A 113,302-nucleotide genomic window follows, 5' to 3' on the forward strand; every position below is an offset into this window, starting at 1 on the left:
GCGCCGCCGGGAACGCATGCTCGGGCGCGAGCCGGTAGCCGACCGACACCACGCGGAGCCCGGTCGCGGTGGCGAGGTGACGCGCGATGTGGTCGTGCGTGTCCAGGCTGCCGAGGAAGAACGCCCCGCCGTGGAAGTAAACGACCACGCCGCCCGGCTCCGCAGAGTCGGCGTAGACCCGAACCGGGACACCGCCGACCGTGCGGTCTGCGACGTGTGCGACCGGGTGCCGCTCGTCGAGCGGCGGAACGTGCGACGCCTCGTCCGCGCGCATGGCGGCGGGGTCCAGCGGACCGGGCTCACCCTGCGGCAGGGAGGCGAGGCGGTCCGCGATCGTCGGATGCAGTGGCATCGTCAGGCCTCGACCTTCGCGACGGGAATCGGATACGACGGCATGCTCAGGCCTCGACCTTCGCGGAGTCACCATGCTGCCCGGGGAAGCCGTCCTCGAGGTTGTCGCCGTCCCAGCCGCCGCGGGAGATGCGCTGGTACTCGTCGGTGATCGGCTTGCGCGCGGCCTGGAAGGCCGCGAGCCCGGCGGCGACGGAGTCCGCGTCGCGCAGCGCCTCGGCGAGGCCCTTCGCGTCCAGCACGGCCGAGTTCGCACCCTGCCCCTGGTGATGCAGCATCGCGTGGGCGGCGTCACCGATGAGGACGACGGAGTCGGTGTGCCACCGATCCACGGAGTCGATGTCGTGCGCGGAACGGCAGTTGATCGCGTCCAGCGCGATCGTCCGGGTGACCTCCTGGAAACGCTCGTCGAAGCCGTCCATCGACGCGACGAGCTGCTCTCGGGTGACCTCCGGCGACCACGTGGCGTCGTCGGACGGGACCGTGATGTCGAAGGAGACCTGGCCGCGGTGCTTCAGCGGCAGCAGGTACAGGTGGCGGTTCGTGGGGGCGTCGAAGTAGATGTGGAAGTCGTTGTCATCCTCGAAGACGCCCGGCACGAGATCGATGTCGAACACGGCACGATAGGCGTGCTCGCCGGCGAACACCGGCGCCTTGTCGCTGAAGAACGCCCGACGCACGCGCGAGCTGATCCCGTCCGCGCCGATCACGAGGTCCGCCTCGACGCTCGTCCCGTTCTCGAACGTCACGGTCGCGGTCGTGCCGTGATCGACGATGTCGACCAGGCGGTGCCCGAAGCGCACCATGCCCTCGGGCAGCACACCGAGCAGCGCGTCGATGAAGTCGCGGCGGTGGATGAAGTGCGTCGTCGTGCCGAAGACGTCCTTCTCCGGCCACTCCTCCGCGTGGATGAGCTGACCCTGCGGCGTGATGATCCGCAGGCCGTGACTGGCCGAGCTGACCGCCTCGATCGCGCCGTCGATCCCCCACTCGCGGAACGCTGCCATGGACGAGGGACGGAGGCCGATGCCGGCACCGACCTCACCGGCCTGCGTGGCCTGCTCGTAGACGGTGACGTCGGCGCCCAGCAGGCTCAGCGCCTTCGCGGTGGACGCCCCGGCGTATCCGGCGCCGATGATCGCGACGCGCAGTCCGTTCAGTTCCATGATCTGTCTCAGCTTTCGGGGGTGAAGAAGTCGGCGACGTTGTCGACGAAGAGGCGGGTGATGGTGGCGTCGTCGACGCCGTCCGAGCGGAGGTCCGGGATCAGCTGCTCGAACAGGTAGTTGATCGTGTGGCCCTTCACGCCGGGCCAGCCGAGCGGCGAGCAGTTGGCGTCCGCGGCGACGAGGACCCGGTCCACCTGCCCGGCGCGGAGGAACCGCATCAGGTGCTGGAAGCGCTCGTCGCGGTGACGGCCCCAGAACGGCGGGTCCGGCAACTCCAGGTCGTAGCCGAACGTGTCGAAGCCGATGCGCCCACCGGCGGCGAGGATGCCCTCCTCGTCGACCTTGCCCTGGCTGACGCCGTCATCCGCGTGGCCGAACAGCACACGGTTCGCCGACAGCCCCTCCTCGGCGAAGATGTCGAGCGCGGGCTGCGAGTCGACGGCGAGGTGGGTGAGGATCGGCACGCCGGTGGCGAGCGACGCGCGCGCGGCGGCGCGGTAGATCTTGAGGTCCAGGGGCAGCATCTTGAAGCCGCGGCTGACGCCGACCTTGATGATGCCGGCCTTGCCACCGGTGGTGCCGATGCCGACCGTCAGCTCGTGGACGAACTGATCGACCAAGTACTCGACGCTCGCGTCCGCGAAGTGCTTCAGCGCGGTGTCGCCGCCGACGAAGCCGGTGGCCGCGACGATGTGCACGCCGGTCTTCTCGGACAGCGACTGGTAGTAGTTGATGTCGCGCCCGTTGCAGATGCCGGTGGCGTCCACGAACGTGCTGCCGCCGTACTCGCGGAACGCACGCAGCTTCGGCACGGTCTCGGCGTAGCGCTCCTCCGGGCTCTTCCACCACTTCGTGTCGAGCTCGCTTCCGGGCATGCCGTAGCCGACGTGCTCGTGGATCGAGGTGAAGCCCAGCTCCGCGGTGGAGATCGGACCGAGGACGGTGTTCACGTGTGCCATGTCAGGCCTCCACTCGGGCGAGGAGATCGCGCGGGTTATCGGTGAGAATTCGGGTGATGTCGTCGTCGGACACCCCGGAGTCCCGCAGCGCGGGGACGAAAGTCGTGAGGACCGCGGCGTAGTCGGCAGCGGGGGCGTCGAAGCCCTTCGCGACACCGACCGACCCGGACGACAGCACGATGCGGTCGACACGTCCGGCGGTGATGAGGCGCCGCACCAGGCCGACGCGCTCGGCGTCCGTCAGGTACGCATCATCGACGGACCCGACGTGATCGATCGCGACGAACGCACCGGCTGCGACGAACGCAGCGGCCTGCTCCGCGCGGTCGCGGCGGTCGGCACTCGCGATGACCACACGCGGCGAGCCCTCCTCCGCGCTGATTGCGGGGGTCCACCGCCGCCACCCCGCCCGTCTCCTATACACAGTCGCGGCGGTCGGCACTCGCGATGACCACACGCGGCGAGCCCTCCTCCCCGCTGATCGCCGGGGCGGCGGCGGGGTCCGCGGCGGAGAAGGACAGGGCGACACCGGTCGCGGCGGCGGCACGCGCGGCACCGCGCAGCAGGCTGAGGTCGGTGGCGGTCGGCTCCGGCTCGGTGAGCGCGGTGACGACGAGTCCGGCACCGCCGCGACGCTCGACACGCGGCACGACCATGCCCTCGGTGATCTCGGCCGAGAAGAGCTCGGCGAAGCGCTCGGCCGGCCAGGGCGTCGGCGGGTTCGTCTGCGGCGTCAGGAAGTAGCCGCCGAGGTTCTCCTCCGGACCCATGCCCGTCGAGGCGACGATGTGCACGCCCGTGGCCCGGGACAGCGCCTCGTACAGCTTCACGTCCCGCCCGTGGAACATGCCGGGGCGGTCGACGATCGTGCCGCCGCCGGCCGTCCGGAACGCGACGAGAGCGGCTTCGAGCCGGTCGAAGATCTCGGCGCGATCCATCGTGATGTCGTACGCGTACTGGGCGCCGGGGACGACCGACAGCAGGGACTCGTGGACGGCGATCACGCCGAGGTCGTCGACCCCGACGGGGCCGAGGACGGTGGTCACGAAGGCTTCGTTGCTCACGCTGCTCCTCATTGAGTGGATGGGGACGGCCGGTCCGGCAATCCGTTCCGTCACTTTACATGACGTAAACCGAGTCTGCTAGAGGTTTGCGAGAATTTTCTTTACATCATGTAAACCCATACGCTTTACTATGCGTAAAGCGTAGTGCGTTGCCGCACCGCATCCATCGAGACTCAAGGACGAGACATGACGAACACGCCTCCCGCTGCGAACATCGACGACACCCACACCCAGTCCACGCCGGCCTCAGACATCGACGGCACCACGACCGAGGGCGCCACCACTCCGCCCACCTCGGACATCGACCTGTTCGCCGACGACATCCTCGTCGACCCCTACGAGACGTTCACGGCGCTGCGGGAGCTCGGGGCCGTCGTCCACCTCCCCCGCAACGACGTCTACGCGCTGACGCGATACGACGCGATCCGTGACGCCCTCGGCGACTGGGAGTCGTTCTCGTCGACGTCCATCGGCTTCAACCCGATGGTCAACGAGGCCCTCACCGGAACGTCCCTCCGCTCGGACCCGCCGGAGCACACGACGCTGCGCGCCACCCTGTCCGCCAACCTGACTCCCCGCTCGCTCCGCGGCCTCGGCACGCAGATCGAGGAGAAGGCCAACGCCCTGATCGCAGACCTCGCCGCCCGCGGTGGGTTCGACGCGATCGCGGACCTCGGCCGCGCCTTCCCGCTGGAGATCGTCGCCGACCTGATCGGCTTCACCGGCGACGCGAAGGACAACATGCTGCGCTGGGGTCAGGCCGCGATGGAGGTCATCGGCCCGATGAACCGGCGCACGCAGGAGCACTTCCCGATCGCGGGCGAGCTGTACGCGTGGTGCAGCACGGTGACGGCCGACGACCTCGCCGAGGGTTCCATCGGGCGCGGCATCTTCGAGGCCGAGCTCGCCGGAGACATCCCGGAGGGCAGCGCGGGCCACATCATCCACCAGTACCTCGGCGCCGGCGTCGACACCACGGTCGCCTCGATCGGCAACATCGTGGCGCTGTTCGGCCGCTACCCGGAGCAGTTCGACCTCGTCCGCCAGGACCCGACGCTCGTACCGTCGGCCTTCGCCGAGGTGCTGCGGTACTGGTCCCCGGTGCACGCCTGGGGCCGCCGCGCCACCCGCGACGTCGTGGTCGACGGCGTGACGATTCCGGAAGGCGCGCAGGTCGCGATCCTCTTCGCGTCCGGCAACCGCGACGAGCGGCACTTCCCGGACGCGGACGTGTTCGACGTGACGCGGAACGCCGTCGACCACCTCGCGTTCGGCTACGGACCGCACGGCTGCGCCGGTCAGGGCCTGGCGAAGCTCGAGGCGCACGCCATCATCCGCGCGCTCGCCACCCACGTCGAGTCCTTCGGCGTCGGCGACGAGGTGCGCGAGCCCGCCAACATCACGCGCAGCATCTCGGCATTGCCGGTGCACGACGTCGTCCCGGCTTGAGGAGGAATTGCGATGAACACGGAGCGAGTGGAGATCATGGACATCGAACTGGATCGACCGCGCTGCGAGGGCCACGGCCTGTGCGAAGAGGCGGCCCCCGAGCTCATGCACCTGGACGATGACGGCGAGCTGGTGCTCGACGTCGTCACGGTCAGCGGCGACGCCGTCGCCCGCGCGCAGGCCGCGGTGCGGGTCTGCCCGGTCGCCGCGCTGCGCCTCTCCGACGCGTCATGACCGCCACGATGGAGCGGATCGTCGTCGTCGGCAACGGCATCGCCGGGCTGACCGCGTGCGACACCCTCCGCGACCGCGGCTTCACCGGCGACCTCGTCGTCGTCGGCTCCGAGGAGTGCGCGGCGTACAGCCGTCCGGCCCTGTCGAAGGCCCTGCTGAAGCCGGACGCCGACCTCACCGCGCACGAGCTGCCCGCCTCCGGCCACGGCGCCCGGGAGCTGCTCGGGCGATCCGCGACCGGGCTCGACGCCGACCGCCGCGTCGTGGTCCTGGACGACGGTGAGGAGCTGTCCTACGACGGACTCGTCATCGCGTCCGGCTCCCGCGCGCGACGCCTGAGCGAGCACCCGCGCGAGCTGACGCTGCGCGATCTCGCCGACGCGCACGCGGTCCGGGACGCCCTCGCCGGTGCGCCGGACGTGGTGGTGCTCGGCGGCGGTGTGCTCGGCATGGAGGTCGCCTCCGGGGCCGTCGCCGCGGGCTGCCGCACCACGCTCGTCGCGACGTCCGAGCCGATGTCGCGTCAGCTCGGCGCGCACGTGTCCGGGTTGCTGACCGCGTCCGCCCGAGTGCAGGGGCTGGAGATCGTCGTGGTCGACGGTGCGGTGGTGGAGGAGCGCGACGGATGCCCCGTCGTCGTCAGCGACACCGGCAGGGTGTTCGCGGCCGACGTGCTGATCAGCGCGGTCGGCGATCAGCCGAACATCGAGTGGCTGGCCGAGTCCGGCCTGCTCACCGACGGCGTCCTGTCCGTCGACGCGCACGGCCGCGTCCGGGACGACATCGTCGCCGCCGGTGACGTCGCGCACTGGGGCGGGCTGCCGCGCCTGGCCCTGTGGACCAACGCGATCGAGCAGGCGAAGGTCGCCGCGTCCGCCCTCCTGGATCCGGACGCTCCCGAACTCGCGTTCCAGCACTACTTCTGGACCGAGCAGTTCGGCCACTCCGTGAAGGCCGTCGGCGATCTTCCCGTGTACGGCGCCCCCGAGGTGATCTCTGGCGAGGCCGGTGGCACCCCGGCGGTGCTGCGGTGGACGCACCCGGACGGATCACGCACGGCCATCGCGATCGACCAGCGCATCCCGATTCCGAAGCTGCGTCGCCTCACCGCGCCCGGTGCTGACGGAAACGGGTGACGGGCGTCACACGCCGAGAAGGTCCCGCAATGCGGCGGCCTTGCGCTTCACGGCCGCGGACGGCGACGACGCCGCGAGGTCGGCGAGACCGGGCCACGCCGCGTGCTCGGCGGGAAGCAGGCCGCGGGCGGCCGCCTCGCGCAGCGGGAGGGCGAACTCCGTGGCCACGTCGATGATGCGCACGAGCCACCGGGGTGGAGTGCCGGACAGTGTGCTCGCGTAGCGGATCGCGCCGGTGAGCACGGGGTACAGGCCCGGCAGCGTCTCCGGGTAGCGCGGTAGTAGCCGCACGATGCGGTGCGGGTCGAACCCGTCGACCGGGAGCAGGTCGGTCAGCGCCGAGCCGATCGCCGTCGCACCGACCTGGCCGCGCGAGATCGCGCCGGCGAACGTGTAGAAATGGTACGCGTCCGGCGTCTGGAGCATGGTGACGAGGACCCGCACGAGGGACTCCGACAGCGGGGTCGCGGGGCCATCGTGACCCTCGGATGCGATGAGGCGATCGCCGTCGAAGCGCAGGTATGTGTTCGGTCCGACCATCGCCACGCCCTCATGCGGCAGCCCCCAGACCCAGCGGCCTTCGTAGGTGTGCCGGGAGCCGTCAGACAGGGTGATCCGCGCCTGGAACGACTTCGCCGCACGGTCGATCTCGACGGCGACGGTCGCCCCGTCGGCGGCGGCGACCGGATCCGCGATCGTCGGCCACGCCGCGGCGAACTCCTCCTCGCTCAGGGCGGCACGAGGCGCGGGTTCCGGGACCACCACCTCGGGCAGCTGCGCGACCAGGCTCTTCGCCGCGACGACGGCGTTCGACGACCCGCGACGCGCGGCGAGCAGCCGGACGCCCGGAAGCGCGAGCGCATCCTCCGATGCCAGACCGGCGTCGATCGCCGCGCGCACCTCGGGGAGCATGCGTTCCAGCAGCTCCACCGCCTCGGCGGTCCCCGGCGCCACGCGCGTTCCCGCCCCGGTGATCGCGATGACGTCCGCGACCAGCGGCCAGACCGCCGAGAGCAGCCCCGCGTTCGCCAGCTCCTCCCACGCCACCACGCGTGCCGCGATGTTCGGGATCGTCCCGGCCCGCTGCAGGCGATCGGCCGAGGCGACCCCGGGCAGGAGCACACCGGCTTCCCACGCGGCGATCGGCGTCTCCAGATCGACCCTGCCCTCACCGACGCCGGAGAGCAGCTGGGACGACGGCGCGACACCGTTGGGACGCGAGCGCACCGCCGCGGTCTCCGGCGCGTTCCACCCGGGTGTCGCTTCCGGCCACGTCGGCCACTCCGCGATCTCGTTACGCCGTGCCGTCGGACGATCCGGCAGGTCCCGGAACGCCGGATGCGCGGGCAGAGGCAGGGGTGTGTTCTCGCGATCGACGCCAGGATGCTCCGGCACCGCGGCGAGCCAGTCGGCGAGCAGCTCCCCCGTCGTGCGCGGGACCACCGAGCCGTCCTGCAGCGCGATCGGAACCTCGGTCGCCTCCAGCTCCGCGCCCAGCGCATCGGTCAGATCCGAGACGTCGAGCCGCGACAGCGCCAGACGCAGGTCGGCCTCCAGCGCCGGTGCATCCGCCGCGCGGTACGCCGACAGCCGCGACGCGAGATCGGCGGGATCGACGCGGAAGTCGTCCCAGCTCGGCGTCGACAGGAGCACCGGCACGTCACCGAGGCGGAGGAACAGGGCAGCTTCGCGTGCTTGCAGCGGGGTGGCGGACTGGTAGCCGCTGCGATCAGCGCCGTTCACGTCGGTGCCGTCGCGCCACCCGGCGACGCCCCGCAGGCCCGCGAACCAGGTGGAACGGACGCCTCGCAGCGCGGCTCGGGCGGCCTCCGGATCGCGGAACGCCACAGCCGCGACGATCGACAGGAAGCGCTCCACGTCCAGCGTCACCGGCTCCGGACGACGCGCGAGCAGCGTGGAGGTCAGCGCAGTGAGATTCTCGGCGTCGGCCGGTCCGGCGTCGAAACGGGGCACGTCCGCAAGCGGTGGGGTCGGGCGCCAGAGTCCCCGCACCGGTGCGGGCCCCTCGTCGGGGTCGGGCTCGGCCTCAAGCTGCCACTCGTCCAGGAGTCGCCGCGCGAGCGTCGCCACCTTCTTGTCCTTGTGGCCGACCAGCGGGGCGACCGACTCGCCGATCATCGCCGCGAAGTCCGGGCCGGGCTGCGGTTCGGCGAGAGCGGCCGCGAGCACGGTGGCCTTGGCCTTCGCACTCTTCGCGCCCAGCCCGATCAGCAGCACCTGCAGGGTCAGGTCGTCGTCGCGCGCCGCCAGCAGAGTAGGGGCGAAGCGGGTGATCACCGTGTCGTCGGCGACCGACATCACGGACACGACGGTGCCGGCGTGCTCGCGGACGAACGCGTCCGGCGTCTGCAGGTCGTCCATCAGCACCGCCGCCCAAATCTTGCGGTCGCCGGGCCGGGTGGCCGACTCCATCGCCTGCAGGACGAGGTCGCGTGCCTCGTCCCGGGAGATCAACTCGTCGCGCACGCCGTACGCGACGATGCGCTCCCATCGTCCGGACGGTTGCACGCCCGTCGCGAGGACGAGCCGCAGGTGCTCGGCGAATCTCGCGCGCATGACCTCGACCGGGAGGACAAACTCCGGACTCCGCTCCGTCGTGCCGCTGATCGCGGACTCCGCCAGGTGCGCCCAGCGCCGCAGGTACTCCTCCGCGGTCGGGATGTCGATGCCCAGCGCGTTCACCGCGATCACGATCGGTGGTGACGACAGACGGAGCGCTCGGCGCTGCTTCGCGAATGCCGCCACCGTGGCCGGGCCGCAGGCGGTGAGCACCTCCCCCTGCCGCGTCCACGGAAACGTCACCGGGAAGACATCGACGGCTCGCCGAGCGGGCACTCCCAGTCGCAGCGCGAACGCCCCGAGCATCGCGGCGTCCACCGGAATCAGGCTCTCGCGGGAGGTGGAGTTTCCGCGGCGTACCCATTCCGACCACTCGCCTTTCGCCAGTCCGGCCTTCGCGATGCGCTGCTGTGCGGGCGATCCGAGCGGCAGGGTCGCAGCGAGGGCGCGGTCCGCGCCGTCCCACCCGAGATCGCGGAAGACCTCGATCGCAGCCAGAAGCCTCGGGTCGAGATCGGTCATGACGCGCCCTTCGTGAGCATGACGGCGAGGATGTGCGCACACGGGCCCCGACCGCTGCCGTGACGCATCGCCCAGACACAGGTGCAGGAGTGTCCGTCCGCCGTTTCGCGAACGGTGTGCGTACTGGTTCCGGCATCGACGATCCACGCGTCGCCGTCGCGCCGCACGCCACCCGGGGTCTGGACAAGACGCTGGGCGCGCGCGAGACGCGGGTTGTCGCGGTCCACGCGGTCCGGATCGTCCGGGAGCTCGCGATGGAAGTGCGCCTGCTCGCGCGGATCCCAGCCGACGCGGCCGGATGCGGCGAGCACCGCGAGCGCGTCCCGCACGTCCGTGGTGGCCAGGTCGGCGTCCCGAGCGAGACGGTCGACGTCGATGACGGGATCGAAGGACAGCAGCGCGGACAGGGTCTCGGCGTTCTCCAGCGCGTCGGGCGCGGCGAGGGAGACCAGCAGCGACCCCTCGCCGGAGTATCCGCGCGAGGCGTTGTCGGTGAGGGCGACGAGCAACCGGGCACCGGCGACCTCGAGCTCCACGGCGGCGGGTCCGGCGCCGTCCGGCGGGCCGTAGACGGTGAGCGAGCGGACCACGGTCACCAGGCGTTTGAGTCCCCCGAGCCGATGCAGCCCGCTGACGAAGACCGCCCCCGGGGTCGCACGCGGCGCGACGCGCATGCCGGTCGGGACGGCGGTGAGCCAGCCGTCCTTGCCGGCACCGACCGGCAGGCTCGCCAGAAAGGTTCGCGCCTGTGCGGCGGAGATCGTGAACGCGGGGGTCAGCGTGGCGTGCAGCTCGGACGCGTTGCCGAACGCGCGCACCCAGCGGTCCGGCATCTGCACCGGATGCTCCGTGGCGTCCCGCTCCGGGGTCGCGGCGGTGAGGCCGTGGGCCCCGATCTCCAGGTGCAGGAGGTCGTTCGTCGTGATCGCCGACAGCGCCTGACGCATCGTCGGCCCGATGTCGACGTTCGTGGTGCCGAAGCCGATGTCGCCGCCGTCCACCCCGTCCGCGAGCAGATCGAGCCGCGCGTACACGCTGTTGTCCGCCGAGAACACCTCCGCCCGCAGCCGGTCACCGTGGGCGGTGAGAACCGGGTCGCGTGCAGTCGTCGGCCGCGGCATGAAGTAGCGGGTCGCGGTGATGTCGGCGAGGGTCACGAGTCCGAGCGCGAGCGAGCGCGGCTCCGTCGCGAAGCCCCGGAAGAACATCGGCGCAGGATCGACCCCCGCGGGCGTCAGCGCGGGCGCGAGCGCGAGCAGAAGTCCGTCCGTCCCCGCCATCGATTCGGCGACATATCCCCGTGTCGTCACGAGCCTGAGCCTAGGACACGGAGGCGCGCTCCTGGGACGGCAGGAAGAGGGTGAGCGCAGCCGAGGCGACGGCGGCCACCGCCGCGACGAGGTAGACCACGCCGAACCCGCCGCCGAGGGACGATCCGGCGGTGCCCATGATGTCGCCCTGGGCCGCCGTGATCGCCTGAACCGCACCGTCCACCGTCGCCTGCGGTGCACCGGACGCCGCGAGCTCGCCGGCGAACTGGCCGACGACGCCGTCCCAGCCGGACAGCCACGCCAGCGGGGGCACGTGCGACAGACCCTGCACGGCCTCGGCGGGGAGGCCTGCTCCAGTGAGCACACCCACGATGGGCCCGGAGAACGCGGCGGCACCGATGCCGAACGCGATCACCGAACCGATCACCGGACCGAGGGTGAAGCCCAGATCGCGCATGAGGCTGGTGGTGGCGGACGCCATGCCGATCTGCGATTCCTCGACCGTGTTGATCGAGACCGCGGTGATCGAGCCGATCGTCAGTGCGAAGCCGACGCCCAGCAGCAGGAGCGGGACGATGAAGGCGGTCCACGACGTCCCGCCGAAGCGCTCCGGCACTCCGAGCGTGAAGGTGGACAGCCAGAACCCGCTGACCGCGATCAGGAGGAAGCCGGTGGTCAGCAGCCAGCGCGGCGCGACCGTGTGGATGAGGCGGCCGACCACCGGGGCGAGCAGGAACGCCGGCCCCTGGATCAGGACGAACAGCACACCGATGACCCACACCGGCGACTGCGCGACCGCGCCCATCGAGATCGACGTCGCGAAGCACGTCGCGAGGAACGCGAACATGCCGACCACCGCGACGATCGACACGATCGAGAAGCTGCGGTTGCGGAAGAGCTCCAGGTGCAGCAGCGGCGCCGGGGAGCGCAGCTCGATGATCACGAAGGCGACCAGCAGCACGACTCCGATGATGTACGCCACGATCACCGGCGCGTAGGTGAAGCCGTGGTCCACCGCGGTGACGGTCGCGTAGAGCACTGCGATCAGTCCGACGGCGAACGTGAACTGACCGGGCAGATCCAGACGGCGGCCGGCCGGGGCGGAGGAGTCACGGGCGGCCAGCGACACGACGACGAGAGCGACGGCGGCCACGGCGATGAGCCAGTAGGACACCCGCCAGCCGCTGAATACGTTGGGCTCACCCGCGCCGCCCGGGACCGTGAGGAACTGGGCCGTGAGACCCGCCATCACCGGCGAGATGACCGCCCCGAGGGACAGGAATCCGGCCCACGTCGCGATGACCCGGGACCGCTTCGCCTTGTCCGGCGTCAGCGCGGACACCATCGCGAGGCCGATCGGGAACAGGAGGCCGGCCCCGATACCGATCACCGCCTGCGCGAAGATCATGAAGCCGATCGTCGTGGCGAGGGCGGACAGTGCGGCACCGGCGATCACCAGCACGCCGCCGGCGACGAGGAGCTTCTTGCGACCGAACTTGTCACCGAGCAGACCGAACGTGAGCTCGAACGCGACGATGCCGATCTCGAAGATCGCCGTGATCCAGGTCAGCCCCGCGCCGGTGGCGTGGAACTCGGCGGCGAAGGCACCGTTGAGAGCTCCCGGAACCGCATAGGCCGTCTGGGCGAGACAGACGGAGAGGAAGGCCGCGATGAACGTGGCTCTGACCGATCCGCGGGACGCGATGATCGTGCTGGTGGGCGCTGTCATGGGGGAACTCCTTCGTTCCGATGCCGTGGGGGGCGTTCTGTCTCGTGGTGCACTCAGAATGCCCTTCACTTTACGTCATGTCAAGTGATTTTTCGGAGCGTAACGGGACTACGCTGTCCGCATGGCGAACCTGCGCGAGAAGCAGAAGGCCCACACCCGGAAACAGTTGCTCGAGGAATCCCTACGACTGTTCACGGACAAGGGCTACAGCGCGACGACGGTCGATGACATCGCGACGGCGGTCGGCACCACGCGAGTGACCTTCTACGCTCACTTCGCGAATAAGGTCGATGTGGTCCGCGCCCTGTTCGACGAGCTGAACGAGGTCCTCGAACGCGGCCCGTCCGAGGAGCGCCACTCCACCGCGCGGTCGCTCGTCGAGGCGGTCCGGGTCGGGACCTTCGACTCGTTGCGCGACTGGCTCCTGGTGCAGGCGCAGCGCTGGCCGCGCATCCGCGACCACATCACGATCGTCATCGAGGCGTCCGCCGTCGATCCCGACATCCGGGCGTTGAAGGACGAGTGGTACGGCGAGGTCTCCGGGGACCTCGTCGAGGGCATGACCCTCGCGTCACGGCACGACCCGGCGACGCACCGCTTCCGCGCTTACCTGGCGCACGAGGCGCTCACCAGCGCCCACCTGAAGTGGAACCGCGAACCCTGGGACCTCGCCGGCGCCCCCCAGTTCGACGTCCTCGCCGCGGCCTGGGTGAGCCTCCTCGGCGACTCGGCCTAGTTCCGGATCCCCGGCACGCCCAGACTCCCCACCCGGTGACGGCGACGGACGACCGGCAGAGCCGTCGGGCGGCTATCGTGACGGGATGAGTCAGCGACGACCGGGGGCACGCGCGATCTGGCGATGGATCGGACTCGCGGCGGTCTTCGTACTGCTGTTCGGCACGTTCGTCGTGCTGTGCGCGATCGGCGTCATCACCATCACGCTGACGGACGGCACCGAACTCGCGTGCCCGCCCGCGATCGGCGTCGCGCTCGTTGTCGGGTGGGTCCTGCTCACCGTGGGGTTCCTTCGCCTCAGCTGGCCGCGGAGCGGCATCGACGTCGAAGACGGCGCGGCCACCCGCGGCACCTGGATGATGTTCGCGATGATCACCGGTGTCATCATCGGCGCGATCGCCGGACTCCTGTGGCTCGTTCCGCCGATGCTCACCGAGCGCCTGGGCGCCGGCGCGTTGCTCGGCACCGGCGCACGGGCGATACCCGCGATCATCATGGTGGTCCTGCTCGTGATCACGGTGGTCGCCATCATCTGTGGCCTGGTGCGGATCCTGCTCGCGGCGAAGCGGGATCGACCCTGATTGTCAGCGGCCCGTGAAGGTCGGGCGCTCCTTCGCCTGGAACGCGCGGAAGCCCTCACGGTAGTCGGCGGTGTCACGCAGCTGAGCCTGCGCGCGCGCCTCCTCGTCGAGCCACCGCCGCCACTCCCACGCCTGGTCCCGTGCCTTCGCGAGCATGCGCTTGCTGCGGACGAACGCGGCCGTGGGTCCGGTCGACACCCCGGCGGCGATATCGCGCGTGGTCGGCAGCAGCTCGTCGTCCGGCAGCACCCGCGAGAACAGGCCCGCGGACACCGCCTCGGCGCCCGACAGCATCCGACCGGTGTAGATCAGATCGAGCGTGAGATGGCTGCCGAGGCGATCCCGGAACAGGTCGTGGCCACCGGAATCCAGGATCGCGCCGAGCGCCCCGAACGGCGAACCGATCTTCGCCGACTCACCGAGGTAGACCACATCGGTCGCGATCAGCAGCCCGAGGCCGACGCCGAGCGCGGCGCCCTGCGCGGCCGCGAAGGTCGGAGCCGGGAACGCCGCCATCCGCTCCAGCAACGGCGTGAGCAGTCCGGACAGGTAGCCGTCCACGTCGTCGGTCGCCGGATCCACGCCGGCGATGTCCCGCCCCGCGCAGAACGCCCGTCCCTCGCCACGCAGCACGAGCGCCCGCACGCCGGCGGCCTCGGCCTCGCCGTACGCCGTCGCGAGATCGCGCAACGCCTGCTCATTGAGCGTGTTCAGCCGCTCCGGACGGTTCAGCACGATCTCGGCGACGCCGCCGTCGATGCTCAGGTCGATCACGAAGACACTCCCTTCACGCGGTCGCGGACGATCTCAGCCGCGTACCCGTCGATGATCATTGGATCCCTATACGTCGTAGTCCACGGCCACACGGTCGCTGGTGGGGTGCGACTGGCAGGTCAGCACGTACCCGCGCTCGAGCTCGTCCGGCTCCAGGGCGTAGTTCTCCGTCATCCGGACGGACCCGCTCAGCACCCGCGCCCGGCAGGTCCCGCACACGCCGCCGGAGCAGGCGTACGGCACATCCGCGCGCACCCGCAGCGCGGCGGTGAGGATGGACTCGTTCGCGCTGACCGGGCTCTGCACCGTCGTGGACTGCCCGTCCAGCGTCACGTCGATCGCAACGGTGGGTTCGCCCTCACGCACCTCGACCGGACGCGGCGTCGTCGGCCCCCCGCTGTTCTCCCCCGCCGAGAACAGCTCGTACCGGACGTGCCCGGAATCCACGCCCAGATCCGCGAGAGTGTCCCGGCACAGTTGCACGAGCTCCAGCGGTCCGCAGAGGAACCACTCGTCCACGGTCGCCGGCAGCACGAGCCGGTCGAAGATCGTCCTGAGGCGCTCCTCGTCGATCCGACCGGACAGCACCGGTGCCGCGCGCTGCTCCCGCGAGAGCACGTGGTGCAGCACGAACCGGGTCGGGTAGCGGTCCTTCAGGTCGGCCAGCTCCTCCACGAACATCACATTCGTCGAGGACCGGTTCGTGTACAGCAGCGTGAACCGGCTGGTCTCCGACCGCGCCAGCACGGCCGTGGCGAGAGCCATCAGCGGGGTGATCCCGGATCCGGCCGCGACGCCCACGACGTGCGCGTCGTCGAGGTCGGCGAGCGTGGAGGTGAACGCGCCCTGCGGACTCATCACGTCGATGCGGTCGCCGACGGCGAGGTCCGTCTGCGCCCACGTCGAGAACAGCCCGCCGTGGTCACGTTTGATGCCGATGCTCAGGCGTCCGGGCTCAGGTGGACGGCACAGCGAGTACGACCGCCGCAGCTCATGTCCCTCCAGCGTGGTTCGCAGTGCGACGTACTGGCCGGGCAGGTAGTCGTACTCCCCAGCGAGCTCGTCCGGCACCGCGAACGTCACCTCCACCGCGTCCTCGGTGAGCGGACGAACCGTGGACACCGCGAGTTCGTGGAACCGCGCGCGCCGCCGCGGGCTCCCGCTGCCACCCACGGCGGTGTTCAGCAGGGCGTCGGCGATGCGCTCGGTGTCGTTGAAAGTGGTGTCCGGCATCAGTGCACACCCCCTTCCGCACGGTGAGCGGCCGAAACGACGAAGCGCTCAGGGACGTTCATCAGTGCACCTTGAAGTGGTCGAAGGGTTCGAGGCAATCTCGGCACTCGAACAAGGACTTGCAGGACGTGGACCCGAACCGCGACACCTCGCGGGTGTTGAGCGACCCGCACCGCGGACACCGCACCGCGAGCGCGAGCGGAATCGGACCACGCACCCGTGCCCGCCCGGTCGGCGGGGCGATGCCGTACTCCTCGAGCTTGCGCTTGCCGTCCTCGCTCATCCAGTCGGTGGTCCACGCCGGCGACAGCACCAGGTCGACTCGCACGTGCGCGAAGCCGGCGGCCGCGAGCGCGAGTTCCACGTCGTCGCGGATCGTGTCCATCGCCGGGCACCCGGAGTACGTCGGCGTGATCGTCGCCACGAGGGTCTCCCCTTCGGCGCGCACGGAGCGCAGCACGCCGAGGTCCGCGATCGTCAGGACCGGGACCTCCGGGTCCACGACCGCCGCGGCCACCTCCCACGCGCGGGACTCCACCGAGCTGAGCATCACCACGTCGCCCCCGGATGAGCTCGAGCGAGCACCTGCAGCTCCGCGAGCGCGAAGCCCAGCGCGGGATGATGCACGCCGCGCCGGCCGCCGGCGCTGGAGGGCGGAACCTCCGGCATCGCGAGGTCCGCTTCACCGAGGACCGCGGCGAGCACACCGTCCACCGGCGCGCGCAGCTCCGAGGGTCGCACCGCCGCACCCTCGAGGCGCGCGATCAGTTCATCGTCGCGGAACAGCTCGTCCAGGAACGGCCACACGTCCGTCAGCGCCTGCGTCATCCGCTCCCGCGAGTAGTCGGTGCCGTCGGCCAGGCGCAGCGTCCACTGCACGGCGTGATCGCGGTGGTACTCCACCTCGCGGACCGCCTTCGCGGCGATCGCGGCGATCGTCCCATCCGTCGAGGACATCAGCGCGCCGTACAGCGCGAACAGGTACGACGAGGCCAGCAGCTGCCGCGCGATGGTGTCGGCGAAGTCGCCCCGGGGCAGTTCGAACAACCACGCGCTGCGGAAGTCCGGCTCGTCGCGGAAGTACGCCAGCTCGTCCTCGGTCCGGCCGTCGAACGTCCCGGCGTACCGCAGCAGCGAGCGCGCGTGACCGAGGAGGTCGAGCGCGATGTTCGCGAGGGCCACGTCCTCCTCCAGCTCCGGAGCCTTCGCCACCCAACCGGACAGCTGCTGCGACAGGATCAGGGCGTCATCACCGAGCCGCAGCGCGTACTCCGCGATGTCGGCGCTGGTCGCGCGCCCTTCAGCTCCGACGTACTCGGCATCGAGCTCGATGTCCTCGACGGTGACGTGGATGGTTTCGTCACTCACAGGTGCGGCGCGTCCACCCACACCGACATCGACGCCCGCATTGGAATCAGTCACAGGTGGGGCACCCCCTCGGCGGCGGTGTAGTACTTCGCGTGCCGGTAGTTCTTGCCGGCCGGGCTCTCGAAGAACGCACCCTTCGCGTCCGGATCGCTCGTCGTGATCGCGTCGGAAGGCACGACCCAGATGCTCGTGCCCTCGTTGCGGCGCGTGTAGAGGTCGCGGGCGTTGCGCAGCGCGAGCTCCGCGTCCGGCGCATGCAGGGATCCGGCGTGGACGTGACTGAGGCCACGATTCGCGCGAACGAACACCTCCCACAGTGGCCAGGTCTCTTGCGGCGATGCTCCCGGAGTCGTCATCTCACGGCCCCTTTCGCCGACACGCGAGCTCCCTGCGGAGTCATCACGCCACCTCCCGCTGATCCATGCGCTTCGCGGCATACGCCGCCGCGGCCTCGCGGACCCAGGCGCCCTCCTCATGCGCGACCCGACGGTTGCGCACCCGCTCGGTGTTCATCGGTCCACGGCCGGCGAGCACCTCGTGGAACTCGGTCCAGTCGATCTCGGACGTGTGCCACTGCTGCGCGTCCTCATCCCACCGCAGTTCCGGATCCGGCAACGTCACACCGAGGATCTCCGCCTGCGGCACCAGCATGCCGATGAAGCGCTGGCGCAGCTCATCGTTGGAGAACCGCTTGATCTTCCACGCCATGGACTGCGCGGAGTTCGGCGACGAGTCATCGGGGGGTCCGAACATCATCAGGCTCGGCCAGTACCAGCGGTTCACCGCGTCCTGCGCCATCTGCCGCTGCGCGTCGGTGCCGCGCATGAGCGACAGCAGGATCTCGAACCCCTGCCGCTGGTGGAACGACTCCTCCTTGCAGATCCGCACCATCGCCCGCCCGTACGGACCGTACGACGCCCGGCACAGCGGCACCTGGTTGCAGATCGCGGCGCCGTCCACGAGCCAGCCGATCGCGCCCATATCCGCCCACGTCGGCGTCGGGTAGTTGAAGATCGAGGAGTACCGCGCGCGTCCCTCGATCAGCTGGGTCGTCATCTCGTCCCGGGTGATGCCGAGCGTCTGGGCGGCGGAATAGAGGTACAGCCCGTGGCCGACCTCGTCCTGCACCTTCGCCAGCAGGATCGCTTTGCGTTTCAGCGACGGCGCGCGGCTGATCCAGTTGCCCTCCGGCTGCATGCCGATGATCTCGGAGTGGGCGTGCTGGGAGATCTGCCGGATCAGCGTCTTGCGGTACGCCGCCGGCATCCAGTCGCGCGGCTCGATGCGCTGCTCGGCGGCGATCAGCGCGTCGAAGACGGCCTGCTCGTCGGCGTCCGTCAGGGGTTGGAGCTGATTCACATCAGAGGTCGTGGCCGACTCCCCGTTGTTCTTCGCAACGCTGCGTCCGGCGTTCTCATCAGAGGTCATCATCGACACCTCGTTTCCACGATCGTCCTTCGTCATCAGGGTACGTCCGTCCCGACGGGTCGGTCGCGGAGATCGCGCAACCGCTGCAACTTGCCCTCACTGCGCGGCAGCTCGCCGGGTTCGGCGATCACGACGGCGACGGACGCGCCGATGTGCGCCTTGATCCGCTGCCGCAGCACCTCGGCGGCGGCCTCGCACGTGGCGCGGTCGAGGTCCGGATGCCGCTCGACGCGAGCGGTCAGAGCGTCCAGGTGCCCCTCCCGCGTCAGTTCCAGCACGAAGTGCGGCGTCAGCTGCTCGATGCCGAGCACCAGCTCCTCGATCTGGGTCGGGAACAGGTTCACGCCGCGCAGGATGATCATGTCGTCATCGCGCCCGGTGATCTTCTCGATGCGCCGGAACGCCGGGAACGCCGTTCCCGGCAGCAGCCGCGTGAGGTCCCGCGTGCGGTAGCGGATGATCGGGAACGCCTCCTTGGTCAGCGACGTGAACACGAGCTCACCGATCTCGCCCGGAGCCGTGGGCTCGCCGGTCTCCGGGTCGATGGTCTCGGCCAGGAAGTGGTCCTCCCACACGTGCGGGCCGTCCTTCGTCGTGACGGACTCGTTCGCGACACCCGGACCCATCACCTCACTGAGGCCATAGATGTCCACGGCGTCCAGGTCGAGCTTCCGCTCGATCTCCAGGCGCAGTTCGTTCGTCCACGGCTCCGCGCCGAGCACGGCGATCCGCAGCGACGAGGACCGCGGATCCATCCCGGCGGCCACCATCCCGTCCGCGATCGTGAGCAGGTAGCTCGGCGTGCACATGATGACCTCGGGCTCGAAGTCACGGATCAGTTGCACCTGTCGGGCGGTCTGACCGCCGGACATCGGAATCACCGTCGCGCCCAGGCGCTCAACGCCCGCGTGCGCACCGAGACCGCCGGTGAACAGGCCATAGCCGTACGCATTGTGGACCTTCATCCCGGGTTGCACACCGGAGGCCCGCAGGGATCGGGCGACGAGGTCGGCCCAGCGGTCCAGATCCCCCGCCGTGTACCCGACGACGGTGGCGCGACCGGTCGTCCCACTGGAGGCGTGGATGCGCCGGACATCCGCCATGGGCACCGCGAACATGCCGAACGGGTACGTCTCGCGCAGGTCCGCTTTCGTCGTGAACGGCAGGCGCGCGACGTCGGCGAGGGTCCGGACGTCCTCCGGCGCGACGCCGGCGGCGTCGAACTTCTCGCGGTACCGCGGAACGTTGCGGTAGGCGTGCTCCACGCTCCAGCGCAACCGCTCGAGCTGGACGGCCTCCAGCTCATCACGGTCGATCGTGTCGATGTCAACAGGCTCGAACTCCATCACTCCTCCGTCGGATAGGTGCGGTTCGTGGTCACCGAGCGGCCGCGGAACTCCGCGACCACCTCGTCCGACGCGTCCGAGACGGTGACGTCGTAGAGCCCGGTGCGCTTCGAGCGCGAGCGCCGGTTGGCCCGGGCGGTGAGCACGTCCCCGGCGCCGGTGGACCGCAGGAACGTGATGTCGGCCCCGGCCGCGACGGTGATCCGTTCGTCCTCATTGCAGGCGATCGCGAACGCGGTGTCGGCGAGCGCGAACACCAGGCCGCCGTGGGTGATGCCGAAGCCATTGAGCATGTCGTCGCGGACCGTCATCCGCACGACGGCTTCCCCCGGTGCGTAGCTGACCACGCTGATGCCGAGCGACTCCGACGCGGCGTCGTTCGCCAGCATTCGGGCGATCGGGTCTGCGGTCTCCGGAACACTCATCTCAGGATCACTCATCGGTCCTCCTTCGACACCAGCGTGAGCACGTCGTATGTCGCCACGATCTCGCCGTTCTGGTTGTGGATCACCGCGTCCCATCGGACCTCGCCGTACTCGTCGGTCTCCCGCGGCGTGATCTGCTTCGCGGTGAGCGTGACGCGGATGGCATCACCCGGCGAGACGGGCGTGATGAAGCGCAGGTTCTCCAGGCCGTAGTTGGCCAGCACGGGTCCCGGATCGGGGTCCACGAACAGTCCCGCCGCCCACGACACCAGCAGATAGCCGTGCGCGACCCGACCCGGGAAGAACGGGTTCGCGGCAGCGGCCTCCTCGTCGGTGTGGGCGTAGAACGTGTCGCCGGTGAACTCGGCGAAGTGGGCGATGTCATCGAGCGTGACGGGACGAAGCGCGGACGCGAACTGGTCACCGATCCGCAGCGTCTGCAGCGACCGGCGGAACGGATGACCCTCCTGCCGGACCTCCGCGCCGGGGTGCCAGACGCCGGTCAGCGCGGTGAGCACCCGCGGTGAGCCCTGGATCGCGGTGCGCTGCATGTAGTGCAGCACCGCCCGGATCCCACCCAGCTCCTCGCCGCCACCCGCGCGTCCCGGTCCGCCGTGCACGAGGTGCGGCACCGGAGAGCCGTGGCCGGTGGAGGTCCGCGCGTCGTCGCGGTCAAGGACGAGCACGCGGCCGTTGTACGCGGCGACGCCGGACACGAGCGCGGTGACGACGTCCGTGTCGGCACTGGCGACCGAGGTCACCAGTGACCCGCCACCGCGCTGCACGAGCGCGACGGCGTCCTCGACGGCCCGATACGGCAGCACTGAGGTGACCGGGCCGAACGCCTCGATCTCGTGCGCCGCGTCCGGGGTCTCGGCGCCGAAGCCGATCACCATCGGAGCGAGGAAGGCGCCGTCATCGGCGGGCCCGACCGTCCCGTCGGCGCGGGTGACGTCGGGCACCGTGACATCGCCGATCAGGGCGGTGCCGCCGGCGGCGAGCAGGCGGTCCACTGCGGAGACGACCTCGGCCCGCTGCGCGAGCGAGACGAGGGGACCCATCGTCACGGATTCGTCGTGCGGGTCACCGACGACCACGCGCTGAGCGATCCGATCGCGCAGCGCGGCCACGACCTCCTCGACCCGGTCAGCGGGAACGATGGCGCGACGGATCGCCGTGCATTTCTGTCCGGCCTTGGTGGTCAGCTCGACGAACAGCTGCTTGACGTACGCCTCGAACTCCGGAGTGTCCGGGGTCGCGTCCGGGCCGAGCACGGAGGCGTTGATCGAGTCGGTCTCGCTGGTGAACCGCACGCCGCCCGTCTGCACGGCGGCGTGGTCCCGCAGTTTCGCGGCCGTCGTCGCGGAACCGGTGAACGCGACCGTGTCCCCCAGACGGAGGTGCTCGAACAGATCCGGCACCGAACCGGACACCAGTTGCAGCGTCCCGGCGGGAAGGAGTCCGGACTCCACCAGGATCCGCACCCATGCTTCGGCCACGTACGCGGTCGGCGTCGCGGGCTTCACGACCGTGGGGACACCGGCCAGGAACGCCGGTGCGAATTTCTCCAGCGCACCCCACACCGGAAAGTTGAACGCATTGATCTGCACGGCCACGCCGGGCAACGAGGTGTAGATATGCCGACCGAGGAATGAGCCGTCCTTCGACAGCGGCTCGACCGGTCCGTCCAGGTGGACGCGGCCGTTCTCGAGCTCACGACGCCCCTTGGACGAGTACGTGAACAGCACACCGATCCCGCCGTCCACGTCCACGAGCGAATCGCGCAGCGTCGCACCGGCGCTCTTGCTCAGTTCGTACAGCTCACTCTTGCGCTCGGTGAGGGCGGCACCGAACTGCTTGAGCAGCACGGCCCGCTGGTGGAACGTCAGCGCGGCCAGCGATTCCGTGCCCACGGTGCGCGCGTGCTCGAGGACGGCGGCCAGGTCCAGACCGGCGGTGCTGACGTGCGTGACCGGCTCGCCGGTGGACGAGTCCCGCACCACGACGGCTTCGGCCCCGGCGTCGGGGGTCCACCAGCCGTCGCGAACGTAGCTCGGCAGCACAGCGGGGCTCATGACTCACTCCCGTCGGAGAACCCGTGACGATCCCGACACAGCACCGCAGCGCTCATGACTCACTCCAGTCGTAGAACCCGTGCCCGGACTTGCGTCCGGTCTTTCCCTCATCCACCATCCGGCGCAGGATCTCGGGCGGCTCGAACCGATTGCCGAGCCGGCGCTGCAACTCCTCCGCGATCCCGAGCCGGACATCCAGCCCCACGATGTCCGTCGTCCGCAGCGGACCGGTCGGGTGACGATAGCCGAGCTCCATCGCGGCGTCGATGTCGGCGGGCGACGCGACCCCCTCCTCGACCATGCGCATGGCTTCGAGTCCGAGCGCGACACCCAACCGGCTGGACGCGAAACCGGGTGCGTCCGCGACGATCACCGCACGTTTTCCGAGCGCGGCGACCCAGCCCGCAGCGCGATCGACCACCTCCGGCGCGGTCTCAGCTCCGTGCACGATCTCGACCAGGGCGGACGCCGGCACCGGGTTGAAGAAGTGCAGCCCGAGGAAGCGCTCCGGTCGCTTGACGGCCTCCGCCAGCGCTCCGATCGGCACCGATGACGTGTTCGTACCGATCACCGCATCCGGCCGAACCGTCGCGGAGACCCGACGCAGGGTGTCCTGCTTCAGCTCGACGTCCTCGGGCACCGCCTCGATGACGAGATCCGCATCCCGCAGCAGGCCGAGGTCGGTGCCGACGGACAGCTGCCCGCCGAGCTCACGCTCGTTCACGGTCGGATCCTTGCCCGCGGAGCGGGCCAGGGAGCCGAGCACGTTCGATCGGGCCCCGTCCGCGGACTCGTCGTCGCGCTCGACGAGGACGACCCTCGCACCGGCGAGGAGGAACGCGTGCGCGATCCCGGACCCCATCCGCCCGCCACCGACGACGCCCACCGTGCGGGGAACTGCTGTCGCCTCACTCATGGTGCTCCGCCCCTCCGCCGACGGCGCCCCCGATCCGGGCACCGCTGCCTCCTCCGTCATGACTTCCTCTTCTCCAGGAACGCGGTCATCCGGCGATGCTTCTCCGGACTCTCGAACAGTTCCGCCTGCAGCTCCAGCTCGATGTCGGGATGCGCGTCCGGGGCGGCCGCGAGCGCGGTCTTCGTGTGCCGCAGCGCGAGCGCGTCGTTCGCGCCGATGCGGTCCGCGAGCGCGTGCGCCGCGTCCAGCAGTTCGGCGGCGGGATGGATCGCGGACAGCAGTCCCCAGGCGAGTGCCTCGTCCGCACGCAGCACGCGGCCGGTCAGCAGCAGCTCAGCCGCACGAGCCTGGCCGACCAGTCGCGGCAGGCGGTAGGTCCCGCCGGCGGCGGCGATGATGCCGAGGCCGACCTCGGGGTTTCCGATCCGCGTGTCCGGCGTCCCGATCCGCAGGTCCGCGGCGTACGCGAGCTCGGCGCCCCCGCCGAGCGCGTAGCCGTCGACGGCGGCGATGACCGGCATCGGCAGGCGCGCGATGCGGTCGAACGCGCGGGTGTTGATCCCCATTCGCGCATCGGCCGCGGTCCGTTCCCGCAGCTGCGCGATGTCCGCGCCGGATGCGAAGACGCCATCGGCACCGGTGAGGATCAGCAGTCGCGGGTGCGCCTCCAGGTCGGCGCAGAGCTCGTGCAGCGCGTCGATGAGCGCCTGGTCGATCGCGTTACGGGTCTCGGGGCGGTTCAGCGTGGCGACCACCCGGCCGGCGGTCTCGGTGATCTCCAGGGCGCTCATCACAGGCCCCGGAACAGGCCGAGCGGGTGCTCGATCGAGCCCACGATGTGGCGGAGGAACCCGGCCGCGTAGCCGCCGTCGCACACCCGGTGGTCGAACACGAGCGAGAGCTGGCCGATGCGACGCGGGACGATCTGGCCGTCCACCACCCAGGGCCGCGGAATGATCCGACCGACGCCGAGGATGGCCACCTCGGGGTGGTTGATGATCGCCGCCGAGCCGTCGACGCCGAACGAGCCGTAGTTGTTCAGCGTGAAGGTCGACCCGGCGAGATCGGCCGGTGCCAGGTGCCCGGTGCTCGCCACCGCGGCGATCTCGCTGAGCCGCCGATCCAGCTCGCTCAGCGTCAGCGCGCCGGCTCGGGAGATGCGCGGCACGACGAGACCGCGCGGCGTGTCCGTGGCGATGCCGAGGTTCACCTCGTCGAACGTGATCAGCTCATCGCCGGACGGTCCGACCCGGCTCGCCAGCAACGGGTACTCCCGCAGCGCGAGCAGCACGAACTTCGCCAGCAGTGCGGTCAGGGACGGTGCGGCGTCCGCACCTGTGCGCAGCTCGGCGCGCAGGTCCCACAGCCGCGTCGCGTCCACATCCACCCAGACGGTCGCCTCGGGGATCTCGCGGCGACTGGTCGTGAGCTTGTCGGAAACCGCGCGGCGGAGCATGGAGAACGGTTCGCGGGTGGCGACGGCGAGGTCAGCGGGGAGGTCGGGTGCGGGCGCCGGGGAATCGGTGGCGGCGGCGAGAACATCCGCGCGGGTGATGACCCCGCCCGTTCCGGTACCGGTGATCGCGTGCAGGTCCAACCCGAGATCGCGCGCGAGACGACGGATCAGCGGCGAGCGGACGGCGATCGCGTGGCCCGGATCGACGGGCTCGGGCACCGGAATCGGACCGGTGTCGGCCCTGGGTGCGCGGTGCCGTCGCGCGGGGCCGTCGTGTCCGGAGGTGCCGTAGCCGATCAGCACGTTGCCGGACCCGGCCCGCTCCTCAGCACGGTGCGCGTCCAGCTCAAGACGATCGGGTTCCGGCGCGGGGTCGCCTGTTCCGCTGTCGACTTCCAGCACCGGGGCCCCGACGCGGATGACGTCTCCCGGCTCGCCGTGCAGCGCCACGACGCGTCCGGCGAACGGCGAGGGCAGCTCGACGACCGACTTCGCCGTCTCCACCTCGGCGACGGCCTGGTCCACGGCGATCTCGTCACCGGTGTGCACGAGCCAGGTCACGAGGGCGGCCTCGGTCAGCCCCTCCCCGAGGTCCGGAAGGCGGAACAGCGATGTCGCGGCCACGCTCATTCGTCACCCCAGTTCAGACTGTCGATCGCGTCCAGCACCCGGACAACCACACCAGGCGCGATCATTCGTCACCCCAGTTCAGACTGTCGATCGCGTCGAGGACCCGATCGACGTCGGGCAGCGTGAACCGCTCGAGCTTCGGCGGCGCGTAGGGGATGTCGAAGCCGGTGACCCGGCGCACGGGAGCTGCGAGGAACTCGAAGCAGTACTCCCCGATGCGCGCCGCGAGCTCGCTGGCGACCGAGGCGAAACCGGCCGCCTCCGCGATCACCACCGCGCGTCCGGTCCCGCGGACGGCGGCGAAGATCGTCTCGTCGTCGCACGGTGTGAGGGTCCGGACGTCCAGCACCTGCACGCTGCGCCCCTCGGAGGCGGCGACCTCCGCGGCGTCCAGCGCGATACCGACGGAGGTGCCGTAGGTGACCAGCGTGACGTCGGTCCCGCTCCGCGCGATCGCCGCCTCCCCGATGCGCGCGACGTGCGTGGTGTCCACCTCACCCGCGCTCCAGTACAGCTTCTTCGGCTCCAGGAAGACGACCGGGTCCGGGTGCTCGATCGCGGCACGCAGCAGGCTGTACGCGTCCTGCGGGGTCGACGGGCACACCACGGTCAGGCCGGCGGTGTGCGCGTAGTACGCCTCGGACGAATCGCAGTGGTGCTCCACCCCACCGATGCCACCGCCGAACGGAATGCGGATCACCATCGGCACCCGGACGGCGCCGCGCGTGCGGTTGGCGAGCTTGGCGACGTGGCTGACGATCTGCTCGAACGCCGGGTACGCGAAGGCGTCGAACTGCATCTCCACGACCGGACGCAGGCCGCCCATCGTCATGCCCACCGCGGTGCCGATGATCCCCGACTCGGCCAGCGGGGTGTCGAAGCAGCGCTTCTCGCCGAACGTCGCGGCCAGGCCGTCGGTGACGCGGAACACACCACCGAGCGTGCCGACGTCCTCACCGAACACCAGCACGGACGGGTCGGCGAGCATCGCGTCCGACAGCGCCCGGTTCAGCGCGGCCGCCATGGTCAGAGTCTCGGTGGTTCCGGACGGCGCCTCGGCGTGCAGTTCTGCGATCGTCATCATTCGACTCCCTCGGTATCGCGGCGGATCTCGTCCTGCAGGCCCATCCACTGCCGTTGCAGGTGCTGCGGACGCTCGGCGTAGACGAAGCGGAACAGGTCCTCCGGGTCTGGCTCGACCTCGGCGTTCATGGCGTCCCGCAGGGCAGCGGCCACGCGCTCGGCGTCCGCGGTGAAGCGCTCCTCGGTCACGTCATCCAGCGCGCCGACCTCTCGCAGGTACGCCCGCGAGCGCAGCAGCGGGTCGCGCTCGACCCACGCCGCGACCTCGCTGCGCTCCCGGTACCGGGTGTCGTCGTCGGCGTTCGTGTGCGCGAGCATCCGGTAGGTGTGCGCCTCGACGAGCGTCGGTCCACCGCCGTCCCGGGCCCGAGACACCGCCGAGCGCAGCACTGCGAGCACCGCCGCGACGTCGTTTCCGTCCACGCGCTCACCGGGCATGCCGTAGCCGATCGCCTTATGCGCGAGGGACGGGGCCGCGGTCTGGCGGGACAGCGGAACCGAGATGGCGAACTCGTTGTTCTGCACGAAGAAGACCACGGGGAGGTGGAACACGGCGGCGAAGTTCAACGCCTCGTGGAAGTCGCCCTCGCTGGTGGCCCCGTCGCCGCACATCGCCAGCACGACCATGTCCTCGCCCTGCAGCGTCGCGGCGTGCGCGCGTCCGACCGCGTGCAGCAGCTGGGTCGCGAGCGGCGTCGCCTGCGGCGCAACCCGGTATTCGTGCGGGTCGTAGCCGCCGTGCCAGTCACCGCGCAGCAGCACGAGAGCCTCGGCCGGGCTGACTCCGCGGGTGATCACGGACACCGAATCGCGGTACGTCGGGAACATCCAGTCGCCGTCTGCGAGCGCCAGTGCGGCCGCCACCTGGCAGGCCTCCTGGCCGTGCGAGGACGGATATACCGCCAGCCGCCCCTGCCGGACGAGGGCGAAGCACTGCTCGTTGATGCGCCGTCCGGTCACCAGCGCGGCGTGCGCGGCGAGCAGGTCAGCGACATCCGGTGTCGGGTACTCGGCATCGTCGCGCAGTGTGCCGGACGGGTCGATGAGTCGGACCGGTTCGTCCCGGGGAAGCAGGGTCTCTGCTGGTGCCGTCACGGTGTCTCCTGTGATCATCACGTCGTCGAGATGGACAAGACACACCCAGCGTGGCTCACGGCGAGGCGATCGGATAGCCTGGGCGCCACACGCGAGACGTTCTGCGCGTTCCGGGCCCACGAATGACGCATTCGTCTCACCTTCTGTCGAGAGGATGACAACCGATGTCCCACGTCCTGGACGACGTCGATCGGGCGATCCTCGGCGCCCTGCGCCGGGATGCGCGCGCCTCCATCAACGTGATCGCGCAGCAGGCGGCGGTCTCCCGCGCCAACGCCTACGCGCGCATCAAGCGCCTCACCGATTCCGGCGTGATCACCGGGTACCGCGTGCAGACGGATCCGGTCAGCGAGGGCTTCCACGCCTCCGCCTACGTCGCACTGTGGGTCGACCAGACCAAGTGGCAGGAGCTGCGCTCCGGGCTGATCGCGATGCCGGCGATCGAGCACGTCGCGCTCGTCGGCGGCGAGTTCGACGTCCTGGTCCTGGTCCGCGCGCGCGACAACCGCGACCTCCGCCGCATCGTCCTGGAGCAGATCCAGGCGCTCGCCGGGGTCAAGACCACCCGCACCTTCCTCGTCTTCGAGGACTGGGACGCCCACCTCCCGGAGTCCTGAGCACCCGAAACACACGGACACCGATTCAACCCGGCGCCTCCGACGGGCGGTGCCCCGAGCGGTCGAAACACACAGGCACCGATTCAACCCGGCACCTCCGACCGGCGGCGCCCCGAGCGGTCGAAACACACTCGAAACAACCACGTCACGATGGGGAATCGTCGCCGTGGAATCTTGGCATCCGAGACGATCGGAGGGCCGTGATGGATGATTCGGGCCAGGTGAACACGCTGCTGCTGCTGGTGTCGGGAGCGCTCGTGCTGCTGATGACCCCGGGGGTGGCCTTCTTCTACGGCGGCCTCGTGCGGGCGAAGTCCGTGGTCAGCATGATGATGCTGAGCCTCGGCGCGATGGGCCTCGTCGGGGTGCTGTGGGTGCTGTTCGGGTACTCGATGGCGTTCGGCAAGCCGCTGATTCCGGGCTGGCTGGGAGACCCGTTCGCGGACTGGGGTCTGCAGTCCTTCCTCGGCATGGACGGTTCCGGGGCGCTGCACCCGGACGCGAACGGACTCGCGTTCGCCGCGTTCCAGGGCTCCTTCGCGATCCTGGCCATCGCGCTGATCTCGGGCGGTATCGCCGACCGCGCCCGCTTCGGCGGCTGGATGCTCTTCGTCGCGATCTTCGTCGTCGTGGTCTACTTCCCGGTCGCGTACTGGGTGTTCAACCTCAAGGACGGGTGGGGCCCGGCGCTCGGCGTCAACGACTTCGCCGGTGGGACCGCGATCCACATCAACGCGGGGGCCGCAGCCCTCGCTCTGGCGCTCGTCCTCGGCCGCCGCATCGGCTTCGCCAAGGGCGCGCACAAGCCGCACAGCGTTCCGCTCGTGCTCCTCGGGGCCGCCCTGCTGTGGTTCGGCTGGTTCGGCTTCAACGCCGGTTCCGCCGCCGCCGTCGACGGAACCGCCGTGCTCGCCTTCATCAACACCATCGCCGCCCCGGCGGCCGGCATCGTCGGCTGGCTCGTCGTGGAGAAGCTGAAGGACGGCAAGCCGACCTCGATCGGTGCCGCGTCCGGCGCGATCTCGGGGCTGGTGGCCGTCACGCCCGGATGCAACATCCTGACGCCCTGGTGGGCGCTCGTGCTCGGCCTCGTCGCCGGAGCCCTGTGCGCCTGGGCCGTGGAGCTGAAGTACCGCTGGGGCTTCGACGACTCTCTCGATGTCGTCGGCATCCACCTGATCGGCGGACTGTTCGGCACTCTCTACATCGGCATCTTCGGCCAGGGCATCGGTCTGCTGGACACCGGCAGCCTGCACCAGCTGGGGGTCCAGGCGCTCGCCTCCGTCGTCGTCCTCGTCTGCTCGTTCGTCGCCGCCTACGCCATCGGCTGGGTCGTCGAGAAGACCATCGGCTTCCGAGTCCGCAGCGAGGATGAGCTGGCCGGCGTCGACCTGGCCCTGCACGGCGAGTCCGGCTACGTGATGGCGGACGGGGGCGTCTCCGACGATCCCGTCACCGAGCCCGACTACGCCCTGACCCACTGACCCGGTCGGACGCCGCGAGCCCCCGCGCGGCGTCCGACCGTTCGAACGGAGAAGCGGATGCGCCCCCTGCTGGCCCTGCACGTGCGCGACGATCGCCCGCACGCACCCCACTACCAGGTGCTGCTCGACGACCTCAACGCGGGTTTCCGCGCCGGCGCCACGGCGGCGGGATGGAGTGTCGAGCTGGTCGCCACGGCCGACGCGGAGCACGACCAGATCCTCGATCGGGCTGCCGGCGCGGGCGCGGTGGTCGTGCTCGGTGGTGAGGACGTCACCCCGGCACTGTACGGCGGGCGCGCCGTCTATCCCGGTAGCGGACACCATGAGCCACGCGCCGACGCCATCGCCATCGCGGTGATCCAACAGGCGATCGCCACGGGCATCCCCCTGCTCGGGATCTGCCGGGGGCATCAGCTGCTGAACGTCGCCCTGGGCGGAACCCTCGTCGAGCACATGCACGGGCACCGAGCCCGCAGCGTCTCGCCGTACGTCCGCACCCGGGTGTCCCGCGCCGCGGTGGATGACCCCGATCTGCTGGACGGCGAGGACGCGCTGTGCACCCACCACCAGGCCGTACGCGATGTCGGCGAAGGCCTGCGCGTGATCGCTCGAGCCGCGGACGGCGTCATCGAGGCCCTGGCCCACGAGCGCGCCCCGGCGCTCGGTGTGCAGTGGCATCCGGAGCATCCGGACGTCTCCGGCACCCAGCTGGTCCGGCTGCTGGAGCTCATCGCGCCGGATGGCACCCTTCCGCCCGGCTAGCAACCCCGCACCGTGCGGACGGGCGTCTCATATGAGATTCCGCTCATGTTCGTTGACGCGGAACGAGGCTCATCCGATGATCGCGCGGACGCGAAAACGTGCGCGTACGAAAGACGAGGCATCCCCCACCACCACAGGGATCGCGGCGGCGCCCACCGACCGCGCAACGGAGCCCGCGAGGCCCGGATTTCCGGGGCGAACGCCCGTGATGTGCTTCATGCAGCGACTTGCCCCGCTCGCGAGGACCTGCCTACGTTGGAGTGTCAGGCACCACGCCTGAAAGACCAGTCCGCGGCCGCATCCTTCGTCGAATCGTGCTGAATCGTCGTGATGTGGGCGTACGGTCATGACCTTTGCCCGGAGCCGAATCCGGAGCCCGAGTCGCCAGCACGCACGTCGAGCGGCCACGTGGTCATCACCCGGGCGTAACCGAAGCGGCATCGCACCCGACACCGGCGGGCCGCAGGGGAAACGTGACCGAAATCGCTCTTGAGGCGCACCATCTGTACAAGGTCTTCGGACGAAATCCACGGCAGGCCGTGGAGCGACTGAAGGCCGGAGAATCGCGCGACGACGTCCGCGATTCCGGCACCGCCGCCGTCATCGATGCGAGCTTCTCCGTCAACCGCGGCGAGATCTTCGTGATCATGGGCCTGTCCGGTTCCGGGAAGTCCACGCTGATCCGCATGCTGAACGGCCTGCACGACACGACCGCCGGGACGATCACCATCGGTTCCGACGAGATCACCGCCGCGTCCCCCGCTCGGCTGAGGGAGATCCGTCGCGACCGCGTCTCGATGGTGTTCCAGCACTTCGCCCTCCTGCCGCACCGGACGGTCGCGGCAAATGTCGCCTACCCGTTGGAACTCAAGGGCGTCGGCAAGGACGAACGCCTGACCCGTGCCCAGGAGATCCTGTCGCTCGTGGGCCTGGACGGTTGGGGCGAGATGCTTCCGTCCGAACTCTCCGGCGGCATGCAGCAGCGCGTCGGCATCGCCCGTGCCCTCGCGGCCGACACCGACATCCTGTTGATGGACGAGGCGTTCAGCGCGCTGGATCCGCTGATCCGCCGCGAGATGCAGGAGCAGCTGATCGAGCTGCAGCAGAAGCTGCAGAAGACCATCGTCTTCATCACCCATGACCTCAACGAGGCCATGTTCCTCGGCGATCGCATCGCTGTCATGCGCGACGGCCGGATCGTCCAGATCGGCACGCCTGAGGACATCCTCACCGATCCGGCCAACGACTACGTCGAGCAGTTCGTGCAGGACGTGGACCGCGCCCGCGTCCTCACCGCCGCCAACGTCATGGAACGCCCGCGCCCCGTCGTGGCCGAATCCGCCGGCCCCCGCACCGCCCTTCGCGAGATGCGTGACAACTTCACCTCGGCGGTCTACGTCGTCGGCCGCGACCGCATCCTGCGCGGCATCGTCACCGACCGCGACGCCGTCAAGCTCATCCGCCGTGGCGTGAACTCGCTGTCTTCGATCCTGAAACCGGTCCCGCAGAGCGTGGACGAGTCGTCCGTGCTGATGGACCTGTTCGTCCCCGCGGTCGAATCGGTGCTGCCGCTCGCGGTCACCGACGCGAACGGGCGCCTGGTCGGCGTCATCCCGCGCATCACCCTGCTCGCCGCCCTCGGCCCCGGCCCGACGGCGACCGACGAGCTCACGCTGCCGCTGCAGCCGCTGGAGACGAGCGAGATCAACGCGATCCTCGACGAGACGGCGCCGCCGTCCGAAGCGGGTCGGACCGAGAGGGAGGTGCGCTGATGGACGGCTTCCGCATTCCGATCGGCGACTGGGTCGCCGACGCCGTCGACTGGGTTCAGGTGAACCTCGAGTGGTTGCTGGATTTCATCACGATGGTGATCAAGTTCCTCGTCAACGGCCTCTCTGACGTCCTCGTGGACACGCCCTGGTGGGCCGTCACGGTCGTCGCCGCCCTCCTCGGCTGGATGTTCCGCTCGTGGCAGCTGGGCGTCGGGACGCTGCTCTCGTTCACCCTGATGGCCGCGATGGGCGTGTTCACGGGAGCGATGCAGACGCTCGCGCTCGTCCTGGTCGCCGCCGTCGTCGCGGTCGTCATCTCGGTGCCGTTGGGCATCTGGTCCGCCCGCAGCGCCCGCGTGCGCGCCGTCGTGAAGCCGATCCTCGACCTCATGCAGACGATGCCCGGCATGGTCTACCTGGTTCCGGCCATCGTGTTCTTCAGCATCGGCGTGGTCCCGGGCCTCGTCGCCACCGTCATCTTCGCTCTGCCTCCGGGCGTGCGCCTGACCGAGCTCGGCATCCGCGGCGTGGACGGCGAGACCGTCGAGGCCGGTGAGGCGTTCGGTGCCACGCGCGGACAGATCCTCCGCGGCATCCAACTCCCGCTCGCTCTGCCGACGATCATGGCCGGCGTCAACCAGGTCATCATGCTGTCGCTGTCGATGGCCGTCATCGCCGGTATGGCCGGCGCCGACGGACTCGGCAAGTCCGTGGTCGAGGCCGTCTCGACCGTCAACACGGCCAAGGGTGTCGAGGCCGGACTCGGCGTCGTCATCATCGCCGTGTACCTGGACCGCCTGTCCGCCGCGCTCGGCAACCCGAGCGCCTATCGCTCGTCGCTGCTCGGCATCCTGTCCCGCCGTCGCAACGACCGCCGACGTGCAGCCGCCGCCACGGTGGCCGTCCCCGCTTGAACCCGAACCCATACAGCACCAGAGATCCGATACGAAAAGGACGTACACACATGAAGCTTCGTCACCTCACCGCTCTCGCGGCCCTCGGCACCGCCGCGGCCCTCGCCCTCGCCGGATGCGCCGGCGGCGGCGCCGGCAAGGATTCCGACGGCGGCAACGCCTCGGGCGACAAGGGCACCATCACGATCGGCTACATGCCGTCGTGGACGGACGGCCTGTCCATGGCCAACCTCCTGCAGAACCAGCTGGAGAAGATCGGCTACGACGTCAAGATGCAGACCCTCACCGATGCCGGTCCGCTGTACGCGGGTGTCGCGCAGGGCGACATCGACGTCTTCGCGTCCGCGTGGCCCGACCTGACCCAGGCGAAGTACATGGAGAAGTACGACGGCAAGATCGAGGACCTGGGTACGTACAACGACAACGCGCGCCTCACGATCGCGGTGCCGGAGTACACCGACATCGACTCGATCGACCAGCTCGCCGCCAACGCCGACAAGTTCGACGGCAAGATCATCGGCATCGAGCCGGGCGCGGGGCTGACCAACCAGACCGAGACCGTGATGATGCCGGCGTACGGCCTCGAGGGCAAGTTCGAGCTGGTCACCTCCTCCACCGCTGCGATGCTCACCGAGCTGAAGAAGGCGACGGAGAAGAAGGAGGACATCGTCGTCACGCTGTGGCGTCCGTTCTGGGCGAACCAGGCGTTCCCGATCAAGGACCTGAAGGACCCGAAGGGCGCCATGGGCAAGCCGGAGGGCATGCACTTCCTCGGCGCCAAGGGCTTCACCGAGAAGTTCCCCGAGGCGGCCGACCTGATCGCCGGCATCAAGCTGGACGATGACCAGTACGGCTCGCTGGAAGACCTCGTCGTCAACAAGTTCGGCGAGGGCAAGGAGCCCGAGGCCATCAAGCAGTGGCTGAAGGACAACCCCAAGGCCTTCGCCACGCAGGTCGACTGACCGACACGAAACGGACGGGCCGCACCTGACGAGGTGCGGCCCGTCCGTTTCGTCGATGGATTTGTCCCGGTTCCCGACACTGGACGGCGACGCGTCCGCCGGGCATGCTCGGAGGGAGGCCCCCGCCTCATCCACCGAAAGGACCGCCATGAGCGCCCCCATCGTCATCGGCATGCTGGACTCCGACGCGGGTCGCCGCGCCCTCGCCTGGGGTGCCGCTCGCGCCATCTCCCACAAGCACCCGCTGCACCTGCTGACGATCGTCGGCGGCGCCACCGGGGCGGTCGGCGAAGGACCGGTCATCGAGGCGCTGACTGAAGCCGCCGAGACGTACCTGGCGCGCGAGGCGGCCGACCTCACGGAGATCGGCCTGACCGTGACCACCGAGGTGCGCCGTGGCGACCCGGTCCGCGAGCTCACCGCCGCGTCGAAGAACGCGTCCGTGGTCGTCCTCGGCAGCGACTACCGTCCGGGCACCGGCCGCCACCGCGGCATGCACGGCGTCCGCGTCGCCGCCGGCAGCTCCTGCCCGGTCGTCGTGATCCCGGAGGCTCCGGAGGCGGAGCGCGCCGGCGTCATCGTCGGCGTCGACGGCTCGCCGACCTCGGAGGCCGCCGTCCGGTTCGCCGCCGAGGAGGCCGCGCGCCTGAATGAGAAGCTCATCGCGATCGGCGTCTGGACCCCGCTGGAGTTCACCACCAGCCCGGTGATCATCACCAGCGAGTACCTGGACAGCATGCAGGAGCTCACTCAGGAGTCGGTCTCGCTCGCCGTCGCCGGGCTCCGCCAGGACCACCCGGGCCTGGACGTGGAGATCCGCGTCGAGAGCGGCTACCCGTCCGAGGTCCTGCTCGAGGCCGGACGCGGCGCCACCCTCACCGTGGTCGGCACGCACGGCCGCGGCGCGATCGCCCGCTTCCTCCTCGGCTCGATCAGCCACGAGGTGCTGACCGGACTCACCTCCCCGACCGCAGTCGTCCGCTGACATGACGACGATGCGCAGCTCCGATGGAGGCGGCGCATCGCGCTTCTCCGTCGCCCAGTGCGGTGCCTGCGGGGTCGAGACGGACACCCCGTCCGGCGTCTGTCCGATCTGCGCCGACGAGCGGCAGTACGTGCCCGCCGACACCGGGCAGGTGTGGACCCGTGTGGCGGACGCCCGCGGGGGCGCGATCACGCTGCGCGAACGGGAACCGGGGATCTGGGGTCTGGTCCCGGCCGGCGTCACCGGGATCGCTCAGGAGGCCAAGCTCATCGTCACGCCCGGTGGCAACGTGCTCGTCGACGTCCCCGCCTTCATCGACGACGCGACCGTCGCGGCCATCCGGGACCTCGGCGGCATCGCCGCGATCGTCCCGACGCACCCGCACATGTTCGGCGTGCAGTCGCTGTATGCCGACGCGTTCGAGGCGACCGTCTGGGTCGCTGAGGTGGACGCCGGGTGGCTGCAGCGGCGTCCGGCGCGGTTGCAGCTGTGGACCGCGGACGTCGAGATCGTCCCCGGCGTGCGCGCGACCCAGACCGGCGGACACTTTCCCGGCAGCGCCGTCGTCCACACGATCGGTGCCGACGGCGCGGGGGTCCTGCTCGCCGGGGACACGATCTTCGCGACGCCGGACGGCGGCGTCACGTTCCTCCGGTCCTTCCCGAACCGGATCCCGCTGTCCGCCGCCGTCGTGCGGCGGGTGGCCGCGCACGTCACCGACCGGTTCGCGTTCGAGCGGCTGTACAGCAACTTCCAGCTCCGCGTTCCGGAGCATGCGGACGCCGTGGTGCTGCGCTCGGCGGACCGCTACGCCCGGTGGGTCTCCGGTGAGTACGACCACCTCACCTGATTCAGGGCCCGAGGATCACGAGCTCGCGGGTGGCGCGGGTCATCGCGACGTAGCGGTCCACGGCGCCGGTCACACCGGACCCGAACGTCGCCGGGTTCACGACGATCACCAGGTCGAACTCGAGACCCTTCGCCAGCATCGGGGTGAGCGTGCGGACGCGCGGCGAGGTCGTACGCGGCTTCGCGCCGATGACCGCGGCGACCCCCTCCGGGTTCTCGGCGAGCCACCGCTCGAGGATCTCGTCCAGGCGCTCCGGCGCGCCCTGGCGCACCGGGACCCCGCCGGACCGGATCGAGACCGGCACGTTCGCGTCCGGGAGCGCCGCCCGGATCACCGGTTCGGCGACCGCCATGATCTCGGCCGGCGTGCGGTAGTTCACCGTGAGCTCCCGCTCGGTCAGACGCGTGATACCCACGCGCGCCAACCGCTCCGCCCACGTCTCGCGGAACCCGCGTCGCGCCTGCGCGCGGTCGCCGACGATCGTGAAGCTCCGTGACGGGCACCGTCGGATCAGCATCTGCCACTGCGCATCGGTGAGCTCCTGCGCCTCGTCCACCACGATGTGCGTGAAGGTTCCCGCCCGCGCGTCCTCTGACAGCTGCGGAGTGGCGTCCTCGTCCACGAGAGCGCTGCGCAGGTCATCGCCGCGCAGCATCGAGAACACGCCCTCGCCGTCGTCCATCTCGTTGGACTCCTGCAGCGCCTCGACCACGCGATCCATCACGTCCCGGTCAGCCGCGAGCGCCTCCGCCCGTGCGCGGGCCACGTCGGACACCCGCGGATCGCCGAGCCGGAGACGGACGGCGTCGAGCAACGGCAGGTCGCTCGTCGTCCACGCCGCCGGGGCCGGCCGGCGCAGGAGCGCGATGTCCGCGGTGGAGAGCCACGGCCCCACCCGTTCGAGCAGCCCGGATTCCGCATACAGACGGGAGACGAGCTCTGCGGCCTCCACAACCGGCCAGGCATCGTCGAGCGCCGCCCGGAAGTCCGGACTCGCCGTGAGCTCACGGTGGACGAGGATCCCCGGCAGGTCCTCGTCGGCGTACCTCCGCACCAGCAGCGCCACCAGGGTGTCGCGCACCTGATCGCGCGCCTCGTTGTGCGTCGCACCGAGCTCGACCGCGTCGAACGCGGCCTCCCAATCCGCCGGACGGATCACGACGTCCAACCACTCCGTCTCGACGTGGACGTCATCATCCGGCGCGTTCTCCAGCGTCCGGACCAACGGTTCGACCAGGCGCTGGAAGTCCGCACCGTCCTTGAGCGCGGCGACGCCCGGATCCGTCTCCTCCCCCGCCTCAGCACCCTCGGTGACCAGGTCCCGCAGAGTCACGGTCAGCACACCGTCCTCCCCGAGGCCGGGCAGCACGTCGTCCACGTAGGCCATGTACGGCTGGTGGGGGCCGACGAACAGCACCCCGTTCGTACGATCGCGCACGCGGGTGTCCGCGTAGAGCAGGTACGCGGTGCGGTGCAGGGCCACGACGGTCTTGCCCGTTCCGGGGCCGCCGTCCACCACGAGCGCCCCGGACGAATCGGATCGGATGATGGCGTCCTGATCCGTCGCGATCGTGCCGAGGACGTCCCGCATCCTCGACCCGCGCGCGTCGGCCAGCGTGGCCAGGAACGCCGAGTCGTCATCGAGCGCCATCCCGCTGCGTTCGCCGGTGAACGTCTCGTCCCAGTAGTCCACGACCTTCCCCCGACCCCAGCGATAGCGCCGCCGCGAGCGCAGCCCCATCGGATGAGCGGACGTGGCGGCGAAGAACGGTTCGGCCGCGGGCGCACGCCAGTCCACGAGCAGGCGCTCGCCGCGTTCATCGACGAGCCCGAGACGGCCGATGTACAGCGACTCGCCGCCATCGGCGGGCTCGATGCGACCGAGGCACAGATCCAGCCCGAAGCGACGCAGCACGCGCGCTTCGGAGCTCAGTCGACGCACCGCCTGGTCCCGCTCCACCGCCTCCTGCCCGGCGCGGGTGGCGGTGGCCAGGGCCACGGCGAGGCGGTGCTCGAGATCGGCGAGGCGAGCGGCGAGGGCGACACCGACGGCGGCGAGGCGGCGCTCGTCCGCGGCGATGAGGGTGGGATCGTCCTTGGCGGACAGGTGGGCGGGCAGGGCGAAGACGGTGGTGGATGCGAGGGGCATGAGTCATCTCCTGGGGGTGTGACGACGGCGAAAGGGTCCCATTCTGCGCCCCTACGGGGGCCTTGCCGCAAGCCCCCACCCCCGCGATATCCTGGAAGTGTCAGGACGCGCACGAGCGATGACACGGACGCGTCAGCGCAGTCGGATCCCGACGTCCGCAGCCACAGCCTCGACATGCCGGACACGCGTCAGCGCAACCGGATTCCCACCTCCGCAGCGACCGCCTCGACCATCCGCGTGAGCCGAGCCGTCCGCTCGGGCATGCTGTGCCGGTAGCCCGCGAGCGTGGACAGCCCCGGTCCCCCGAACGCCCACGCGCGCGCCCGCGCCCACGTCGCCTCATCCGCCCCGGCCGCGGACCGGAACACCTCCCGTGCGGGGGCGTCGAACATGCTCCACGCGTACTGCAGGTCGACCGACGGGTCGCCCACACCCACACCGCCGAAGTCGATGACCCCGGACAGCGCGCCGTCCGCGTCGACGAGGAGGTTCTCCACGGACAGATCGGTGTGCACGCAGGACGGCCCCGCCGACGCCGGAGGAACGCACCGCAGTCGCCGCCACGCCTCATGCACGCGCGCCGGGTCGAACACGTCGGCGAGTTCCGCGGCCGCCTCCGCCACCCACCGGTCGCTCTCCTCGGTGACCGGCTCCCCGCAGCGATATCCCCACTCGTCGGGGCCGGACGGCACGCCCGTCGCGTCAATCGCGTGCAGGCTCCGCAGGAACGCGCCGAGGGTCTCCGCGAGCCGGACCTGTTGCGCGGCATCCAGCTCCAGCGGCAGGTCGCCCGACACCCACGACACGATGGTCCACGGCCGGGGGAACGCCTCCGTCGGGCGCCCCTCGACCACGACCTCCGGAATCGTGGTCGGGAGGTGCGGTGCCAGAACCGGCAGCCACCGCACCTCATTTCGCAGGTCGGGAACGTATCGGTCCGATCGCGGCAGACGGACGGCCAGGTCCTCGCCGAGACGGAACACGACGTTGCTGCTGCCGGATGCGGCGAGCCCGCGCACCGGACGATCGGCGAGGTCGGGAGCCTGCCCATGCAGCAGACTCACCACGGTGTCCACTGTCGGGGCGGGTGAGGTCACTGACCCACCGTGTCATCGGGCCGTCGGAGAGCGCAACCGGCCGGTATTACCCCCAGATGGCGGTGCCCTCCTGACACGGCCTGGGATTCAGTGTCAGAATCCATGGCACCGGTAACGAGGCCGGAGCGGTCATCCCGCGAGCGATGATGGAGTACCCGTGTTCGAGAGCCCCTTTGCCGATGTCGAGATTCCCGACGTCAGCCTGTACGACTACCTCTTCTCCGACCTCAACGACGAGGACGCACAGCGCATCGCGTTCATCGATCCCGCCTCCGGTGCCGAGACGACCTATGCGGCCCTGTCCGCCCAGATTCTGGCGTTCGCCGGCGCACTCGCCGCCCGGGGCGTCACGACGGACACCGTGGTCGGCCTGCTCAGCCCGAACGTGCCCGCCTTCGCCACCGTCTTCCACGGCGCGCTGCGCGCCGGCGCGACGGTGACGACGATCAACGCGCTCTACACGGCCGATGAGATCGCCAAGCAGCTCGCTGACGCGCACGCCGAGTGGCTGATCACCGTGTCCGCGCTGCTGCCGCAGGCGCAGGCGGCCGCGGAGAAGCAGGGCATCCCCGCCGACCACCTGATCGTCCTGGACGGCGCGGACGGGCACCCGAACCTGCGGGAGCTGCTGACCGAAGGCTCTCCCGCCCCCGACGTGTCCTTCGATCCGACGACGCACCTCGCGGTGCTGCCCTATTCGTCCGGCACGACGGGCCTGCCGAAGGGCGTGATGCTCACGCACCGCAACCTCGTCGCGAACGTGGCGCAGGCGCGAGACCTGAACGACCTGAACGCCGATGACCGGGTCCTCGCGGTCCTGCCGTTCTTCCACATCTACGGCATGACCGTGCTGCTGAACCTCGCACTGCAGCGTCGCGCGAGTCTGGTTCCGATGGCGCGGTTCGACCTCGTCCAGTTCCTGGAGAACATCCAGAACTACGGCTGCACCTACGTCTTCATCGCCCCGCCGATCGCCGTGGCCCTGGCCAAGCACCCGATCGTGGACCAGTACGACATCTCCAGCGTCCGCACGGTGTTCTCCGGCGCCGCGCCCCTGGACGGCGACACCGCGCGGCTGGCCGGCACCCGGATCCGTGCGTCCGTCCGGCAGGGCTACGGCATGAGCGAGATGAGCCCGGTGTCGCACATGATCCCCTCCTCGGACGAAGTCACCCCGGTGTCCTCGATCGGCATGATGATGCCGAACATGACCGCGAAGCTCATCGACCTGGACACCGGCGCGGAGATCACCGAGTTCGGCGACGACGGATACACCGCACCGGGCGAGCTGTGGCTGCGCGGCCCGAACGTGATGTCCGGCTACCTCGGCCGGCCGGACGCGACCGCCGAGGCGCTGGATGAGGACGGCTACCTCCACACCGGCGACGTCGCGACCGCTCATCGCGACGGCTACTTCACGATCGTCGATCGCGCAAAGGAGCTGATCAAGTACAAGGGGTACCAGATCGCTCCCGCGGAGCTGGAGGCCCTGCTGCTGCAGCACCCGAAGGTGATGGATGCGGCCGTGATCGGCGTGCTGGACGAGGGTGGCGAGGAGATCCCGAAGGCGTTCATCGTCGCCGCCCCGGACTCGGGTCTGGAGGCCGAAGAGGTGCAGTCCTTCGTCGCCGAACGCGTCGCGCCGTACAAGAAGATCCGCCGCGTGGCATTCATCGACGCGGTGCCGAAGTCCTCCGCCGGCAAGATCCTGCGCAAGGACCTCCGCGCCCTCGACGACGCCTGATCGGGCCGGGCGCCTCTCGGACGGGGATACGGTCGAAGGATGGCACCCGATTTCCCCGAACAGCTGCACCCCGACGCCCCCCACGAAGATCCCGCCGTCACGGCCGAGCTCTTCAAGGCCGCCTTCCGCGGTCACCCGGGTGGCGTGGCTGTCATCACCGCGGACGCGGGCGACGGACCGGTCGCGCTGACCGCGACCTCCGTCGCGTCCGTGAACGCCGATCCGCCGTTGCTGATGTTCTCCGTCACCACGATGTCCTCCGCGACGAAGGTGATCGTCCAGGCCGACACCGTGGTCGTCCACCTGCTCGACGTCCTCGACCTCGACCTGGCGCAGACTGGGGCGACCAAGGGAATCGACCGGTTCGCCGACACCTCGGCGTGGACGCGCCTTTCCACCGGCGAGACCGTGTTCCACAACGTGCGCGCTTGGTTGCGGTGCAGCATCATCGACACCATCGACGCGGACGGTTCCACCGTCATCGCCGCACGCGTGCTGCAGGCCGGCATGAACCGCGATGTGACCGCCGGTGACACCACGGAGGCGCTCGCGTACGTGAACCGACGCTGGCACCGCCTCGGTCCCGCCTCCGAGATCGACGCCCCCACCACGCGCCCGTCCTGACCCGAGACACCCAGGCACGTCCGAGAAACCCCGCACTGCGCGAGGTCTCGGACACGCTTGGGTGTTTCGCGGGCGAGAGTAGGCTCGATGGGTGCTGGGTGCGGAGGAGCTGACGACGGGTCTGCTCATCCTCATCCTCGCCGCGGCGTTCCTCGCCGGCTGGGTGGACGCCGTCGTCGGCGGCGGCGGGCTGCTGCAGCTCCCGGCCCTGATGCTCATCCCGGGACTCGCGCCCGCCCAGATCCTCGCGACCAACAAGCTCGCGTCGATCTTCGGCACGACCACCAGCAGCATCACGTACTTCCGCCGGGCCCGGCCGGACCTGCGCACGGCGCTGCCGATGGCGTTCGTGGCGCTGTGCGGCTCATTCGGCGGGGCGTTCGTCGCGACGATCCTGCCCGCGTCCGCGTTCAAGCCGATCGTGATCGTGGCCCTCGTCGTGGTCGCGGTGCTCACTGCGGCGCGGCCGAAGATGGGCCGCGAAGCGGCGCTGCGATTCACCGGCAAGCGCCACCTGGGTCTGGCGATGGTGGTGGGGCTGGTCATCGGCTTCTACGACGGGATGATCGGGCCCGGCACCGGCACATTCCTCGTCATCGCTCTGGTCGGACTCGTCGGCTACGACTTCCTGCAGGCCTCCGCGAAGGCGAAGATCGTGAATTGGGCGACGAACTTCGGCGCCCTGCTGCTGTTCATCCCGCACGGCGCCGTGATCTGGCCGCTCGGCCTGGTCCTCGGTGTCGCCAACGTCGCCGGGTCCTACCTCGGCTCCCGGATGGCGATCGCCCGGGGCACGGGCTTCATCCGCGCCGCGTTCCTGGTGATCGTGGCCGCGCTGATCGTGAAGCTCGGCGTGGACGTCTGGAACGAGAACCTGGCCCCCCTGTTCGCCGCCACCTGATCCCGAGACACCCAGGCACGTCCGAGAAACCCCGCATTGCGCGGTGTTTCGGACGTGCCTGGGTGTCTCGCGGGAGGGGATTACTTCTGCAGGGAGAAGCCGCCGGTCCAGCCGATCTTCTCGGACGCGGCCAGGGTCAGCTGCAGGAAGCCGATCGCCTCGAGCTCGTGGGCACGGGTGAGCGCGCCGGCGTCCATCGCCGCCAGGCCACCGGCCTGAACCGCGCACAGCAGCGTCTGCTTTGCACCTGCAACCAAAGCGCCGGGTCAGGACGGACGCGGCGGGAACGGCCACTCGTCCTGCGTGTACGGTGCCGCAATGACCTGCACGTCGTCCTCGTACACGATGCGCCCCGGCGAGGTCGTGCGCAGCTGCACCCAGGCGACGTCGTGGCGGTCCAGCAGGTCGAGGTAGCCGCGCGTGAACGTGAGCAGCTCGCTCGCCGAGGCGCGGAACCACGCCCGAGCGCCGGGATTGCGCGTTGCGTCGTAACACCCGGGCTGGACGACCTCCGGGTCCGGATAGGCCGCATCCGCCCAGTCATTGGACGAGCGCCACCAGGCATGATCGGCGCCGTCCAGTCGACCGCTCCGCGCCAGTGCGTTCGCCAGGCCGAACACCCCGGGGAATCCGCCACGCCGGTTCGGCACGGCGGACTGGAATCGCACGAACTCCGGACGCATGTCATTCACCTGCACCCCGCGAGTCTGGCACGGAGCACCGACGCCCCAATGCTTGCAGGTGCAACGAACGATAGACTGGGGACATGAGCGCCGATCTGACCCAGCCCGAGCGGGTGGCGATCGCGCGCCTGCAGGCGCTGCTGGAACTGCTGCCGGCGGCGCTGGACAAGGAACTGTCGCCCGCCGGCGTCACCGCCTTCGAGTTCAGCCTGCTGGACGCTCTCGCCGAGGCCCCGGACCAGCGTCTGCGCCTCAGCGCGCTGGCGGCGAAGACGAACGCGACACTCCCACGCCTGTCCCGCGTGATGAACTCCCTGGAACGGAAGGGGTTCGCCACCCGGATGCCGTGCGAGGCGGACGGACGCGCCACCAACGCCGTCCTCACGGCCGCCGGCGCCACCCTGCTCCAGCGCGCCCGGCCGTTGCACACGGCCGCGGTCCGCAACCTGGTGCTGGGACGCCTGGACGCCGACGGCGTGCAGGACCTGGCCGACCTCTCGCTGCGCATCCTCGCCGCCCTCGACCCGGACGCGCGCCTTGAAGTGACCTCCGACGGAATCGTCTGCGCGGCCGACCCGACCGACTGACCCGACGGCACGCGCACCGCGCGCGAAGTGCGATCATGGACGGATGAAGATCCTCTCGATCCAGTCCGCGGTCGCCTACGGTCATGTCGGGAACTCCGCCGCCGTCTTCCCGCTGCAGCGGATCGGCGTGGAGGTCCTCCCCGTCCCGACGGTGAACTTCTCCAACCACACCGGCTACGGCGCCTGGCGCGGACCGCTGCTGGACCCGGAGGACGTGCGCGCGATCATCACCGGCATCGAGGAGCGCGGGGTGCTCGGCGAGATCGACGCCGTGCTGAGCGGGTACCAGGGTGGCGAGGGCATCGGCGAGGTCATCCTCGACGCCGTCGCCCGCGTGAAGGCCGCGAACCCGAACGCCGTGTACGCCTGTGACCCGGTGATGGGCAACGCGAAATCCGGCTGCTTCGTGGCCCCGGCCATCCCGGTGCTGCTGCGCGAGAAGGTGGTGCCGCAGGCGGACATCATCACCCCGAACCAGTTCGAGCTCGGCTTCCTGACGGACACCGAACCCGACACCCTGGAATCCACCCTGGCGTCCGTGGACAAGGCCCGCGCGCTCGGTCCGCGCACGGTGCTGGTCACCAGCGTCGAGCGTCCGGACCGCCCGGAGGGCACGATCGAGATGCTCGCCGCCGACGACACCGGAGCGTGGCTGGTCCAGACCCCCCACCTGCCGATGAAGGCCAACGGCTCCGGCGATGTCACCGCCGCACTGTTCACCGCTCACTACGTCGAAACCGGATCCGCCGCGACCGCGCTCAGCCGGACGGTCTCCAGCGTCTTCGATCTGCTGCAGAACACCCTGGATTCCGGCGCGCGCGAGCTGCAGCTGGTCGAGTCGCAGGAAGCTTACGCGCACCCGCGCGAGCAGTTCACCGTCACCCGGGTGCGCTGAGCGCAGCGGCAGCGCGAAGCCGTCACCGAGTCGAGTCTCACGTCACCGGCTCGCCGAGCCGATGACGCACCGGTTCGCTACTTCGCCGGGACGGGGCAGGTCGCAGCGCCGGCCAGAATTGTCGCGTACTGCTCCGCGGTGAAGGGCAGGCCGAACTCCGGTGCGGTCTTACCGCTGGCGGCCGGTGCTTTGGACGCGAGCGCCGCGATCTCCCAGGAGAGGAACTGCGCGGTCGCACGCGAGGCGCCTCCGCCGTTCAGCACCACGGCGACGGTGAGACCCGTCTTCGGCTCCGAATACGCCGCTGTGACGTACCCGGGCATCTGGCCCATCTGCCCGATCAGACCACCGACGATGAAGGAGCCACCACCTGCGGCGTACCAGCTCGTGTTCGGGTTGATCGGTGGCGCGTCCGCGAACCGCGAGTCCTTGCCGCCGGTGAGGGTCTCCGCGGCCATCGCCCGGGTGTACTTTCCCAGGTCCTCGATCGTGGACGTGGCCCCGGCATTGGTGTACCCCATGGAAGCCGACAGCTCGGTGACGTTCGTGGGTTCGGCGCAGTTGACCGCCCCGTCTGCACCCTTCACCAGAATCTGACCGGTCAGCGCCGGAGCGGGTGTGGGCTTGGCCGGCGCCGCCTCGGGCAGCGCGGTGTTCGACAGCCCGAGCGGCTGGAACACGTACTCCGAGAGGTATTCCTGCGCCGACATGCCGGACGCCTGCTCGAGAGCGAGGCCCAGCAGAAGATAACCGGTGCCGGCGTCGGAGAACTTCTCTCCCGGGGCGTTGGTGACCCCCGAACCGAGGCCGAAGCTGGCGAGCTCGCGCGGGCGCCACTGCCGATCCGGGGTGCGGAGGAAGTCCGCCGTGATCGCGGCGGGAAGTGGGGCGATGCCGGACGTACCGTCGCAGAGCATCTTCAGCGTGATGTCCTTGTCGTTCGGAACCCCGATGACGTATTTGGTGATCGGGTCGGACAGCTTGACGATGTTCTTCTCCGCCATCGCGTAGAGCGCATCGCACGTCATCTGGCGGGTGACCTCACCGACGCGGAAGGACATGTCGGTGGTGACCTTCGTGTCCGAACCGGTCGCGACGGTGCCGAGTCCGGACACCCACTGACCGCTCCACGGCACCCAGACGCCGACGATCGCACCGCTGGCGCCGTACCCCGTCATCGTCGTGGTGACGGCGTCCTTGATGGCCAGCACCGTGGAGTCGTCCAATTTTCCGTCTGCCATCGCCGGAACGTCGACGGCCGCGTTGGATGCGGAGGTGCAACCGGACAGGAGCAGAGCCGCCGAAGCCACGGCCACGATGGTCGCGGACAGGCGGCGGCGACCGCGTCGAGGCGCGCGCGAAGGCAGGTTGTTCACGAGGCGAGTCTACGGGGGGTGCCGGAGCGGGGCCGAGCATCGCCTGTGAACGGGTCACTGCGGTCCGGCTCAGTTGCCGCGGACGGCGCCCTTCATGAATCGCTGCACATCCGGGTCCACGCGGATGTCGCTCGGGCGCAACGGACGGGTCAGGTACAGGCCCTCGAGCGCGGTGAGGCGACTCAGCGCGACGTAGGTCTGGCCGGGGGCGAACGCCCCGGAACCGAGATCGATGATCGCTCGCTCGTAGGTCTTGCCCTGGGATTTGTGGATCGTCACCGCCCAGGCCAGGCGCAGCGGGAACTGCGTGAACTCCGCGACGATGTCCCGCGACAGGCTCTTCGATCCCGGATCGTACGCGTAGCGATAGCGTTCCCAGACCGCCGGCTCCACCTCGAACTCCTCACCATCGACGTCCACCCGGACGGTGCCGCCGGAGATGCGCGTCACCGTCCCGATCGTGCCGTTGACGTAGCGCGGCGGTTCCCCGTAGGACTGCTGGTCGTTGCGCAGGAACATGACCTGGGCACCGACCTTCAGCTTCAGCTCGGCCTCCGCCGGGTAGTTCGCGTCGCCCCGGCCGAAGTCCCCGTTGATCTCGGCGACGGCCTTCTGCTCCTTGCCCTTCAGCGCGGCGAGGTGGCGGGCGTTGATGCGATTGACGATGTCGTTGCGGGTGGCCAGGGTGATGATCGGCTCGTCCGCGTCCTCCGGGGGCGTGCGCGCCCCGGCGCCGTTGAGCACCCCGGCGATCTCCGCCGTCACGCGCCCGTACCGCACCGCGTTCAGCATCGCCTTGAAGCCGTCGTCGGCCTGCCGGTGGATGTTCACGAGTTCCCGGATGTGCAGGTCCGCTCCGTGGCGGCCGAGGTCGAGCACGCCGTCCGAGCCGGGTGCGTCCCCGGCCCACACGTGCGCATCGAAGAACCAGAACGACCGGTAGTGGTCGTTCACGTACCTCATCTCATCGCCACGCGGCGGGACGGGGGCGAGCTGGTAGGGGTCACCGAACATCACGACCTGAACCCCGCCGAACGGTTCGCCACGGCGCCCGCGGGCCTGCCGGAGCGATCGGTCGATTCCGTCCATGAGATCGGCGTTCACCATCGAGATCTCGTCGATGACGAGGGTGTCGATCGCGTTGAGGATCTTGCGCGTGGCATCGGACTGATCGATCTGTCCGTCCGCGATCAGTCCGATCGGCAGGCGGAACAGCGAGTGAATGGTCTGACCCTCGACGTTCAGCGCCGCGACGCCCGTCGGTGCGCACACCGCGATCTGCTTGCTCGTGTGCCACGCCAGGTACTGCAGCAGCGTGGATTTGCCGGTACCGGCGCGTCCGGTGACGAAGACGTGCTCCCGGGTGTCCTCGATGAGCCGGAACAGGGCTTCCTGCTCCGCGGACAGCGGGGGCGTGTTCACCGGACTCCTTGCACGTGGACGAACTCCCATCGTAGACACGCCGAAGCGCTCACCGTGCGGGCGTCCCCGGGTTCCGAACGGTGACCGTCCGGCGAAGCGCCCGAAGGTCGCTTCAGATGACCCCGTTCGGTGCTCTCCCGGGCCGGGTTTCCTAGACTGTGGCACGTGGCGGAAACGGTGACGACGGACACGGGGACCTCCCGACGCCCGCTTGCCGTGCGCCTGGGAGTGCTGGCGCTGGCCGCCGTCCTGGTGGCCGCGATGTTCGCGGCCGGCTACTTCTTCGCCTATCGGTCGTTGTACAGCCCGTCCGCGTTCGTGACGAAGTACCTCAATCTCCTCGCCGCCGGCCACGCCACCGATGCGCTCGCCATGCCCGGTGTCGGCGTGGACGCCGCCGCGCTCGAGGGCGCCGGTATCGACGCCTACTCGTCGGAGGCCCTGCTGCGCTCCGCCGCGCTCAGCAGCCTCACCGACATCCACGTCGATTCCGAAGAGGCGCACGGTGAGGTCGTGGCCGTCACCGTGAGCTACCGCGCCGGCGGACACCCGAAGACCTCGACGTTCCAGGTCATCCGGAGCGGCTGGACCGGACTGGTACCCGGGTGGCGCTTCGAGCAGACGCCCTTGACGTCGATCGAGCTGACGGTGCTCGGGGCCACCGAGTTCACGGTGAACGGTTTCACTGTGGACAAGCGGCAGATCGCCGGGGCGAACGTCGATCCGGTCGCGCCGCTGTCGTTGCTGGTGTTCACTCCCGGCCTGTACTCGGTGTCCGTCGATACCAAGATCTCCGCGTCGGCGGGAACAGCGGTCCTCGCCGACGTTCCTCTGCACCCCGTGCCCGTCACCGTGCAGACTGAGCCCACCGCGGACTTCCTCGCGGTGGTCCAGGAGAAGGTCAACGGCTTCCTGTCGGAGTGCGCGAAGCAGGAGGTGCTGCAACCCACCGGCTGCCCGTTCGGGCTCGTGGTGCAGAACCTCATCGTCGATCCGCCGACGTGGTCGATCGCCGAGATGCCGAAGGTGACCATCGAGCCCAGTGGCGGCGACTGGATCCTGCCGCCCACGCAGGGCACCGCGCATGTGAAGGTCGAGGTGCGGTCCTACTTCGACGGATCGGTCCGGTCGCGGGATGAGGATGTGCCGTTCACGATCCGCGCGAGCATCTCCGTCCTCCCCGACGGCCGCGTCTCGATCGCCGTCGGCGGCATCGACACGCGCTGAGCGTCAGCCGCGGACGCGCTCGTCCCGCTCCGCCAGGGCGGCGAGCTTCGCGTTGTACTCGGCCAGCTCCGTGTCCCCGGTGCGATCGGCGTGCCGGTCGCGGCTGCGCTGTGCGCGCTCGTCACTGCGACTCCATTGGATCGCGAGCGTGATCGCCACGATGAGGTTCGGGATCTCCCCGATCGACCAGGCGATGCCTCCCCCGATGTACTGGTCCTCCATTGGGGTCGGACCCCACGGCCGGGCCATCGCCCCGAACCACTCCGGGAGCATGAGCCCGGTCTGCATCATCAGCGCGACGCCGAAGAACGCGTGGATCGCCGCCGCCGCGATGAGGGTGATCAGGCGGCCCGGATACGGCATGCGCTTGGGTACCGGATCGATGCCGACCAGCGACAGCATGAACAGGTAGCCGGTGATGAGGAAGTGGATGATCATCCACTCATGACCCAGGTGGTCGTACACGGACCAGCGGAACAGGTCCGTGAAGTAGAAGATCCACAGCGACGCGACGTACACCACGGCCGCCACGACCGGGTGGGTGACCACCCGCGAATACGGTGAGTGCACCGCCCACAGGATCCACTCGCGGCCGCCGCGGGTGCCGTCCGTGCGCTTGCGGATCGCCCGCAGCGCGAGGGTCACCGGCGCTCCCGAGACCAGACACAGCGGGACAGCCATCGTCAGCAGCATGTGACCGAGCATGTGGATGCTGAACAGATAGTCACCGTACGCGGCCATCGGCCCGCAGGTCACCCACAGCAGCAGAGCCAGACCGGCCAGCCAGAACACGGTGCGGTGCACCGGCCAGCGGTCGCCCCGAGCGCTCAGACGTCGCAGCCCGACGATGTAGAAGACCGCACCGAACCCGACCGCGACCAGCCACAGGAGGTCCGGGTTCCACTGCGTGAACCACCGATCCAGCGTGAGCTCGGGCGGCAGCGGAGAACCCGTGAGCCGCTGGGCGGGGGTGGTCGGGGCGACGGCGGTCAGCCCGGTCGGCGGCGCCGTGCGGGCCAACGCCGCCGCGACGCCGGATGCCGCCCCCATGAGGACCAGTTCCAGGGTGACGAGCCGCCAGAACGGCCGTCCGCGCTTCTCGTCAGCCACCCGTGCGATCAGGCGACGCCGGTAGAGCGCTCCGGCGATGCCCATCAGGACGAGCAGGACGGATTTGATCACCACGAGCACGCCGTACGGGGAAGCCAGGCCCGCCCACGTGCCGATCCCGATCACGGCGCGGGCGAGTCCGGACAGGGCGACGACGACGAAGGAGGCCAGCGCCAGCGTCGAGTAGCGAGTGAGGACGTCGACGATCCGCCCGCGGAGCACCGGACGGACGAGCACGACCAGCAGCAGTCCCCCCACCCACACCGAAGCGCCGAGGACGTGCAGGAAGAGCGCGGAGACGGCGATGTTGTGATTGGCGAGGTCACCGGCGTGACCCTGCGTCACCATCGGGACGATCGCCGCGATCGCGACGAGGGCGGTCAGGGCCGTGCCCAGCCAGCCACGCACCGCGAAGGCGAGCACCGTGATGACGGCACCGGCGATGGTCGTCACCAACCAGGCCTGCCCGAGTTCCCGTTCGACCAGGAAGGAGCCCAGCTGCGCGCCGAACCCGGCGTCGAGCCCGATCTGCGGGTCCGTCACCTGCACGAAGGTCAGGAAGCCCGTCGCACCGGCCGCGACGGTGAACACGGCCGCCGCTGCTGAGGCCAGGTCCAGGGCGATCTCGAACGCGCGCTGTCCGGGCTTCAGCGCGAACAGGGCGAGCACGAGCGACCCGATCATGCCGGCGGCAGCGAGGTTGACCAGCATCTTGACGACCGGAAGCCCCCAGCGCACGACGGGTCCGGCATCGAGAAGGATCTGCGGTGCCGCCCCGCCGCCGTACGCCAACCCGGCGAACACCGACGCGAGCGCGGCGAGCACGAGAAGCACGGGTCCGAAGACCCGCAGGGCACGGGGGTTCACCCCTCCAGCCTAGGCTCTCCGCGCGTCCTCGCCCCGGGCGGACGTTCAGGTGCGCACGGTCGGTCCGGTCGACCTCAGCGAACGGGCCAGTTCAGCCAGCGCGAGTCCCCAGGCCGGTTCGTCCCCATCGTGCGCCGGACGCCGGTCCGGATCGGGCATCGCCGCGAAGCCGGACTCGCGAACGCGGACGGTCACGGTGCCCGAGTCGATCGGTGCGAGTCCCACCTCGACCGTCCTCGCCGGGAGGTCCGCACCCGCCGGGTGCCACTCGAACACGATGCGTCGCGGCTCCTCCCGGGTCAGGACGCTCACCCGGCGCTCACCGCCGACCGCGTCCGTGATGATCCACTCGTCGCCGTCCACTCGGATGCCCGTGCCGGATGAGGATCGGGTGTCGATCCACCAATCCGGGCGCGAGACCACGGCCCAGGCGTCGGCGAGGGTCGCCCGCACGTCCACCTGCGCTTCGATGCTGTCGTTCATGGCCCCTACCGTGACGGCTGCGGGCGGCTCCGTCAAGGTTTCGCCGAGAACGCCGAAGGGGCGGACGTCCACAGACGCCCGCCCCTTCGTAACGGCTTACTTGACGGCAGCCTTGAGCTTGGAGCCCGCGGTCACCTTGACGCGCTTGCCGGCCGGGATCTTGATCTCGGCGCCGGTCTGCGGGTTGCGGCCCGTGCGGGCGGCGGTGTCGACCTGCTCGAAGGCGATCCAACCGGGGATCGAGACCTTCGCACCCTTGGCGACGGCGTCGGAAACGGTGGAGAAGAGAGCGTCGAGCACACCCGACACGGCAGCCTGGCTCTGACCGGTGGCGCTGGCGATGCTCGCGACGAGCTCGGTCTTGGTGATGGACTTGTCAGCCATGTGTGTTGTCCTCCAGCGACGGCGAGCGCCGCATCAAAGTTGTTCACTCCGAGAGCGTCTGCTCCCGGCTGGTCGTTCGACCGGGACCGACAGTACCAACTTCCCCCGGAAAATCGCGGAATTCCGGGGCATTCCGGGCGAATTTTCCGCGTGTCGCGAAACTCTCGGGGCTGGTGAGGCGAATGTTGCCGGGAAAACGCGCCCATGCCCGCGTTTTGCCGTGATTTCCGCACCGTTTCGGGCATCATGACCCGGCCGTCAGCAACGGTGCGGGCCGGACGGTGGGTTCCTCCCGTCGCGCAGGGCTGACATCGGGCAAGATTGCCTGTGCGCCGATGTTCGGCGTCCGTGTTTTCCCGAACATGACCCCTGGAGGAACCCGTGGCCGAACAGCGCCCGAACAAGAAGGTCGTGAAGGTCGAGTCGCACGCGGCCCCGACGCGATCCGGCGACGCCGACACCGACGGACCGGTGTGGACGCCGTCCCCGGAGGCCAAAGCCAAGGCCACCCGCAATCGCATCATCGCGATCGTGCTGTGGGCGCTCGCCATCGCCGGCGAGGCGTTCGCCATCTTCTGGGTGCTTCGCCAGGACCCGGTGATCATGTGGCTGCTGATCGTGATGATCGTCGTGATCGGCCTGCTCGCGGTCGGCGGTTCCCTGCTGTGGAAGGCGGCCAACCGCCTGGACCCCGCCTCCCGCAAGGACACCGTCCGCTTCTTCGTGCAGAACCAGCTCGGCGCGATCATCTCGATCGTGGCCTTCCTGCCGCTGATCGTCCTGATCTTCACGAACAAGAACATGACCCAGGGGCAGAAGGCCCTGGCCGGCATCATCGGCATCGTCATCGCCGCCGGCGCGACCGCCGCCAGTGCCCAGTGGGGCGAGGCGCCGTCGCAGGAGCAGTACGCGAACGAGTCCAGCCTGGTGCAGGACATCACCGGTAAGGACGAGGTCTACTGGACCAAGGCCGGAACGGTGTTCCACCTGTGCCAGGAGGCCTCCGCCGTGAACAAGGAGTCCAAGGACAACCAGATCCTCACCGGGACCGTCCAGGCCGCGCACGAGGCCGGCAAGCCGCGCCTGACGCTGCAGCTGCCGCAGGAGCTGCGCGAATGCGGCTACGACGACTACGTGCTCCCGGACAACTGGAAGGACGTCGTCGAGGGCAAGGCGCCGTTCCAGGGCGCCGGTAACTCCGACACTGACACCACGGACGCTCCGGTCGAGGAGCCGACCCCCGCGTCCACGAACTGACGCACGCAACGACGGCGGCCACTCCCTCGGGGGTGGCCGCCGTCGCTCTCACTCCGGACACTTCTGCGCATGCATTCCTGCGGCGTTCGGGAGCGAGCGCGGGGTCGCTCCCACCCGCGACAGTTCCGTGCGCAGGGAAGTGTCACGGGTGGGAGCGTCCGACGGCGAGAATGACGAAGGGCGAGTCCGGAATGGACTCGCCCTTCGACGTAGCTGTGGTGCTTACCAGCTCGACTTGGTCACGCCGGGCAGCTCGCCACGGTGCGCCATGTCGCGGAAGCGGACACGCGAGATGCCGAACTTGGAGAGGTGGCCGCGCGGGCGACCGTCGATGACGTCGCGGTTGCGCACGCGCACCGGCGACGCGTTGCGGGGCAGCTTCTGCAGAGCCACGCGGGCCTCTTCGCGCTGCTCGTCGGTCGAGTCCGGGGACACGAGCTGCTTCTTCAGCGTGGCGCGCTTCTCGGCATTGCGCGCGACGATGACCTTGCGCTGCTCGTTGCGCGCGATCTTGCTCTTCTTAGCCATTGATCAACGCTCCTCTCGGAATTCGACGTGCTTGCGGACCACCGGGTCGTACTTCTTCAGCACGATGCGGTCGGGGTTGTTGCGGCGGTTCTTGCGCGTGACGTAGGTGTAACCCGTGCCGGCGGTCGAACGTAGCTTGATGATCGGACGGACGTCCTGAGCCTTCTTGGCCATTAGAGCTTCACACCCTTCGCCTGGAGGTCCTTCACGACGGACTCGATGCCGCGGGCGTCGATCACCTTGATGCCCTTGGCGGACACGTTGAGCGTGATCTTACGACCGAGCGACGGGACGAAGTACGTCTTCTTCTGCACGTTCGGGTCGAAGCGGCGCTTCGTCCGGCGGTGCGAGTGGCTGATGTTGTGACCGAAGCCGGGAACAGCACCGGTCACCTGGCACACTGCTGCCATGGTGTCTCCTTCTGTACCGTGAGGCCGGACGGCCTCACCCAAGATCCCTTGTCTGCACCCACCCGAACGACCGCGCGGGAAGCGCGGAGGTGAAGGAGGGAGCGAACTGCGTGCTGGAGTGCGCGCAGACAAAGAGAGACTCTATCACAGTCGGGCGTGTCGACCGGACGAGAACGGGCCCGGCCCCCGGAGGGGTCGGGCCCGTTCTGCGTCAGTCAGTCACTCAGTTGCGGCGACGCGTCCGAGCGATGGCCAGTGCCGCACCTCCGATGACGATGACACCGACGGCGACCAGACCCACGATCAGCGCCGTGGAACCGTCCTGACCCGTCGTCGGCAGCGAGCCGCTCTTGGTCGGGCTCGGCGCCGGCGTTGCGGTCGTGGTGGGCACCGGGGTCGGCTCAGCCGTCGCGGTGGGCGTCGGCGTCGGCGTCGCGGTGGGCGTCGGCGTCGGCGTCGGCGTCACCGCCGCGCAGCCGGCGAACGTCACCGGGATCTGCACGGTCGAACCGGACGGCTGAGCGGCGATGATCACCGTGCCCGCTCCTGCGCCGGTGCCCTCCGGAATCGTGAGCGTCACCGCCGCGGTGTTCGGGGCGTCGGCGGACACGTCCGCAGATCCGAGCGCGACCGCTTCCGTCGCGCCCGGCAGGACCGCGCTGACCTCGACCGAGGAGTTCTGCACGTAGCCGAGCGAGGCCAGGTCGAAACCGGACACCGTGGTCTGCGCCGAGCACTCCAGCACCGACTCGGCGCTGAGGCCGCTGACGTCGAAGCCGTTGCGGCGGTTGTCCGGAACCAGCACCCCGTTGACGGCGGCGCGGGTGTCGGCGGACGCGCTGTCCGCGACCGAACGGATCCACGCCGGGAAGGCGTCGGTGTCGATCAGGCCGGTGCCCACGAGCGCGGACGCCTTCATCATGCCGCGGAAGTTGTCGCCACCGGTGGCGAGGAACGACGATGCGGCGATGTTGTAGTTCGCCGCCGGGTCGATCGCCGCGCCGCGCAGGGTCATCGAGGTGACGCGGTCACCCTCCGGCCGGGTCGAGTCGACGGAGTAGGTGAAGTCGTCCGACACACCCAGCTGCAGGTACGCCCGGGACGGCACCGCACCGGCGGAGTCCCGCTGCCACTGCTGCTCGAGGACCTCCTTGAGCACGGCACCGGTGATCGTTACGACGTCGAGGTCATTGGCGAACGGCACCACGTTCGCGGCGTCCTTGTAGGTCAGGATCCCGTCATCGTCGATGAGGTCCGAGCGCACACCGCCCGGGTTCATCAGGCCGATGTCGGCCTGCACCTGACCGCGTGCGTTGATGATCTCCACCATGGACTGCGCGACCATGTCGCTCAGCGAGCTGGCGTTGGCGCGGTCGTCCTCGACGGTGACGACGCCACCCGAGGTGACGCCGGTGGTCGGGTCGGCGGTGATGGTGCCGTCCTCGTACTGCTTCGCACGGGTGATCGAGCCGTCGATGGCGCCGACCTTCTCATTGCCGACCACATCGGCCTTCGCCTTCGCGTCCGCGACGATCTTCGCGACCTCCTGGACGCGCGCGTCATCCTTCATCTCGGCCGGGATGGTGTCATCCGTGAAGCTCGGGATGATGGAGGTCTGCGCGGCGGTGACGGCACCGTCAGCGTCGACGGTCAGGACGACCTGGCCGACGTTGGCGGCGTAGGAGCCGGTCTGCAGCACGGGCCGCGTGGACGAACCGTTCGGAGCGTCGTACGCGTAGACCTGGTGCGTGTGCGCGGTGTAGATCGCCGCCACGGAGGGGGCGGTGTCCTGCACGATGTGCTTGAACACCGCGCTCTGCTCGTTCTGCTCCAGCGGAACATTGCTGCTCGGGGCGCCCTCGTGGTACGACGCGATGAGCACGTCGGCCTCGCCGTTGGAGGGGTCACCGTCGGTCAGCTGGGCGGCGACGCGGTTGACGGCCTCCACCGGGTCGGAGAACGTCCAGCCCTGGAGCGCACCCGCCGAGCTCAGCGACGGCGTCTCCTGGGTGACCGCACCGATCACGGCGACCTGGAGCCCGGCGACGGTGAACAGCGCGTACTCGTCGAACGGATCAGTCCCGTCCGGTGCCGTCACGTTCGCGGCCAGGTCCGGGCCGTTCGTCTCGCTCTGGATGCGGCCGGTGGCGTCGTCCGGGCCCTTGTCGAACTCGTGGTTGCCGACCGTGAAGGACTGCACGCCGAACGCGTTGAGGGCGGCGATGGTCGGCTCGTCCTTCAGGATCGAGGACTCGAACACCGAGGCTCCGACGGCGTCGCCGTTGGAGAGGATGAGGCTGTTGGCGGCACCGAAGGGCGCCTGACCGGTCAGGACGGTCGCGGCGAACGCCTCGGCGTTGAGGATGCGACCGTGGAAGTCATTGAAGCCGAGCAGGTTGATCTGCGTGGCTCCGGCGGTGGGCTGGATGAACTCCGGCGTATCGATGTCGGCGGATGCCGACACGGGGATGGCGACGGCGAGCGCGACGGCGGCCGTGACGGCCAGCGCGGACGCGCGAAGGACGGACTTCTGCATGTGTTTGCTCCCGGAGGAAGAGAGGCATGGACCCTGCCACTCTGTCAGAGCGGTCGCGCGTCCGAAAGGGGCGATGCACATCGCCGTGCGAATCGCCGCGTCAGGCGGCGCCGCGTCCGGGGCGGAACGCGCTGACGGTGGGCTCACCGTCCAACCAGAAGCGCCAGGGGAACGCCGCGGTGCCCGCGTGCCCGGCGACGCCCACCCGCGGGCCGGAGCGCACCCGCCCGGCTGGTTCATCCGGCAGCTCGAGCACGGCGGATGCGCCGGAGGTGCCCACAAGCCCGGTCACGGCGTCCAGACCGTCATCGCCGGGGTGGCGCAGCCCACTGGCCTGGCCCAGCCGTCCGGGGCCGCGGGCCAGGTCCCGATCGGAGATCGTCGGGGCGCAGGCGGCCGCACCGACTCGTCCGCCCCGACGGACCTGCCGCCGTTCCCGCGCGATCTCCGTTCCGCGCTCGACCGATGCCGCACGCAGCAGGATTCCGCCGGCGACGCCCTCCGGCGCGCAGACCACGTTGACGCACGAGTGGATGCCGTGGCTGAGGTAGACGTACAGATGGCCCGGTTCGCCCCACATCGTGGCATTGCGTGCGGTCGGCCCCATCCGCGCGTGCGATCCCGGGTCGGCGACCGGGCCGGTGCCGCGGCCGTGGTAGGCCTCCACCTCGGTCAGCCGGAGAGCGACCTCGGCACCGTCCACCGTGGTGGTGAGCACCCCGCCGAGCAGCCGCGGGGCGACATCGACCGGGAGTCCGGCGAGATCGTCGCGCGTTGCCCGGTGCAGCGTCATCGCGGACTCTGCGCGCACCAGGACAGGTCGAATCCGCTCAGCAGGCGCACATCCCTGCCGTCGGTGGCGTCGATGATCCGGGTGGTGATCCGGCTCGGGATCGGCAGCTCGTAGCGGTCGTAGCTGCTGCCGGCCAGATCCGGCGCGATGGTGAGCGCCAAGTACGCGCCGCTCGGCGACGGACAGACACTCATGATCGGGTCCTTCGCGGTCAGCTCGAGCAGCTTGACCGGGCCGGACGGACCGCTGCGGTACAGGAACTGTTCCGTGGGGATGCCGATCTTGTCGCGCACGCTGACCTGCCACACGCGCTGGCCGGACCCGAGCGCGAACTCCTGATCGAGGTGCCCGTCCAGCGTCGGCAGCTTCGCCGGCACCTCTTTGGCCGTGCGCAGGTCGATCTCGGTGGGGCCCTCGGTCCGGGTGATCAGGGCCCGGTAGGTTCCGCGATCCACGTCGTCGATGTACAGCGCACTGCCGAGGTTCGTCGGTTCCGCCGCCCCGGTGGTGTCGAACAGGGACAGCGTGCCGGTGAAATCGATCATCAGCACCGAGGTGGTGTCCGGGACGAATCGCCACTGGTCCACCCCGGGAGCGGTGCCGTCGATCTCGACGATCCGCGGTTCGGCGTGCGGGTCCCGCAGAGCCATCGTCACCAGCACGCTCGCCCGGCCGGAGTCGGCGCTGATGTTCGCGTCGGTGAACTGATAGCCGGCGGCGTCGCCGCGGTCAGAGACCTGCAGGCCCCGAATCGTGCCGCGGCCGGGCATCGGGAGGATGCGAGCGTGCTGTCCGTCCAGGTCCGTGAGGATCAGCTGGCTGGTCCCGCCGACCACGGTGGAGATCAGCAGACCGTCGGAGGTGCGCCGGAATTCCTCGATGTGCGGATCGCGGAAGACGATCTCCTCCTGATGATCGTCCAGACGGGTGCGGACGATCGCATCGCTGCCGCTCTCCCCACCGCGGCGGAGAAGGTAGAGGTCTGCCACCGGAGTCCGCACCGTCGTGGACAGGGTGCCGGTCGGCCCACCGCTCAGGCCCCGGGCGTTCGCGATCGTGACCGTGTATTCGACGCCGTCGGTGAGCGGCTGGGTGAAGCGCACACCCACGGTGCGACCGGAGGTGTCCACGGTGAAATCCGCGGCCGGCGTGACCGTCACCTGCGCGGGGTCGATCTTCTGCAGCGGCTGGTTGGCGGTGAAGACGACCCGGGTGCCGGACGCCACGATCGCCTGATCCGGATCGGACTGCACCGACATCAGCCGCGGCCCCTGCCCGAGCGAGAGCACGGCACCCCCGCCGACGAGGACCACGAGCACGGCGAGCACGATGGACATCAGGGCGCGAAAGGAGACCCGCTCAGAACTCATACGGATCCCCGGGCTCGTCGATCGGGGCGATGTCGGTCGGCGTGATCACCAGGGCGCCGTCCGCACCGCTGCCGACGGTGCCGGTGACCTTGACCCACTGGCCGGAGGCGAATTCGCCCCGCCACTGCCCCGCGGTGACCGGCAGCGCGGCCGGCTGCGCGTCGATCACGCAGTGCCGGATGACCAGTCGGGTGAGTCGAATGGTGCCGCCACGGGCGTCGGCGCCGACGAAGCCGACCAGGCTCACCGGTGTGCCGACGAACTGGTCGGGGTCGGCCGCGGTGGCGAACACCTGGGACCAGTCGCCGATGCCGAACGACGCCAGGTCGCCGGTCGACGCGAGTGCCACGACGTCGTTCCCGCCGAACAGTGGCGGTGTGCCGAGGTCGCGTTCCATCGCGAGCTCCGCGGACAGGGACGCCGGCGGCAGCAGCACCATGGCCCCGGCGATGACCGTCGCGATCACGCCACCGGTGACGGCGGCGAGCGCCGTGGCGGCACGCGGTCGGTGTTGCTCGTGCGGTTCCGGAACGGCCTCGGACGCGAGTCGGTCACGCAGCGCACGCGCCTGCGCTCGAGTCAGCGGAGCGTCCGTCTCCGCGGCCTCGGACGGCACAACCGGAGCGGGGACATGAGTGTGCGCGTGCCCGTGGTCATGCCCGTGCTCGGCTTCCGCTCCCGCGGGCAGGAACGCCGCCGCGACGGCGATGACCACCCCGAGCACGGCCATGCCGACGGCCCAGACCGAGCTGCTGGGACTGATGTACAGCTGCAGGTTGCCCGTGACGGCCAGGACGATCGTGACGGCGCACACGGCGACGGCGAGCCCCAGTCCGAGCCAGCGAGCACCGATCGAGCGCAGATCAGACAAGGAGATTCACCCCGATTCCGAACAGGAACGCGATGCCCAGGACGAGGGCCGTGATCAGCGCGAGCGTGCGGACGGTGAAGGTGGTGCGCATCAGCGCGAGCATCTTCACGTCCACGAGCGGGCCGACCAGGAGGAACACGACGATCGAACCGGGCGTGAAGGCGGAGGCGAGGGAGAGCGCGAAGAACGCGTCCACGTTCGAGCACAGCGCGACCACGATCGCGAGGGCCGCCATCGCCACCAGCGACAGGGCGGGATTCGCACCGACGGCCACGAGGACATCGCGGGGAACGACCACCTGGACGGCGCCGGCGAGGGCGGATCCGATGATGAGGGCCGGCATCACGGCACGCAGCTCGATGATGGCCTGGACGAGGCTGCGGCGCGTGCGCGAGCCGGTCGCGCACTCCTCGGTCTCGGTCTCGATCCGGAATCGCTCGGTCAGCAGGCGCTGCGGGTCCGGGTGGCGCGAGAACAGCCAACCGATGAGATTGGCGATGACCAGACCGCCGATCAGGCGCGCGATGAGGATGCCGCTGTCCCACCCGAACGCGGCGTGCGTGGTGACGATGACGATCGGGTTCACGATCGGAGCGGCCAGGAGGAAGGTCAGCGTGTCCGCCGGGCTCACGCCACGGCGCAGCAGACCGCGGGCGAAGGGCACGTTGCCGCACTCGCACACCGGGATCAGGATGCCGAGGCAGGACAGCGCGAGCCGGCGCGGCCACGCGCGCTTGGGGAGCACCCGTCCGATCAGGTCCGGTGGCAGCCAGACCTGGACCACGATCGCGAGGATGACGCCGATCATGACGAACGGCATGGACTCGATCAGCACACTGATGGCGAGAGTGAGGCCGTCCTGCACCCGCGTCGGCAGCGACACGTCGAACACCAACGGCACCACGAAGGCGCCGACGATCACGGCGAGCAACAGCGCGACACCGACGATTCGGACCGTCGGGTTCGGCGCGCGGCGGGCGGGGGCGTCCGTCGTGGTGGTCATGGATCAGATGGCCGCCGCGCAGTCCGCGCAGAGTCCGAAGATGTCGACGATGTGCTGGGCGTCCTGGAACCCGTGGGCCGCAGCGGTCCGCTTGGCCCACTCCTCGACCGGGGACGCCTCGATCTCCACCGTGAGACCGCAGCGCCGACAGATCAGGTGGTGGTGGTGCTCGCTGGTGGCGCAGGCGCGGTAGAGCGCTTCGCCGTCGGGGCTCTGCAGCGAGTCGGCCTCACCGCTGTCGGCGAGGCCCGACAGCGCCCGGTACACGGTGGCGAGGCCGATGCCGGTGTTCTCGTCCCGCAGGGTGGCGTGCAGGGTCTGGGCGCTCACGAAACCGCGGGCGTCCGCGAGCGCTTCGCGCACGCGCTCCCGCTGCCACGTGTTGCGCTGAGCCATGTCCGGAGTCTACCCGGCGAGCACCGGGGGATCCTGGGCGCGCACCCGCCGCACCCGGCCCCGACGGCCTCCGACGACCCGGCAGACGAGGTAGATCAGGAATGAGATCGTGGTGATGTACGGGCTGACCGGCAGCGTGCCGGCGACCGCGAGCAGGATGCCCCCGACGGCGCTCACCACCCCGAAGGTTGCGGCCAGCACGGGAACCGCGATCGGCCCGGTCGCGATGCGCATCGCCGCCGCGGCCGGAGTCACCACCAGGGCCATCACGAGCAGCGCCCCGATGATGTGCACGCTCACCGCGACGATGAGGCCGAGCAGCAGCATGAACACGAGCGAGACGAAAGTGGTCGGGACACCACGGGCGGCCGCGGACTGCGGGTCGAGCGAGTCGAACCGCAGCGGACGCCAGATCAGGAGCAGACCGATCAGCACCACCGCGGCGATGACGATCAACCAGGTGAGCTGCTTGCTCTCCACGGACACGATCTGTCCGGTCAGCAGGCTGAAGCGGTTGGCGCTGCGACCGCTGTAGAGGGACAGGAAGAGGATGCCGAGACCCAGCCCGAACGGCATCAGCACGCCGATGATCGAGTTGCGGTCGCGGGCTCGCGCGCCGAGCAGGCCGATGATGGCGGCCGCGATCACGGAACCGACGATGGAACCGGTCACCACGTCCGCGCCGATCAGCAGCGCGGCCGCGGCGCCGGCGAAGGACAGCTCGCTGATGCCGTGCACGGCGAAGGCCATGTCCCGCTGCATCACGAAGATGCCGATCAGTCCGCCGACGAGGCCGAGGATCGCCCCCGCCCACAACGAGTTGGACACCAGGGCGAGGATGTCGCCGTAGTACGGCAGGCCGCCCCACAGCGCGTCACCGATGTCGTTCCAGCTCATTCGTGCTCTCCGTGGTGGTGGTGCTCGTCGTCCGCGTCCGGCGCACCGACGACCACCAGGCGTCCGCCGGCGCGGAGCACCGACACGGGTGTGGAGTACAGCCGCGTCAGCGTCTCGCTGGTGAGGACGTCCTCGGGGCGGCCGAGCAGGAAGCGCCCGTGCGCGAGGTAGAGGATGCGATCGACCGAATCGAGCACCGGATTGATGTCGTGCGTCACCAGCAGCACCCCGGCCCCGGTGCGACGGCGGTAGTCCCCGACCAGGGACACGACGGCCTGCTGGTTCGCGAGGTCGAGGCTGGTCAGCGGCTCATCGCACAGCAGCAGACCCGGGTCGTCAGCGAGAGCCTGCGCCGCCCGCAACCGCTGCTGCTCACCACCGGAGAGCAGGCCGACGGGACGGTCCGCGAACGCCTGCGCTCCGACCGCCGCGACGAGCTCATCGACGCGGCGAGCGTCCGCACGACGCGGGATCGGGAGACCGAACCGGTGGCCCGTCACGCCGAGGCCGACCAGGTCGCGGCCACGCAGGGAGGTGTCCACGGGGAGCGGGCGCTGCTGGGGGATATAACCGATCCGACGATTCCCGGCGCGGTGCACGCGTTCGCCGAGCACGTCGATCGTGCCGCTGGAGAGACGTTCCAGTCCGAGGATCGCCCGGATCAGGCTCGTCTTACCGGAACCGCTGGGGCCGAGGACGGCGACGAGTTCGCCGGGAGCGACGGTGAGGTCCAGGCCTGCCCACAGGTCTCGATCGTCGCGCCGCATCGCGGCACCGCGGATCTCGAGGGGGTCGTTCATGCTCCGATCACGGCGGCGATCTTATCCAGGTTTTCGTTCATCCACTCAGCGTAGGTCGAGCCGTCCGGCTGCAGCTCCGAGAACTCGAGCACCGGGATGCCCTCCTTCTTCGCCTCGGCCGCGACCGCGGTGGTCTCCGCCCCGCCGGTCTGCGAATTCACGATCACCGCTCGCACCTGCCCCGAGCTCAGCAGGCCCTGGGCCGCGAGCATCGTGGCCGGCGGCACGTCCTGTCCCTCCTCGACGGCTTCGCTGAACTCCGCCGGGGTCACGTTCACGAGACCCACGAGGTCGGTCAGTCGCAACGGCAGCGGCTCGGTGACGAAGATCTTCGCGCCGGCGGCGGCGGTCTTCAGCTCCGCGGCGCGGTCCTCGATCTTGGTGACCTCCGCACCGAACGCGGCCGCCTTCGCGGTGAACTCGCTCGCCTGGTCGGGCAGCAGCTCGCCGAGTTCGTCGGCGACCTCCTCGGCGACGTGACGCATGACCTCGGGCGAGTACCAGACGTGCTCGTTGAATCCCTCGATGTGATCGTGGCCCTCGTGCGCGCCGGACTCATCGTGATCGTGCTCGTCCGCGTCCTCATGGTCATGGTCGTCGCCCGGAGCGTCGTCCGCTTCATCAGCGGCCGTGATCACCTTGGCACCGTCCGGCACCATGCCGTCGATGAAGGCGTCGTAACCGCCACCGTTGCGCACGACCAACTGCGCCTTGCTGACTTCGAGCCGGTCCTTCGCGGTGGCCTCGTATTCATGCGGGTCCTGGGCGGCACTGCTGATCAGGGAGATCACGGTGACCTTGTCCCCGGCGATCTCGTGCACCAGGTCGCCGTAGACGTTGGTGGACGCGACGACGGTGACACCATCGGAGCCGGCGCCTCCATCGGCGGAGGCACCCGCGGTGGAGCACCCGGCCAGGGCGAGGACGGCGACGGCGGGCAGGGACAGCAGGGCGATACGAGACTTCACACGATGAGCTTACTGCTATTGATAATCGTTCTCAACTCGACCGGTTCGCGACCGCCGGAACGTGCGGATTTGGAAATACTTTCAGGTACAACTATGTTGAGACCGTCATGACCGAACACCTCTCCGCCGACACCGCCATGGGTGCCGTCACCCTCCGCGTGGCCGACCTCGACGGGATGACCTCCTACTACCGGGACGCCGTCACGCTCGAAGTCCTCGATGCGCACGGCGACCGCGTCACTCTCGGCCGTGGTGGGCGTCCGCTGGTCATCCTCCAGCACGCGCCGGAACTGCGCCACGCTCCGCACGGATCGGCCGGACTGTTCCACACCGCGATCCTGTTCGAGTCCCGCGCGGCCCTCGCGGCCGCGCTCTACGGAGTCGCGACGCACGCGCCCGGCACGTTCACCGGCAGCGCCGACCACCTCGTCAGCGAGGCGTTCTACATGACCGACCCCGAGGGCAACGGCGTCGAGCTGTACGTCGACCGCGCACGCAGCGCCTGGTCCTGGACGCACGGCCAGATCGAGATGGACACCCTGTTCCTCGACCCGAACACGTTCCTGCGCACGCACCTCACCGAGGCCGCGGCCGGTGGCGTGCGCGATGGCTCCGACGCCGTGGTCGGCCACGTGCACCTCTCAGTGGGCGACGTGGACACCGCGCGACGCTTCTACGTCGATGAGCTCGGCTTCGACCAAACGCTGGCGATGGGGCAGCAGGCGCTGTTCGTCAGCGCCGGCGGCTATCACCACCACATGGCGATGAACGTCTGGAACTCCCGCGGCGCCGGACCCCGCATGCCCGCGCTCGGGCTCGGTCAGGTCGACCTCGTCCTGCCCACGCCGGACGCGCTCGGAGAGCTCACCGAGCGACTGCACCACCACGACGCCGAGGTGCGCGACGACGGCCGAACGGTCAGTTTCGGCGATCCGTGGAACAACCTCCTGCGCGCGACCGTCGCCGCCTGAGACGTCCCGTCCGCGGAGATCCGCGGCCCGCTCACGCGGAGGCGCGCGGCACGATCTCCACGTCGATCATGGTGATCCGCTCCGGAGCGGAACCACCGAGCAGCTCGACGAGCTTCTGCGCGATCAGCTCGCCCTGGCGGGTCGAGGGCTGACGCACCGTGGTCAGTGCCGGGGACAGCGTCGCGGCCACCGGGGCGTCATCGAATCCGACGACGGCCACGTCGTCCGGGACCGTGAGTCCGGCCTCGGCCAGTGCTCGATAGGCGCCCACGGCCATCAGGTCGCTGGCGACGAAGACGGCGTCCGGCGTTCCGGCGGAAAGGATCGTGCGCATGGCCTCGTAACCGCCGGCTTCAGAGAAGTCGCCCGTGGCGACGGCCCCCTCCGCCAGTCCGGCATCGGCCAGCGCCTGACGGTACCCGACGAGCCGGTCCATGCCGGCGGGCATGTCCGGCGGACCGGCGATCGTGGCGATGTCGCGGCGTCCGCGCTCGACCAGATGCGCGGTCGCGAGCCGGCCGCCCTCAACGTTGTCCACGTCGACGAAGTACGCGCTCTCCCCCGCCCGCTTGTGCGTGGGACGACCGCCGAACACCAGCGGCACGGCGTCCGCGATCGCATCGACGAAGGCGTCCCGCGAGTGGTGGGAGACGACGATGGCGCCGTCCACGTTCCCGCCGCGCAGGTACTGGGCGGTGCGCCCGCCTGCGACATCCGTGGCGAGAACCATGTTCATCACGTAGTCCGCCTCGGTGAGGCGGGAGTGGATTCCGGAGACGACGGACGCGATGAAGGGGTCACCGAAGAACCGCGACGTGTCCTCCGGGATGATCAGCGCGATCGCTCGCGTCTGCCGCGTCGCGAGCGAGCGCGCGGCCTGGTTCGGGACGTAGTCGAGTTGGGCGATCGCGGCGAACACCGCCTCCCGCGCGGACTCGCTGACCGCGCTGGAGCCGTTCACCACCCGCGAGACGGTGGACCGGGACACCCCGGCGACGGCCGCGACCTGCTCGATGGTGGCGGGTCCACTCGCGTCCAGGTCCACGCCGACCCCTCTCCTCATGCCGTGGCGAGGTAAGCCGGCACGACGGTGTTGCGCGGAACCGTGATCTCGCGGTCCGCGATGATCCTGCGGTACTCGAGGGCGCTGTCCTTGAACGAGCGCTCCTGAGTACCGTAATCCACCCGCACGATCCCGAACCGCTTCTCGTACCCCCACGCCCACTCATAGTTGTCCATCAGTGACCAATAGAAGAAGCCGCGGACGTCCGCGCCGTCCTCGATGGCGTCCAGCGTGGCGCCGAGGTGCGAGCGCAGGAACTCCGTGCGCGCCCCGTCGTGCACGCGCGTGAGGCCGTCCTCCACCACGGCTTCGTCGTCGTAGGCGGCGCCGTTCTCGGTGACGTACAGCGCGACGCCCTGCGCGCCGGTGTACTCCTTCTGCACGCGGACGAGGAGTCGGGTGAGGGCCTCCGGCTGCACCTCCCAGTTCTGCCCCGTGCGCGGCAGGCCGCGGTCGTGCCAGAACACGTTCTCGGCGGCCGGGAACGGCGAGCGCACGTCGCGGATCGTCGGTGCGTCCCCGCCGGCCGGAGCGTCCGCCGCGGGCGTCGCGGCAACGTACTCCCCGTGGTAGTAGTTCACGCCGAGGGTGTCGATCGGCGTGGCGATCGTCTCGAGGTCACCGGGACGGACCGCCTCCTCCCACGTCGCGACGGCGGCGGCGTCCACCGCCCGGATGTCCTCGACCACGTCGGTCGGGTAGGCGCCCCGGAACACCGGGTCCAGGAACCAGCGGTCGAACTGTCCGTCGATGCGACGCGCGGCGTCGACGTCGGCGGGGTTCGACGGGTCCACCGGGTCGGCCAGCGTGAGATTGAGCGTGAGACCGAGATCCAGCGAGGCGTCCCGGGCACGCAGCTCGCGGATCGTCTGTCCATGCGCCAGCAGGAGGTGGTGGGAGGACAGCAGACCGTCGGCGATGGACGTGCGCCCGGGCGCGTGGATGCCCGCGGTGTAGGACAGCCAGGAGGAGCACCACGGCTCGTTCAGCGTGGTCCAGACCTTCACGCGGTCACCGAGCGCGTCGTGCACGGTGAGCGCGTACTCGGTGAAGCGGTCCGCGGTCTCCCGCGCGGTCCAGCCACCGCGCTCCTCCTGCGCCTGCGGCATGTCCCAGTGGTACAGCGTCAGCCAGGGCAGGATGTCGGCCTCGAGCAGCTCGTCCACGAGCCGGCTGTAGAAGTCCACACCCGCCGGGTTCACGGCTCCCGCGTCCGGACGCACGCGCGACCACGAGGTGGAGAAGCGGTACGTCTGCAGGCCGAGGTCCTTCATCATCGCGACGTCCGCGGTGTGACGGTGGTAGTGGTCGCACGCGACATCACCGGTCTCGCCGCCGATCACCGCACCGGGAACGCGCGAGAACGTGTCCCAGATCGAGGCGGTGCGGCCGTCCTCGAACGCCGCACCCTCGATCTGGTACGCCGCGGTGGCGGCACCGAAGAGGAAGTTCGGCGGGAACGGGCGGGCATCGGTCATGGCGGTTCCTCTCACAGGCGTCGGGCGGTCGTCCGCCGCCCGACAGCACCGGACCCATGGTCACGCGATGCTTCGTTCGAAGATATGGGAGCGCTCCCATGCATGTCAAACGGCGGTCCTCTGACCGAACGACCGCGACGGCGGCTACGGTCGACGGATGATCGGATTCCGCCCGCTGCCGGTGCCCGCGACGGACCTCTCCTACGCGTACGGACCGGACTCGATCGCCCGGACCGGCGTGCGGCCCGGCTCGATCACCGAGATCGTGCTCGCGGACAGCACGATCTACCCGGGCACGACCCGGCGGATCTGGATCCACGTTCCGGCCGATCACGATGCCACCGTGCCCGCACGGGTGACCTTCTGCAATGACGGGTGGTGGTACCTGGATCCGGCGGCGGCCGTCCGCGGCGGCATCGTGCTGGACAATCTCGCCGCGTCCGGCGACCTGCCGAACATGATCGGCGTCTTCGTCGATCCGGGCGTCCTCGCCGGCCCCGAAGGCCCGGTGAAGCACCGCAACGCCGAGTACGACGCGTTCGATGAGCGCTACGCGGACTTTCTCACGACGGAGGTCCTGCCGCTGGTGGCGGAGCGGTTCGCCGTGTCGGCCGAGCCGTCCGACCGGGCGATCGTCGGCGGCAGCAGCGGGGGCAACGCCGCCGTCACAGCCGCATGGATGCGACCGGAGCGCATCGGACGCGTCATCGCGTTCAACTCCAGCTTCGCGCAGATGCCGGGCGGCAACCCCTACCCCCGGCTGCTGTCCGAGACCCCCCGCAAGCCGCTGCGGATCTTCCTGCACGCCGCGCACCGGGACCTGAACTGGAACGCCGCGGAGGAGAACTGGTTCGCCGAGTCCTTGCACGTCGCGGCCGCCCTGGCCGAGAACGGCTATGACTTCCGGTTCGTCGTGGGCGACGGCGGGCACAGCCCGAACCACGGCGGCGTCCTGTTCCCCGACGCCCTGCGGTGGGTGTGGTCCTGATCCGGAGGTGACGGACGGCGCGGCCCCGCTGGGTAGACTGGGCTCGACCGCCGTTCGCGTCCATCTCGGAGCCATCAATGCCCACCATCGTCGTCGACGTCATGCCGAAGTCCGAACTCCTCGACCCGCAGGGCAAGGCGGTGAGCGGTGCCTTCGACCGCCTCGGCGTCACGGCCTTCAGCAACGTGCGCATCGGCAAGCGCTTCGAGCTCACCGTGGAGGGCGAGGTCACGGACGACGTGCTGGCCACCGCGAAGCAGGTCGCCGCGGACGTGCTCTCCAACGGCGTGATCGAGGACGTCGTCGGCGTCGAGGTCGTGGAGTGACCGCCCGCATCGGGGTCGTCACCTTCCCCGGTTCGCTCGATGACCGTGACGCGCAGCGCGCGGTCCGTCTCGCCGGTGCCGAGCCGGTGGCCCTCTGGCACGCGGACCACGACCTCCAGGGCGTGGACGCGATCGTGCTGCCCGGCGGTTTCAGCTACGGCGACTACCTGCGCGCCGGCGCCATCGCCGCGCTCGCGCCCATCATGTCCGAGGTGAAGGACGCCGCCGCGAAGGGGGTGCCCGTCCTCGGCATCTGCAACGGCTTCCAGATGCTCGTCGAGGCGCACCTGCTGCCGGGCGGACTGATCCGGAACGCGAACCAGCAGTTCATCCGCCGCGACCAGAAGCTGCGCGTCGAGAACGCCGACACCGCGTGGACCAACGCCTTCAGCGCCGGCGAGGAGATCGTCATCCCGCTGAAGAACGGTGACGGCGGCTACATCGCCGATGCCGAGACGCTGGCACGACTCGAGGGCGAGGGACGCGTCGCGTTCCGCTACCTCGGCGTGAACCCGAACGGGTCGCTCAACGACATCGCCGGCCTCGTCAACGAGCGGGGCAACGTCGTCGGCCTGATGCCGCACCCGGAGCACGCCGTCGAGCCGGGCTTCGGTCCGGACACGGCCGCCGCGATGCGCTCCGGCGAGGACGGCGCCCGCTTCTTCGCGTCCGCGATCGCCGCATTGGCTCGCGTCGCCGCCTGATCGCTCCCGATCTCGGCAGTTCCCCGCGCGCGCTTCTGGCGGACGTGGGAGCGATGTCCGGCATGCTCTCGATCGCGGCATGTCCGTCCGCGCGGAGCTGTGGAAAGTGGGAGCGTTGCCCGGGCTAGGGTCGAGGCATGACGAAGCTCAGCGTGTCGCTGCCCACCGAACGCCTGCGGGACGACGTGACGGCACGGCTCGGCGAGCGCGCGGCTGAGGTCGAACTGCTGCTCTGGGACATGTCCGGAGCGGCACCGCGTTCCGAGATCGACCTCGCCGTGCCGCCGTACATGAAGGCGAGCGCCGCGCTTCCCCAGCTCGATGGCGTGCGCACCCGACTCGTCCAGGGCCAGTCCATCGGCTACGACGACGTGCCGGCCCACCTGCCGCCCGGTCACGTGTTCGCGAACGCGTCCTCGGTGCACGAGACCGCGACGAGCGAGATGGCCCTCACGCTGGTGCTGGCCTCGCAACGACGCATTCCGGAGTTCGTCCGCCAGCAGGATGCCGAGGCCTGGCGCCCGCGGTTCTCTCCCTCCCTGGCCGATCGACGCGTGCTCGTACTCGGCTTCGGCGGTGTCGGGAAGGCCGTCGTGTCGCGCCTCGAGCCGTTCGAAGTGGACATCGTGCCCGTCGCCTCGCACGCCCGCGAAGAGGCCGGCCGCCAGGTGCACGGCATCGACGAGCTCGCCGAGCTGCTGCCGACGGCCGACATCGTGATCCTGACCCTGCCGGACACCGCGGAGACCCGTCACCTCATCAACGACGAGGCCCTGTCCGCCCTCCCGGACGGCGCCCTCGTGGTGAACGTCGGCCGCGGTCCGCTGATCGACACGGACGCCCTCATCGACCACCTGCAGCGGGGCCGGATCCGCGCCGCCCTGGACGTCACCGACCCGGAGCCGCTGCCGGAGGGACACCCGCTCTGGCAGGCGCCGAACACGCTGATCGTGCCGCACGTGGGCGGTGCGGCGAGTTCGATGCAGCCGCGCATCGCGCAGCTCGTCGCGACCCAGATCGTCCGCATGCTCGATGGCGAGGACCCGATCAACGTCGTGTTCGAGAGCTGACGTCGCGCACCGCTCGGTGCGAGAAGCCTATGCGTCGAGCATGAACCCCGCTCCGACGACGGATTCTTAGCACCGCCTCAGAGGTCACGGTCGAGCATGGCCTCATGAGCACGTACACCCTCCCCACCGCGGCGGCCACGATGCCGCTCACGCGGACGCGAACCCGGGTGACGGCGACGGGCTGGTGGGCGGGCGCGACCGCGACGATCTGGGGAACGAGCCTGTTCGTCGTCGCGCTCTGGGTCGCCGGCGGGGGCCTGTCCGACCTCGTGGCAGGACCGGGGCCGCTGCTGGACTCGCTCGGCCGCATCACCGGCCTGGTCGCTGCGAACCTGCTGCTCTACCAGGTGCTGCTGATGGCGCGCGTGCCCCTGTTCGAGCGCGGCTTCGGCCATGACGGCATCACCCGGATGCACCGGCTCGTCGGTTTCTGGTCGCTGTGGCTGATGCTCGCCCACGTCATCCTCATCACGGTCGGGTACGCATGGCCGTCGGGCGCGGTGATCACGGAGTTCGTCTCACTCACCCTCACCTACCCGGGCATGCTCATCGCCCTGGCCGGGACCGTGGCGATCATCGCCGTCGCGATCACCTCGATGCGCGCGGCGCGGCGGCGGTTGCGGTACGAGTCCTGGCACCTGCTGCACCTGTACGGGTACATCGGTGTCGGCATCGCGCTGCCGCATCAGCTGTGGACCGGCAGCGACTTCCTCACCTCTCCCACGGCGACGGCGTACTGGTGGGCGCTGTGGGCGCTGACCGCGGTCGCCGTCATCGTGTTCCGGGTCCTGGTGCCGATCCTGCGCAATCGCACCTGGCAACTGCGCGTGGCCGGCGTCGAGCGGAGCGGACCGGACGCCGTCACCCTCACGATCGCCGCCCGCCCCGGTGTGACGGTGCCCGTGACGTCGGGACAGTTCTTCATCTGGCGCGTCCCGGGCGGACCGGGTCGCCTGCGCGGCACCCCGCTGTCCGTGACGCGGGACCCGGACGGATCGATGCGCGTCACGGCCCGCGTGACCGGGTCCGAGACGGCACGGCTGGCGCGGCTGAACCCCGGCGACCGGCTCTGGGCGGAGGGCCCGTTCGGCACGCTGACCGCGCAGCGCCGCCGCCACCCGCGCACCGTGATGTTCGGGGCCGGATCCGGGGTGTCTCCGCTGGTCGCGATCCTGGAGAGCGAGCGGCTGCACCCGGGGGAGGCGGTCCTGGTCACCCGCGATCACGCACCGGGTTCCGGAGTGATGCCCGTGCGCGTGCAGCGACTGGTGGACGATCGGGGCGTCCGGGTCTTCGCACTGGACGGACGGCGCTCCCCCGCGGACGGGTCGTGGCTGCCCGCGCGCTACGCCGCCACCCCACCGGACGCGATGCTCACTCACCTCGCTGGGAGCCTGTCCGACACGGACGTGTTCATCGTGGGTCCACCGGCGTGGTCCGCGGCCCTCAAACGTGACCTGCGCGCCGCCGGCGTCGCCCGCGCGGACATCCACACCGAGAACTTCGCGATCTGATCGGAGCTGACATGAAACGCATCGTCTACGTCGCCCTGTCGACGCTGTCCGCCCTCGTGCTGCTGTTCAGCTACCGGACGTCGCTGGAGGCGGTGGCACCGACCGCGGCCGCCGACACCTCGCCGACGCCGTCGGCCAGTGCCGATTCCGGCGGATCGTCGAGCACCGGCCCCTCGGACTCCGGTTCCTCGAGCACCGGCTCGTCCGACTCGGGATCGTCGAGCACCGGTTCCTCGGACTCCGGTTCCTCCAGCGGTGGATCGTCCGACACGGGGTCCTCCGGGTCCGGGTCGTCCGGCAATGGGTCGACCTCCGATGGTGGCACCTCGACGTCCTCCGGAACCGCGGCGTACCGCGACGGCACCTTCACCGGGGACGCCGCGGACACCCGGTACGGGCCGGTGCAGGTGGCGGTGACCGTCTCCGGCGGCCGCATCACCGGCGTGCAGGTGCCGCAGTACCCGACCACCGAGCGCCGCGACCAGGAGATCAACTCCCAGGCGCTGCCGATGCTGATCTCGGAGACCACGCAAGCGCAGAGCGCGCAGATCCAGATGATCTCCGGGGCGACCTTCACCTCGGAGGGGTATCTGCAGTCCCTGCAGAGTGCGCTGGACCAGGCGGGGGCGAAGTGATGCGCACCGCACGAGTGGCTCCGATCTTCGGTACGGTCGCCAGCTTCCGCTTCCACGGCAGCGTCACGGCGATCGCCCGCGTGCAGCACGCGGCGGACGCGGCCCTGGCGGACCTCACCAAGGTCGATCGTGTCCTGTCCCCGTTCCGCCCGGACTCGGATCTCAGCCGTATCCGCACCGGAGAGCTGGCCCTGTCCGCCGGGGACCCGATGGTCGGCGAGGTGGCGCGACTCTGCGCGGACTTCGAGCAGCGCACCGGCGGACTCTTCGCCGCCAGCTGGAACGGTGGCTTCGATCCGACCGGGCTCGTCAAGGGCTGGGCGGTGGAGCGGGCCGCCGCCCGGCTTGCCTCCCTCGTGGGCCCGGGGACCGGCGTCGAGGCGGTCGGTGTGTCCGTCGGCGGCGACATGCGCCTGTTCACCGCGGCCGATTCGGAGTGGACCTGGCCGATCGGCGTGGTCGATCCGGCCGATCCGTCGCGCGTCGCCGGCCTGGTCGAGGTCCGCAACGGGGCGGTGGCCACGTCCGGAATCGCGGAGCGCGGCGCGCACATCATCGACCCCCGGTCCGGACACCCGGTGACCGCTCCGGTGTCCGCGACGGTGATCGCGCCCTCGCTCACGGATGCTGACGTGTGGGCGACGGCGGCGGTGGTCGCCGGGTTCGACGACCTGAGCTGGATCAGTGTCGCCCCGGAGACGACCGGGATGCTGCTGCACGCGGACGGCCGCGCGCGGCGATGGATCCGCGGTGTCGAGGTCTCGGTCTCAGCCGCCACCTGAGATCCGCGGCAGGTCCAGACGGAACACGGTGCCATCGGGTCCGGTGCGCTCGACCGCCACGGTACCGCCGGCACGGACGGCGAGCTCACGCACGAGCGCCAGTCCGATGCCGAAGCCGCGCCGGCGCCCCGACTCCGCACCGCGCACGAATCGGGCGAACACGTCCTCCGGGGCCACCCCGTCCAGTCCGGAACCGTGATCGATGACGCGCAGCTCGACCGCCGTCGCCGTCTCGGAGCCCGCGACGAGCACCTCCGTCCCGGCGGGCGCATGGTGGATCGCGTTGTCCAGCAGCGCGACGACCATCCGCGTCAGGGCCGTCGTCGGCAGGGGCACCGCCGCACCCGACGCTGTCTCCGCGCGCAGACGGACGTGGGCGGCGGCCGCCACCGGCTCCAGCAGCCGCACCGCTTCGGCGACCGCACCGGCGACGTCGGCCGACGCGGTCGCCGACGGCGCGGCGACCAGCAGCAGGTCGGTCAGCACGTCGTTCATGGTCTCGGCATCGGCACGGAGCGCGGCGAGCGTGCCGGTGACGTCCTCGCCGCGATCATCGCGCCGCTGAGCGGTCTGCACCCGGGCGTACAGTGCGGTCAACGGTGTGCGCAGCTCGTGTCCGGCGTCGGCGACGAATCGGCGTTGCACCCGGAGCGCTTCAGCCAGCGGAGCGACCGCGCGACGCGCGATGAGGACGGCGATGAGCCCCATCACGACGATGCCTACCAGCCCCAGTCCGATCACCCAGGGCACCACCCGATCCACGTCCACGACGACATGGTCGGCGTTCACGCTCTGCGCACCGTGCGGGTCCCCGTCCGGTCCCGCCGCGAACCGACCTGTCGCCGTGATCACCGCGACGAGGATCACGACACCGACCGTGAGCACCACCGTGAACGCTCCCGCGATGGCCGCACCGATGCGCCGGCTCGCGCGCCGCAGCGCCACGACGTCGGACGCGTCCGGGCGCTCGGTCATCCGCCGACCCGATACCCGCGGGCGCGAACGGTGGTGACCACCTCGGGCGCGGTCTTGCGACGCAGGTAGTGGACGTACGTGTCCACCGTGCCGAGCGTGTCCGTGTGATCGAACACGGCGGTGAGGAGCTCCGCTCGCGAGAAGACCCGGTCCGGTTCCCGGGCGAGGACCCCCATCAGGCGGGCCTCGGTGGCGGTGAGCGCGACACGCTCCCCGCCGGGTCCGTACATCGCCTGCGCGCCGGGCACCAGGACCCATGCCCCGACCTCGATCCGATCCGCGACGGCGGCGCCGCGGTGCAGCGCGCGGACGCGGGCGAGCAGTTCGTCGAAGTCGAACGGCTTGACCAGGTAGTCGTTCGCGCCGCCGTCCAGCCCCGCGACGCGATCCGCGACGGAATCCAGCGCGGTCAGCATCAGCGCGGGTGTGCGCACACCGGCGCCGCGCAGCTCACGCAGCAGTTCCAGACCGTCCCCGCCCGGCAGTCGCCGGTCCAGGACGAGGACGTCGAAGGCTTCGGAGTGCGCCGCGGTCCGCGCCGCCGCGACCGTGCTCTCCCAGACCACGTCGTTCGCCTCGGCCAGCACATCGCGGGTCATCTCGGCGATCACGGCATCGTCCTCGACGTACAGCACCCGCGGGCGGCGGTGGATCATGGGGTCACCATACGCGCGTGACGCCGCCTCGGAACCGGGGGCGGCGTCACGCATAAGAAGCTCAGAGGAAGCGGACGAACAGCTCCTCGGGCGCGACGCGCGGGCCGGTGAAGAAGGGGACCTCTTCGCGGACGTGACGACGGGCTTCCGTGGCACGGAGGTCACGCATCAGATCGACGATGCGGATGAGGTCATCGGCCTCGAACGACAGCAGCCACTCGTAGTCGCCGAGCGCGAACGATGAGACGGTGTTGGCCAGCACGTCGCCGTAGTCCTTCGCCGCGGCACCGTGGTCGCGCAGCATCTTCCGGCGCTCGTCCTCGGGCAGCAGGTACCACTCGTACGAGCGGACGAACGGATACAGGCAGATGTAGCCCTTCGGCGCGTCTCCGGCGAGGAACGCCGGCACATGGCCCCGGTTGAACTCGGCGGTGCGGTGCACACCGACGCCGGTCCACACCGGCTCCAGTGCGCCGTCCGCAGCATCGACCACCGCACGGTAGACGGCCTGGAGGTCCTCGACGATCGGGCCGTGCAACCAGATGAGCACCTCGGCATCGGCGCGGAAGCCGGACACGTCGTAGGTGCCGCGCACGGTGACGGATTCCGGCACCGCGGTCAGCGCCTGCACGACGGCGTCGGGGGTGCCACCGCCCAGACGCGTGGCGGTGAATGCTGCGTACAGCGTGTAGTTGACGGCCGCGTTGATGCTCTCCGCGACCGCACGGTGGTCGACGACGGGCTTGAGGGGGACGACGTTCTCGGTCATACGGTGATCCTTCCGGGGGTCAGTCTTCGAAGCCGGCGAGCACCGGCACACCGGTGACGACATCGTGGCGGGCGCGGCAGCTGTTCGGCGGGGCGACGTCGGCGAATGCGGGGAGCGACCCGACGACGGGTGCCACGACGTCCTCGCCGCGCTCCCGAGCGGCGCGCTCGAGCACCATGTCGACCAGGCCGGCGATGAAGGGCGCCCGGTCCGACGCGGACCCGGCACGCGCGAAGCCGAGCCCCAGCTCGGCGGCGGTCTCGGCCGCTTCGGTGTCGAGGTCGAACGCGACCTCCATGTGGTCGCTGATGAATCCGATCGGCGCGACGATCACGTTGCGCACCCCGGCATCGCGGAGCGCCGCGAGGTGGTCGTTCACGTCCGGCTCCAGCCAGGGCGTGCGCGGGTCACCGGAACGGGAGCAGTACGCCAGGGAGGAGCGGCCGGAGGTGCCGAGGCGGTCGTCGATGACGGCACGGACGTCCTCATGCTGCTCGGCGTAGCCGGGGCCGGTGACGGCCGAGGCGTCCTGCATCGTGTTCGGGATGGAGTGCGTGACGTAGACCACGTGGGCATCCGGCAGCGCGGTCAGGGCCTCCCCGATCGCGTCCTGATTCGCCTGCACGAAGCCGGGCGAGTTGAAGAACGGACGCAGGATGTCGATCTGCACGTCCTCCCCCAGCTCGGCGACGGCGGCGGCGAGGTGCTCGCGATACTGCCGCGAACCGGAGTAGGACGCGTAGGCGCTCGTGACGAGGACCAGGATGCGGCGCGCGCCGAACGCCACCGCGTCGCGCAGCACGTCGACGGTGTAGGGGTGCCAGTTGCGGTTGCTCCACAGCACGGGCAGGCGGACGCCGCGGGCGGCGAACTCCGCTTCGATCGCCGATCGCAGCGCGAGGTTCTGCTCGTTGATCGGGCTGCGACCGCCGAAGTGCAGGTAGTGCTCGGCGACCTCGGCCAGGCGCTCGTCCGGGATTCCGCGGCCGTCGACGACGTTGCGCAGGAACGGCATCACGTCCGCGGGACGGTTCGGACCGCCGAACGAACAGATCAGAAGGGCGTCGTACGGCAGGGCGTGTTCGGGGGTGGGCACGCGCTTCAACCTATCATCAGACGAAGGCCTTCATCTGATGATACGGTCGAGGACGGCCCTCTTCGTCCGATGAAAGCATCCTCCCCCATGACCACTGCCGCCGCGATTCGCACGCGCGGCATCGCGCTCCCTCAGCGGATCCGACTCGCGTGCGTCACCGCGACCCTGGCGCTCGTGTTCGCGGTGCTCGCGTCCCTCGCTCTCGGCACCGTGCAACTGGCCCCGGATCAGGTCCTGCTCGCACTCGTCAACCCGGCCGCCGCGGACCCCCAGACGGCCACGGTCGTGTGGACGCTGCGCATGCCGCGCACACTCGTCGCGGCGCTCGTGGGTGCGGCGCTGGCCACCGCCGGTGCGGTGATGCAGGCCCTGCTGCGCAACCCGCTCGCGGACCCCGGCGTGACCGGAGTGTCCTCGGGAGCCGCCGTGGGCGCCGTCGGCGGAATCGTCCTCGGCGTCGGTGCGGGCGCCGCGTGGGGTGTGACCCTGATGGCGTTCCTCGGCGCCGTCGTCGTCACCCTGATCCTGCAGGCGGTGCTCGTCCTGCGCCGCGACCTCGGCACCACCGGGATCATCCTCACCGGCGTCGCACTGTCCGCGCTCGGTGGCGCACTGATCTCCCTGCTCATCGCCAATGCGGGCGATGACGCCCTCGCCCGCAACGCCACGTTCTGGTTGGCCGGCGATCTGGATCTGCGCACGTGGACGCACGTCGCGGTCGCGGCCGTGCCGATCATCGCCGGACTCGTCGTGCTGTTCTTGCGCCGCAGTGCGCTGGACGCCCTCTCGCTCGGTGAGGAGATCGCCGCGACCAGTGGTGTGGACGTCCGTCGCGAGCGGCTGTTCCTGCTTCTGATCACGTCCCTGATCACCGGCGCCGCGGTGTCCGTGTCCGGAGTGATCGCCTTCGTCGGTCTGATCGTGCCGCACGCCGTGCGCCTGGTCGTCGGCGCTCCGCACACGCGGCTGCTGCCTCTGTCCGCGCTCACCGGCGCCGTGTTCCTCATGCTCGCCGACACGGTCGCCCGCACCGCGTTCACTCCCGCGATCGTGCAGACCGGCGTGGTCTGCGCCATGGTCGGCGCCCCGGTGTTCCTGTTCCTGCTGCTGAAGCGGCGCGCGTCGTGACCACCCTGGAACTGGACGCGCTGCAGGCCGTCCGCGGCGGCGAACCGCTCAGCGAGCCGGTCACGTTCACCGCCGTCGCCGGGTCGGTCGTCGCCCTGACCGGCCCCAACGGCGCCGGCAAGTCCTCGCTGCTGTCCGCGATCGCGCGCACCGGCGTCGGCTTCCGCGGCACGGTACGCGTGGACGGCGCGGACCTCGGCCGCACCCGCCCGCGCGCCCGCGCACGCTCCCTCGCCCTGCTCGCGCAGGACTCACACGGCGTCGCCGAACTGCGCGTGCGCGAGCTCGTCGCGATCGGTGCGCGTGCCGGTGCAGAGGACGCTTCCGGCGCCGAGCTTTCCGAGCGCATCGACGACGCGATCGAGGTCGTCGGCATCCGCGACCTCGCTTCGCGACGTCTGGGCACGCTGTCCGGCGGTCAACGCCAGCTCGCCCAGCTCGCCCGCGTCGTCGCCCAGCGCACCCCTGTCGTTCTCCTCGACGAACCGGCGGCGGCGCTCGATCTCGGTCACCAGCTGCTCGTCGAACGCATCGTGGCGGAACTGTCCGCGCGCGGACGCATCGTCGTCGCCGCGGTGCACGATCTCGGTTTCGCGCTGACCCTCGCCACCGCCGTGCTGCTGCTCGGCCGCGACGGCCGCGCGCACCACGGAGCACCCGCCGAGGTCCTCACGCCCGCACGCATCCACGACGTGTACGGCGTCCGCGCCTCGCTGCAGACCACGCCCTCCGGGCGCACCATCCTCGTGCCGGACGAACCCGTCCGCACTCCGGCGTCCGCCCCGACGCCACCGCTGTGAAAGGAACCCGATGACCCGTCTCGCCCGTCGCGCGACGATCCCCACACTCTTCGTCGCCACCGCGCTCGCGCTGAGCGGCTGCGCCACCAGTGCCTCGACCGCCGCTCCCACGGCGACCAGCGCTTCCCCCACCGCCACCGAAGCGGCCGCCGCGTTCCCCCGCACGGTCAGCGTGCCCGCCGGAGCGACCACCGCGGCGACGGAGGTCACCATCCAGGCTGAGCCGCAGCGGATCGCCGCCCTCAGCTACGAGAGCGCGGCGCTGGCTGCCGAACTCGGCCTCACCGACCGCCTCGTGATGGTCCCCGCCGAGGCCTCCAACCCCGCCCTGACCGACCACGCCGACGCCTTCGCCGACGTGGACGCCACGATCGCGACGACCTCGAAGATCGACCCCGAGGCCGTGTTCGCGCAGCACCCGGACCTCGTCATCCTCACCGCCCGCCACGGCCAGGAGGATTCCGCCGGCGCTGCGCTGCAGGCACTCGGTGTGCCCGTCCTGGTGCTGCCCAACGCGTGGTCCACGCCTGATCAGGTCGCCGCTGACATCGCCCTCGTCGGCGAGGCGACCGGGGCCGACGATCAGGCCGCGACGCTCGCGGACGAGCTCACCACGGCGCTGGCCGGCGACGATGAGCCGGCCGCGGACGCCCCGCGCGTCCTGGTGCTGAACAACCAGGCCGGACGCCCGTTCGTCACCGCCGGCACCGCCTTCCCGCTGGAGATGCTGCGCCTGGCCGGGGCGCAGGACGTCAGCGCCGAACTCGGACTGAAGACCACCGGCCCGATCACGGCCGAGCAGATCATCGATGCGAACCCGGACGCGATCCTGATGATCGACATGAACGGCTCGGGCGAGGCGTCCTTCGCCTCCCTGCTGAAGAACCCGGCCGTCGCCGGGCTCCCCGCCGTCACCGACGGGCGCACGCACCTCGTCCTCGGCAAGAACGTCCAGGCGCTCGGGCTCAGCTCGACCCCGGCCGGTCTGGCCGATCTGAAAACCTGGGTCGGCTCGCTCTGACGCATGATTCCGGGGATCGCGGACGGATCCCCGGAATCGATAACCTTCGGTCCGTAGGAAAGATTCGCCAGTGTCGGGAGGACAGATGAACCAGTCGTCAGGAAGCGCCCTCGCGCGGCTCACGCTGTCCCGTCTGCGGGCTCGGATCAGCTCCGGCGAGTGGCCGATCGGCTGCCGGATTCCCACCGAACCGGAGCTGTCCGCGGAACTCGGCGTCGGTCGCTCGACGGTGCGTGAGGCGATTCGTTCGCTCGCCACGCTCGGAATGGTCGAGACGCTGACCGCGCGCGGCACCTTCGTCCGCTCGTCCACCGCGGCGCCGTCGCTCCTGCTGGACGCCCTCTCCAGCTACTCGCCCACCGAGCTGGTCGGCGTCCGCCGGGCTCTGGATGTGGAAGCGGCGCAGAGCGCGGCTGCGAACTGGACGCGCGAGCACCTCGAGGCACTCGAATCCGCCGCGGCCGCGGAAATGGAGACCGTGCGTGACGCCGCGGACCCGAGCCGCGCCGGCGTGCGGTGCAGCCTGTTCCACGGGGTGATCGCGCAGGCCTCGGGCAACCGCCTGCTGTTCGACCTGGTCCAGAACCTCTCGATGGCGTTGGACGCCTCCGGTCTGAACGACCGCATCGCCGAGAACATGGACGCCGTCGCCCTGCTCAGTGAGCACGATCGACTGCTCACCGCGATCCGCGCCCGCGACGTCGGCGCTGCGGCGCATCTGATGGCGCTGCACCTGGACTCGCAGATGCGCACGCTGACGCAGGATCCGGTGATGACGGAATTGGCGGCGCTGCGGCCGGATTCGAATCCCCGGCCGATGCCCGCCTGAGCTCAGGAGTGGAAGACCGCGTGCAGGCGCGGGTCGCCGACGGCTTCGCGGCCGCCGAGCTCGTCGATCTCGAAGAGGACGGCCGTGCCGATCACGCGGCCACCGAGCTGCGCGACCAGATCGTGCGCGGCACCGAGCGTCCCACCGGTGGCCAGGACGTCATCGACCAGCAGCACCCGAGCACCGCGGGGGATGTCGTCGTGCGCCTCGATCGTGGCGGTGCCGTACTCCAGGGCATAGGACACCGACGCGGCCGGCCGCGGCAGCTTGCCCGCCTTGCGGATCGGGATGAGTCCGACGCCCGCCGCGATGGCGGCGGCGCCGGCGAGGAGGAAGCCGCGCGCCTCGATTCCCGCGACGAGGTCGAACTCACCGCGGAACGGCTCGAACAGTGCATCGATCGTGGCGGCGAGAGCGTCCCGGTCCGCCAGCAGCGGCGTGATGTCACGGAAGAGGACACCGGGCTCCGGATAGTCGGGGATGCTGCGGATGAGCGAGTGGGCGCGTTCAAGAGAACCGGAAGTCACCGCTCCAGATTACCCGCCCGGCATCGAGTTCGATTCGCCTCGAATATCGCCGACGCACGATGAAGAAGCTCCAATGGTCGACGGTGTCCATATACGCGTGGTTAGCATGGTCACGGTGCACACCGTCTGCTCCCCAGGCCTTCCTTCTCCCCAGAGGCCGGACGATGGGCACTTGAAGGAGACCAATCATGCCCGGTCACACTCTGGGACTGAGAGAACGGAAGCGACTGGCAACGGAGCGCGCTCTGCAGGAAGTGGCCGTCCGCATCGCCGTCGATGAGGGCATTGACGCCGTGACGGTGGATCGCGTGTGCGACGAGGTCATGGTTTCGCGCAGCACGTTCTTCAATTACTTCGCTTCACGCGAGCAGGCGATCTTCGGCAAGCCGCTCGATTTCGCCGAGAACGACCGCGCCCACGTGCTGCTCGAGCGGTACGGGCACGATCTGCCCTTGGCGGTGTTCGTTCTGATCAGCGATGCCGTCCGTGGCGGTGACCAGCCCGAGGAACTCACGGTGCAGCGATTGCAGATCTTCGTGCAGCAGCCCGAGGTGACCAGCCGCGTCTCGTGGGGCAGTGGCGCCAGCCGAGCCGCGCTCGGGATGCTGCTCGAGGAGTGGCTGGACAAGCACCCGGAGCGCGCGGCCCTGCCTGTTGAGCAGCGCCAGCGGGAGGTGCGGATGGCGATCGGCATCGGCATCATCGTCGGCGAAGAGGTCATGCACCGGTGGCAGGGCGGCGACGGCGAGTTGCCCACCAATATCGAGAACTTCAACAAGGCGCGCGCCGACCTCCGGCTCGTCCTGGGCTGAGGACGACCACGGTCGATCGGTCCGGCGGCGCCGATCGTGATCGAATCGATTCGAGAAATGAGCCGGATCTGAACCGGGAGACCCGCGCGCTGGGCTAGCGTGGTCGGCATGAGCTTCGCGTTCCCGACCGCCGCACCCGGTTCCGAGTGGTGGCGTTCCGCCGTCATCTACCAGATCTACCCCCGGTCCTTCGCGGACGCGTCCGGCGACGGCGTGGGCGACCTCCGCGGTATCGAGTCGCGCCTGGACTCCCTGGCCGAGCTCGGCATCGACGCGATCTGGCTGAGCCCGTTCATGGTCAGCCCGCAGAAGGACGCCGGATACGACGTGGCCGACTACCGCGACGTCGACCCGCTGTTCGGTACCCTCGCCGACTTCGACGAGCTGCTCGCGAGCGCGCACGAACGTGAGATCCGACTCATCGTCGACCTGGTCCCGAACCACTCCTCCGATCAGCACGTCTGGTTCCAGGCGGCTCTGGCCGCGGCGCCGGGCAGCCCCGAGCGGGCGCGCTACATCTTCCGCGACGGCAAGGGTGCGGACGGCGAACTGCCCCCGAACAACTGGGAGTCCGTCTTCGGGGGCCCGGCGTGGACGCGCATCACGAACGCGGACGGGACGCCCGGCCAGTGGTACCTGCACCTGTTCGACTCCAGCCAGCCGGATTTCGACTGGACCAACGAGGAGGTCCGCGCGGAGTTCCGGAGCGTGCTGCGCTTCTGGCTGGACCGCGGTGCCGACGGCTTCCGCGTCGATGTCGCGCACGGCATGATCAAGGCCGCGGGCCTGCCGGACTACACGCCGCCGACCGACGCCGCGTCGATGGGTGGCGCGGAGCCGGTGCCGTACTGGGGTCAGGACGGCGTGCACGAGATCTACCGCGACTGGCACACCGTGCTGGCCGAGTACGCGGGCGACCGAGTGCTGTGCGCCGAGGCGTGGCTGCCGACGAACGAGGAGACCGCGCTCTGGGTCCGCCCCGACGAGATGCACCAGGCGTTCAACTTCAACTACATGTACGCGGCCTGGTCCGCCGCCGGGCAGCGCGAGTCCATTGAGACCTCGATCGCCGCGTTCAACGGCGTGGGGGCCCCGTCGACCTGGGTGCTGTCCAACCACGACGTCGTGCGCCACGCCACGCGCCTGGCTCTCACGATCGACAACCCGCAGGGCGAGGGCATCGGACCGAAGACGCCCGGCCCGCGTCCGGACGCCGCGCTCGGTCTGCGGCGCGCCCGCGCCGCGACCTCGCTGATGCTGGCACTTCCGGGTTCGTCCTACCTGTACCAGGGTGAGGAACTCGGCCTGCCCGAGGTCATCGACCTGCCGGACGAGGCGCGCCAGGACCCGTCCTTCTTCCGCACCAACGGCGAGCGCTACGGTCGCGACGGCTGCCGTGTGCCGATCCCGTGGGAGGCGGACGCCCCCGCCTTCGGTTTCAACGACACCGGCGCGAGCTGGTTGCCGCAGCCGGCCGAGTTCGCCGACTTCTCCCGGGCCACCGAGACCGGTGCCGCCGATTCGACACTGGAGCTGTACAAGCGCCTGCTCGCCGAGCGCGCCGCCCGCTCCCTCGGCACCGAGACCCTGGAGTGGCTGGACCGCGGCACCGACGTCCTGGCGTTCCACACGGGCGACGTCGAGGTCGTCACGAACTTCGGCCCCGCCCCCGTGTCCGTCGACGCGTCCCGCGTGATCCTGTCCTCGGAACCCCTCACCGACGGCGCCCTGCCAACCGACACGACGGTGTGGCTCACCGCCTGAGGTGACGTCCCCCGGGGGCGGACGCGGCCCCCGGCTGAGTCCGCCCCCGGGCTGATTCCCCGCGGCCATTCGGTCGTGCAGGATCACCCGGGTCACGCAGGACGCGGACGAGTTCGGCAGGACGGTGACCCCCGGATTTCCGCAGATCGACCCCTCTGCTGTCCTGCGCAACCGCACGCATCCTGCAGTACCCCGGGGGTGCACCGAGAGGGTCGGCGTGTGGCGTGGATTCTTGACCTTGAGGTCCAGAATGGCTACGGTGGGCGCATGGGACGACCGCGGAGCTTTGATGAGGACACTGTGCTCGAGCGCGCGATGGATGCGTTCTGGACGAACGGGTATGCGGCGACCTCACCCGCAGACCTCGCCGAGGCCACCGGCATCGCGAAAGGGAGCCTCTACAACGCGTTCGAGGGCAAGCAGCAGCTGTTCGACCGCTGCCTCGACGTGTACCAGCAGCACATCGAGGCGACGGCAATGGAACTCCTCGCGGCCCCCGGGTCAACCCGGGACGTGCTGCGCGCCGCCCTGCTGTTCATCGTGGAGACCGACCTGGCCGCGCCCGTCCGGCGCGGGTGCCTGATCGGGAACACAGCCGTCGAGCTCGCCGGTCACGACGCCGCGCTCGCCGACCGCCTGCGCCGGCTGCAGTCGATCCAGAATGGGTGGTTCCGCGAGCGCATCGAGCGCGGCCAGGTCGAGGGCGACGTGCGTCGTGACGCCGATGCCGGCGCGCTCGCCGATTTCCTCAGCACCGCCCTCGCGGGGCTCCGCGTCATGGCGATGACACAGGACGAACGCACCCTGCGTCGCATCGTCGACACCACACTCGCCGTGATCTGACATGACCCGATGTCGCAGCCGTCTCGCACGCCGCAATGCTTGACCTCTGATTCCAAAACCGTGCCCGGCGACATCCGCCGCGACTCACCACGAAGGGAACCCTCATGACCGCAGACTCGGCTTTCGCCGCCGACTACCTGTCCACCTGGACCGAGCCGGACGAGGCCCGCCGCCACGCCGCCACCGGCCGACTGTGGGCGACCGACGGATCGATGTCCGTCTCATCGCTGGGCACGACGCTCACCGGTGTCGCCGCCATCACCGCGCACATCGACCGCGTCCACGCCGACCTCATCGCCGGCAAGGGACTGCGCTTCAGCTACGACCAGGAGCTCACCTCCGGCGACGCTCTCCTCCTGCGCTGGTCCATGACCGCACCCGACGGATCTGTCGTGGGCCGCGGTGCGGATGTCGTCCGCCGGAACCCCGCGGACCGCATCACCGAGGTGAACATGTTCATGGGCGTGGAATGAGGCCGGGGCTCCCGGCCGGGTCTCAGTAGGAGCGGGCGACGACGGCGACGAGGTCTGCGTCCGACGTGTCCGCGTACGGCAGGCCGCCGTCGCGGGTCTGCAGGCAGCGGACCGTGATGGCGTCGCGACCGAGGCGCTTCTCGCCGTCCTCACCGAGCACGTCCCAATCGATGACCGCGAAACCGGTCAGCGCCGCCTCCCGCGCCTCATCGATCGTCGCCACGCGCCGGGTGCGATCGGCCAGACGTCGCTGGGCGTGGGCGAACATGTCCGCCTGCATGCGCTCGAGCAGGGCGGGCAGCGTGGACGCGACCTCGACCAGCGGCAGTGTCCGCTTGTCGTCCTCATCACGACGCACGACCTTGACCTGGTCCGCGTCCAGATCCCGCGGGCCGACCTCGATTCGCACCGGGACGCCCTTCAGCTCCCACTCCGTCGCCCGGCGACCGAATCCGATCTGCGTCCGAGCGTCGAGCTTGGCGCGGACGCCCGTGGCGACGAGGTCCGCCACGATCCGCTCGGCGGCGGCGATCGTGCGCTCGTCGTCCTTGACCGCGAGCACCACGACCTGATGCGGCGCGATCCGGGGCGGCACGCGGAGTCCGCGTTCATCGCCGTGGGACATGATGAGGCCGCCCATCATCCGCGTGGACGAGCCCCAGGACGTGGTCCAGGTCGTCTGCACCTTTCCGTCCGCATCCGTGTAGGTGATGTCGAACGCCTTCGCGAAGTTCTGCCCGAGCTCGTGACTCGTGGCCATCTGCAGCGCCTTGCCGTCGCCCATCATGGCCTCGCACGTCATCGTGTTGACGGCTCCGGCGAAGCGTTCCGCTGCGGTCTTCACACCGGGCAGCACCGGGATCGCGAGCACGTTCTCGAGGAAGTCCCGGTAGACCTCCAGGTGGATCCGGCGGGCGTACGCGGCGGCGTCCTCCCGCGTCGCGTGCGCCGTGTGCCCCTCCTGCCAGAGGAACTCGCTCGTGCGCAGGAAAACCCGCGGACGCAACTCCCACCGCACGACGTTGGACCACTGGTTCAGCAGCATCGGCAGATCCCGGTGCGACTGGATCCACTTCGCCATCAGCTCCCCGAAGAGCGTCTCGCTGGTCGGACGGACCACGACGGGTTCGGTGAGCTCCTTGCCGCCGGCATGGGTGACGACGGCGAGTTCCGGACTGAAACCCTCGACGTGCTCGGCCTCGCGCTCAAGGTAGGACTGCGGGATGAACAGCGGCAGGTACACGTTCTCCGCACCGGTCGCCTTGATGCGCGCGTCGACCTCGGCCTGCGTCCGCTCCCACATCGCGTACGCGTACGGTCGGATCACCATCGTGCCGCGCACCGGGCCGTTATCGGCCAGCTGCGCCTTCTCGAGGATGTCCTGGTACCACTGGGGGAAATCGTCCTCGATCGAGGCGAGGACCTGAGCTCGTGCGGCCATGCCGCCCAGACTAATCGTCGGGGCTTTCCTCCATCGCCCCGCCGGCCGTCGAGGTACCGGCACGCCTCAGCTGAAGGCGACTCCCGCCGGGGCCTCGAAGCCGCGGAGGCGAGCGATGTCATCGAGCGAACGGACCACGGCGCGAGCCACCACGGCGGACGAGCGCGGGCGCTCCGGAGTGGGTTCGTTCTCCACGACGACCGACACCGAGCCGAGCTCCCCGGATGCGTGCAGTGTGTGTCGCGTCAGCTTTGCGGACGGATCGGCGACGACGCGGGCGGTTGCGATGTCCCACGCGTCGGCGGCCAGCGCCAGCGCGGCGGCGACGTTCGCCGAGGCCGGGAACTGCCGCGTCACCTCGCTCGCCGGGCCCTCGGCCAGCACGATCTCCTCGTCGCCGGCGCGCAGGCGTGCGACGAGGGCGTCGTCCATCCACGGCTGGATGAGCGTCGTCGGCAGCTTCCGGGTCTCGATGCCGACCGCGCTCAGCGGACCCTCGATCCGCAGCGCCCGGACCTGGTCCAAGCCGCCGACCGCACCGGTGCAGACGGTGAGTCGCCCCGGCCCCGCCGTCACCGCTTCTCGCACGCCGGCATCCGCGAGCGCGCCGACGGACAGCAGCAGCACGTCCGTTCCGCGGGCGACCACGGCGAGGAGACGGTCCCGGACGGCGTCCTGCGACGCGGCTTCGACCAGGAGGTCGAGCCCGTCCGGGATCTCGTCCGCGCGTGCGTACGCGCCATCGACGTCATACGGGCGGTCGGCGATGAGTCGCCGCACGGTCCCGGTGATGTTGCCGTCGCCGAGGAACCCGATCCGCATCCGTGCCATGCCTTGACGCTACCGCCCACCTCGCGAGACACCCAGGCGCGTCCGATACGCCCCGCACTGCGGGGTTTCTCGGACGTGCCTGGGTGTCTCGCGGTGAGGGGAGGGGTCACGGGCGGGGGATGCGCAGGGTGCGGACCTCAAACGGCGTCAGGGACAGCGACGTGCCGGTGCGCGGCGTGGGCAGGTCGTCCTCGATGAGGGAGACCTCGCGGACCTCGCCGTGCTCGAACCCGAGCGACAGCTCGCCGGTGGCGCGCTCGCCGAGCGACTCGTAGACACGGACGATGACGTCCCCGGAGCGGTCCGCCGCGAGCTTCACCGACGAGACGATGAGGCCCCGACCGCTGATCGAGACCAGCGGGTCGACCTCGGCCGCGCCCGAGCGCGTGACGGTCGGCGCGTTCAGCGCGATGCCGGCCGCGGTGGCGGATTCCGCATCCGCACCGATCACGAGTCCGGTCGTGATCACGTGCACGCCGTGATCGGTGTCCGGATCGGGGAAGCGCGGTGCACGCAGCAGCGACAGGCGGACCGTGGTGGTCACACCGTCATCGTCCGAGTCGCGTGTGGTGTCGAAGCCGTACAGGCCGTCGTTGACCACCGCCGCGCCGAACCCGCGCTCCTGCACCAGTACGAAGCGGTGCATCGAGGTCTCGAACTTCGCGGCCTCCCAGGACGTGTTCACGTGCGTGACGCGGGACTGGTACCCGTACTGCGTCTCGGCCTCGACGGTCGTGGCGAAGATGTCCAGCGGGAAGGACTGCTTGAGCAGCTTCTCGGTCTCGTGCCAGTCGATCTCGTTGCGGATCAGCAGGGTGCGCTCGCCGGGCTCGAGGCTCAGCGTCTGCACCACGGACGACTCGGAGAAGCGACGCTCGATGCGCACGGCACCGTCCACGAGTTCGATCGATTCGAGCGCGGTCAGATCCGTGACGGTGTTGCGGTAGAACCGGTCGATGTCCCAGGCGTCCCACATGTTCGGGAAGTCCTGGTGCAGCTGCAGCAGGTTCGCCGGCCGGCCGACCGGGATGGTCTCCCGACGCGTGCGCAGGTCGACGGCGGACGTGATGAGGCCGTCGGACGAGATGGTCACCCGGACGAGGTCGTTCTCCAGCACGAAGCCGCCATCGTGGGACGTCGCCCGCACGCCGTCGGGCCGTCCGCCGCCGACGGACACCGTGGCTCCGTCCGAGGCCACGCCGATCGCGTGCCGGCGAACGCTCAGCGCCGCCTCCGCCACCGTCTTCGCATCCGTCCCGCCGAGGCCGCCGGCGACGGTGGAGTACGGGCGGAACACGAGTTCCGTCTCCCCATCCCCCGCGAGGGCCGCGACGGCGCCCTCGATCAGCACCATCGTGTCCGCGACGACCTGCGTCAGCACGGAGACCGCCTCGCGGTGGACCCAGGCGATGGAGGTGCCCGGCAGGATGTCGTGGAACTCGTGCAGCAGCACGGACTCCCACAGCCGGTCGAGTTCGTCATACGGGTAGTCCGCGAGACCCCGGACGGCAGCGGTCGCCGCCCACAGCTCCGCGGCGATGAGCGCCTGCTCGGCCCGACGATGCAGGGCTTTGGTCTGGTGCTGGCTCGTCAGCGTGCCGCGGTGCAGTTCGAGGTAGAGCTCGCCGACCCAGACCGCCGGGTTGGGCAGCTCGGCCCTCGCGGCGTCGAAGAAGTCGTCCGGATGCGTCCACTCCACCCGAGCGGAACCCTCCAGGTTCGCCAGGCGCTGCTGCTTGCCGACCATCTCGCGGGTCGTGCCACCTCCGCCGTCGCCCCAGCCGACCGGGGCGATCGAGCGCGTCGCGACGCGGTTCTCCTTGAACTGCCGCGACGCCTTCGCGACCTCTTCGCCGGAGAGCTGCGAGTTGTAGGTGTCCATCGGCGGGAAGTGCGTGAACATGCGCGAGCCGTCGATGCCCTCCCAGTCGAACGTGTGGTGCGGGAAGACGTTGCGCTGGTTCCAGGAGATCTTCTGCGTGAAGAACCACTCGAACCCGGCGCGCTTCATCAGCTGCGGCAGCGCCGGTGAGTAGCCGAACGAGTCCGGCAACCAGACGCCCTTCGAGCGGATTCCGAACTCCTGCTCGAAGAAGCGCTGGCCGTACAGGAACTGCCGGGCCAGGGACTCACCCGTCGGCATCACGGTGTCGGACTCGACCCACATACCGCCGAGCGGCAGGAAGCGTCCGGCCGCGACGGCATCCTTCACCCGGGCGTAGACCTCCGGGCGGTGCTCCTTGATCCAGGCGTACTGCTGGGCGCTGGACATGCCGTACGTGAATTCGTCTGTCTCGTCGATCAGCGAGGTCATCGACGAGGTCGTGCGGGCGACCTTGCGGATCGTCTCGCGCACCGGCCAGAGCCAGGCCGAGTCGATGTGCGCGTGACCGATCGCGGCGATGCGGTGGGCGGACGCGTCCGCGGGTGCGGCGAGCACGTCGGCCAGCGCGGCGCGCGCGTCCGGAGCCGTCTCGACGATGCGCTGCAGGTCGAGACGGTCGAGCGCGTCGTCCAGCGCCTGGAGGATCCGCATGCGGCGCGGTTGCGTCGCCGGCAGTTCCGCCTGCAGCTCCAGCAGCACCTCGAGATCGAGCGCGAGGTCGAACACCTCGGGCTCGAACAGCGCGAGATCGAAGCACCGGGCCCGGTAGAGCGGACGCTTCGACGAGGTCTCGATGTCCCCCTCCTGCGTCGGGAGGAAGGGGTGGTAATCCAGCAGGACCGGGTTGGACGCGGCCTCGAGGTAGAAGGACACCTCGTCCTCACCGCGCGCCTCGGCGGCGATCGGAAGCCACTGGTTGCGCGGGTTCAAGCTCTTCACCGGCGTGAGATCCGGGCGGTACACCAGGGCCTCCTGCTGGAAGCCGGGCATGTTGATGTCGAAGCCGAGGTCGATGTGCGCCTCGACACGACGCCCGTCCCAGTCCGCCGGAACGGTGCCGGTGACGTGGAACCAGGTGGTCGCCCATGCGGGCCCCCAGGGCTCGCCGACGGTGTGCGGCTCGAAATCCAGCGCGATGCCCTCGGCGGGAGCGATCGGCTCGCCGGGCAGCTGGTGAGCGGTCACGGTGAGGGGAACCCGTGCCGAATACACTGCGGGACGTACCCGTTCGTCCAGCACTCGCTTCACCCGGCCGACTGTCAGTGACGTCTCGTCATGCATGATTTCCTCCGCACGGCCAGCACGGCCTCGTGCTCACTAAATCGATCAAGTAGAGTTGATCCTATGCCACCGGTCAAGCGCGTGACCATCGCGGACATCGCCCGCATCGCCGGCGTGTCCCCCGGCGCCGTGTCCTTCGCGCTGAACGGCAAGCCCGGCGTCAGCGAGGCGACGCGCGAGCGGATCCTGCAGGTCGCGCAGGACCAGAAGTGGAGCCCGTCCCAGGCGGCACGGGCTCTCGTGGGCGCTCGAGCGAACGCCATCGGTCTCGTCCTGAACCGCCCGGCGCGCTCGCTGGGCACGGAGGCGTTCTTCGCGGACCTGATCGCCGGCATCCAGGCCGGCCTCAGCGACGGCAAGCTCAGCCTGCAGCTGCGCCTGGTGTCCAGCTTCGAGGAGGAGCTGGAGACGCACCGGCACTGGCACGCCGCTCACCAGGTGGACGGCGTGCTCCTCATCGACCCGCGCGACGACGATCCCCGGCAACGCGCGCTGGAAGAGCTCGGCGTCCCGACCGTCGTGGTCGGTTCGCACGCCTCCGCACCCGGCAGCGCACCCGCGGTCTGGCTCGATGACGCCGCGACCGCACACGAGCTGTTCGACTACCTCGCTGCCCTCGGCCACACCCGCATCGCCTATGTCGCCGGGCCGGAGGAGTTCGACCACACGCGCCTGCGAACAGCGGTGCTGGACGGCCTCAGTGCGCGCGGCGTGAGCTCGGAGACGATGGCCACGGACTTCTCGCCGGCCGTGGCGGGCACGGTCACCCGCCGCCTGCTGAGCGCGGCGAAGCGGCCCACCGCCATCGTGTACGACAACGACGTGATGGCGGTCGCTGGACTGCGCGTCCTGCAGGAGATGGGCGTCGCGGTCCCCGCCGACGTGTCGGTGGCCTCGTTCGATGACTCGGTGATCGCCGAGCTCGTCCGCCCCTCGATCACGTCGATGACGCGTGACACGTTCGCGCTCGGGCAGCGCGCGGCCGCTCTCCTGCTGCGCCAGATCGACGCGTCCGAGCCGCTGCCCAGTGAAGCCGGCGCGACGCCGACGCTGACGGTGCGCGAGAGCACCGCGCGACCCGTCTGAGCCCCTCCACCACGCATCCGGGCCACGCGACTCACCCGCACATGAGAGTTCTCTCGTTCTCCTGGACCGCGTCCACTAAATCGCTATAGTCGCTCCCACGACGTCGACCGTGCCGCATCGATCACAGGAGAACGAAGCCATGCCCTCGAACGACCACCCGTCCACGCGCCTGAGTCGCGCCGGACGCCTGACTGCCCTGGCCGCCGTCGCGGCCCTCGGCTTGCTCGCCCCGATGGCCGCCACGGCCGCGCACGCCGCCCCCGATGCGGACGGCGATGGCCCGCAGACCGTCGTGTACGTGGAGGTGAACGACAACGATTTCGCCAACGTCGCGGACTACACGCTGGCCGGCACCGACCGCCCGACGTTCGACATCGCGGCGATCTTCGCCGCCAACATCAACTACGACGGCGAGAAGGCGTACCTGCACCTGAACGAGCGGGTCACCGAGACGCTGGAGAACGCGGACACCCAGATCCGGCCCGTCCAGGCGCGCGGAACCAAGGTCCTGCTCTCGATCCTCGGCAACCACCAGGGCGCCGGCTTTGCGAACTTCGCCTCCGCCGCGGACGCCGACGCGTTCGCCGCGCAACTCGCGGACGCCGTTCAGACGTACGGCCTGGACGGCATCGACTTCGACGATGAGTGGACCGAGTACGGCGTGAACGGCACCGGTCAGCCGAACGAGAGCTCCTTCGTCCAGCTCGTGACCGCCCTGCGCGACCGTCTGGGTCCGGACAAGCTCATCACGTTCTACAACATCGGTCCGTCGGCGCAGCACCTGGAGTACGGCGGCGCGCGCGTCGCTGACGCCATCGACTACGCCTGGAACCCCTACTACGGGTCCTACGACGCACCGGTCATCCCCGGAATGGCGAATGACCGCCTCGGCGCCGCCGCCGTGGACCTGTCGCAGACCTCGGCCGCGACCGCTCTGGAGTTCGCCCAGCAGACCGTCGCCGACGGTTACGGCGCCTACGTGACGTACAACCTGACGGCGACGGACCAGTCGGCGTACCTGTCCGGCATCACGCAGACCTTCCACGGTCTGGACACGGTCTACAAGGCCGAGCCTGGCGACTCGACGGCCCCGACGGCGACAGTGATCGACGCCCGCAAGTACACCAAGCCCGCGCGGGACGGCGCGTACAAGCGCGTCGCGTTCACCCTCGCGGACGAGGGCGGGCTCGCCTCCGCATCGGTCAACGGCCACGAGATCGCGTTGAACGGCGTCACCGAGTCGAAGCTGACGAACCTGCGTCCGGGCTGCAACGGCGCGCGCTTCGGGGAGAACACGCTCGCCGTCACGGACCTCGCCGGCAACACCACGACGGTGACCTTCACCCTCGCCCGCCACTGATCCACCCTCACGGGCCGAAGCGCCGGACTCGAAACGCAAGCGTCCGGCGCCTCGGCCACACACGTTTCGCGCGGGCGCTCGCTCGATGACCGGACCTCCGCCGGATCATCGACCGTCGAGCCACTCCGGGGGCTCCTGGCGGACACCGGCGACGATGAGTTCTGCCGCAGCGCGGATGCGTGCGGTCACGGTGTCGAGCGGTCGGCCCGCGTAGGCGGCGTCCGAGTGATCGTCCGAGAACCGCGCGAGAGCGTTCACGATCGCGTGCTCGCTGGTGTGACCGAAGACGCCATGGGTCCAGTCCGCGAGCGCGGCAGCGCTGATCTCGCCGGTGAGCATCCGGCGGCACTGCGCGGCGGCGGCCCGACCGTCCCGGGCCGCGGGTGGCAGGTCCGGCAGTGCGAGCTCGGTCGCCACGTGCGCGATCAACGCATCGAGCTCGAACGGGTTCATGTGCCCGCTGACCGCCGCGAGCTCGGCCAGCGCCGGCGAGTCCTCGCCGGCGGCGAGAGCATCGGCCGCAGCACGACTGACCTCGGCGGAGCCGTCCAAGCCGATCATCCGGCGCGCGACGGCCTCGATCAGCAGCGTTCGGGCATCGGGGGCGGGGGACATGGCGACATTGTGGCAGGTCGCGCAGCAGCCCCCAGGGGTCAGTCCAGCGTGAACAGTTCCAGCTGGCGGAGCACGACGGGGCGACGGGCACGGACGCGGACGCCCGACAGCGCGGACGGGGCTGCGACGCGGAACGGCGTCGTGCGATCGGCCGACAGTGCTTCCGCGTGGGTCATCGGTAGCGGCGACCAGGTCTGCCCGTCGATGGTGGCTTCCCACAGCAGGTCATCGCACGCCGCACTCGCGGCGGTGGTGACCGAGACATCGGTGACCACGGTCGGCGCGTCGAAGATCCAGCCCGCAACGGCGTCCGGACCGAGGGGCAGATCGACACCGGAGGCGCGGTCATCGAACGCCGCCACCCCGCCGACCGAATGGCCGGGGCCGGATGTCAGATCCGCACGGTACTCCCGCACCGCCGCGGCGCGGGGAGCCAGCACGGACGCCTCCTCCTCCCCCACCTCGAGCTCCAGCTCCGACGCGGCCGCGAGCGCGCGCACGTCCACCCAGGGTTCGTCGAGGGCGACTCCGTCCACGCGCACGCCGGTGAGCACGTCCGCGGCGGCGCTCGCGCGGTGGACTCGAATGCGCAGGGTCGAGCCGTCCGGACGCACCACCGACAGGTCGTCGAACAGCGGGACGCCCACGAACAGCCGTCCGGAGGCGAGCTCGAGCGGGTACAGGCCGAGGGCCGCCCACAGCCACCACGCGCTCATCTCGCCGTTGTCCTCGTCGCCCGGGAAGCCCTGACCGAGGTGCGCGCCCGCGAACAGTCGTCCGGCGAGGTCCCGGACCGTGCGCGTGGCGAGGTGCGGACGGTCGGTGTGGGCGTACATGTACGGAATGTGGTGCGCGGGCTGATTGGAGATCGCGCACATGCCGCTCCGCTGCGCGCGTGCCTCCCGCTGCTCGTGGATCACCGTGCCGTACGTCCCGCCGAACTCCGCCGCGGCGGTCTCCACTTCCGCGAACAGCCGATCCAGGTGATCACCGAGGGCGGCCGGACCGCCGTGCAGCGCGGCCAGCCCGGCACCGTCGTGCACGGGCGCGACGGACATGCCCCAGGCGTTGGTCTCGACGTTGTCGCCACCCCACACCCGGCGGTCGAACGGCTCCGCGAAAGCCCCGTCCCGTCCGCGGCCACGGAAGAACCCGGTGTCGGGGTCGAACAGGGCGCGGTAGGACAGTGCACGATTGGCGAAGTAGCGCGCGTGCGCGTCCCACCGTGCGGCGTCCGCACCGGCCTCGGCCCGGCGCCGCGCCCAGCGGCCGATCGCCGCATCCGACACGGCGTTCTCCAGGCTCCAGCTCATGCCCTCGCGCGTCTCGCGGTCGACGTATCCGACGAAGCGGGCACGGTCGATGCCGGCCCGGCCGCGGTCCGGCCGCGGTGCCGGCTCGCACGCGTTGCGCCACGCGCTCTCATACGCGGCGTCGGCGTCCAGTGCGATGCCCCACGCGTCCGCATCGGCGAAGATCTGGTCGCTCGAGGTGCCGACCATGGAATCCACGTAGCCGGGTGCGCTCCACCGGGCCATGTATCCGCCGCGTCGGTCCTGCATCAGTACGCCGTCGAGCAGCACCGCCGCGCCGTCCGGATCCAGGATCGCGAACGCCGGCCACACCGTCCGATACGTGTCCCAGTAGCCGTTGTTGACCATCAGCTCGCCGTCGGCGATCGGCGCGCCGGTCTCGGTCTCGCCGTGCACCCCGGCCGGAACCATCGGGTCGGCGAACGCCCACTGCGGAGCGTCGTGCGTGCCGCGATTCTCCGCGGCCGTGTTCGGGTAGAGGTGCAGACGGTGCAGCGCCGCGGCCAGCCGCGCCCGATTCTCCCGATGCGCCAGCGCGCGGTAGGGCACGTCCTCGGCGGGCAGGGGCGGAATCGTCACCGCGGACAGCAGGGGACGCCACTGCGCCGCGGCCGCATCGCGAAGGTCGTCGAACTCCCGCTCCGCTCCGGCCTCGAGCTCCAGGGTGCGCCGCGCCTGCGCGACGGAGAGGAAGGACTGCGCGATGCGCACCTCCACCTCGTCCTGACCGTGCACCGCGCCGACCCACGGCGCACCGACCGCGTCCGCCGGCGCGGTCCCGGTGACGCCGCGGACGACCCGTCCGGCGAAGAACGCGCGCGGGGCGTTGCCCCACGTCGCGGAGCCCTCGCCGATCCATCCGGAGAACGTGTCCGGGCCGTCGACGCGAAGCGCCCCCCGCGCGTCCGGCTGATCGATGATGAAGCCGAGTTCGCCCTCCCCGCGCACCCGGAACGCCGCCACCCGGCTCGTGGCGGTCGCCTCGATCGTGTCGCCGCCGACCAGGTCCGCCGACCAGGTGTGCGGCGCGGCGACCTCCGATCCGGGCACGATGTGCCGCCGGCGCTGCGCCGGACCCGCCACGGGCGCGCCCCGGAACGGCTGGACGTGCAGCACCGTGCGATCGCCGATCCAGGGGCTCGGCTGGTGCGACAGCGCGAGGGCCTCCAGCCGTCGCCCCGCCGGGTCATCGTGCCGGTAGGGACGGTACGGCCAACGGGTGTTCGTGGCGTCCGTCGCCGGGGTCACGAACAGGAAACCGTGCGGCACGGCGACCGCCGGAATCGTGTTGCCGCGGGAGAACGCGTCGCCGGAGTGCGTTCCCCGTCGCGTGTCGACCAGGGCGAGCGGCTCCGCCTCGTGCTGCACCGTGGCCTGCTCGATGAGAACCTCGATGAACCCGCTGACGCGTTCCCCCGCGCCCCCGGGCAGACCGAGCACGACTTCCACGCCCACCCGACGCCCGGCCCAGGGGGCGAGAGAGACGGTATCGGCGTTCCACTGCTCCGGCATGCTCCAGCGGGCGTCGAACTGCGCCGCCGCGGTGAGCGCGAAGCCGTACCGGTCGCGCACGCGGGGGTCCGCACTCAGACGTGCACCGTCCGCGTCCACGACATCGATCGTCACCGCCAGCGGCGCGTAGGGCGGTGTGACCGCCGCCTCTCCGTCCGCGTAGAACGCCCAGTGCACGAGCGTGTCCGCCGTGGCGTCCACCGCCTCCAGCCCCGGAACGCTCAGGCGCTGCTCCCCGTCCGCGGCATCGAAGGCGTACGCGAACACCGCGCCGCCCAGCACGCCGGAACGCGGACGGGACGAGGGCGGGTCGGCGGGTCCGCTCGCGCGGATGAGGACCGGAGCGGTCACCCCTTGACCGCGCCCTCCTGGACGCCCTTGAAGAAGAAGCGCTGCGTGAACGAGAACATGATGATGATCGGGATCAGCGCGATCATCGTGCCGGCCGCGATCAGGCGCGGGTCGACGGCGAAGTTGCCGTTCAGGTACGCCATGCCGACGGTCAGCGTGTACTTGCCGGGGTCGCTCAGCACGATCAGCGGCCAGAGGAAGTCGTCCCAGGCGCCGATGAAGGCGAAGATCGCGACGACCGAGACCATGCCGCGGACGTTCGGCCAGACGATGTGGCGGATCTTCTGCCAGGTCGTGGCGCCGTCCACGGTCGCCGCGTCCAGGACGTCGGCCGGGATCATGCGACACGCGGTGGCGATCAGCAGCACGTTCATGGCGCTGATGGCGCCGGGCAGGAAGACGCCCCACAGGGTGTCGGCGAGGCCGAGCGATTTGATCGTGAGGAAGTTGCTCGTCACGGTGACCTCACCGGGCAGCAGCATCGTGGACAGCAGGATGCCCATCGCGATGTACTTGCCGCGGAAGCGCATGCAGCCGAGGGCATATCCGCCCATCAGCGCCAGGACGACGTTGCTCAGCACGGTGCCGAGCGAGACGAGCAACGAGTGCCACGCGTACAGGTACACCGGAATCAGGTCGGTGACCTTGATGTAGTTCTGGATCGTCGGTTGTTCCGGGATGAGGTTCGGCGGGAACGAGTAGATGTTCTCCGTCGGGCTCTTCAGCGACGTGGACAGCTGCCAGACGAACGGTCCGATGACCAGGAACAGCACGATCAGCAGCAGGGCGTAGCGGATGATGAGTCCGGTCAGCGTGGGCTTGGAGAAGTCGCCCGACCCGCCGCGGCGGATGATCGGTTCGCGCGGAGGCTTGCGCGTCTCGCGAGTGGAGGCGGTGGTGGCGCTCATGCGGGGGTCTTCGCCTTCTTCTCACGGTTCATGAACGCGATGGCCGCGAGCGGAATCAGGGTGAGCAGGAACAGGGCGACGCTGATCGCCGAGGCGTAGCCGACGTTGCCGGTGAGTCCGGACCCGACCTGCCGGATGAGCATGACCAGCGACATGTCGTAGCCGCCGGGACCGCCGGTGCCCTTGGAGAGCACCTCCAGCTCGGTGAACACGCGCATCGCGGACACCGCGATCAGCACCGCGATCAGCAGCATCGCGCCGCGGACGGCGGGGATCGTGACGGAACGGAAACGGCGGAACGCGTTCGCGCCGTCCAGCATCGCGGCCTCGTGCAGCTCCTTGCCGACATTGCCGAGCGCGGCGAGGTACACGACCATGTAGTACCCGACGCCCTTCCACACGGTCAGCAGGATCGAGCAACCCAGCAGCAGCCAGCGATCGACGAGGAACGGGATCGGCTGGTCGCTGATGCCCATGAACTGCAGGGCCTCATTGAAGATGCCCTTGCTGTCGAACAGCCACTGCCAGATCAGCGCGACGACCACGACGGAGGCGATCACCGGGAAGTAGAACGTCGTCCGGAACAGCGCGATGCCGGGGATCACCTTCTCCACGAGCATCGCCAGCAGCAGCGGCAGGAAGGTCAGCAGGGGCACGCAGACCACGACGTAGATGAGGCACGTCAGGATGGCGTTCCAGAACATATCGTCGCCGAACATGCGCTCGTAGTTCGAGAATCCGACGAAGTCCGCGGACCGGAGGGGCCGCGCGTTCGTGAAGCTCAGGATGACCGTGTTCAGGAACGGCCACAACGCGAACACCAGCACCCAGATGACGGCGGGGCCGAGCAGCAACCATGGGGTGAACCACTTGTGGCTGCGCAGTCCCGTTCGACGGCGGGCTCGGGTGCCGGTGTTCGCGTCAGTCATGCGTGGGTCACTTGTCCACGCGGTTGTCGTTGGCGTACTTGACGATCTTGTCCAGGGTGTCCTTGGCGCTCGCGTCACCCTTGATGGCGAGGGCCATCTGCTGGGTCATGTACGTCGTCATGTCACCGGTCCACTGGAACGGCAGGGCGCGCGCGTCCTTCATGGCACCGAACACGGTGTCGATGGCCTTGATCTGGTGCTCGTCGGTCACCGTCTCGGCGACCTTCTTCACGACCTCGTCACCACCGGAGGCGGTACCCGGCGCGGTGCCGACCGCCAGCGTCGAGAACGCGACCTGGTTGGCCTCGTTCGTGACGTACTCGGCGAAGGCGAGGGCCGCGGCGGCGTTCTTCGTCTTGGCGGACACGTTGACGCCCTGCACGTACAGCGGCGGGGTACCGAGGCGCGGCGTCGCGACGACGTTCTCGAGCAGCTTCGGAGCGTCCTTGGCGAGGTCGGTCGTGAAGCCGGTGCCACCGGTCGTGAACGCGACCTTCTCCTGGATGAACGCCTGCGCGTTGCCGCCGTAGCTGCCGGTGAGCGCCTCGGCCGGCATGGCGCCGGCCTTGTACGCGGCGGCGTAGGCCTCGACGATCTTGACCGCGTCCGGGCTGTTGAAGACGAACTCGCCCTTGTCGTTGATCAGCTTGATGTCAGCCGCGCCGAAGGTGTCCAGCGTCGGGATGGAGCTCAGCAGCTGCACCTTGCCCTTGGACTCCTCGCCGACCTTCGTCGCGAGCGTCAGCAGTTCATCGACCGTCTTCGGCAGGTCCGCCTCGGTGACGCCGTAGGGCTTCAGCTGCGCCATGTTCCACCAGGACGCATCGCTGCTGAGGTACCAGGGCAGACCGTAGGTGCCCTTGACACTGGGGTACTGGCTGTACGAGTCCCAAGCGCCGGCGTTGTACTCGGTCTTCAGCTTGGCATCCGCCGCGTTGAGATCCATCAGCTCGCCGGCGGAGACCAGCGGGTACGCGATGTCCGGCGGCAGGTTGAGCACGTCCGGCAGCGTGTTGGAGTTCGCCTGGCTGAGGATCTTGTCCTGGTAGCCGTCACCGGGCTGGTCCAACCACTCGACCGTGACCTTCGGGTGCTCCTTCTCGAAGGCGGCGATGAGGTCGGTGAAGTAGGGCGTGAACTTCTCGTTCTTCAGCGACCACGTCTGGAACGAGATCTTGCCGCTGAGTTCGCCGGACGTGTCCACGGCCTCTCCGCCGCCGGTCGACGTTCCTCCCCCTCCACCGGTGCATCCGGTGAGCGCGAGGGCGGTGACGGCGGCGGTTGCGGCCAGAGCGACGACTCGTTTCGTGAGTTTCATCGTGCTTCTTCCTTGAATGCGAATGATCAGCGCCGTCGACTGTGGAGACTGTAGCGCTTTAGCTTGAAGGAAACCATCACCCGTGAGGCTTGTCAAGATCACGGTGAGAGCGCGGAAGCGCTGGGGAGGTTCGTGCTCGGATCAGCCTCATATCGCGGTCAGACGCCGCCGGAACTCTCGACAAACATCACTCAAGCGTTATAGTCACCTGAGTCAGTCGACGCCTCACTCGTCGCTGCGAGGAGGCATTGCGATGAAGTTCGGCGTCAACTACACCCCCCGTGTCGGGTGGTTCCACCACTGGGTGGACTTCGACGCGGCCGAGGTCGCCCGCGACTTCGACACGATCGCGGAGCTCGGCGTGGACCACGTCCGCGTGTTCCCGCTGTGGCCGATCTTCCAGCCGAACGCGACGTTCGTGTCCCCCACCGCGCTCGGTCACCTGGAGACCGTGATCGATCTCGCCGCCGAACGCGATCTGCAGGTCGCCGTGGACGGTCTGCAGGGACACCTGTCCAGCTTCGATTTCCTGCCGGCCTGGCTGGCGACCTGGCACCGCCGCAACATGTTCACCGATCCGGACGTGATCGCCGCGACCTCGATGTTCCTGGAGACCCTCGCTCGGGTGGCGGGCGCCCACGAGAACGTGTTCGCGCTCACGGTCGGCAACGAGGTGAACCAGTTCTCCGGCGGCGTGCACCCGGATCCGTTCCCGGCCACGCCGACGCAGACGGACGCGTGGTTGGACGCGACGCTCGGTGCGCTTCGTCGTGGAGCCCCGGACCTGCAGATCATGCACGCGTGCTACGACGCCTCCTGGTACGAGAACACCCAGCCGTTCACGCTGGAGCAGGTCGCCCGTCGCGGCGACGTCACGGTCACCCACTCCTGGGTCTTCAACGGCACCGCGCAGCGGTTCGGTCCGGACGCCTTCGAGACGCGGGCGCACGCGCGCTACCTGATCGAGGTCGCGCGCGCGTTCCAGACGGACCCGCAGCGTCCGATCTGGGCACAGGAACTCGGCGCCCCGCGCAACGTGCTGCCGTCCTCGTCGATCCGGCCGTTCATCGACGAGACGATCGGCCAGCTGGCCGATGCCCCGGACCTCACCGGCATCACCTGGTGGTGCTCGCACGACGTCTCCCGCGCGCTGGGGGAATACCCGCCGCTGGAGTACGACCTCGGCCTCATCGACGAGAACGGCGCGATCAAGGACGAGGGGCGGTGGGTGGCCGAGGCGGTGGCAGTGGCCCGAGACACCACACCGCGGACGGATCGACCGGTGCTCGAACTGCGCTACGACGAGCTCGGCGGACGCTCGGCCCTCGCCCCTGAGGGGTCCTTCTTCGCCGACTACATGGAGCTCGCCCGCACGGCCGGACACCCCCGGATCGACCTGGTGCGGGACCCGAATTCATCAGTCTGGTGACGGAATTCGACAGCACGCCCGGGGAGCGATTGCGAGCCTGTCCCGGCTAGCGTAGGTTCGTCCCCCGTGACGGGTGAAACGCGTGATCCGAGCGAAGAACGTCCGGGTCCGAAACGATGGATCATCGGCGAGCCGCTGACGAGTGAGAATCTCGACGGCCAGCTCCTGCCGAAGCGCATGGCGCTACCGATCTTCGCCTCGGACGCGCTGAGCTCGGTGGCGTACGCCCCCCAGGAGCTGCTCATGATCCTGCTGATCGGCGGATTGAGCTTCCTCACGCTGGCGCCGTGGATCGCCGCCGGCGTCGTCCTGCTGCTCGTCGTGGTCGTCCTCAGCTATCGCCAGCTCATCCGGGCGTACCCCTCCGGCGGCGGCGATTACGAGGTCGCGTCCAAGAACATCGGCGAGGTCGCCGGTGTCGTCGTGGCAGCCGCGCTGCTGGTGGACTACGTCCTCACGGTCGCGGTCTCCGTCGCGTCCGGGGTGGACAACATCATCTCGGCGATCCCGGGACTGAATCCGTGGCGGGTCGAGATCGCGGTCGGCTTCGTCGTGCTGATCATTCTGGTGAACCTGCGCGGGGTACGCGAGGCGTCCTTGCTGTTCGCCATCCCCACCTACGTGTTCATCGGATCGGTGGCGATCATGATCATCGTCGGGCTCGTGCGCGTGGCCCTCGGCGATTCGCCGGTGGCCATCAGTGCGGGTTACACGGCCCGCGCGGAGAGCTTCACGAACGCGGCGATGGTGCTGCTGGTGCTGCGTGCGTTCTCCAGCGGCTGCTCCGCGCTGACCGGCGTGGAGGCCGTCTCCAACGGGGTGCCGGCGTTCCGCAAGCCGAAGATCCGCAACGCCCAGACGACGCTGACGATGATGGGCACGATCGCGGCGTTCCTGTTCGTGGGGCTCGTCGCCCTCGCTCTGTTCGCGCACGTGCAGTACGCCGAGAACCCGTGCGCACAGCTCACCGGTTTCGACTGCGCCTCACCGCAGCAGAGCCTCATGGCACAGCTCGCGGGCGCCACGTTCGGTGACGGATCGATTCCCTTCTTCATCATCCAGGCCGCCACGGCGTGCGTCCTGCTGCTGGCGGCGAACACGGCCTTCAACGGCTTCCCCCTGCTCGGGGCCGTCCTGGCCCGGGACGGGTACGCGCCGAAGGCGCTGAACACCCGCGGCGATCGCCTCGTGTTCTCGAACGGGCTGATTCTGCTCGGCATCGGGGCGATCACGATCCTGGTCGTGTTCCAGGCGAACCTCACCACTCTGATCCAGCTCTACATCATCGGTGTGTTCGTCTCGTTCAGCCTCGGACAGATCGGAATGGTCCGGCACTGGCGGCGTCTGCTGCGCGAACTGCGTGAGGAAGGACACTCCGAGACGGCCGCGCGCGGAACGTACGCCGAGGCGCGCAAGGGCCTGGTCATCAACAGCGCCGGTGCGGTCATGACGGTCCTGGTTCTGACGATCGTCACGATCACGAAGTTCACCCACGGCGCCTGGCTGGTGTTCCTGGCGATCCCGGTTCTCGCGTTGCTCATGATCGGCGTGCACCGCTACTACCGGGACGTGGACGCGGAGATCTCCGTCACCGACACCCCGCACTTCGGCGCACGGGGCGACGTGGCCATCATCATGGTCAGTCGTCTGCAGAAGCCCGTGCTGAAAGCGATCGACTACGCCCTGGCCGCTCGCCACGAGACCACGCTCGCGGTGCACGTGGACACCGACAAGGACGCCTCGCACCAGCTGGCGAAGGAGTGGGAGCAGCACGCGATACCCGTGCCCCTGAACATCCTGGAATCCCCCTACCGGACCTATGCGGCCCCGATCGCGGGCTTCATCAAGAAGTACCGCTCCACGCACGGCCCGTCGGTGGTGACCGTCTACCTGCCGCAGTACATCGTCGGTCACTGGTGGGAGACCGTGCTGCACAACCGTCGCGCGCGTCGGATGGCACAGCAGCTGATGATGGTGCACGGTGTCACGATCACCCTGGTGCCCTGGCTCCTGGACTCCTCCGAGGTCATCTACGGGCGACGCTCGCGGACCATGCCCGGCCAGGAGCGCCGCGGCATTCCGGCGACGGCGGCGACGCCTCGTCGAGCGACGCGACCGGCCGGCCCACCCGAAGCCGAGTCCGACCGCCCCACCCCGTAGGATGACGCTGACGTCGGGAGGTGATGCGAATGGACCCGACGCCGGACGTGACGTCCACACTCCCTCCGCCGGGCGCCGCCGGTGAGCGGCGCTGGGGACGCGGCACGCGACGGTTCGTCCTCGCCGCCGTCCTGATCGGCGTTCTCGGCGTCGGCGCGATGGCGGCGTTCTGGGTTCAGGCGCGGACGGCCGCGCTGCCCGGCCCGACCGCGAACGCGGTCGCGACCGCATTCCTCGGCGACCGATGGCGGGCTGCCGCCACGCCGGAGCTGGTCGCGGCTCTCGATGACGGCGCGGTGAGCCCGCTGGTCGGATCGGCGGACGCGTGGGATGCGCTCGGAGTCCGGGTGACCAGCGATCCGGCATCGGCCGTCTATCGTGCCGGCGATGCGGAAACGGAGGATACGCAGCGCGCCGATGAGGCGCTGGTCCCCGTGACGACGACGTACGCGTGGAAGGGCGGAACGGCGACGTCCTTCGTGCGGCTGCATCTCACCCGCAGCTTCACCTACGCCCCGGACGACACCGACGACGCCCGTCGACCCACCGCAGTGACGCCGTGGCGGGTGGACGAGGTTCGCGACGGCTCCGTCGCCCGCTCCACCGGGGTCGCTGACGCCACGTGCGATTCGCCCGCTGAGGCCGTGCGCCAACTGGCCGATGCGGCCCGCCGGGACGGAACGTTGACGACCGGGTGCGCGATGGACGGATCCACCACGGCGAACGTGGTCGGCGACCTGTCCGGCGATGCGATCGCCGCCGCATTCCCGGTGTACAACAGCGTGCACCTGCCCGACGACATCGTCCGCGGAACCGGCCCGGGTGTCGCCGATCGTGCCGCCGTGCAGTACGTGGTCCCGGTCGGCGAGGGCACCGTGATCGTGTCGATCGTCCGCGTCGAGAACGGGTGGGCCGTGCTCGGCGTGACCGACGGAGGTGGATCGTGAGCGCCCGCGATCGCCGCGTGCGGCTCGGGTGGGCGCTCGGCGTCGCCGCCGCGCTCGTCGCCGTCGCCGTGACGGCGGGGGTGACCTGGCCGGCGCCGGTAGCCCTCGCCGAGCCGGCGCCCTCACCGTCGGTCTCTGCGAGCGCCATCTCCGGTGATCGTGCCGCCGTGTGGGATGAGCTGAACACCGCGCTCGCCGAGAAGGATCGGGCCGGGTTCCTCGCGCACGCGTCCGGCGCCGCCGCGCAGGCCCTGGCGCGGTGGTGGGACGGCACGACCGCGATCGGCTGGGACACCGCCGCGATCACCCCGTGGGACGACGCCACCGTCGTCCTCGGCGCGGAACTCGCCTTCGCTCCGTCGTCCGCGCGCGGCTCGGGCACGCCGGACGCGGGCCTGGATCTCCTGCAGGGTTCGTACTACCGCGTGACCTGGGATGACAGCGGCGCGTTGGCGACCTTCGAGCCGTACTTCGCCCCGTTGCCGTGGGATGGGGGCCCGCTGCACGTGGCTCGTGCCGAGCACGTCGTGCTGTTCGGGGCGTCCGATGAGGCGGCGCTGATCGACGCTGAACTGGCGACCGCGGAGCAGTCCGCGGTCCTCGCTCTCGATGAGCTGAAAGCGTTGGGCGGGCAGGTGCCGGTGACCGGATTCCTCGCCGCGATCACGGACTCGACCGAGCGCCTGACACGCTGGCACTTCGGCGACGACGCGGAGTGGGACATGGCGGTGGCCGGATTCGCCGGCTCCGCATTCCGCCCGCCGCGGGACGAGCCCTGGCTGCCGGCCCGCATCGCCACCGGCGAGGTCTCATCGGGGACGATCGTGTGTCTCGGACCGCTGAGCCGGGATCAGCGCGTCGAGACGTTCACCCATGAGTTCCTGCACGCCCTGCACTACGCCGCCGTCAGCACCGGCGCCACCGGAGCGCCGCAGGCGGTGATGGAGGGATTCGCGGAGTTCGCGACGGCGCGCAGCGGCGCCGACGCGGACCGCTCCACGGACTCCCGCGTCACGGCGGCGATCGCGGATCGCGGGACCGCCGCGTTCTCGGACGAAGCGCTGCGCTCGACCGACGCCTGGATCGCGTACGCCGCGGCAGCATCGGTGTACGCGTGGGTGGCGGACGCGGGCGGTGACCCGTGGCGACTCGCGGTGACCGCGCAGAGCGAAGCGCAGGACCTGATGACCGCCGCGGCCGCTCAGAACCCCGCGCTCACCCCCGCCGCCTGGCAAGCGTGGGCCACCTCCCGGTGATCGGAGACGGAAAAGCCCCCGCCCTCGGGTGAGAGCGGGGGCGGGGGCAACGGGTCAGACGGTCGGAACCGATTCGATGTCGGGCTCGGAGGTCGATTCCGCACGGGCCAGTCGGCGCTTCTGCGCCCGCCGCTGCGAGACGAGGTTGAGCGTCTCGACGAGGATGGCGAACACCATCGGGCCGTAGATCAGCGCCTTGTCGATCGAGATGCCGAGGCCCTCGGCCACGAGGAAAACACCGATCAGCAGCAGGAACGACAGCGCCAGCATCTTCACCGTGGGGTGCTTGTTGACGAAGCGGAAGATCGCGCCGGACGCGAACAGCATGATCGTGAACGACAGCAGCACGGCCGCGATGATGACGATCATGTTCGTCGTCATGCCGACCGCGGTGATGACGGAGTCGAGCGAGAAGACCAGGTCCAGCGCCAGGATCTGGACCAGCACGGCGCCGAAGGTCGCCGTGGCGAGCTGAGCGCCGGAGTGCTCCTCGTCACGCCCCTCGAACTTGTGGTGGATCTCCTGCACCGCCTTGTAGAGCAGGAAGACACCACCGGCGATGAGGATGAGGTCCTTCCACGAGAAGCCCATCTCGCCGAGGAAGAAGAAGTCGTCCTTCAGCGTGATGATCCAGCCGGCGAAGAAGATCAGGCCGACGCGCAGCAGCATCGCCAGGGTGAGGCCGAGTCTTCTCGCCAGGGCCTGCTGATGCTGCGGCAGGCGTCCGGCGAGGATCGAGATGAAGATCACGTTGTCCACACCGAGCACGACTTCGAGGACGAAGAGGGTGAGGAAGACGGCGATCAGGTCAGGGGAGAGGGATAAATCGAACTCCATGAATCGACGGTATCCGACGGGATTCGTGCACTCAGTTCCGGCGGGGCGTTCTCTCGGCACCTGCCCAGCACTTGGCCGCACGAGTGTCGGATTCCTCCCGCCGGACGAGGACCGTAAGGAATGTGCACACGGGCGTATGGATTCCGTGCGGATGCGCTGATCGGCCGACACAGCCGGGCCACGATCGAGACGTGCATGCGACACATGCCGCACCCGCGGCACGAGAGGGTCGCTGATCTCGGAGGCAGAAATGCTCGATGTGCTGTACGTCGCCCTGACCGTGGCGATCTTCGTCACGGCGGGGCTGCTCGCCTGGGTGGGAGACCGTCGATGATCGCCCTCGTTCTCATCGCGGCGGCCCTCGCCGTCGGCGCCCTGGTCTACCTGGTCGCCGCCCTGCTGAACCCGGAGCGGTTCTGAGATGCCGGCCGTCCTCGCCGGCGTCCTGCAGGCGCTGTTCCTCATCCTGCTGCTCGTGCTCACCCACCGCCCCCTCGGGGACTACATGGCGCGCGTGTTCACGACGAGCAAGCACCTCCGTTTCGAGCGCGGGCTCTACCGCCTCATCGGCGTGAACGCGGACGGCGCCCAGACCTGGCGCGCGTATCTGCGCGGCGTCCTGGCCTTCTCCCTCGTCGGCGTGCTGCTGCTGTACGCCCTGCAGCGCGTGCAGCAGTGGCTGCCGGCTTCGCTCGGCCTGCCGGCCGTGCCGGAGGGCATCGCCTTCAACACCGCCGCGTCCTTCGTGGCCAACACCAACTGGCAGTCGTACAGCCCGGAGGCGACGGTCGGCTACGTGGTCCAGGCGGCCGGCCTTGCCGTGCAGAACTTCGTCTCGGCCGCGGTCGGGATCGCGGTCGCCATCGCCCTGGTGCGCGGGTTCGCGGCTCGTGGCACGGGCGTCCTCGGCAACTTCTGGGTGGACCTCACCCGCGGCACCCTGCGCATCCTGCTGCCGATCTCGGTGCTCGGCGCGCTCGTGCTGCTGGGCGGCGGCGTCGTGCAGAACCTGCTCGAGCCCACCACCGTCACCACGCTCGTCGGCGGAACGCAGACGATCCCCGGCGGTCCGGTCGCCTCGCAGGAGGTCATCAAGCTCCTCGGCACGAACGGCGGCGGCTTCTACAACGCCAACTCCGCGCACCCGTTCGAGAACCCGTCCCCGTGGATCAACGTCATGGAGTGCTTCCTCATCCTGCTGATCCCGTTCGCCCTCCCCCGGACCTTCGGCGTCATGGTCGGCGACCGCCGCCAGGGCTACGCGATCACCGCCGCGATGGGCGTGATGTTCCTGGCGTCGCTCGTGGCCCTGTCCGTCCTGGAGTACGCCGGGTCCGGAACCGCGCCGCAACTGGCGGGCGCGGCGATGGAGGGCAAGGAGACGCGCTTCGGCATCCTCGGCACCGCACTGTTCGGTTCCGCCTCGACGCTGACCTCGACGGGTGCCGTCAACGGCATGCACGACAGCTTCACCGCGCTCGGCGGCATGATGCCGATGGTGAACATGATGCTCGGCGAGATCGCCCCCGGCGGCGTCGGTTCCGGCCTCTACGGCATGCTTGTGATCGCGGTGATCGCGGTGTTCGTCGGCGGACTGCTCATCGGCCGCACGCCGGAATACCTCGGCAAGCGTCTGGGACCTGCCGAGATCACGCTGGCCAGCCTGTACATCCTCGTCGTCCCGACGCTCATCCTCGGCTTCACGGCGCTGAGCTTCGCGATCCCCGGCATCCGCGAGGACGTGATGAACACGTCGATCCTCAACCCCGGCAACCACGGGCTGAGTGAGGTGCTGTACGCCTTCACGTCCGCGGCGAACAACAACGGCTCGGCCTTCGGTGGCCTGACCGCGAGCACCCCGTGGCTGGCCACGACGCTCGGTGTCGTCATGCTGCTGGGACGTTTCATCCCCATCGTGTTCGTGCTCGCGCTCGCCGGACGACTGGCCCGCCAGACGGCGGCGCCGGCCACCGTCGGCACGCTGCCGACCCATCGTCCGCTGTTCGTCGGACTGCTCACCGGCGTCGCACTCATCGTCACCGCACTCACCTATTTCCCGGTCCTCGCTCTGGGACCGCTCGCGGAAGGACTCTCCTGACATGTCGGTCATCACCGATCCCCGTCCGACCCCGGACACCGTCGCCGCACCCCCGCGTCGCGCGTTCTCGATGGCGCAGCTCGTCGCCGCGCTACCCGCGGCCCTGCGTCGCCTGAACCCGCGGGCGCAGTGGCACAACCCGGTCCTGATGCTGGTCTGGGTGGGCGCCGCCTTCACCACCGTCGTGGCGATCGTGGAGCCGTTCCTCAGCTCCGCCGCCGGCCCGGTCGGCTTCAGCTGGGCCATCGCCGCGTGGCTGTGGCTGACCGTCCTGTTCGCCAATCTCGCCGAGGCCGTCGCCGAGGGACGGGGCAAGGCTCAGGCCGACTCGCTGCGCCGCACCCGCGCCACCACGACCGCTCATCGCGCGGTCCGGTACGACGAGGCGGACCCGGGCGTGAACAGCACCACGACGGTGGAAGTCGCCTCCTCCGAGCTCACCCCGGGCGATGTGGTCGTCATCACCGCCGGCGAACTGATCCCCGGCGACGGCGACATCATCTGGGGCATCGCGACGGTGGACGAGTCGGCGATCACCGGCGAATCAGCCCCCGTCGTCCGGGAGTCCGGCGGCGACCGCAGCGCCGTCACCGGCGGCACCCGCGTGCTCAGCGACCGGATCGTGGTGCGAATCACCGCGAAGCCGGGCGAGACGTTCGTGGACCGGATGATCGCCCTCGTCGAGGGCGCCGAACGGCAGCGGACACCCAACGAGATCGCGCTGAACATCCTGCTCGCGAGCCTGTCGATCATCTTCACCGTCGTCGTGCTGACGCTGAACCCGATCGCATCCGCGGTCACCGACCCGGTCTCGCTCACGGTCCTCGTCGCCCTGCTGGTCTGCCTCATCCCGACGACGATCGGCGCGCTGCTGAGCGCGATCGGCATCGCGGGCATGGACCGCCTGGTGCAGCGCAACGTGCTGGCGATGTCCGGCCGCGCGGTCGAGGCGGCGGGAGATGTCACCACGCTGCTGCTGGACAAGACCGGCACCATCACGCACGGCAACCGTCGCGCGGTCCGCTTCGTCCCGATGCCCGGGGTGGAGGCCGCCGAACTCACCCGACTCGCCGCCCTCGGTTCGCTCGCCGATCCGACCCCGGAGGGGTCCTCCGTCGTCTCGCTCGCTGAGGGGCTCGGCGTGCGCGTCACCTCCCCGGACGACGCGACGGTCGTGCCCTTCACGGCGCAGACCCGGATGAGCGGACTGGACCTTGCGGACGGCGTCCGGCTGCGCAAGGGCGCCGGTTCCGCCGTGGGCGCGTGGCTGGATGAGGAAGGAGTGGTGGTGCCCGCCGACGTCGCGGAGGCCCTGCACCGCACGACGGACGAGATCGCCGAGTCCGGCGGCACGCCCCTCGCGGTGGCCGTCGTCGACAGCGCGGGATACGGCCGGGTGCTCGGGGTGATCCACCTCAAGGACATCGTCAAGGACGGCCTGCGCGAGCGCTTCGCAGAGCTGCGCGCAATGGGCATCCGCACCGTGATGATCACCGGCGACAACCCCCTCACCGCCCGGGCGATCGCCGCCGAGGCGGGCGTGGACGACGTGCTCGCCGAGGCCACGCCGGAGGACAAGCTCGCCCTGATCCGGAAGGAGCAGTCCGGCGGCCGCATGGTCGCCATGACCGGAGACGGCACGAACGACGCTCCGGCTCTGGCGCAGGCGGACGTCGGCGTCGCGATGAACTCCGGCACGTCGGCCGCGAAGGAGGCCGGCAACATGATCGACCTCGATTCGGACCCGACGAAGCTCATCGACGTCGTCCGGATCGGCAAGCAGCTGCTGATCACGCGCGGAGCCCTGACGACGTTCTCGCTCGCAAACGACATCGCGAAGTACTTCGCGATCATCCCGGCGCTGTTCATGACCGCGTTCCCCGGGCTCGCGGCGCTGAACATCATGGGGCTGCACTCCCCCGCCTCAGCGGTGCTGTCCGCGATCATCTTCAACGCTCTGGTGATCGTGTTCCTCATCCCGCTGGCCCTGCGCGGCGTGAACTACCGCCCGGTCGGCGCCGCCACCCTGCTCAGCCGCAACCTGCTGATCTACGGCATCGGCGGCGTGATCGCCCCCTTCATCGGCATCAAGCTCATCGACCTCGTCGTGAGCCTGATCCCCGGATTCTGAGTCGAGAGAAGAACAAACATGTCCCCTGTTCGCACGATGCTGCGCACCCATTCGGTGGCCCTGCGCGCCATGCTCGTGTTCACCGCCATCCTCGGGATCGCCTACCCCGGCGCGATCCTGCTCGCCGGGCTCGCGGTGCCCGCCGCAGCGAACGGCTCGCTCGTGAAGGACGCGGGCGGCGCCGTGGTCGGCTCGTCACTGCTCGCGCAGTCCTTCAGCGACGCCGACGGCAAGCCGCTGCCCGGCTGGTTCCAGCCGCGTCCGTCCGCCGGCGGCTGGGACGCGATGGCCTCCGGTGGAACGAACCTCGGCCCGGAGAACCCGGACCTCATCTCCGCCATCACCCAGCGTCGGGACGCGGGCGCGACCACACCGGACGCGCTCACCGCGTCCGGCTCCGGCCTCGACCCGGACATCTCGCCGGAGAACGCCCTGTCCCAGGTACCCGCGGTCGCCGCGGCGCGCGGCCTGGACGAGGGCACGGTCCGGAACCTGGTGACGTCTATGATCAGGCCGAGGGATCTTGGGTTCCTCGGTGACGAACGTGTCAATGTGCTCGAACTCAACCTGGCGCTGCAAGCGCTGGCCCACTAGCGGAGGCGGCGGATGAAGCGGGGCAACCTGCGGGTTCTGCTCGGCGCCGCCCCCGGCGTGGGCAAGACGGTCCAGATGCTGGCGGAGGGTGAGCGGCTGCGGTCGGAGGGCCGGGACGTCGTGATCGGCATCGTCGAGACCCACGGCCGCGCGCTCACCGCGGCGCGCGCGGAAGGTCTCGAGCACGTCCCGTTGCGGACGCTCGAGCATCGCGGGGTCCGGCTGACCGAGATGGACCGGAGCGCGGTCATCGCCCGCAACCCCGACGTCGCACTGGTGGACGAACTCGCCCACACCAACGTGCCCGGGTCCGGGGCCGAGAAGCGGTGGCAGGATGTCGCGGCGATCCTCGCGGTCGGCATCGACGTCATCACGACCGTCAACGTCCAGCACATCGAGTCGCTCGGCGACGTGGTCCAGCGCATCACCGGCGTCGAGCAGACCGAGACGGTGCCGGACGCGTTCGTCCGCTCGGCCGATCAGATCGAGGTGGTCGACCTCGCCCCGCAGGCGCTCCGCGACCGGCTGACCGCCGGAGTGGTGTACCCCGCCGAGCGCATCGACGCGGCGCTGTCGAACTACTTCCGTCTCGGAAATCTCACCGCCCTGCGCGAGCTGGCTCTGCTCTGGCTCGCGGACGAGGTCGAGAACGCGCTCGCCGCGTACCGAGCCCAGCAGGGCATTCAGGCCACCTGGCCCACGCGTGAGCGCGTCGTCGTCGCGCTCACCGGCGGACCCGAGGGCGAGACCCTGCTGCGCCGCGGTGCCCTGATCTCGGCACGGTCCGCGGGTGGCGAGCTGCGGGCCGTCCACGTCGTCGGGCAGGACGGGCTGCGGGCCGCGGACCCGGCGCTGCTCGCCTCGCAGCGGGCGCTCGTGGAGAGCCTCGGCGGCACGTTCCACTCCGTCGTCGGCGACGATGTGCCGCGCGCCCTGGTGGAGTTCGCACGCTCCGTCCACGCCACGCAGCTCGTGATCGGCGCGTCTCGGCGCGGGCGGTTCGCGTCGCTCGCCGGACCTGGGATCGGGGCGTCCGTGATCCGGGAATCCGGCGACATCGACGTGCACATGGTGCAGCACGCCGAGGCCGCCGGGCGCTCGTCCCGGCTGCCGCGCCTGGTCCGCGGTGCCGCCGGGGCCCTCGGGTGGAAGCGCCAGGTGCTCGGCTTCATCGTGGCGCTCATCGGCGGTCCGCTGCTGAGCTGGCTGTTGCTGACCTTCCACAGCGAGGCGTCCATCACCTCCGACGTGCTCGCGTACCAGCTGCTCGTGGTGGTGGTGTCGCTGATCGGCGGCATCTGGCCGGCGCTGTTCGCGGCGGTGTTGAGCGGCGTCACGCTGGATTTCCTCTTCGTCGCGCCGCTGTACACGGTCACGATCGCCGACCCGATCCACGCCGTCGCCCTGGGCCTGTACGTCGTGATCGCGGTGCTCGTGTCGATCATCGTGGACTTCGCGGCCCGTCGCCTCCGCAGCGCCGAACGGTCCGCCGCGGAGTCGGAGCTGCTCGCCACGATCGCCGGTTCGGTGCTGCGGGGACAGAGCGCGGTGCCGGCGCTCGTGTCGCGCACGCGCGAGGCGCTGGGCGCCACCGGCGTGCGCCTGCGCGGACCGGACGGGGCGGTGCTCGCGACTGACGGCGAGCCCGTCGCCGACCGAGACCCCGAGGAGTTCCCGGTGGGCGACACCGGTGCCGTGCTCGAGGTGCACGGCACGGATCTGGACGCCGGCGAGCGCCGCCTGCTGTCCGCCGTGACCGCGCAGTTGGCCGGAGCGATGGAGCACGCCGCACTGGAGCGGACGGCGGGTGAGGCGCGCGCGAACGCCGCCGCCGATGACGCCCGCTCGGCGCTGCTGTCGGCGGTGAGCCATGATGTGCGCCGTCCGCTCGCGGCCGCCGTGGCCGCAGTCGGTGGTCTGCGCGCAGCCGGCGACGCGCTGGCTCCGGCGGACCGGACCGAGCTGCTGGCGACCGCCGAGGAGAGCCTGGACGCGCTGTCCACCCTCCTGACCGATCTGCTCGACGTGTCCCGGGTCGAAGCCGGGGCCCTGGCGATCCGTCCGGAACCGGTGGACGTCGCCGCGGTCGTGCTGTCCGCCACCGACGAACTCGGCGTGACGCCGGGTGAGGTCACGCTCGCGCTCGGCTCCGACGTTCCCCCGGTGCTGGCGGATCCCGTCCTGCTGCAGCGCGTGCTCGTGAACCTGCTCTCCAACGCGCAGCGCCACACGCCGGCGGGCACGCCCGTGGCACTGACGACGAGCAGTCTGGGTCCGGTCGTGGAGGTGCGCGTCATCGACCACGGCCCGGGCGTGCCCGCCGAGCGACGGGACGCCATGTTCGCCCCGTTCCAGCGCGGCGGGGACCAGGACAACACGTCCGGTCTCGGCCTCGGCCTCGCCCTCTCCCGCGGCTTCATGCAGGGCATGGCCGGCGCCCTCACGGCCGAGAACACCCCCGGC

General features: G+C 70.1%; 106 protein-coding genes (2 of these 106 only partly in view). 47 read left to right on the forward strand and 59 right to left on the reverse strand.

Annotation, left to right across the window (positions count from 1 at the left end):
• The 5 genes from BN1193_RS14575 to BN1193_RS14595 form a co-directional block, all read right to left on the reverse strand.
• On the reverse strand, positions 1–352 hold the 5' portion of the coding sequence (locus BN1193_RS14575) for an alpha/beta hydrolase (RefSeq protein WP_040167584.1). Its footprint begins 560 nt before the window's first position; only the first 352 of its 912 coding nucleotides appear in the window; it begins with the start codon at positions 350–352; its stop codon lies beyond the left edge, outside the window.
• Positions 353–398: 46 nt separating this feature from the next.
• Positions 399–1,517 (reverse strand): FAD-dependent oxidoreductase, encoded by a 1,119-nt coding sequence (locus tag BN1193_RS14580; RefSeq protein WP_040167586.1) that lies wholly within the window; start codon positions 1,515–1,517, stop codon positions 399–401.
• 8 nt (positions 1,518–1,525) lie between these two features.
• Positions 1,526–2,479 (reverse strand): phosphotriesterase family protein, encoded by a 954-nt coding sequence (locus tag BN1193_RS14585; protein WP_040167588.1) that lies wholly within the window; start codon positions 2,477–2,479, stop codon positions 1,526–1,528.
• 1 nt (position 2,480) lies between these two features.
• The gene (locus BN1193_RS18185; RefSeq protein WP_195907879.1) at positions 2,481–2,834 is read right to left on the reverse strand and encodes a phosphotriesterase family protein; all 354 of its coding nucleotides are present in this window, start codon (positions 2,832–2,834) and stop codon (positions 2,481–2,483) included.
• 61 nt (positions 2,835–2,895) lie between these two features.
• Positions 2,896–3,543: a phosphotriesterase family protein gene (locus tag BN1193_RS14595; RefSeq protein WP_230206514.1), complete on the reverse strand. Its 648-nt coding sequence runs from the start codon at positions 3,541–3,543 to the stop codon at positions 2,896–2,898.
• A gap of 186 nt (positions 3,544–3,729) precedes the next feature.
• On the opposite strand from BN1193_RS14595, the gene BN1193_RS14600 reads away from it, so the two are divergent.
• The 3 genes from BN1193_RS14600 to BN1193_RS14610 are packed head-to-tail and all read left to right on the forward strand — an operon-like array spanning position 3,730 to position 6,362.
• A complete protein-coding gene (locus tag BN1193_RS14600) occupies positions 3,730–4,992 on the forward strand; it encodes a cytochrome P450 (protein WP_094770559.1) in 1,263 nt (420 codons plus the stop codon).
• A gap of 12 nt (positions 4,993–5,004) precedes the next feature.
• Entirely contained in the window at positions 5,005–5,226 is a 222-nt protein-coding gene (locus tag BN1193_RS14605; protein WP_230206515.1) for a ferredoxin, read from the forward strand.
• The gene (locus tag BN1193_RS14610; protein ID WP_040167589.1) at positions 5,223–6,362 is read left to right on the forward strand and encodes an NAD(P)/FAD-dependent oxidoreductase; all 1,140 of its coding nucleotides are present in this window, start codon (positions 5,223–5,225) and stop codon (positions 6,360–6,362) included. The genes BN1193_RS14605 and BN1193_RS14610 overlap by 4 nt, the downstream gene beginning before the upstream one ends.
• A 6-nt stretch (positions 6,363–6,368) precedes the next feature.
• Here BN1193_RS14610 and BN1193_RS14615 read toward each other — a convergent pair whose 3' ends face one another.
• From BN1193_RS14615 to BN1193_RS14625, 3 genes are read right to left on the reverse strand one after another with little or no spacing between them, the layout of a single operon-like run.
• Positions 6,369–9,464: a DUF7824 domain-containing protein gene (locus BN1193_RS14615; protein ID WP_040167590.1), complete on the reverse strand. Its 3,096-nt coding sequence runs from the start codon at positions 9,462–9,464 to the stop codon at positions 6,369–6,371.
• On the reverse strand, positions 9,461–10,774 hold the full coding sequence (locus BN1193_RS14620; protein WP_052460827.1) for a hypothetical protein: 1,314 nt from the start codon (positions 10,772–10,774) through the stop codon (positions 9,461–9,463). The genes BN1193_RS14615 and BN1193_RS14620 overlap by 4 nt, the downstream gene beginning before the upstream one ends.
• A gap of 10 nt (positions 10,775–10,784) precedes the next feature.
• Entirely contained in the window at positions 10,785–12,464 is a 1,680-nt protein-coding gene (locus BN1193_RS14625) for an MFS transporter (RefSeq protein WP_052460828.1), read from the reverse strand.
• A gap of 121 nt (positions 12,465–12,585) precedes the next feature.
• Between BN1193_RS14625 and BN1193_RS14630 the strand changes: the two genes are divergently transcribed.
• Positions 12,586–13,200 carry a TetR family transcriptional regulator gene (locus BN1193_RS14630; RefSeq protein ID WP_040167593.1) on the forward strand — a complete coding sequence of 205 codons (615 nt, stop codon included), beginning with the start codon at positions 12,586–12,588 and terminating at the stop codon, positions 13,198–13,200.
• 85 nt (positions 13,201–13,285) lie between these two features.
• Entirely contained in the window at positions 13,286–13,780 is a 495-nt protein-coding gene (locus tag BN1193_RS14635; RefSeq protein ID WP_040167594.1) for a hypothetical protein, read from the forward strand.
• A gap of 3 nt (positions 13,781–13,783) precedes the next feature.
• On the opposite strand, the gene BN1193_RS14640 is transcribed toward BN1193_RS14635, so the two are convergent.
• The 14 genes from BN1193_RS14640 to pdhA form a co-directional block, all read right to left on the reverse strand.
• Positions 13,784–14,554: an enoyl-CoA hydratase/isomerase family protein gene (locus BN1193_RS14640; RefSeq protein ID WP_040167596.1), complete on the reverse strand. Its 771-nt coding sequence runs from the start codon at positions 14,552–14,554 to the stop codon at positions 13,784–13,786.
• A 66-nt stretch (positions 14,555–14,620) separates the two neighbouring features.
• Positions 14,621–15,787, reverse strand: a complete 1,167-nt coding sequence (paaE, locus tag BN1193_RS14645; protein WP_094770560.1) for a 1,2-phenylacetyl-CoA epoxidase subunit PaaE — start codon at positions 15,785–15,787, stop codon at positions 14,621–14,623.
• A 61-nt stretch (positions 15,788–15,848) separates the two neighbouring features.
• Positions 15,849–16,337, reverse strand: a complete 489-nt coding sequence (gene paaD, locus BN1193_RS14650; protein ID WP_040167598.1) for a 1,2-phenylacetyl-CoA epoxidase subunit PaaD — start codon at positions 16,335–16,337, stop codon at positions 15,849–15,851.
• A complete protein-coding gene (paaC, locus tag BN1193_RS14655; protein WP_040167599.1) occupies positions 16,337–17,155 on the reverse strand; it encodes a 1,2-phenylacetyl-CoA epoxidase subunit PaaC in 819 nt (272 codons plus the stop codon). The genes paaD and paaC overlap by 1 nt, the downstream gene beginning before the upstream one ends.
• A gap of 50 nt (positions 17,156–17,205) precedes the next feature.
• Positions 17,206–17,511 carry a 1,2-phenylacetyl-CoA epoxidase subunit PaaB gene (gene paaB / locus BN1193_RS14660; protein WP_040167601.1) on the reverse strand — a complete coding sequence of 102 codons (306 nt, stop codon included), beginning with the start codon at positions 17,509–17,511 and terminating at the stop codon, positions 17,206–17,208.
• A 43-nt stretch (positions 17,512–17,554) separates the two neighbouring features.
• Positions 17,555–18,586 (reverse strand): 1,2-phenylacetyl-CoA epoxidase subunit PaaA, encoded by a 1,032-nt coding sequence (paaA, locus tag BN1193_RS14665; protein ID WP_230206516.1) that lies wholly within the window; start codon positions 18,584–18,586, stop codon positions 17,555–17,557.
• A gap of 32 nt (positions 18,587–18,618) precedes the next feature.
• Positions 18,619–19,929 carry an AMP-binding protein gene (locus tag BN1193_RS14670; protein ID WP_040167602.1) on the reverse strand — a complete coding sequence of 437 codons (1,311 nt, stop codon included), beginning with the start codon at positions 19,927–19,929 and terminating at the stop codon, positions 18,619–18,621.
• Positions 19,929–20,369, reverse strand: coding sequence for a hydroxyphenylacetyl-CoA thioesterase PaaI (gene paaI / locus BN1193_RS14675; protein WP_230206517.1), 441 nt, complete (start codon positions 20,367–20,369; stop codon positions 19,929–19,931). The genes BN1193_RS14670 and paaI overlap by 1 nt, the downstream gene beginning before the upstream one ends.
• Complete coding sequence (gene paaZ / locus BN1193_RS14680; RefSeq protein WP_040167603.1) at positions 20,366–22,429, reverse strand: phenylacetic acid degradation bifunctional protein PaaZ; 2,064 nt, start codon at positions 22,427–22,429, stop codon at positions 20,366–20,368. Before paaZ ends, paaI begins: the two co-directional genes overlap by 4 nt.
• A 52-nt stretch (positions 22,430–22,481) precedes the next feature.
• The gene (locus BN1193_RS14685) at positions 22,482–23,405 is read right to left on the reverse strand and encodes a 3-hydroxyacyl-CoA dehydrogenase family protein (RefSeq protein WP_407662118.1); all 924 of its coding nucleotides are present in this window, start codon (positions 23,403–23,405) and stop codon (positions 22,482–22,484) included.
• On the reverse strand, positions 23,402–24,136 hold the full coding sequence (locus BN1193_RS14690; RefSeq protein ID WP_040167604.1) for an enoyl-CoA hydratase/isomerase family protein: 735 nt from the start codon (positions 24,134–24,136) through the stop codon (positions 23,402–23,404). Before BN1193_RS14690 ends, BN1193_RS14685 begins: the two co-directional genes overlap by 4 nt.
• Positions 24,136–25,431: a dihydrolipoamide acetyltransferase family protein gene (locus BN1193_RS14695; RefSeq protein ID WP_040167605.1), complete on the reverse strand. Its 1,296-nt coding sequence runs from the start codon at positions 25,429–25,431 to the stop codon at positions 24,136–24,138. The genes BN1193_RS14690 and BN1193_RS14695 overlap by 1 nt, the downstream gene beginning before the upstream one ends.
• A gap of 61 nt (positions 25,432–25,492) precedes the next feature.
• Entirely contained in the window at positions 25,493–26,512 is a 1,020-nt protein-coding gene (locus BN1193_RS14700; protein ID WP_052460830.1) for an alpha-ketoacid dehydrogenase subunit beta, read from the reverse strand.
• Complete coding sequence (pdhA, locus tag BN1193_RS14705) at positions 26,512–27,627, reverse strand: pyruvate dehydrogenase (acetyl-transferring) E1 component subunit alpha (RefSeq protein ID WP_052460831.1); 1,116 nt, start codon at positions 27,625–27,627, stop codon at positions 26,512–26,514. Before pdhA ends, BN1193_RS14700 begins: the two co-directional genes overlap by 1 nt.
• A 146-nt stretch (positions 27,628–27,773) precedes the next feature.
• Between pdhA and BN1193_RS14710 the strand changes: the two genes are divergently transcribed.
• The 8 genes from BN1193_RS14710 (at position 27,774) to BN1193_RS14745 (ending at position 35,955) form a co-directional block, all read left to right on the forward strand.
• Positions 27,774–28,226, forward strand: a complete 453-nt coding sequence (locus BN1193_RS14710; RefSeq protein WP_195907880.1) for an Lrp/AsnC family transcriptional regulator — start codon at positions 27,774–27,776, stop codon at positions 28,224–28,226.
• Between the two features lie 203 nt (positions 28,227–28,429).
• Complete coding sequence (locus BN1193_RS14715; protein WP_052460832.1) at positions 28,430–29,710, forward strand: ammonium transporter; 1,281 nt, start codon at positions 28,430–28,432, stop codon at positions 29,708–29,710.
• A gap of 57 nt (positions 29,711–29,767) precedes the next feature.
• Positions 29,768–30,472 (forward strand): gamma-glutamyl-gamma-aminobutyrate hydrolase family protein, encoded by a 705-nt coding sequence (locus BN1193_RS14720; protein ID WP_052460833.1) that lies wholly within the window; start codon positions 29,768–29,770, stop codon positions 30,470–30,472.
• Between the two features lie 473 nt (positions 30,473–30,945).
• The gene (locus BN1193_RS14725) at positions 30,946–32,244 is read left to right on the forward strand and encodes a quaternary amine ABC transporter ATP-binding protein (RefSeq protein WP_040167606.1); all 1,299 of its coding nucleotides are present in this window, start codon (positions 30,946–30,948) and stop codon (positions 32,242–32,244) included.
• The gene (locus BN1193_RS14730; protein WP_040167607.1) at positions 32,244–33,158 is read left to right on the forward strand and encodes an ABC transporter permease; all 915 of its coding nucleotides are present in this window, start codon (positions 32,244–32,246) and stop codon (positions 33,156–33,158) included. Before BN1193_RS14725 ends, BN1193_RS14730 begins: the two co-directional genes overlap by 1 nt.
• Before the next feature lie 50 nt (positions 33,159–33,208).
• The gene (locus BN1193_RS14735) at positions 33,209–34,120 is read left to right on the forward strand and encodes a glycine betaine ABC transporter substrate-binding protein (RefSeq protein WP_040167609.1); all 912 of its coding nucleotides are present in this window, start codon (positions 33,209–33,211) and stop codon (positions 34,118–34,120) included.
• 148 nt (positions 34,121–34,268) lie between these two features.
• Entirely contained in the window at positions 34,269–35,105 is an 837-nt protein-coding gene (locus BN1193_RS14740; RefSeq protein ID WP_040167610.1) for a universal stress protein, read from the forward strand.
• A gap of 1 nt (position 35,106) precedes the next feature.
• Entirely contained in the window at positions 35,107–35,955 is an 849-nt protein-coding gene (locus BN1193_RS14745; protein ID WP_040167611.1) for an MBL fold metallo-hydrolase, read from the forward strand.
• Position 35,956: 1 nt separating this feature from the next.
• Here BN1193_RS14745 and helR read toward each other — a convergent pair whose 3' ends face one another.
• Positions 35,957–38,104, reverse strand: a complete 2,148-nt coding sequence (gene helR, locus BN1193_RS14750) for an RNA polymerase recycling motor ATPase HelR (protein ID WP_040167614.1) — start codon at positions 38,102–38,104, stop codon at positions 35,957–35,959.
• Positions 38,105–38,292: 188 nt separating this feature from the next.
• Complete coding sequence (locus BN1193_RS14755) at positions 38,293–39,201, reverse strand: aminoglycoside phosphotransferase family protein (protein ID WP_094770561.1); 909 nt, start codon at positions 39,199–39,201, stop codon at positions 38,293–38,295.
• A 157-nt stretch (positions 39,202–39,358) separates the two neighbouring features.
• Here BN1193_RS14755 and BN1193_RS14760 point away from each other — a divergent pair, with 157 nt between their 5' ends.
• From BN1193_RS14760 to BN1193_RS14770, 3 genes are all read left to right on the forward strand, one after another.
• Entirely contained in the window at positions 39,359–40,945 is a 1,587-nt protein-coding gene (locus tag BN1193_RS14760) for an AMP-binding protein (RefSeq protein ID WP_040167618.1), read from the forward strand.
• Between the two features lie 39 nt (positions 40,946–40,984).
• A complete protein-coding gene (locus tag BN1193_RS14765; protein ID WP_052460834.1) occupies positions 40,985–41,569 on the forward strand; it encodes a flavin reductase family protein in 585 nt (194 codons plus the stop codon).
• A 91-nt stretch (positions 41,570–41,660) separates the two neighbouring features.
• A complete protein-coding gene (locus BN1193_RS14770; RefSeq protein ID WP_040167619.1) occupies positions 41,661–42,470 on the forward strand; it encodes a TSUP family transporter in 810 nt (269 codons plus the stop codon).
• Positions 42,471–42,550: 80 nt separating this feature from the next.
• Here BN1193_RS14770 and BN1193_RS14775 read toward each other — a convergent pair whose 3' ends face one another.
• Both BN1193_RS14775 and BN1193_RS14780 read right to left on the reverse strand, forming a co-directional pair.
• Complete coding sequence (locus tag BN1193_RS14775) at positions 42,551–42,727, reverse strand: oxidoreductase (protein ID WP_326845056.1); 177 nt, start codon at positions 42,725–42,727, stop codon at positions 42,551–42,553.
• Between the two features lie 9 nt (positions 42,728–42,736).
• Complete coding sequence (locus BN1193_RS14780; protein ID WP_230206518.1) at positions 42,737–43,168, reverse strand: hypothetical protein; 432 nt, start codon at positions 43,166–43,168, stop codon at positions 42,737–42,739.
• Positions 43,169–43,236: 68 nt separating this feature from the next.
• Here BN1193_RS14780 and BN1193_RS14785 point away from each other — a divergent pair, with 68 nt between their 5' ends.
• Together BN1193_RS14785 and pdxY are read left to right on the forward strand one after the other, a co-directional pair.
• Entirely contained in the window at positions 43,237–43,740 is a 504-nt protein-coding gene (locus BN1193_RS14785) for a MarR family winged helix-turn-helix transcriptional regulator (protein ID WP_052460835.1), read from the forward strand.
• Positions 43,741–43,783: 43 nt separating this feature from the next.
• Positions 43,784–44,635 (forward strand): pyridoxal kinase PdxY, encoded by an 852-nt coding sequence (pdxY, locus tag BN1193_RS14790; RefSeq protein ID WP_040167624.1) that lies wholly within the window; start codon positions 43,784–43,786, stop codon positions 44,633–44,635.
• Between the two features lie 77 nt (positions 44,636–44,712).
• Here pdxY and BN1193_RS14795 read toward each other — a convergent pair whose 3' ends face one another.
• Positions 44,713–46,011, reverse strand: coding sequence for a serine hydrolase domain-containing protein (locus tag BN1193_RS14795; RefSeq protein WP_230206519.1), 1,299 nt, complete (start codon positions 46,009–46,011; stop codon positions 44,713–44,715).
• Positions 46,012–46,080: 69 nt separating this feature from the next.
• The gene (locus BN1193_RS14800) at positions 46,081–47,433 is read right to left on the reverse strand and encodes an ATP-dependent DNA helicase (protein WP_040167625.1); all 1,353 of its coding nucleotides are present in this window, start codon (positions 47,431–47,433) and stop codon (positions 46,081–46,083) included.
• Positions 47,434–47,598: 165 nt separating this feature from the next.
• On the opposite strand from BN1193_RS14800, the gene BN1193_RS14805 reads away from it, so the two are divergent.
• The gene (locus tag BN1193_RS14805; RefSeq protein WP_230206520.1) at positions 47,599–48,660 is read left to right on the forward strand and encodes a hypothetical protein; all 1,062 of its coding nucleotides are present in this window, start codon (positions 47,599–47,601) and stop codon (positions 48,658–48,660) included.
• Between the two features lie 3 nt (positions 48,661–48,663).
• Here BN1193_RS14805 and BN1193_RS14810 read toward each other — a convergent pair whose 3' ends face one another.
• The 3 genes from BN1193_RS14810 to BN1193_RS14820 form a co-directional block, all read right to left on the reverse strand.
• A complete protein-coding gene (locus tag BN1193_RS14810; RefSeq protein WP_040167629.1) occupies positions 48,664–50,637 on the reverse strand; it encodes a cytochrome c oxidase assembly protein in 1,974 nt (657 codons plus the stop codon).
• Between the two features lie 45 nt (positions 50,638–50,682).
• Entirely contained in the window at positions 50,683–51,120 is a 438-nt protein-coding gene (locus tag BN1193_RS14815; protein WP_052460837.1) for an SRPBCC domain-containing protein, read from the reverse strand.
• 96 nt (positions 51,121–51,216) lie between these two features.
• Positions 51,217–51,504 (reverse strand): HU family DNA-binding protein, encoded by a 288-nt coding sequence (locus tag BN1193_RS14820; protein WP_040167631.1) that lies wholly within the window; start codon positions 51,502–51,504, stop codon positions 51,217–51,219.
• Between the two features lie 381 nt (positions 51,505–51,885).
• Between BN1193_RS14820 and BN1193_RS14825 the strand changes: the two genes are divergently transcribed.
• Positions 51,886–52,761 (forward strand): hypothetical protein, encoded by an 876-nt coding sequence (locus BN1193_RS14825; protein ID WP_052460838.1) that lies wholly within the window; start codon positions 51,886–51,888, stop codon positions 52,759–52,761.
• A gap of 222 nt (positions 52,762–52,983) precedes the next feature.
• On the opposite strand, the gene rpsN is transcribed toward BN1193_RS14825, so the two are convergent.
• The 12 genes from rpsN to BN1193_RS14885 form a co-directional block, all read right to left on the reverse strand.
• Complete coding sequence (rpsN, locus tag BN1193_RS14830) at positions 52,984–53,289, reverse strand: 30S ribosomal protein S14 (RefSeq protein ID WP_040167633.1); 306 nt, start codon at positions 53,287–53,289, stop codon at positions 52,984–52,986.
• Between the two features lie 3 nt (positions 53,290–53,292).
• Positions 53,293–53,463, reverse strand: coding sequence for a 50S ribosomal protein L33 (rpmG, locus tag BN1193_RS14835; protein ID WP_029145259.1), 171 nt, complete (start codon positions 53,461–53,463; stop codon positions 53,293–53,295).
• Entirely contained in the window at positions 53,463–53,699 is a 237-nt protein-coding gene (rpmB, locus tag BN1193_RS14840) for a 50S ribosomal protein L28 (protein ID WP_040167637.1), read from the reverse strand. Before rpmB ends, rpmG begins: the two co-directional genes overlap by 1 nt.
• A 223-nt stretch (positions 53,700–53,922) precedes the next feature.
• On the reverse strand, positions 53,923–56,235 hold the full coding sequence (locus tag BN1193_RS14845) for a bifunctional metallophosphatase/5'-nucleotidase (RefSeq protein WP_052460839.1): 2,313 nt from the start codon (positions 56,233–56,235) through the stop codon (positions 53,923–53,925).
• 100 nt (positions 56,236–56,335) lie between these two features.
• Positions 56,336–57,028 (reverse strand): DNA-3-methyladenine glycosylase, encoded by a 693-nt coding sequence (locus tag BN1193_RS14850; protein ID WP_040168424.1) that lies wholly within the window; start codon positions 57,026–57,028, stop codon positions 56,336–56,338.
• Positions 57,025–58,398: a hypothetical protein gene (locus BN1193_RS14855; protein ID WP_040167638.1), complete on the reverse strand. Its 1,374-nt coding sequence runs from the start codon at positions 58,396–58,398 to the stop codon at positions 57,025–57,027. Before BN1193_RS14855 ends, BN1193_RS14850 begins: the two co-directional genes overlap by 4 nt.
• A complete protein-coding gene (locus BN1193_RS14860) occupies positions 58,388–59,269 on the reverse strand; it encodes a TIGR03943 family putative permease subunit (protein WP_052460841.1) in 882 nt (293 codons plus the stop codon). Before BN1193_RS14860 ends, BN1193_RS14855 begins: the two co-directional genes overlap by 11 nt.
• A complete protein-coding gene (locus BN1193_RS14865) occupies positions 59,262–60,272 on the reverse strand; it encodes a permease (RefSeq protein WP_040167639.1) in 1,011 nt (336 codons plus the stop codon). The genes BN1193_RS14860 and BN1193_RS14865 overlap by 8 nt, the downstream gene beginning before the upstream one ends.
• Positions 60,273–60,275: 3 nt before the next feature.
• The gene (locus BN1193_RS14870) at positions 60,276–60,668 is read right to left on the reverse strand and encodes a Fur family transcriptional regulator (protein ID WP_040167640.1); all 393 of its coding nucleotides are present in this window, start codon (positions 60,666–60,668) and stop codon (positions 60,276–60,278) included.
• Between the two features lie 9 nt (positions 60,669–60,677).
• A complete protein-coding gene (locus tag BN1193_RS14875) occupies positions 60,678–61,565 on the reverse strand; it encodes a metal ABC transporter permease (RefSeq protein WP_040167642.1) in 888 nt (295 codons plus the stop codon).
• Positions 61,562–62,365, reverse strand: a complete 804-nt coding sequence (locus BN1193_RS14880; protein ID WP_040167643.1) for a metal ABC transporter ATP-binding protein — start codon at positions 62,363–62,365, stop codon at positions 61,562–61,564. The genes BN1193_RS14875 and BN1193_RS14880 overlap by 4 nt, the downstream gene beginning before the upstream one ends.
• Positions 62,362–63,333, reverse strand: a complete 972-nt coding sequence (locus tag BN1193_RS14885) for a metal ABC transporter solute-binding protein, Zn/Mn family (RefSeq protein ID WP_040167644.1) — start codon at positions 63,331–63,333, stop codon at positions 62,362–62,364. The genes BN1193_RS14880 and BN1193_RS14885 overlap by 4 nt, the downstream gene beginning before the upstream one ends.
• Before the next feature lie 107 nt (positions 63,334–63,440).
• Between BN1193_RS14885 and BN1193_RS14890 the strand changes: the two genes are divergently transcribed.
• A complete protein-coding gene (locus BN1193_RS14890) occupies positions 63,441–64,304 on the forward strand; it encodes a VOC family protein (protein ID WP_040167646.1) in 864 nt (287 codons plus the stop codon).
• A gap of 31 nt (positions 64,305–64,335) precedes the next feature.
• Here BN1193_RS14890 and BN1193_RS14895 read toward each other — a convergent pair whose 3' ends face one another.
• Together BN1193_RS14895 and BN1193_RS14900 are read right to left on the reverse strand one after the other, a co-directional pair.
• Positions 64,336–65,367, reverse strand: a complete 1,032-nt coding sequence (locus BN1193_RS14895; protein WP_052460842.1) for a LacI family DNA-binding transcriptional regulator — start codon at positions 65,365–65,367, stop codon at positions 64,336–64,338.
• On the reverse strand, positions 65,364–66,845 hold the full coding sequence (locus BN1193_RS14900) for a GH1 family beta-glucosidase (RefSeq protein WP_052460843.1): 1,482 nt from the start codon (positions 66,843–66,845) through the stop codon (positions 65,364–65,366). The genes BN1193_RS14895 and BN1193_RS14900 overlap by 4 nt, the downstream gene beginning before the upstream one ends.
• 157 nt (positions 66,846–67,002) lie before the next feature.
• Here BN1193_RS14900 and BN1193_RS14905 point away from each other — a divergent pair, with 157 nt between their 5' ends.
• The 7 genes from BN1193_RS14905 (at position 67,003) to BN1193_RS14935 (ending at position 72,864) form a co-directional block, all read left to right on the forward strand.
• The gene (locus tag BN1193_RS14905; RefSeq protein ID WP_040167650.1) at positions 67,003–67,833 is read left to right on the forward strand and encodes an alpha/beta hydrolase; all 831 of its coding nucleotides are present in this window, start codon (positions 67,003–67,005) and stop codon (positions 67,831–67,833) included.
• A gap of 77 nt (positions 67,834–67,910) precedes the next feature.
• Positions 67,911–68,159, forward strand: coding sequence for a phosphoribosylformylglycinamidine synthase subunit PurS (gene purS / locus BN1193_RS14910; RefSeq protein WP_040167652.1), 249 nt, complete (start codon positions 67,911–67,913; stop codon positions 68,157–68,159).
• Positions 68,156–68,863, forward strand: a complete 708-nt coding sequence (gene purQ, locus BN1193_RS14915; protein WP_040167654.1) for a phosphoribosylformylglycinamidine synthase subunit PurQ — start codon at positions 68,156–68,158, stop codon at positions 68,861–68,863. The genes purS and purQ overlap by 4 nt, the downstream gene beginning before the upstream one ends.
• A gap of 137 nt (positions 68,864–69,000) precedes the next feature.
• Positions 69,001–69,933: a 2-hydroxyacid dehydrogenase gene (locus tag BN1193_RS14920; protein WP_040167655.1), complete on the forward strand. Its 933-nt coding sequence runs from the start codon at positions 69,001–69,003 to the stop codon at positions 69,931–69,933.
• Positions 69,934–70,037: 104 nt separating this feature from the next.
• Entirely contained in the window at positions 70,038–71,447 is a 1,410-nt protein-coding gene (locus BN1193_RS14925; RefSeq protein WP_040167656.1) for a ferredoxin reductase family protein, read from the forward strand.
• Positions 71,448–71,458: 11 nt separating this feature from the next.
• Positions 71,459–72,082 (forward strand): FMN-binding protein, encoded by a 624-nt coding sequence (locus tag BN1193_RS14930; RefSeq protein ID WP_040167657.1) that lies wholly within the window; start codon positions 71,459–71,461, stop codon positions 72,080–72,082.
• Positions 72,082–72,864 carry an FAD:protein FMN transferase gene (locus BN1193_RS14935; RefSeq protein WP_040167659.1) on the forward strand — a complete coding sequence of 261 codons (783 nt, stop codon included), beginning with the start codon at positions 72,082–72,084 and terminating at the stop codon, positions 72,862–72,864. The genes BN1193_RS14930 and BN1193_RS14935 overlap by 1 nt, the downstream gene beginning before the upstream one ends.
• Here the strand turns inward: BN1193_RS14935 and BN1193_RS14940 are convergent.
• The 4 genes from BN1193_RS14940 to BN1193_RS14955 form a co-directional block, all read right to left on the reverse strand.
• Positions 72,850–73,839, reverse strand: a complete 990-nt coding sequence (locus BN1193_RS14940) for a sensor histidine kinase (RefSeq protein WP_040167660.1) — start codon at positions 73,837–73,839, stop codon at positions 72,850–72,852. The two genes, BN1193_RS14935 and BN1193_RS14940, sit on opposite strands and share 15 nt — an antisense overlap.
• Positions 73,836–74,495: a response regulator transcription factor gene (locus tag BN1193_RS14945; RefSeq protein ID WP_040168427.1), complete on the reverse strand. Its 660-nt coding sequence runs from the start codon at positions 74,493–74,495 to the stop codon at positions 73,836–73,838. The genes BN1193_RS14940 and BN1193_RS14945 overlap by 4 nt, the downstream gene beginning before the upstream one ends.
• Positions 74,496–74,556: 61 nt before the next feature.
• Positions 74,557–75,264: a hydrogen peroxide-dependent heme synthase gene (hemQ, locus tag BN1193_RS14950; protein WP_040167662.1), complete on the reverse strand. Its 708-nt coding sequence runs from the start codon at positions 75,262–75,264 to the stop codon at positions 74,557–74,559.
• 19 nt (positions 75,265–75,283) lie between these two features.
• Positions 75,284–76,360, reverse strand: coding sequence for a ferrochelatase (locus BN1193_RS14955; RefSeq protein WP_040167663.1), 1,077 nt, complete (start codon positions 76,358–76,360; stop codon positions 75,284–75,286).
• A gap of 87 nt (positions 76,361–76,447) precedes the next feature.
• Between BN1193_RS14955 and BN1193_RS14960 the strand changes: the two genes are divergently transcribed.
• The 4 genes from BN1193_RS14960 (at position 76,448) to BN1193_RS14975 (ending at position 80,138) form a co-directional block, all read left to right on the forward strand.
• Positions 76,448–77,488 carry a FecCD family ABC transporter permease gene (locus BN1193_RS14960; RefSeq protein WP_040167664.1) on the forward strand — a complete coding sequence of 347 codons (1,041 nt, stop codon included), beginning with the start codon at positions 76,448–76,450 and terminating at the stop codon, positions 77,486–77,488.
• Complete coding sequence (locus BN1193_RS14965) at positions 77,485–78,288, forward strand: ABC transporter ATP-binding protein (protein ID WP_040167666.1); 804 nt, start codon at positions 77,485–77,487, stop codon at positions 78,286–78,288. Before BN1193_RS14960 ends, BN1193_RS14965 begins: the two co-directional genes overlap by 4 nt.
• Positions 78,289–78,298: 10 nt before the next feature.
• Positions 78,299–79,309: an ABC transporter substrate-binding protein gene (locus BN1193_RS14970; RefSeq protein ID WP_040167668.1), complete on the forward strand. Its 1,011-nt coding sequence runs from the start codon at positions 78,299–78,301 to the stop codon at positions 79,307–79,309.
• Between the two features lie 85 nt (positions 79,310–79,394).
• Complete coding sequence (locus tag BN1193_RS14975) at positions 79,395–80,138, forward strand: FadR/GntR family transcriptional regulator (protein WP_052460844.1); 744 nt, start codon at positions 79,395–79,397, stop codon at positions 80,136–80,138.
• Positions 80,139–80,140: 2 nt separating this feature from the next.
• On the opposite strand, the gene BN1193_RS14980 is transcribed toward BN1193_RS14975, so the two are convergent.
• Positions 80,141–80,665, reverse strand: coding sequence for an adenine phosphoribosyltransferase (locus BN1193_RS14980; RefSeq protein WP_040167670.1), 525 nt, complete (start codon positions 80,663–80,665; stop codon positions 80,141–80,143).
• A gap of 188 nt (positions 80,666–80,853) precedes the next feature.
• Between BN1193_RS14980 and BN1193_RS14985 the strand changes: the two genes are divergently transcribed.
• The 4 genes from BN1193_RS14985 (at position 80,854) to BN1193_RS15000 (ending at position 84,557) form a co-directional block, all read left to right on the forward strand.
• Positions 80,854–81,477, forward strand: a complete 624-nt coding sequence (locus tag BN1193_RS14985) for a TetR/AcrR family transcriptional regulator (protein WP_052460845.1) — start codon at positions 80,854–80,856, stop codon at positions 81,475–81,477.
• 108 nt (positions 81,478–81,585) lie between these two features.
• Positions 81,586–83,241, forward strand: coding sequence for a glycoside hydrolase family 13 protein (locus tag BN1193_RS14990; RefSeq protein ID WP_040168430.1), 1,656 nt, complete (start codon positions 81,586–81,588; stop codon positions 83,239–83,241).
• A 267-nt stretch (positions 83,242–83,508) separates the two neighbouring features.
• Positions 83,509–84,084 (forward strand): TetR/AcrR family transcriptional regulator, encoded by a 576-nt coding sequence (locus BN1193_RS14995; protein WP_040167672.1) that lies wholly within the window; start codon positions 83,509–83,511, stop codon positions 84,082–84,084.
• A gap of 104 nt (positions 84,085–84,188) precedes the next feature.
• Positions 84,189–84,557 (forward strand): nuclear transport factor 2 family protein, encoded by a 369-nt coding sequence (locus BN1193_RS15000; RefSeq protein ID WP_040167673.1) that lies wholly within the window; start codon positions 84,189–84,191, stop codon positions 84,555–84,557.
• 22 nt (positions 84,558–84,579) lie between these two features.
• Here the strand turns inward: BN1193_RS15000 and proS are convergent, their stop codons facing one another.
• From proS to BN1193_RS15015, 3 genes are all read right to left on the reverse strand, one after another.
• Positions 84,580–85,998, reverse strand: a complete 1,419-nt coding sequence (proS, locus tag BN1193_RS15005; protein ID WP_040167674.1) for a proline--tRNA ligase — start codon at positions 85,996–85,998, stop codon at positions 84,580–84,582.
• Positions 85,999–86,064: 66 nt separating this feature from the next.
• A complete protein-coding gene (locus BN1193_RS15010) occupies positions 86,065–86,829 on the reverse strand; it encodes an aspartate dehydrogenase domain-containing protein (protein ID WP_052460846.1) in 765 nt (254 codons plus the stop codon).
• Positions 86,830–86,935: 106 nt separating this feature from the next.
• The gene (locus BN1193_RS15015) at positions 86,936–89,995 is read right to left on the reverse strand and encodes an alpha-mannosidase (RefSeq protein ID WP_040167676.1); all 3,060 of its coding nucleotides are present in this window, start codon (positions 89,993–89,995) and stop codon (positions 86,936–86,938) included.
• 63 nt (positions 89,996–90,058) lie between these two features.
• Here BN1193_RS15015 and BN1193_RS15020 point away from each other — a divergent pair, with 63 nt between their 5' ends.
• Complete coding sequence (locus tag BN1193_RS15020) at positions 90,059–91,081, forward strand: LacI family DNA-binding transcriptional regulator (protein WP_040167677.1); 1,023 nt, start codon at positions 90,059–90,061, stop codon at positions 91,079–91,081.
• Between the two features lie 139 nt (positions 91,082–91,220).
• Positions 91,221–92,441 (forward strand): endo-beta-N-acetylglucosaminidase H, encoded by a 1,221-nt coding sequence (locus BN1193_RS18495; protein ID WP_326845057.1) that lies wholly within the window; start codon positions 91,221–91,223, stop codon positions 92,439–92,441.
• 105 nt (positions 92,442–92,546) lie between these two features.
• On the opposite strand, the gene BN1193_RS15030 is transcribed toward BN1193_RS18495, so the two are convergent.
• Genes BN1193_RS15030 through BN1193_RS15050 form a run of 5 tightly spaced genes read right to left on the reverse strand, consistent with a single transcriptional unit; the run spans position 92,547 to position 99,387 of the window.
• Positions 92,547–93,056, reverse strand: coding sequence for a hypothetical protein (locus BN1193_RS15030; protein WP_040167679.1), 510 nt, complete (start codon positions 93,054–93,056; stop codon positions 92,547–92,549).
• Positions 93,057–93,094: 38 nt separating this feature from the next.
• On the reverse strand, positions 93,095–96,232 hold the full coding sequence (locus BN1193_RS15035) for a glycoside hydrolase domain-containing protein (protein WP_094770564.1): 3,138 nt from the start codon (positions 96,230–96,232) through the stop codon (positions 93,095–93,097).
• Complete coding sequence (locus BN1193_RS15040) at positions 96,229–97,140, reverse strand: carbohydrate ABC transporter permease (protein ID WP_040167681.1); 912 nt, start codon at positions 97,138–97,140, stop codon at positions 96,229–96,231. The genes BN1193_RS15035 and BN1193_RS15040 overlap by 4 nt, the downstream gene beginning before the upstream one ends.
• Entirely contained in the window at positions 97,137–98,069 is a 933-nt protein-coding gene (locus tag BN1193_RS15045; protein WP_230206521.1) for a carbohydrate ABC transporter permease, read from the reverse strand. Before BN1193_RS15045 ends, BN1193_RS15040 begins: the two co-directional genes overlap by 4 nt.
• A 7-nt stretch (positions 98,070–98,076) precedes the next feature.
• Positions 98,077–99,387 carry an ABC transporter substrate-binding protein gene (locus BN1193_RS15050; protein ID WP_040167682.1) on the reverse strand — a complete coding sequence of 437 codons (1,311 nt, stop codon included), beginning with the start codon at positions 99,385–99,387 and terminating at the stop codon, positions 98,077–98,079.
• 253 nt (positions 99,388–99,640) lie between these two features.
• On the opposite strand from BN1193_RS15050, the gene BN1193_RS15055 reads away from it, so the two are divergent.
• The 4 genes from BN1193_RS15055 to BN1193_RS15070 all read left to right on the forward strand — a co-directional run bounded on the left by BN1193_RS15055 (position 99,641) and on the right by BN1193_RS15070 (position 105,179).
• A complete protein-coding gene (locus tag BN1193_RS15055; protein ID WP_052460847.1) occupies positions 99,641–100,816 on the forward strand; it encodes a glycoside hydrolase 5 family protein in 1,176 nt (391 codons plus the stop codon).
• Positions 100,817–100,993: 177 nt separating this feature from the next.
• Positions 100,994–102,976 carry an APC family permease gene (locus tag BN1193_RS15060; protein ID WP_195907899.1) on the forward strand — a complete coding sequence of 661 codons (1,983 nt, stop codon included), beginning with the start codon at positions 100,994–100,996 and terminating at the stop codon, positions 102,974–102,976.
• 29 nt (positions 102,977–103,005) lie between these two features.
• Positions 103,006–103,923 (forward strand): hypothetical protein, encoded by a 918-nt coding sequence (locus BN1193_RS15065; RefSeq protein WP_040167684.1) that lies wholly within the window; start codon positions 103,006–103,008, stop codon positions 103,921–103,923.
• Entirely contained in the window at positions 103,920–105,179 is a 1,260-nt protein-coding gene (locus BN1193_RS15070; RefSeq protein WP_040167686.1) for a hypothetical protein, read from the forward strand. The genes BN1193_RS15065 and BN1193_RS15070 overlap by 4 nt, the downstream gene beginning before the upstream one ends.
• Positions 105,180–105,233: 54 nt before the next feature.
• Here the strand turns inward: BN1193_RS15070 and BN1193_RS15075 are convergent, their stop codons facing one another.
• On the reverse strand, positions 105,234–106,016 hold the full coding sequence (locus BN1193_RS15075; RefSeq protein ID WP_040167687.1) for a TerC family protein: 783 nt from the start codon (positions 106,014–106,016) through the stop codon (positions 105,234–105,236).
• Between the two features lie 330 nt (positions 106,017–106,346).
• Here BN1193_RS15075 and kdpF point away from each other — a divergent pair, with 330 nt between their 5' ends.
• The 5 genes in view from kdpF to BN1193_RS15100 are tightly spaced (at most 18 nt apart) and all read left to right on the forward strand, a layout consistent with a single transcriptional unit that may run on beyond the window.
• Positions 106,347–106,436, forward strand: coding sequence for a K(+)-transporting ATPase subunit F (kdpF, locus tag BN1193_RS17940; RefSeq protein ID WP_141396701.1), 90 nt, complete (start codon positions 106,347–106,349; stop codon positions 106,434–106,436).
• Position 106,437: 1 nt separating this feature from the next.
• Positions 106,438–108,114 carry a potassium-transporting ATPase subunit KdpA gene (gene kdpA / locus BN1193_RS15085; protein ID WP_040167689.1) on the forward strand — a complete coding sequence of 559 codons (1,677 nt, stop codon included), beginning with the start codon at positions 106,438–106,440 and terminating at the stop codon, positions 108,112–108,114.
• Position 108,115: 1 nt separating this feature from the next.
• Positions 108,116–110,245 carry a potassium-transporting ATPase subunit KdpB gene (gene kdpB, locus BN1193_RS15090; RefSeq protein WP_040167691.1) on the forward strand — a complete coding sequence of 710 codons (2,130 nt, stop codon included), beginning with the start codon at positions 108,116–108,118 and terminating at the stop codon, positions 110,243–110,245.
• An 18-nt stretch (positions 110,246–110,263) separates the two neighbouring features.
• A complete protein-coding gene (locus tag BN1193_RS15095; RefSeq protein ID WP_040167692.1) occupies positions 110,264–110,839 on the forward strand; it encodes a potassium-transporting ATPase subunit C in 576 nt (191 codons plus the stop codon).
• 12 nt (positions 110,840–110,851) lie between these two features.
• Positions 110,852–113,302 carry the 5' portion of an ATP-binding protein gene (locus tag BN1193_RS15100; RefSeq protein WP_094770566.1) on the forward strand. Its footprint extends 246 nt past the window's final position, so only the first 2,451 of its 2,697 coding nucleotides appear in the window; the start codon lies at positions 110,852–110,854; its stop codon lies beyond the right edge, outside the window.

Source organism: Microbacterium gorillae (genome assembly GCF_000826185.2).
In the GTDB taxonomy this organism is placed as follows: domain Bacteria; phylum Actinomycetota; class Actinomycetes; order Actinomycetales; family Microbacteriaceae; genus Microbacterium; species Microbacterium gorillae.

What these genes read in the sequence shown, in the direction of transcription:
- BN1193_RS14580 (WP_040167586.1), bottom strand. Translation starts at nt 1,517, where the DNA reads ATGGAACTGAACGGACTGCGCGTCGCGATCATCGGCGCCGGATACGCC.
- BN1193_RS14585 (WP_040167588.1), bottom strand. Translation starts at nt 2,479, where the DNA reads ATGGCACACGTGAACACCGTCCTCGGTCCGATCTCCACCGCGGAGCTG.
- BN1193_RS14600 (WP_094770559.1), top strand. Translation starts at nt 3,730, where the DNA reads ATGACGAACACGCCTCCCGCTGCGAACATCGACGACACCCACACCCAG.
- BN1193_RS14605 (WP_230206515.1), top strand. Translation starts at nt 5,005, where the DNA reads ATGAACACGGAGCGAGTGGAGATCATGGACATCGAACTGGATCGACCG.
- BN1193_RS14610 (WP_040167589.1), top strand. Translation starts at nt 5,223, where the DNA reads ATGACCGCCACGATGGAGCGGATCGTCGTCGTCGGCAACGGCATCGCC.
- BN1193_RS14615 (WP_040167590.1), bottom strand. Translation starts at nt 9,464, where the DNA reads ATGACCGATCTCGACCCGAGGCTTCTGGCTGCGATCGAGGTCTTCCGC.
- BN1193_RS14625 (WP_052460828.1), bottom strand. Translation starts at nt 12,464, where the DNA reads ATGACAGCGCCCACCAGCACGATCATCGCGTCCCGCGGATCGGTCAGA.
- BN1193_RS14630 (WP_040167593.1), top strand. Translation starts at nt 12,586, where the DNA reads ATGGCGAACCTGCGCGAGAAGCAGAAGGCCCACACCCGGAAACAGTTG.
- BN1193_RS14635 (WP_040167594.1), top strand. Translation starts at nt 13,286, where the DNA reads ATGAGTCAGCGACGACCGGGGGCACGCGCGATCTGGCGATGGATCGGA.
- paaE (WP_094770560.1), bottom strand. Translation starts at nt 15,787, where the DNA reads ATGCCGGACACCACTTTCAACGACACCGAGCGCATCGCCGACGCCCTG.
- paaD (WP_040167598.1), bottom strand. Translation starts at nt 16,337, where the DNA reads ATGCTCAGCTCGGTGGAGTCCCGCGCGTGGGAGGTGGCCGCGGCGGTC.
- paaB (WP_040167601.1), bottom strand. Translation starts at nt 17,511, where the DNA reads ATGACGACTCCGGGAGCATCGCCGCAAGAGACCTGGCCACTGTGGGAG.
- paaA (WP_230206516.1), bottom strand. Translation starts at nt 18,586, where the DNA reads ATGATGACCTCTGATGAGAACGCCGGACGCAGCGTTGCGAAGAACAAC.
- BN1193_RS14670 (WP_040167602.1), bottom strand. Translation starts at nt 19,929, where the DNA reads ATGGAGTTCGAGCCTGTTGACATCGACACGATCGACCGTGATGAGCTG.
- paaI (WP_230206517.1), bottom strand. Translation starts at nt 20,369, where the DNA reads ATGAGTGATCCTGAGATGAGTGTTCCGGAGACCGCAGACCCGATCGCC.
- paaZ (WP_040167603.1), bottom strand. Translation starts at nt 22,429, where the DNA reads ATGAGCCCCGCTGTGCTGCCGAGCTACGTTCGCGACGGCTGGTGGACC.
- BN1193_RS14685 (WP_407662118.1), bottom strand. Translation starts at nt 23,405, where the DNA reads ATGACGGAGGAGGCAGCGGTGCCCGGATCGGGGGCGCCGTCGGCGGAG.
- BN1193_RS14690 (WP_040167604.1), bottom strand. Translation starts at nt 24,136, where the DNA reads ATGAGCGCCCTGGAGATCACCGAGACCGCCGGCCGGGTGGTCGCCACG.
- BN1193_RS14695 (WP_040167605.1), bottom strand. Translation starts at nt 25,431, where the DNA reads ATGAGCGTGGCCGCGACATCGCTGTTCCGCCTTCCGGACCTCGGGGAG.
- BN1193_RS14700 (WP_052460830.1), bottom strand. Translation starts at nt 26,512, where the DNA reads ATGACGATCGCAGAACTGCACGCCGAGGCGCCGTCCGGAACCACCGAG.
- pdhA (WP_052460831.1), bottom strand. Translation starts at nt 27,627, where the DNA reads ATGATCACAGGAGACACCGTGACGGCACCAGCAGAGACCCTGCTTCCC.
- BN1193_RS14710 (WP_195907880.1), top strand. Translation starts at nt 27,774, where the DNA reads ATGTCCCACGTCCTGGACGACGTCGATCGGGCGATCCTCGGCGCCCTG.
- BN1193_RS14715 (WP_052460832.1), top strand. Translation starts at nt 28,430, where the DNA reads ATGGATGATTCGGGCCAGGTGAACACGCTGCTGCTGCTGGTGTCGGGA.
- BN1193_RS14720 (WP_052460833.1), top strand. Translation starts at nt 29,768, where the DNA reads ATGCGCCCCCTGCTGGCCCTGCACGTGCGCGACGATCGCCCGCACGCA.
- BN1193_RS14730 (WP_040167607.1), top strand. Translation starts at nt 32,244, where the DNA reads ATGGACGGCTTCCGCATTCCGATCGGCGACTGGGTCGCCGACGCCGTC.
- BN1193_RS14735 (WP_040167609.1), top strand. Translation starts at nt 33,209, where the DNA reads ATGAAGCTTCGTCACCTCACCGCTCTCGCGGCCCTCGGCACCGCCGCG.
- BN1193_RS14740 (WP_040167610.1), top strand. Translation starts at nt 34,269, where the DNA reads ATGAGCGCCCCCATCGTCATCGGCATGCTGGACTCCGACGCGGGTCGC.
- BN1193_RS14745 (WP_040167611.1), top strand. Translation starts at nt 35,107, where the DNA reads ATGACGACGATGCGCAGCTCCGATGGAGGCGGCGCATCGCGCTTCTCC.
- helR (WP_040167614.1), bottom strand. Translation starts at nt 38,104, where the DNA reads ATGCCCCTCGCATCCACCACCGTCTTCGCCCTGCCCGCCCACCTGTCC.
- BN1193_RS14765 (WP_052460834.1), top strand. Translation starts at nt 40,985, where the DNA reads ATGGCACCCGATTTCCCCGAACAGCTGCACCCCGACGCCCCCCACGAA.
- BN1193_RS14785 (WP_052460835.1), top strand. Translation starts at nt 43,237, where the DNA reads ATGAGCGCCGATCTGACCCAGCCCGAGCGGGTGGCGATCGCGCGCCTG.
- pdxY (WP_040167624.1), top strand. Translation starts at nt 43,784, where the DNA reads ATGAAGATCCTCTCGATCCAGTCCGCGGTCGCCTACGGTCATGTCGGG.
- BN1193_RS14815 (WP_052460837.1), bottom strand. Translation starts at nt 51,120, where the DNA reads ATGAACGACAGCATCGAAGCGCAGGTGGACGTGCGGGCGACCCTCGCC.
- BN1193_RS14820 (WP_040167631.1), bottom strand. Translation starts at nt 51,504, where the DNA reads ATGGCTGACAAGTCCATCACCAAGACCGAGCTCGTCGCGAGCATCGCC.
- rpsN (WP_040167633.1), bottom strand. Translation starts at nt 53,289, where the DNA reads ATGGCTAAGAAGAGCAAGATCGCGCGCAACGAGCAGCGCAAGGTCATC.
- rpmG (WP_029145259.1), bottom strand. Translation starts at nt 53,463, where the DNA reads ATGGCCAAGAAGGCTCAGGACGTCCGTCCGATCATCAAGCTACGTTCG.
- rpmB (WP_040167637.1), bottom strand. Translation starts at nt 53,699, where the DNA reads ATGGCAGCAGTGTGCCAGGTGACCGGTGCTGTTCCCGGCTTCGGTCAC.
- BN1193_RS14845 (WP_052460839.1), bottom strand. Translation starts at nt 56,235, where the DNA reads ATGCAGAAGTCCGTCCTTCGCGCGTCCGCGCTGGCCGTCACGGCCGCC.
- BN1193_RS14850 (WP_040168424.1), bottom strand. Translation starts at nt 57,028, where the DNA reads ATGACGCTGCACCGGGCAACGCGCGACGATCTCGCCGGACTCCCGGTC.
- BN1193_RS14855 (WP_040167638.1), bottom strand. Translation starts at nt 58,398, where the DNA reads ATGAGTTCTGAGCGGGTCTCCTTTCGCGCCCTGATGTCCATCGTGCTC.
- BN1193_RS14865 (WP_040167639.1), bottom strand. Translation starts at nt 60,272, where the DNA reads ATGACCACCACGACGGACGCCCCCGCCCGCCGCGCGCCGAACCCGACG.
- BN1193_RS14870 (WP_040167640.1), bottom strand. Translation starts at nt 60,668, where the DNA reads ATGGCTCAGCGCAACACGTGGCAGCGGGAGCGCGTGCGCGAAGCGCTC.
- BN1193_RS14875 (WP_040167642.1), bottom strand. Translation starts at nt 61,565, where the DNA reads ATGAGCTGGAACGACATCGGTGACGCGCTGTGGGGCGGCCTGCCGTAC.
- BN1193_RS14880 (WP_040167643.1), bottom strand. Translation starts at nt 62,365, where the DNA reads ATGAACGACCCCCTCGAGATCCGCGGTGCCGCGATGCGGCGCGACGAT.
- BN1193_RS14890 (WP_040167646.1), top strand. Translation starts at nt 63,441, where the DNA reads ATGACCGAACACCTCTCCGCCGACACCGCCATGGGTGCCGTCACCCTC.
- BN1193_RS14895 (WP_052460842.1), bottom strand. Translation starts at nt 65,367, where the DNA reads ATGAGGAGAGGGGTCGGCGTGGACCTGGACGCGAGTGGACCCGCCACC.
- BN1193_RS14900 (WP_052460843.1), bottom strand. Translation starts at nt 66,845, where the DNA reads ATGACCGATGCCCGCCCGTTCCCGCCGAACTTCCTCTTCGGTGCCGCC.
- BN1193_RS14905 (WP_040167650.1), top strand. Translation starts at nt 67,003, where the DNA reads ATGATCGGATTCCGCCCGCTGCCGGTGCCCGCGACGGACCTCTCCTAC.
- purS (WP_040167652.1), top strand. Translation starts at nt 67,911, where the DNA reads ATGCCCACCATCGTCGTCGACGTCATGCCGAAGTCCGAACTCCTCGAC.
- BN1193_RS14920 (WP_040167655.1), top strand. Translation starts at nt 69,001, where the DNA reads ATGACGAAGCTCAGCGTGTCGCTGCCCACCGAACGCCTGCGGGACGAC.
- BN1193_RS14925 (WP_040167656.1), top strand. Translation starts at nt 70,038, where the DNA reads ATGAGCACGTACACCCTCCCCACCGCGGCGGCCACGATGCCGCTCACG.
- BN1193_RS14930 (WP_040167657.1), top strand. Translation starts at nt 71,459, where the DNA reads ATGAAACGCATCGTCTACGTCGCCCTGTCGACGCTGTCCGCCCTCGTG.
- BN1193_RS14935 (WP_040167659.1), top strand. Translation starts at nt 72,082, where the DNA reads ATGCGCACCGCACGAGTGGCTCCGATCTTCGGTACGGTCGCCAGCTTC.
- BN1193_RS14940 (WP_040167660.1), bottom strand. Translation starts at nt 73,839, where the DNA reads ATGACCGAGCGCCCGGACGCGTCCGACGTCGTGGCGCTGCGGCGCGCG.
- BN1193_RS14945 (WP_040168427.1), bottom strand. Translation starts at nt 74,495, where the DNA reads ATGATCCACCGCCGCCCGCGGGTGCTGTACGTCGAGGACGATGCCGTG.
- hemQ (WP_040167662.1), bottom strand. Translation starts at nt 75,264, where the DNA reads ATGACCGAGAACGTCGTCCCCCTCAAGCCCGTCGTCGACCACCGTGCG.
- BN1193_RS14960 (WP_040167664.1), top strand. Translation starts at nt 76,448, where the DNA reads ATGACCACTGCCGCCGCGATTCGCACGCGCGGCATCGCGCTCCCTCAG.
- BN1193_RS14970 (WP_040167668.1), top strand. Translation starts at nt 78,299, where the DNA reads ATGACCCGTCTCGCCCGTCGCGCGACGATCCCCACACTCTTCGTCGCC.
- BN1193_RS14975 (WP_052460844.1), top strand. Translation starts at nt 79,395, where the DNA reads ATGAACCAGTCGTCAGGAAGCGCCCTCGCGCGGCTCACGCTGTCCCGT.
- BN1193_RS14985 (WP_052460845.1), top strand. Translation starts at nt 80,854, where the DNA reads ATGCCCGGTCACACTCTGGGACTGAGAGAACGGAAGCGACTGGCAACG.
- BN1193_RS14990 (WP_040168430.1), top strand. Translation starts at nt 81,586, where the DNA reads ATGAGCTTCGCGTTCCCGACCGCCGCACCCGGTTCCGAGTGGTGGCGT.
- BN1193_RS14995 (WP_040167672.1), top strand. Translation starts at nt 83,509, where the DNA reads ATGGGACGACCGCGGAGCTTTGATGAGGACACTGTGCTCGAGCGCGCG.
- BN1193_RS15000 (WP_040167673.1), top strand. Translation starts at nt 84,189, where the DNA reads ATGACCGCAGACTCGGCTTTCGCCGCCGACTACCTGTCCACCTGGACC.
- proS (WP_040167674.1), bottom strand. Translation starts at nt 85,998, where the DNA reads ATGGCCGCACGAGCTCAGGTCCTCGCCTCGATCGAGGACGATTTCCCC.
- BN1193_RS15010 (WP_052460846.1), bottom strand. Translation starts at nt 86,829, where the DNA reads ATGGCACGGATGCGGATCGGGTTCCTCGGCGACGGCAACATCACCGGG.
- BN1193_RS15015 (WP_040167676.1), bottom strand. Translation starts at nt 89,995, where the DNA reads ATGCATGACGAGACGTCACTGACAGTCGGCCGGGTGAAGCGAGTGCTG.
- BN1193_RS15020 (WP_040167677.1), top strand. Translation starts at nt 90,059, where the DNA reads ATGCCACCGGTCAAGCGCGTGACCATCGCGGACATCGCCCGCATCGCC.
- BN1193_RS18495 (WP_326845057.1), top strand. Translation starts at nt 91,221, where the DNA reads ATGCCCTCGAACGACCACCCGTCCACGCGCCTGAGTCGCGCCGGACGC.
- BN1193_RS15030 (WP_040167679.1), bottom strand. Translation starts at nt 93,056, where the DNA reads ATGTCCCCCGCCCCCGATGCCCGAACGCTGCTGATCGAGGCCGTCGCG.
- BN1193_RS15040 (WP_040167681.1), bottom strand. Translation starts at nt 97,140, where the DNA reads ATGAGCGCCACCACCGCCTCCACTCGCGAGACGCGCAAGCCTCCGCGC.
- BN1193_RS15045 (WP_230206521.1), bottom strand. Translation starts at nt 98,069, where the DNA reads ATGACTGACGCGAACACCGGCACCCGAGCCCGCCGTCGAACGGGACTG.
- BN1193_RS15050 (WP_040167682.1), bottom strand. Translation starts at nt 99,387, where the DNA reads ATGAAACTCACGAAACGAGTCGTCGCTCTGGCCGCAACCGCCGCCGTC.
- BN1193_RS15055 (WP_052460847.1), top strand. Translation starts at nt 99,641, where the DNA reads ATGAAGTTCGGCGTCAACTACACCCCCCGTGTCGGGTGGTTCCACCAC.
- BN1193_RS15060 (WP_195907899.1), top strand. Translation starts at nt 100,994, where the DNA reads ATGGCGCTACCGATCTTCGCCTCGGACGCGCTGAGCTCGGTGGCGTAC.
- BN1193_RS15065 (WP_040167684.1), top strand. Translation starts at nt 103,006, where the DNA reads ATGGACCCGACGCCGGACGTGACGTCCACACTCCCTCCGCCGGGCGCC.
- BN1193_RS15075 (WP_040167687.1), bottom strand. Translation starts at nt 106,016, where the DNA reads ATGGAGTTCGATTTATCCCTCTCCCCTGACCTGATCGCCGTCTTCCTC.
- kdpF (WP_141396701.1), top strand. Translation starts at nt 106,347, where the DNA reads ATGATCGCCCTCGTTCTCATCGCGGCGGCCCTCGCCGTCGGCGCCCTG.
- kdpA (WP_040167689.1), top strand. Translation starts at nt 106,438, where the DNA reads ATGCCGGCCGTCCTCGCCGGCGTCCTGCAGGCGCTGTTCCTCATCCTG.
- kdpB (WP_040167691.1), top strand. Translation starts at nt 108,116, where the DNA reads ATGTCGGTCATCACCGATCCCCGTCCGACCCCGGACACCGTCGCCGCA.
- BN1193_RS15095 (WP_040167692.1), top strand. Translation starts at nt 110,264, where the DNA reads ATGTCCCCTGTTCGCACGATGCTGCGCACCCATTCGGTGGCCCTGCGC.